The following is a 109,804-nucleotide window of genomic DNA, read 5'->3' as shown; positions in this document are numbered from 1 at the left end:
GCGCCGGATCATCCTTGTTGATGAACACGAAGACCTCGTCGGCGAAGGTGAGCTTTTCCATCCAGGCGCGATGACCGGGCAGCCCCGTCTCCGGGACGGCGAAGAGAATACGCGCGGCAAGCCCTTCCGGCAGCGCGGCGTCGGCCTCGCCGACATGGCGGAAAACCTCGCCGGCGAGCGAATGGGCGACGATCACGAGCGGCCTTCCAGCAAGCATTCCGCCGGGCGCCCGGCGCTTCGCGATCTGCCGCAGGAGCGCGACGAGCCGCCCGCTTGCCGCCTTCGCATTGAGGACCGGAAATTCCGTCACCGATATCCAGGAGGGCCAACGGAACATGATGACGTCGGCCCCCGCACCTTTGGCGAGTTCCCCCATGGTGTAGAGGCCGAAGTCGCCGTCCGGCTCCGGGCCGAAACCGTGGACATAGAGCACGAGCGGCTTTGGCTGCAGGTCGGCGGCAGGAAAGCTGGCGATCGCGGCGTCGAGCTCCGAAAGGGCGAAATGGCGACCGTCGGCGGTGACGAGCGAGAAGCTGTCGTCGGAGGCGCTGGCGGCCGTTGTCTGCGGATGCAGGATCGCCGTGACCATGGCGTCATAATTCCACCAGGCATAGCCGGCGGCCATACCGATCGCGATGAACGCCAGAGCGAGATATTTGAGGAACCCGACCATCTCCGCATTCATAGGTGATCGCCGTGGGTTTCGGCAATGCGGTGGGATGCGGCAGCGCTGTGAATTGGCTCTCGCGGTCCGGCCTCGTCACTGGACAAGGGGTGAACTCCTGTCCCATACCACATGCGACAGACGTTGAATGGCGAGCTGCGCCGGGGACGTCGGGACAGGAGAGTGACGACATGGCGATGAAGGACGTGCAGCCGGGAACGCGCAACGAGGAGGGGATCGCGGCGGTCCTCGGCATCCTCAAACAGACCTTCGGGGAGCGATTCCAGACCGGTCAGTCCTTTCGTGAGCAGCACACCCACACGACCACCTATCTGCCGGCCCAACTTCCCGACGGCGTCGTCTTCGTCGAGAGCGCCGACGACGTGAAGACGGTGGTGAAGACATGTGCCGCCCACAGGGTACCGATGATTCCCTTCGGCACCGGCTCGTCGCTGGAGGGGCATCTGAACGCCCCGAGCGGCGGGATATCCGTCGACTTCAGCCGCATGAACAGCGTGATCGAGGTGAATGCCGAGGATCTCGATTGCACCGTCGAGCCGGGTGTGACGCGCGAGGAGCTCAACACCTACCTGCGCGACACCGGGCTATTCTTTCCGATCGATCCGGGGGCGAACGCCTCGATCGGTGGCATGACGGCGACGCGCGCCTCCGGCACCAATGCCGTGCGCTACGGCACGATGAAGGACAATGTGCTGTCGCTCACCGTCGTCACGGCCGACGGAGAGGAAATCCGGACCGCCCAGCGGGCGAAGAAGTCGTCAGCGGGATACGACCTCACAAGGCTCTATGTCGGGTCGGAGGGAACGCTCGGCATCATTACTTCGGTCACGCTGAAGCTACAGGGGATACCGGCTAAGATCGGCGGCGGCGTGTGCGCCTTCCCGAGCCTGAAAGCCGCCTGTGACGCCGTCATCATGACGATCCAGATGGGCATTCCGGTCGCACGCATCGAGCTTCTCGACGAGATGCAGATGAAGGCCTGCAACGCCTATTCGAAGCTCTCCTATGCGGAGAAGCCGACGCTCTTCCTCGAATTCCATGGTACCGAGGAGACGGTGGCGCTGCAGTCGGAGCAGTTTGCCGAGATCGCCGGGGAATGCGGCGCTGAGGAATATCGCTATACTGCCGACGCGGACGAACGCGCGCAGCTCTGGAAGGCGCGACACAATGCCTACTGGGCCGGCCGCGCGCTGGCGCCGGAGCTGAACGGTCTTTCGACTGATGTCTGCGTGCCGATCTCGAGGCTTGCCGACTGCGTCGCCGAAACACAGGCGGATATCTGCGAGACGGGACTTCTGGCGCCGATCGTCGGCCATGCCGGTGACGGCAATTTCCATGTGTTGATGCTCTTTAACGACAAACAGCCGGAGGACCTCGCCCGTGCGGAGGCCTTCATGGCCCGCCTGAACGGCCGGGCGCTCGCGATGGGCGGCACCTGCACCGGCGAGCACGGGGTCGGCCAGGGCAAGATGTCCTACCTGGAACAGGAGCTCCACTCGGCGCTGCCGGTCATGCGCGCGATCAAGAAGAGCCTCGATCCGGACAATATCTTCAATCCGGGCAAGATCTTCCGTCTCTGAGGGGAAGGGTGCCGATTCCGAGATTTGGGCTGGCGATTGCCGTAGCGGAATGCAAATATCGGTTCGGGCCACTGGTATCTTTGAGTAGGGAGCAACGGGAGTCGACGGGTCGTGCTCGGACGCATATTGGTGGCATTCGGTGGTCTCTTGGTGGCGGCGCTCTTCGCGGCGCTGCTGGCGCCGTTCTTCGTCGACTGGACGAATTTCCGCTCTGATTTCGAGGATCAGGCGAGCCGTATCCTCGGCAAGAAGGTCACCGTCCACGGCGCGGTCGACGCCCGTATCCTGCCATTCCCCTCCGTCACGCTGCATGACGTGACCGTCGGGTCGGACCGCGACGGCGCGCCGCTCGTCAGCGTCGCCCGCTTCTCGATGGATGCGGAACTGGCGCCGTTCCTCTCCGGCGAGGCCCGCATCTTCGACATGCGCATCGAGGAGCCGAAGGCGCGCATCCGTCTGCTTTCCGACGGAACACTCGACTGGGCGCGCGGCAGTGCGGCGGAAATTCCGGCGCGGACAGTCGTGCTCGAGCGGGTGCACGTAAGCGACGGCGTGGTCGAGTTCATCGACGAACAGTCTGGCCGCACCCGGATCGTCTCCGGTTTCGACGCTAACATGTCCGCACGCTCGCTTGCAGGCCCCTGGACGGTGGACGGGCAGGCCTCCGTCGACGGCGAGGCCGGCCGGTTCCACCTTGCGAGCCTGCAGCCGGACCCGAAGAGCGGCGCCGTGCCGCTGAACATCCGCCTCCTGCCGGATACGCGGCCCTTTGAGATCGATCTTTCCGGTGGCCTGACGCTGAGCGGCGGCAAGCCACTCTACAAGGGGAGCTTCCAGGCGAACTGGCTGATCGCCGAGGCCGAGGCTGCCGAACAACAGGCGTCGGGTGCGAAGCCGGTCGCGCCCAAGGTGAAGGGCGAATTCGAGCTGACGAACGAGCGCGTGCGCGTCCCGTCCTACCGGCTGGAGCTGGGCGATGCCGCAAATCCCTATGCCGTTACCGGCGAGGCGACGCTGGATACGGGCGCGCGCCCGGAGTTCCTGCTGACGGCCGACGGCCAGCAGATCGACATGAGCCGTATCGGTGAGGAGGCTCCGAGCGGCAAGACGAGCCGGCGTGTCGCCATTTCGATCCGCGAGCGTATCGAACGGCTGATCGCCATTGCCGCCCGTATCCCGATCCCGTCGGTCCCCGGCAAGGCGAGCCTGGCGCTGCCGGCGATCGTCGCCGGCGACACGGTGTTGCGCGATATCCGGCTCGACGTGCGTCCGGCCGGCACCGGCTGGACGGTCGAGCGGGCTCTCGCGACACTGCCCGGCCGCACGCAGGTGGAGGCGAGCGGCACGCTGGACCTCAAGGGAGAGCCATCGTTCCGTGGCGACCTGCTGGTCGCCTCGACGCAGCCTTCGGGGCTCGCCGCGTGGATTGCCGGCGATGTCGATCCGGCGATCCGCGAGATGAAGACGGCCGGCTTCTCGGCGAAAGTGGACCTCACGCCCGAGCTGCAGCGCTTCGAGCGGCTGGAGCTTGCGATGGGAGCCGGTGTTCTCAACGGCCGTGTCGAACGCGAGGCACGCGACGGTACGGCGCCAAAGCTGTCGGTCGACCTCACCGGGAACGAAGTCGATCTCTACGCCGTGCGCGCGCTTACGACGCTGGTCGCCGGCGACGAGGCGGGAGCGAACCTCTTCGCACAGAGGATTGCCGGCCGCCTCAAGGTCGGGAGGCTCGCTGCCTCGGACATCGTCGCCACGGATGTCGACGCGGTCTTTACGGCCGATGGCGAGAGCATGATGGTCGAGCGCCTGCAGGTCGGCGATCTTTCAGGCGCGAAGATCACCGCGACGGGGAAGATCGAGGGTGCGCTTTCGGCACCGACGGGCGAGGCCGATCTGACCTTCGTCGCCGCCGATCCCGGCCCGTTCCTTGCCATGCTGAAGGCGCATGTTCCGGCTCATCCGGCGCTCGATGCGCTGGTCCGCAACGCCTCATGGTATGCCGGGACGGACCTCAAGGCGCATGTGGCGCTTTCGGGTCCGGATGCCGCCATGTCGGTCAAGATGAGCGGTGTGGCGAACGGCAGTCGTGTCGCGCTCGACTACGGCCGCGAGACTATCCCGCCCAGACCGGGCGCCATGACGATCGGGGCGAGCCTCGAGAACACGGACGCGCAGGTCCTCTTCGGGCAGGCCGGGCTGGACCCGCTGCCGATCCCGTCGTCCGAGCCGGGGCAGCTCTCCGTCTCGCTCAAAGCCGAGGCGGGCGAACCAGCCGATACCGTGTTGACGTTCTCCGGGACCGAGACCTCGCTGACGGCCAAGGGACGGCTCGATCTCGGGGCCGGAAGCTTCCTGCAAGGCAACCTGCAGGCGTCGCTGCGCAGCAGCGACATCGAGCCGTATCTGATGATCGCGGGTATCGGCCCTCCGCAGTCCGGTGCCGGTCTTCCGGTGACGCTGTCGGCCGATGCGGAGATCGGCGGCGGTACGGCGAAGATCAATGCGATCGACGGCGCCTTCGCCGGGAATGCGGTTCGCGGCAATCTCTCGCTCGACTGGAAGGAGCCGGGCCTGCGCGCCGGCGGTGCACTCGAACTCGATACCGTCGACCTCGCCTGGCTGGCGGAGGCGGTGGCCGGACCGGTTACCGATCCGGCGACGGGGGACCTCTCCTCGGCGAGCGTCGTGGCACCGATGACTATTCCCGACCTCGATCTCTCAGTCCGTTCATCGACGCTCTGGCCAGGTGTCCTCGGAAAGGTGACCGATTTCTCCGGCCATCTGACGGGTCGCACGGGCGAACTTGTACTGGAGGACGCTGCGGGCAAGTGGCTCGGCGGCGATCTCAACGGGCGCGTCAGTCTTTCGAATGCAGAGAAGACTGCCTTCCTGCAGAGCCGCCTGACGCTGGAGAACGGCGATCTCGCGACCGCTTTCGCCGGCGCCGGCGAGGGCGTGACGCCGCCGCAGATCACCGGGCGTTTCGATCTCACTGCAGTCGCAGAGGCGACCGGGGGCAACATCGCGGACCTCGTCTCGTCGATCAACGGCTCGGGCGAGATGCGCCTTTCGGACGTCGTCGTGCCGCACTTTGATCTCGGCTACCTGCCGCCGCTGCTCACCGCCGCCGACCTCATCGAGGGAGAGGTCGACGAAAGCAACGTGCGGCCGCTCGTCGAGAATCTGGTCTCGGAAAATAGCGCTTCCCTCGAGGCGCTGACCATTCCCTTCAACATCGGCGATGGTGTCGTGCGGGCGCAGAATGTCGTCGCCGGCAATGCACTCGCGAAGCTTGGTGGTGATGCGAAGGTCGACCTGCAGAGCGGCGAGACGGAAGCCGTCGTCACCGTATCGCCGGAGGTCGGAACGGACGGTCTCGCGGGCGCCGCTCCCGACATTCGCATCCGGCTCGCCGGCCGCCTGCCGTCGCCGGCGCGCTCGCTGGATGTCACGGACGTCACCAACTACCTTTCAATGCGGGCCTTCGAGAGGGAGCGTCGCCGCGTCGAGACGCTGCAATCCAACGTGCTCGAGAAGCAGCGGCTGAGGCGTGAGGTGGCGCTCTATAGGTTCCGCGCGGCGGAACGCGAGAAGGCCGCGGCGGCGGAACGGGTCCGGCTGGAGGAAGAAGCCGCGCGCCGTGCAGCCGAAGAGGAGGCTGCACGGCAGCGGGCGATCGAGGAGGGTGCCGGATCAGCACAACCACCCGCGGAAGAGGCCGCTCCTCCAGCGGAAGGGACGACGCCTTCCGGTCCGACGACCGGCGGGACGCCACCGGTGAATTTGCAGTTCGAGGATCTGCCGGGCGTGAACTGACCGGTATCAATGATCCCGACTGTGTGAGGGAGTACTGGAAGGGAGTGGCCGGCGCGGTGCGGCGGTATTCCGGGATATTCAGGACAGGGGGAATGACATGCGCACACTTCGATATCTCGTTCAGGCGTTTTCCATGTTGCCGCTTCTCCTTTCGGCCGAAGCCCGCGCGGAGGAGCGCTACGTCACCTTCTCCGAGAATCGCGGCTGGACGATCAATTACGACCGCCAGGAGAACAACTGCATCGCCGCGCCGAAGACGTCCGACGGGCTCTATTTCATCCGACCGTCGAGCCGCGAGATCGTCGTCATGATCGCCGGGCCGAAATTCGCCTGGGTGACCGACGAGAAGGACTACAAGGTTGAAATCCGCACCGACCGGCAGCGCTGGGACGGGACGATGCGCGCCGATACCGACGAGGGCTTCGGAGGCCTCTATGTCTCGGACCCGAGCGAGAGCTTCATGTCGGCGCTGCGGGGCGCATCGCGCCTCAGTCTCCGCGTCGAGAACGTCAACTACGGACCCTATTCGCTGAGTGGATCGAGCGACACTCTGAAACAGATCCTCGGCTGCGCGCAGGCCGTGGAGCGCGGCGAGTTCAAGCCCGCCGAACCCGATTACATAGGCATGAACGATCTCGTGTCGTGGAAATCGGAGGATTTCGGCAAGAGCTACACGTCGGAAGGATGGACGCTGACGCTCAAGGGACAGGACAATGTCGACGGTACGGCGACCGCCTATCTCGAAGTCTCCCGCGAGGGGAAGGGATCCGCGACCATCAAGGCCGAGAGCGTTCCCGAGGGGCGCGGTTTCGGCAAGCTCGGCATCTACAAGTTCGACTGGTCCGATCCGGCCGTCCTCTTTACCTCCTATACGGGCGGCGCCCATTGCTGCATCGAGGCGCGGGTGGCGCTCTCGACCAATGACGGCATCAAAGTCATCGAACTCGGCCAGTTCGACGGTGACGTGGTCCATCCGGTCGACCTCGACGGCGACGGCATCTACGAGTTCGAGCTCTCCGACCAGCGCTTCCTCTATGCCTTCGCGCCTTATGCGGGTTCGGTGCCGCCGGTGCAGGTGCAGGCGCTGCGCGACGGCAAGTTCATCGACGTGACCAAGGAGGCGGCGTACCGGCCGGTCGTCGAGCAGGCGCTGCTGCGAACGATGAAGCTGTGCGGAGAGGAGCAATATCCTGGCGCATGTGCCGGCGCGCTCGCCAATGCCGCTCTTCTCGGCCTCTACAGCAGCGCCTTCGAGTTCATGGTCTTCGACGAGATCAACCCGAAGCTCGAGGACAGCTATCTCAAGTGTTCGGATACCGCGGTCTGTCGCGGGCGAGGGGACTTCAAGGATTTTCAGGAAGCGGTCGCCTTCCGGCTCAAGGACTGGGGCTACGACATCGAGCCGGCGATCAGCGAACCGGCCGCGGCCTTCTTCGGCGAGCTCGCCAAGACGAAGACGGGCTACAGCGCGCCGGGCGACACGACGGAGGGCGGCTGCGCCATGGGACCGACGCGCTTCGAGGAGGCGCGGGCGAAGGGTATCGTCGCCGTCAGCGGCTACGAGTACGTCTGCCATATCGGCCGGGCCGACGTGCTGCGCGACAGTGTGGTCACCGAGGCGCTCTGTGCGGGCGAGGGGGAGTACTGGCTCGATCGCCAGATCTTCGAGAAGGACGGCTCAGATCTGTGGCAGCACTCCATGAGCCGCATGGAGGCGGGACTGAAGCCGGTCAAGGCCGCGCCCTGTCCGGCGAAGCCGTAAACGGCGGGCGGCCCGCATTTCCTACTCTATCCGGAAATGCCGGCCGCTCTTCAGCCAGTCGAGCACATAGAGCCTGAGGGCGGAGGAGAGATTGCTGTCCGGCGGACGCTTGTCGTCGATTTCGGCGACGAGGGCGGCAAGCGGCAGGGCGCGCTCTGCCGCGATGATCTTCAACTCGTCCCAGAAGGCGTCCTCGAGGGAAAAGCTCGTGCGGTGGCCGTGAAGGGTCGCCGAGCGTTTGCGAATCGCAGCCGTTGCCAAACTGATTCAAGTCCTTGAGAAAGTGAGTCCCTAACTGCCCGTAAGATGTTGAGGCGGAATCTCTATCGCGATTTGCTGTCGCCCGGTTCCGGGCGTTCGAGCTTGCCCTGATCGAGGGTCTTTTCGGCCTTTTCCCGAACCGCGCGCGTCAATTCCTTCTCCGCCCTAGTGCGTCCGAAGAGGATACGGTTCTGTTCCGCGGTCCTGTCCTTTTCGGCGCGCGCCTTTGTCTTCTTGAACTGGCGAAGGTTGACGACGTCTGCAGCCATGACTGGGGCTCCGGCAAGGCTCGGGGCGGGAACGCTCCCGCCCGGGATGCGCCTGCTAATGCTTCTTGCGGAAGGCGTCGAGGGAAACGACCGAAGCCGGCTTCTTGTCTTCCTCGCCGTCCTTGGCGGCGACCAGCTCCTGCGGCTCTTCGGCCGCGGCCAGCGGATAGGCCGTGATCTCGGCGCTTTCCTCGTCCTCGTCGGCGAGCGGCACATCGAATTCCAGCTCGAAGTTGACGGACGGGTCGTAGAAGCCGCGGATCGCGTTGAACGGGATGACGAGCTTTTCCGGCGTGTCGGAGAAGGAAAGGCCGATCTCGAACTGGGTCTCGGTGACCTTCAGGTCCCAGAACTGATGCTGGATGACGATGGTCATCTGCTCGGCATACTTCGCCTTCAGGTGCTGGGAAATCCGCACACCCGGCGCACCGGTCAGGAAGGTGATGAAGAAGTGATGATCACCCGGCAGACGGCCTGTCGCCGCCACTTCCGTCAAAACCTTTCGAATGACACCGCGCAGCGCGTCCTGAGCCAGAATGTCGTAGCGAATATGGTCCTGCCCCATGTGATCCTGTCTTTCTTCTGTAACGTCTTTTCCAAGGCTATATGCCATGGCACCGGATGCGGGGAAAGCCCCGGTTGGCGAGTCTTACGGAAGCATAATACATGAATTGTCATCAAGGGAGTAGGTGAAGGCTTCTGTTGCCAGGTGCCTTCGAACCCCGCCTTCAGGTGCTAACCAGAAGGGCTTTAGTGTGGGTTTCCCGCACCGCCATTAGGCAGCGAGAGCATAACCCTGAGCGTTGTTGTCGTTTGCAACTACTCTTGTGACCCGATAACGGCGGTATCATGCCGAGCAAAAGTTCGATCTTTACGCCCTTGTCGATCCTATTTCGCCCCCATCAAAAGCCGGTCCGGAAAGAACTCCGTCACCGACCGGTTTTTGGTGGAGGCGCCGGGTACCGCCCCCGGGTCCAATAGGTTTATTACACCGACCGTTTATTGCCATAGCCGGCCCGAGAGCCGGCACTCCCCATATAGGTCGTTCCGGGGCGAATGAAAAGGGTGGGACGCTGCCGTTTTTTCAGTCGCGGCTTGCGGAGGGGAAAGGCGGCCGGACAGGGTACGCGCGCGGAGGGCGAGGGGTGACGCCTCCGCGGGCGTCTCCTGCGGATGCAGGGGCGGCCTTTGCCACCCCTGCCGCTGCCTGCATTGCGGGAAACAGCGTGGCGCTGCGCTCCTCAGGGCTGTACGTTGACGATGAAAAACACCGTCATGTCGCCGTTGACAGTGTAGGTCACCGTGTAGGTGTGGCCCTGAAAGGCGACCCCGGCAGTGCCGCCTTTCGGATTGATGTTTTCCTTGTTGTTGTCGACCCATATCTGCACGGCGCCGGCAAAGGCTATCGGATCAAGACCAAGGTTCTGAACGGCGCTCAGGCCGGATGGTTCGTATTCCACTCTCATCTCAACACCTCTCGTTTCGCTTGCTTAAAAGCCCACGCCGAGGCTGAGAGGAGGATGATTTACATCTCTGATTGTGTCAATGAAAAATGCATCTATTGGTTATATTGGGTGACTCAGTCGTGCGTCCGCCGCATCGCGACCAGTGTGCCGTCGGCGAGCCGGCCGAAGAGGATGCCGCGGACCGGTTCGAAGGTGACGATCACGGTCCCGTCCTTGCCGAGCAGCGAAAGGCCGCGGGGGACGGGCTTCCAGGCGCGCAGAGCAGCGAGCGCTCCCTTGCAGGTGGCGGCGCGGGCAACGAGCCGGCCGTCGATCCGCTGGTCTCGCAATTCGACCGTACAGCCGCCCGTGCTGCCGGACTGGATGATCCATCGGCCGACGAACTGCCCGGGGGCGGGGCCGGCATCGCCGGCTTGAGCGGTGAACAGCAAGGCAATCGTGGCCAGAAGGATCTTGGCGACGCGGAAGGCGAACGTAGATATCAGTTCATCAGGAGTCATCGGCTTCTCGTCCTTTCCGCGGGTTCGGATCTTCGGCCGGTTCCGCGAAGTATTCGCCATCCCCTTCGCGGCCTTTCCAAGAAATGGCCCGAAAAAGGCCAGTGACGCTCCACCGTAATGCCGGCTCTTGCGCAAGTCACACGGGAGAAGGCAAGCGTTTGCCGGTGCATTAACGTAACTTGTTGACGGTTTTCTCTCCCGGTAGCATGCTCTACGTGCGATGAATCTAAAACAACGCGGCGACTATCGGCGGAGACAGGGACATGACGGACTATCTCAAAGACGTGAAGCACTATGACGCGGGTGCCGACGAGGCGGTGGTCAACAAGATCGTACGCCACCTCGGAATTGCCTTGCGCAATCGGGATTCGTCGCTTGTGGCTGCGTCCGATCCGGACGAACTCGCCCGCGTCAAGGAAAAGTGGTGCAGCAAGAAGCTCGGTGTGACCGGCCCGGCGGCAGACAAGGCGGTCGATACCGCCTGCACCATCATGGCGAAGGACAACAGCAAGTCGCGCGTGACCTTCTACTATCTGGTTGCCAAGGAGCTCGGCAAACTCGACGATCTCTGACGCGAGCTTGGATAACCTGCCGGACCGGCTTGGTTCGGAGGGCCGCGGGCGCTAATGTTGCCGTCGAACAGGAATCGGCGGCAATACCATGAAGCAATATCTCGACCTTCTGAGCCATGTCCTGGAACACGGCAGCGACCGGGGCGACCGCACCGGCACGGGTACGCGTTCCGTTTTCGGCTACCAGATGCGCTTCGACTTGTCGGAAGGTTTTCCGGTCCTGACCACCAAGAAGCTGCACCTGCGCTCGATCATTCATGAGCTTCTGTGGTTCCTGAAGGGTGACACCAACATCGCCTATCTTCATGAGCACGGCGTGTCGATCTGGGACGAATGGGCCGACGAGAACGGTGATCTCGGTCCCGTCTACGGCGCGCAGTGGCGCTCATGGCCGGCGCCGGACGGTCGCCGCATCGACCAGATCGCCAATCTGGTCGAGGGCATTCGCAAGAATCCCTATTCACGCCGTCACATCGTCAGTGCCTGGAACCCGGCGGAAGTGGACGAAATGGCGCTGCCGCCCTGCCACTGCCTGTTCCAGTTCTACGTCGCCGACGGGCGGCTCTCCTGCCAGCTCTACCAGCGCTCGGCCGACATCTTCCTCGGCGTGCCTTTCAACATCGCGTCCTATGCCCTTCTGACCATGATGGTGGCGCAGGTGACGGGTCTCGAACCCGGCGATTTCGTCCACACGCTCGGCGATGCGCATCTTTATGCCAACCATTTCGAGCAGGCGAAGCTGCAACTGACGCGCACGCCGAAGCCCTTGCCGCGGATGCGGATCGATCCTGAGGCGAAGGACATATTTTCCTTCAAGTTCGAGGACTTTACGCTCGAAGGCTACGAAGCCGATTCAACCATCAAGGCACCGATTGCGGTCTGACATCCGCAACGGGGACAAAACGTGCGGGAGAGCGGCATGAGCCCCATCAAGACCACGATCGTCGTCGCCGTCGCTGAGAATGGCGTCATCGGCCGCGAGGGTGACATGCCCTGGAGGCTCTCCACCGATTTGAAGAGATTCAAGGCGCTGACGCTCGGCAAACCCCTCGTGATGGGGCGCAAGACGTTCGAATCCATCGGTCGGCCGTTGCCCGGGCGCCCACATGTGATCGTCAGCCGGAGCGCCGGTTTCCGCCCCGAGGGTGTCGAGGTGGTGGAAACGCTCGATGCAGCGATGGCGCGCGCGCGGGCCATTGCTACGGCAACCGGTGCCGACGAAATCTGCGTCGTCGGCGGGGGCGAAATCTACCGGCAGGTGCTCCCCTTCGTCGACGAACTGCACGTGACCCACGTGGAGGCCGAGGTCGAGGGTGATACGACCTTTCCGCCGATCGATCCCGCGCTTTTCGAGAAGGTCATGGAGACCTCCGTGCCTGCGGGCGAAAAGGATACGTACCCAACACGTTACGCCATCTATCGCCGGCGGACTGCGGCATAGTCGACTATTTTACCGTTCTTCCGAAGAAGTTCACGCCGTTCCGTTGAAAGCGGCTCGCGCGATACCTATAACGGTCCGAGGATCGTCGCATCCATGCGGTGCGGGCGAGGCTGGGAGCATTTTCAACAGAAGAGGTCTTGATGCCCTGGAGCAATCAGAACGGCGGCGGCCCTTGGGGCGGCGGCGGCAATAATCAGGGTCCCTGGGGGCAGGGGCCGAACCGTCCACGCGGCGGCGGCAATACCCCACCCGATCTCGAGGAACTCATTCGGCGGGGCCAGGACCGCTTGAAGAACATCGTTCCGGGCGGGTTCAACGGCGGGGTCATTTTCGCCCTGGTCGTCGTGCTCGCTGCCTTCTGGCTGATCCAGTCCATCTATACGGTGCAGCCGGACGAGCGCGGTGTCGAACTGCGCTTCGGCCGGCCGAAGGACGAAGTCTCGATGCCAGGCCTGCATTTCCATCTCTGGCCGCTTGAAAGCGTCGAAATCGTCAAGGTGACGGAGCAGCAGCAGAACATCGGCGCCAAGGCGTCCTCGACCTCGACCGCCGGCCTGATGCTTTCCGGTGACCAGAACATCGTCAACGTGCAGTTCTCGGTCCTCTTCACCGTGACGGACCCAAAGGCGTACCTGTTCAACCTTGAAAGCCCGCCGGAAACGCTGCAGCAGGTCGCCGAAAGCGCGATGCGCGAAGTGGTGGGCCGCCGTCCGGCGCAGGACATCTTCCGGGATGCGCGCCAGCAGATCGCTGCCGACGTGAAGAACATTATCCAGGGCACGATGGACCACTACGGCGCCGGCATCGCAATCAATGCGGTCGCGATCGAGGATGCGGCACCGCCCCGCGAGGTCGCCGATGCCTTCGACGAGGTTCAGCGCGCCGAACAGGACGAGGACCGCTTCGTCGAGGAAGCCAACAAATACGCCAACCAGAAGCTCGGTCAGGCGCGCGGTCAGGCGGCGCAGATCCGCGAAGAGGCTGCCGCCTACAAGGACCGCGTCGTCAAGGAGGCCGAAGGTGAGGCCCAGCGCTTCCTGTCGATCTACGAGCAGTACACGAAGGCACCGGACGTTACCCGCAAGCGTCTTTATCTCGAAACCATGGAGCAGGTCCTGAAGAATTCGCAGAAGGTCATCATCGACGAGCAGGAGGGGGTCGTTCCCTACCTGCCGCTCAACGAGCTGGGCCGCAAGCCGCAGGGGGGCAACTGATCATGTCCAATCGTCTGCCCTATTTCCTGATCGCCTTCGCAGCCCTGCTGCTTCTGGTCTATTCGTCGGTCTTCGTCGTCAACGAGCGCCAGCAGGCGATCGTCGTCCGCTTCGGCCAGATCCAGGCCGTGCACAAGGAGCCCGGCCTCTACTTCAAGCTGCCCTTCGCCTTCATGGACGCGGACCGGGTCCAGTATGTCGAGGATCTCGCATTGCGGCTCGACCTCGACAACATCCGCGTGCAGGTCTCCGGCGGCAAGTTCTACGAGGTCGACGCCTTCGTGGTCTACAAGATCACCGACGCCCGCCGTTTCCGCGAAACCGTTTCCGGTGACCGCGAGTCTGCCGAGGCACGCCTGCGCACACGTCTCGATGCGTCGCTGCGTCGTGTCTACGGCTTGCGCGGTTTCGAGGCGGCGCTCTCCGACGAACGTTCGTCGATGATGCAGGAGGTCGCAGCCGCCCTCAAGGCCGACGCGGAATCGCTCGGACTCACCATCGAGGATGTGCGCATCCGCCGCACGGACCTGACGCAGGAAGTCTCCCAGCAGACCTTCGAACGCATGAAGGCCGAGCGCCTCGCCGAAGCCGAGCTCATCCGCGCCCGCGGTAACGAAGAAGGCCAGCGGCGCCGCGCGATCGCCGACCGCCAGGTCGTCGAGTTGCAGGCGGAGGCCCAGCGCGATTCGGAAATCCTGCGCGGTCAGGGCGACGCCGAGCGCAACCGCATCTTCGGCGAGGCCTATACCCGCGATTCCGCTTTCTTCGAGTTCTATCGCTCGATGCGGGCCTATACCGGCGCGTTCGAAACACCGGAGGGAAGCAGCATGGTGCTGTCACCGAAGTCGGAGTTCTTCCGCTTCTTCAACGGCTCGGACGGCCAGCCGTCGGCACAACCGCCACAGGCTGAACCTCAGGCCGGCAACTGACCGGATCTGACGATGTCGGATCTGATCACCGGATTTGCATTTTTCCTGATCATCGAGGGGCTGGTGTACGCACTGGCCCCTCACTTTCTGGTGGCGATGGCGAAACTCCTGCCGGAGATACCCGAGCAACACCTGCGATTTTCGGGCCTTGCCGCGGTGGCGCTCGGGGTGGCGGTCGTCTGGCTGGTGCGCGGGTGAAAGCCATTCCTCCGGTCATCAATCCGCCTTATGGTTCGGGCACTAGACCGAATAGTTCGGGCCCTGGACCAACAATGACAAACGGGGAAACTTCATGACTGCGAACGCCTCCACGAGATCGAAGCGCCTGATGACCGGCCTTCTCGGCATGGCCCTCGCCTTCGGGGCGACGATGGGGCCCGTGAGGATGGCGGAGGCGCAGCCGACCGGCCCGGAGTCGGTGGCAAACCTCGCAGAAGGCCTGATCGGAGCGGTGGTCAACATCGCCACCTCGCAGAACGTGAAAGAGGAAGAGCGCGGGCCGATGCCGCAGGTGCCCGAGGGCTCGCCCTTCCAGGAATTCTTCGACGATTTCTACAAGAACCGCGAGGGCGGCGGCAATCAGAAGGTCAATTCCCTGGGGTCGGGCTTCGTCATCGATCCGAACGGCTTCATCGTCACCAACAACCACGTGATCGAAAACGCCGACGACATCGAGGCCATCTTCTCGGACGGTTCCAAGCTCAAGGCCAAACTGGTCGGCACCGATCCCAAGACCGATCTTTCGGTGCTCAAGGTCGAACCCCCGAAGCCGCTGACGGCGGTGAAATTCGGCGATTCCCGCAAGATGCGCATCGGCGACTGGGTGATGGCGATCGGCAACCCCTTCGGGCTCGGCGGATCGGTGTCGGTCGGCATCGTTTCGGCACGGGGCCGCAACATCAATGCCGGCCCCTACGACAATTTCATCCAGACGGATGCCGCGATCAACAAGGGCAATTCCGGCGGCCCGCTGTTCAACATGGACGGCGAGGTCATCGGCATCAATACGGCGATCATCTCGCCGAGTGGCGGCTCGATCGGCATCGGTTTCGCCGTGCCCACGGAGCTTGCCGAAAACGTCATCCGGCAGTTGAAGGAGTTCGGCGAGACGCGGCGCGGCTGGCTCGGCGTCCGCATCCAGCCTGTCACCGATGCGGTCGCGGCGAGCCTCGGGCTGAAGAGCAACAAGGGCGCGCTCGTCAGCGGTATCATCAAGGGCGGTCCCGTCGAGAACGGCCAGATCCAGACCGGTGACGTCATCCTCCGTTTCGACGGCAAAGACATCAGCGAGAGCCGCGATCTCGTGCGCAGCGTGGCCGAGAGCACGGTCGGAGCCGAGGTCGAGGTCGTGCTCGTTCGCGACGGAAAGGAACAGACGGTCAAGGTGAAGCTCGGTCGCCTCGAGGACGAGCCTGCTGAGGCCGAGGGCGAGGTGACGGAAGCCCCCTCCGGTGAGGAGACGCTGCCGCCGCAGGCCGGAGAGCCGCAGCAGGGCGACCAGCCCTCCGGCGAAGCGGCCCCCGGTGCTCCGGTGAGCCCGGAGAAGCTGGGGCTTTCGCTCGGCGCGCTCGATGACGCGGCGCGCCAGAAGTTCTCGATCGCCGAGAGCGTCGAGGGTGTGCTCATCACGGACGTCAAGGCCGGCTCGGCGGCTGCCGAAAAGGGCCTCGTCGCGGGTGAGGTCATCGTCGAAGTGGCGCAGGAATTCATGGAGACGCCGGATCGCGTCGGCGAAGTGCTGCAACGCCTCAAGAGCGAGGGACGCCGCAGCGCCCACATGATGATCGCCAATCCCGCCGGCGACCTGCGCTTCGTGGCGATCCCGCTCGAATAGACCCGGTGTCACGGCGAGCGGGTTTCCGCCCGCTTGCCTGATCCTGTGGTCGAGCTCTGCGCGTCAAGCCTTTGGCGCAGAATCCGTTCGGAAGCTGGAGCGGGCGCGTTGGCACCCGCGGGACGATCAGATGTCGCTTCTGCCGATCCGGTAGAGGACGTGGCGCTTCAGGTGCGGATGGCTGTCGGGGACGCGCGGATGGTCGAAATCGCCGTCGATGTCGCGCCGCATGCCGATCCGCTCCATGACCGCCTGCGAGCGGATGTTGGCGGCGACGGCGAAGGAGACAACTTCGTCGATGCCCTTCTCCTCGAAGGCGAAGCGCAACAGTGCGCGGGCCGACTCCGTCACGTAGCCGTTGCCCCAGAAGCGTGTCGCAAGCCGCCAGCCGATCTCGACCGTGCTTTCGGGAAGGACCGGGGCGATCTTCGCCTCGGCGAGGCCGCAGAAGCCAATCGGCTCGGCAGTTTCCTTCAGCTCCAGTGCGTAGAAGCCGTAGCCCGTCTCGTCGATCATGTCCCGCAGCAGGTCCATCATCGCGTCGGCCTCCGCATGCGTCCGGCGCATCGGAAAGAATTCCATCACCTTCGGGTCGGCATTGATCTCGCGAAAGAGGTCGCGGTCAGTATCCGTCCAGTTGCGGACGATCAGCCTTGGCGTTTCGGTGATGACCATGGCGTCCCCGGACGGTCAGGGGAAAATGAAGTCGGTCTTGCGATAGCCCTGCAGATAGAGAAGGGCGGTGAGATCGCAGTGGTCGAGGCGGATCTTCGCCTGGGCCGCCACCGCGGGCTTTGCATGCAGCGCGACGCCGCTGCCGGCGAGGCCGAGCATGGCGAGGTCATTGGCACCGTCGCCGACGGCGATCACGTCGTGCGGGGTGATTCCGAGCCGCTCGCAGATTTCGGTCAGCGCATCGACCTTGGCCTGCTTGCCGAGGATCGGCTCGGCCACTTCGCCGGTCAGGTAGCCGTCCTTCTCGAGCAGGATATTGGCGCGGTTCTCGTGAAAGCCGAGGCGGTCGGCGATGCGGTTGGTGAAGACGGTAAAGCCGCCGGAGACGAGCGCGGTGTGGCCGCCGCGGGCCTTCATGGTGGCAATCAGTTCCGGTCCACCTGCGGTCAGCGTGATGCGCTTTTCGATCACCTCGTCGACGACGGAGATGGGCAGGCCTTTCAGGAGGGCCACGCGTTCGCGCAGCGCCGGTTCGAAGGCGATCTCGCCGTTCATGGCACGGGCGGTGATCTGCGCGACCTTGTCCTTCAATCCGACTTCGGCGGCGAGCTCGTCGATGCATTCCTGGCCGATCATCGTCGAATCCATGTCGGCGATCAGGAACTTCTTGCGCCGGTGGTCGGCATCCTGGATCGCGAGGTCGACCGGGGCCGTATCGAGGATCGCCCGTATGTCGACATTCGCCTCGACCGGATCGCTGCCGTCCTTCAGCACGATGTCGCAAGCGGCGCCGTCGGCGAGCCAGTAGAGGCCGGAGGCGCCGACCGCTTCCGCAGCTTTCTCGGCGAGGGCCGGGGTGACGGCGGGATTTGACGGATTGGCAAGAAGCGTGGCAACGAAGGCCATGATGAGGAACCCTGTGGACGATATCGACGCGATCCTGATAACCGGGCCGACCGCCAGCGGCAAGTCCGCGCTGGCGCTTGCGCTTGCGAAACGCCACGGCGGCGTGGTCGTCAATGCCGACAGCATGCAGGTCTACGACACGCTGCGGCTTTTGACGGCGCGGCCTTCGGAGGAGGAGATGGAGGGCGTCCCGCATCACCTCTACGGACATGTGTCGGCGGGGGCGGCCTACTCGACCGGCGACTGGCTGAGGGAGGTCAGCGAACTGCTCCGGCGTCTCAAGGCCGAGGGAACGCTTCCGGTGATCGTCGGCGGGACGGGTCTCTACTTCAAGGCGCTGACCGGCGGGCTTTCCGACATGCCGCCGGTTCCCGCTGAAATTCGGGAGGACTTGCGCCGCCGCCTGGCGGAGGAGGGGACGGCCGCCCTGCACGCCTCGCTCGAACGTGACGATCCGGCGACGGCGGCGCGGCTCAATCCGCAGGACGGGCAGAGGATTCTCCGGGCACTCGAGGTGGTGACGGCGACCGGCCGGTCGATTTCCGAGTTCCAGGGCAAAGCGGGGCCGGTGATCGTCGACCCGGCGCGAGCGCAGAAGCTCATCGTGTTGCCGGAGCGGGATGTCCTCTATGCGCGCATCGACCGGCGCTTCGCGACGATGCTCGAAAGTGGGGCGGTCGAGGAGGTCGAGGCGCTGCTGGCGCTCGACCTGCCGCCGGAAATGCCGGTGATGAAGGCGATCGGCGTGTCACAGATTGTCGCTATGCTGAAAGGCGAGATGAGCCGCGAGGAGGTCACCGAAAAGGCCTCAGCCGCGACCCGGCAATATGCCAAGCGTCAGATGACCTGGTTCCGCAACCAGATGGACGAGAGCTGGGAACGGACGCACTGAGGGGCGGCTGTCGGTTTCCGGCCGGGTCTCAGTCCTTGCGGTAGAGGCTGGAGAGAGGCTTCTTCAGGATGCTCTCGCGAAGCGACAGGCCGGGCTCGCGACGCAATGTCGGTGTCGTTGGTCGCGGATCGATCGCTCTATCGGCGGGCTGAAGGCGGGATTCGTATTCGTGGCGGGGCGCCGGCTCGTAAAGGTCGGATCTTTGCCGCTGCGGTTGCATCTCTTCGCTCGCCGTGTTCCCCATCGGCAGCATGTCGGGACGATAGGGCTCGATCGAAAGCGTGTCCTGCAGCATGGAGGGAGTGGAGGCTGCGAAGGGATCGCCACCGTGTGCGGGCAGGTCGTCAACGAACGCCGGCTGTTCGGCCGCCTCATAACTGCGCTGGAAGGCGGAGATGTCCGGTCCGGAAACGGCGCGCATACGGCTGACGACATTGCGCAGGTCGACCGTATCCGGGGTCTCGTCGGAGCCCTTGACGGTTACCCCGTTCGCCTTCGGCAGGTGGTTCTGCTCGACGCGGGTGAAGCGCATACGCATGGGCACCGCGATCGCTTCGCCGAAGGCGATCGCTTCGCCGTTGCCGATCGAGGAGATGAAGCTGGTGGTGGAGATCGACGAGTCCGGAATGGCCGAACGAATGATCTCCTGGTCGCGGTCGTTGGAGAGCCGCATCGCAAACAGCGTCGAGCACTGCGAGAGAATGGTCTGGTCGAGCTCGCCCGGACGCTGCGTGATGATGCCGAGCGAGCAGCCGTACTTGCGGCCTTCCTTGGCGATACGGGCGATCGCCTGACGCGTCGGGAAGAAGCCGAGATTGGGATCGGAAGGCACGTAGCGGTGGGCTTCCTCGCAGACGACGAGCATGTGGACGGCGCCGTTCGACCAGAGCGCCAGTTCGAAGGCCATGCGGCAGAGCACCGAGGCGACCGAGTTCACCACCTCTGAGGGGATGCCGGCGAGCTGGAAGGTCGAGATCGGCCGGTCTTCGCCGGGGATGCGGAAAATGTGTCCGATGGTCTCCAGGATCGTGTCGTTGATCGTGTTGTTGGAGAACATGAAGTGGTAGCGCGGATCGTTGATCGCCGACATGATCCGCATCTTCAAGGACCGCAGGAAGGGCTTCTCGCCCCGGCCTTCGAGCCGTCCGATGCGTTCGTCGATCAGTGCCAGAAGGTCGGCGATGCGATAGGGTACCGGCGTATCGGCGGTGATCGAGCTCTTCTCGTTGGTGCGGCGCATCAGCCCGTTATCGCTGCCGCGGAAGGCACGCTTGGCCTCCGGCATGAGGTCGCGCAGGATGTCGAGCTCGTCGGGCACCGGCGGGCGCCCGCGGAAGATGACCTCGGCAAACTCCTCGAGTTTCATCAGCCAGAAGGGAAGGTCGAGCGTTTCCGTATCGATGACGACGGCGTGCTCGGGGAAGGCGGCGGCGAATTCGTTGTGCGGATCGAGGATCAGCACGCGCAGCTTCGGGTCCGCCTTGATCGCCTGGCGCAGAAGCAGCGAGACGGCGGTCGACTTGCCGACGCCGGTCGAACCGACCACGGCGAAGTGCTTCGACAGCATCGAGGGGACATGGATCGTCGCGTCGATGCTCTCGTCCTGCGTGAGCTTGCCGATCACGCAGACATCATTTTGGCCGCTGTCGTAGATGCGCGAGAGGTCGGCGGTGCGGATGCGGTGGGCGATCGCCCCGAGATAGGGGTAGCGCGAGATGCCGGTCGAGAATTCCTCGCGGCCGTTCATGCCGACATGCACCTCGCCGAGAAGCTCGACCTCGATCAGGAAGGTGTTGTCGAGGTTTTCGCCCCACGCCTTGGTGTCTGTTTGCATGGAGTAGACGAGAGCGACGACGCGATTGCCGCCGACGGAAATAGAGATCAGGCGGCCGACCGACCAGAGTTCGCTGAGCTCGGTACCTCCGGCCTCTGCAACGGCGGCGACGGTGGCGCGCGATCCGTTGCATGCGACAACGCGCCCCAGCATGCGGTTGCCGGGTCGCAACTGGTCGCGGCGGTCCTGTTCGCCGGCCGTGCCCGACGTGTGGAGGTCATTGTTACGCAATAATAAACTCCCTGCTACAACAGCTTGTAGCAAGAGAGGTTTAATAAGCCGTGTAGGGGCTTTGCGGCTGCAAGGGTACCGTCCCTCCGAGCGCAACGGTGTTTTTTGCGGCGAATGCGCGTTGACGGGGTCTGAATTTCTGTCTATCACTTTCAACCATGACTATTTCGGCAGTTCTTATTGTGGTGGGAAAGCGCATGGGCAGGATGGTGTAACCATCCGGCGACAGCCACCCATGCGCTAGATGACAGGCTCCTCAAGGGGCCTTTTTTTATGGCCAGAACCGGGTGAAAGCCCTGACAAGAAATCCAGAAGGCAAACGGAAACAGGCATGACGGGTACAGACAATCAGATGACCGGCGCGGAGATCGTCATAAGGGCGCTGAAGGACAACGGGGTTGAGCACATCTTCGGTTATCCGGGCGGCGCCGTGCTTCCGATCTACGACGAGATCTTCCAGCAGGACGATATCCAGCACATCCTCGTCCGCCACGAGCAGGGCGCCGGCCACGCGGCCGAAGGCTATGCCCGCTCGACCGGCAAGGTCGGCGTCATGCTCGTGACCTCCGGCCCCGGCGCGACCAACGCCGTTACGCCGCTGCAGGACGCGCTGATGGACTCGATTCCGATCGTCTGCATTTCGGGACAGGTTCCGACGCCCCTCATCGGCTCCGACGCCTTCCAGGAATGCGACACCGTCGGGATCACCCGGCCGTGCACCAAGCACAACTGGCTGGTCAAGGACGTCAACGATCTCGCCCGCATCATCCATGAGGCCTTCCGTATCGCCAGAACCGGCCGTCCGGGTCCGGTCGTCGTCGATATTCCGAAGGATGTGCAGTTCGCGACCGGCACCTATACGCCGCCGGAAGCGCACAGAATTCAGAAGAGCTACCAGCCGAAGGTTCAGGGCGACGCCCGCGCGATCCAGGCGGCGGTCGAACTGATGGCGAGCGCCCGACGCCCGATCATCTACAGCGGCGGCGGCGTCATCAATTCCGGTCCGGAAGCTTCGAAACTGCTGCGCGAACTGGTCTCTCTCACCGATTTTCCGATCACCTCCACCCTGATGGGGCTCGGCGCCTATCCGGCCTCGGGCAAGAACTGGCTTGGCATGCTCGGTATGCACGGTTCCTACGAGGCCAACATGGCGATGCACGACTGCGACGTCATGGTGTGCATCGGCGCCCGTTTCGACGACCGCATCACCGGCCGTCTCAACGCCTTCTCGCCGAATTCGAAGAAGATCCACATCGACATCGATCCGTCGAACATCAACAAGAACGTCCGGGTCGACATTCCGATTGCCGGCGATGTCGGGCATGTGCTGGAAGACATGGTCCGCCTCTGGCGGGCGCTTCCGAAGAAGCCGGATGCCGGCCAGACGGCGGAATGGCGCGACAGCATCGCCCGCTGGCGGGCCCGCAACAGCTTCGCCTACACGCCGTCGAGCGACGTTATCATGCCGCAATACGCGATAGAGCGGCTCGCGGCTCTCACCCAGGATCGTGACACTTACATCACCACCGAAGTCGGCCAGCACCAGATGTGGGCGGCACAGTTCTTCGGCTTTGAGGAGCCGAATCGCTGGATGACTTCGGGCGGCCTCGGCACCATGGGTTACGGCTTCCCGGCGGCGATCGGTGTGCAGATCGCCCATCCCGAAAGCCTCATCATCGACATTGCCGGCGACGCCTCGATCCAGATGTGCATCCAGGAGATGTCGTGCGCCGTTCAGTACGAGGCGCCGGTCAAGATCTTCATCCTCAACAACCAGTACATGGGCATGGTCCGCCAGTGGCAGCAGCTCCTGCACGGCAACCGCCTGTCGCATTCCTACACCGAGGCGATGCCGGACTTCGTGAAGCTCGCCGAGGCCTATGGTGCCGTCGGCCTGCGCTGCGAAAAGCCGGGCGATCTGGATGCCGCCATCCTGGAAATGATCAACGTCAAGAAGCCGGTGATCTTCGACTGCCGAGTCGCCAACCTCGCCAACTGCTTCCCGATGATCCCGTCCGGGAAGGCGCACAACGAAATGCTGCTGCCAGACGAGGCCACCGACGAGGCGGTCGCCAACGCCATCGACGCCAAGGGCCGCCAGCTCGTTTGATTTCAAGGGGTTTACAATGAACGCACACCTTCAGCCCACGGGCTCCGCCTACTTCATCGCCCCGGAAACGGCGAGCGTCGAAAGCCATACGCTCTCGGTGCTCGTCGACAACGAGCCGGGCGTCCTTGCCCGGGTCATCGGCCTTTTCTCCGGTCGCGGCTACAACATCGAAAGCCTCACCGTCTCCGAAACCGAGCACGAGGCACACCTCTCGCGGATCACCATCGTCACCCGCGGGACGCCGAGCGTGCTCGAGCAGATCAAGACGCAGCTCGAGCGCATCGTTCCGGTCCACCGGGTGGTGGACCTGACGGTGCGTGCTCGCGAGCTTGGCCAGGAACGGCCGATCGAGCGTGAAGTGGCTCTCGTGAAGGTCACCGGTTCCGGCGAAATGCGCGCGGAGACCCTTCGCCTTGCCGACGCCTTCCAGGCGAAGGTGGTGGATGCGACCGTCGATCACTTCATCTTCGAGATCACCGGCAAGTCTTCCAAGATCGATCAGTTCGTGGCGATCATGAAGCCGCTCGGGCTGAACGAGATCTGCCGAACGGGCATTGCCGCGATGAACCGCGGTTCGCAGGGGATGTAAGGCAATTCCTGCCTACGGACTGAACGGGCGGCCTGGTGCCGCCCGTTTTGCTTTTGGCGCTTGCCAAGGAAGGCTTGGGGGGAGGTCGCCTCAAAACATCGACATCTGGGCGGGCGCGGGCTTCTCCACGTTTCCAGCATCCATGTCGGCGGGCTCTGTCGTCACAGTCTTTTCCGTCGAAGCGGATCTCGCGGTGTTTTTCGCGCGCGGTTCGGTCTGCTTCTCGTCCTCGGGTAACGCCGGCGTCGTGCTCCCGGTCACGCCGAGGTCTTGCAGGAATCCCGCAAGGCATGGTTCCAGCACCTTCGGGGCCAGCGTGTAGTGGACGAACTGGCCGCGCTTTTCCCGTGAGACGAGACCGGCGCCCTCGAGGATTGCAAGGTGTTGCGAGATTGACGGCTTGGCCATGGAGAAGCGGGACGCGATCTCGCCGGCAGTCAGGCTGGAGGCGGCGAGATGCCTCAGGATGGCCCGGCGCGGTGCCGCCGTCAGCGCCTGAAAGATCTTCTGCTCCAGCTTTTCGTTCCTACCGGTTGCTGCCGTCTTCTTGCTGCGCTTCTGCATATCCCGTCGCCCTGTTTTGCGTCGGTGCAGATATTTCCGGAATTACCTCGTCAGGCAATCCCCTCCGGCGTTGTGCGGTGAATGTATGGCAATTAGTTAACAAGCTAATTCGGCAATTCTTGTCGCAAGGCTTGCCGGTTGGCCTTGCCACGGCGGAGCGTCGTGCTTTCGGGCTTCGCTCAGATCATCGCAAGCGGCATCTTGCGCTCAGGCGGAGGGAATACCACGTCGAGGGTCGCCCAGTCGTCCTCGGTCAAGTGGAGATCGACGGCGTCGCGGTTTTCGCGCACGCGGCGGAGGTTCGCTGATTTCGGGATGGCAATCACGCCTTCGCGCCTCAGAAGAAAGGCGAGGGCGACCTGTGCGGGTGTCGCCTGATAGGCCTTGGCGATGTGGATCAGCTCTGGATGATGGGCGAGCCGGCCTTGCTCGATCGGCGAATAAGCCATGACCGCCACGCCGCGGGCCCGGCACCACGGCAGCAGATCATATTCGATGCCGCGTTGGCCGAGATTGTAGAGCACCTGGTTGGCCGCACAATTGGTGCCGTCCGGCAGGGCGAAAAGCTCTTCCATGTCGGCGACGTCGAAGTTCGACACGCCCCAGGCGCCGATCTTGCCGGCAGCCTTCAGCTCTTCGAATGCGGCGACGGTGTTGGAGAGCGGATGCTCGCCGCGCCAGTGCAGGAGATAGAGGTCGAGACGATCGGTCTTCAGGCGCTTCAGACTGTTCTCGCAGGCTGCGATGGTGCCGGAACGGCTGGCGTTCCACGGATAGACCTTGCTGACCAGAAATGTCTCGTCGCGACGGTCTTCTAGGGCTTTGCCTACGACATGCTCGGCGCCGCCCTCGCCATACATCTCGGCCGTATCGATCAGCGTCATGCCGAGATCGAGACCGAGCCGCAGGCTGTCGATCTCCTCCCCGGCCCGGGCCTTTACCTCGCCCATCTGCCAGGTGCCGAGTCCCAGCGCGGGAACGGCGACGCCGCCGGACAGGGTGACGGTCGGGATGGGATCATGCATTGCTTCTTCCTTCTGGCATTCGTCAGGTGAGCATAGCAGGCGACGTCGGACCGACAAGCCGGCGGCACAGTCCGGTTTGGCTCTTGTTCGCGTGTCACTGCAACAATTCCGCGCTGGACCGGCCGATCGCGTCGACTATGTTGACCTGACCAAAAACAAGTTTCCAGACAGGACGGTCATGACCTCGGAAATGCTGATCGCGCTGACGCTGTTTGCCTTCTCGACCTCGATCACGCCGGGGCCGAACAACATGATGCTGCTCGCCTCGGGCGTGAATTTCGGTTTCCGGCGCACGGTTCCGCATATTCTCGGGATAGAGCTCGGCTTCGGGGCGCTGATCCTTGCCGTCGGTCTCGGTGTCGGGACGATCCTGTCGGCCGAACCGCGGCTCTATCTAGCCCTCAAGGTGGTGGGTGGCGGCTATCTTCTCTGGATGGCGTGGCACATCGCCACGACGCGGCAGATGGGGGAGGCGGCCGGCGAGGCGCGTCCCTTCAGTTTCGTTCAGGCGGCTCTCTTCCAGTTCGTCAACCCCAAGGCCTGGGTCATGGCGGCCGGCGCGGTCGCGGCCTATCAGAGCCCGAATTCCTACGTCCGCGACTCCGCCCTGATCTTTCTCGCCTTCATGTCGGTCGGCATCTTCTGCACGGCCGCCTGGGTCGGGTTCGGCTCGGTGCTCAAGGGCTGGTTGTCCGATCCCGTCAGGCTCAAATGGTTCAACATCACCATGGCGGTGCTGCTGGTCGCAAGCCTGTGGCCGATGCTAGAATAACGCGATCGACGGTCTGGCAAGCATCAGCCAGATGATCGCGAGGACGGCGAAGAAGGCGGGGAAGCCGCAGGCGATGCCCACGCCGTCAGACCAGAGCTGGGCCGATCATCCCTCGAACTGCCGGTAACATTCCTCGGCGATCTCTCGGAGCCGTTCGCGCGAGATCTCGCCGCTCAGTGCATAGCCGACCGGTCCGTCGATCCAGTAGAACGTTTCGATGGTGCCTTCGGTTGCATAGCGGAAGCTCGTCGCGCGGTTGGCGTCGTTGCGCCCGGCAAGCACCGTGATGCGTTCGCCGCCGGCGTCCTCGTACATCAGCATGGCGCCGGCCTTCCCGCCGACAGGTACCAGCCGGCCGCCGACCAGGCGGTATCCGAACCGCGAAAGGTCGGGAATGCTGAACGGATAATCGAGCCGCTTGCTGAGCCAGGCGGCAAGATGCTCCTGTTCGTCGGCGCCGACCTCCACCGGATGGCGGACATCGCTCGCATAGATGAGGAAGGCGGATCGAGCCTCCTGCGGCAAGGCGGCGACCGTCTGGGGCAGAAGGGGCGTCCTTTCCAGAAGAGAGGGCATCGCCTGCCCGATGGCGATACCGGCGCCGAGAAGGACCAGGGATGCGGCCATCTGCCGGAAGGGGAGGCGGCGTAACCGTCGCGCTGCCTTCGGCTGCGGCGTCAGCAGGAGTTCCGGATCGCGCGGGTCGCTGCGGGCATGGCCGGCGAAGAGCGCACGGATGTCGTCGTTCTGGGCCTGCCAGTCGGCGACCATGGCGGCGTCTTCCGGATGTGCCTCGAGCCAGGCTTCGACCTCGCTTCGACGCGCGTCGTCGAGCTGTCCGTCGACATAGGCGTGCAGGTCTTTTTCGTCGATGGAGCCGGGTTCGGGCATTACTTTGGTCTCCGGAGCGTAACGATATTCTGTTGGGTGAGCACCAGCCGCAGCCGTTCACGCGCACGGGAGAGGCGCGACATCACGGTCCCGATTGGAACTCCGAGCAAGCCGGCGACCTCCTGATAGGCGTAGCCTTCGACGACTACCAGCATGAGAACCGAGCGATATTCCGGGGCAAGCCCGTCTAGGGCTGCATGCAGGCGATCGCGCTCGAGCGGGTCCGCCGCCGTCGCCGGCGCTTCGAGGTGGTCTGCCTCGCCGATGTCGACGGCGGGAAAGCGGCGGGCACTGCGGCCACGATTGTGGTGCAGGTTCGTCATGATCGTGTAAACCCACGCCTTCAGGCTGCCGCCACGCCACGTCCTGCGCTTGGCGAGTGCCGTCTCCACGCAGTCTTGCAGCAGGTCCTCGCCGTCGGGATCCGAATGTGTGAGGCTGCGCGAATAGCGCCGCAGGCCCGGCAGCAGCGCAAGCATGTCTTCTTCGAAAAGTCCGGAGCCGGGGCTTGTGCTGCCCGGCTTCGCCTTCTCCCTGTCAGGGCCTTGCGGCATCCCATACGCCTTTCACGCCGTCGCCGGTGGCATCGCCTTCCTTTTGGTCCTTGGCCCAGAAGTAGAGCGGCATGCCGTCCTTCGCCCACTGCATTGCGCCATCCTTGCGGGTCACCAGCGAATATGCACCTTCGGCCTTGGCACCGGAAGCGGCGAGGAAAGGCGGCCAGTTCCTGGCGCAGTCGTCATAGCAGTTCGATACGCCGTTCTGGTCGTTGCGGAAGGTGTAGAGCGTCATGCCGTTGTCGCCGGCGACGACCTCGCCCTTGTCGGTCTTGACGGTCTTGACCGGCGCCTGCGCAAGGGCCGGACCGGCGAGCGCGACGATGGCGAGAGAGAGAAGAAGACGGGATTTCATGGCGGAACCTCCGAAGTGTTGCCCGGCACGTCCCGATCGGTCGTGCCTGATGTCTAAGACACCCGAGCGGCGGGTTTTATTCCCGGCCTGACGAAAAAAAGGTCGGCAGAGCTTTCCGGCAGGGGAAGGGGTGCCGCGATCCGGCGAAGGGAGACGGCTCGGAGGGGCGGTCTTCGGGATCGCCGCCGTCGCGCTTGCCAACGGGGGGGAATCCTGCCAAGCACGGCGCATGCAGTTCGCACCCCAGCAGGACGATGCCCTGAAGGCCGTTTCGAAATGGCTGAAGGAGGGCAGGCAGCCCGTCTTTCGCCTGTTCGGCTATGCCGGCACGGGCAAGACGACGCTTGCCAAGCATTTTGCCGAGCACGTCGACGGCGACGTGCTGTTCGCAGCATTCACCGGCAAGGCGGCGCAGGTGCTGCGCTCGCGCGGTGCATCGAATGCGAAGACCATCCATTCGCTGATCTACCGGCCGCGCGGCGAGGAGGCGGTCGAGGACGAGGAGACCGGCAAGACTTCGATCTCGCCGATGTTCGCCATCAATCGTCAGAGTCCGGTCGCGAAGGCTGCGATGATCGTCATCGACGAATGCTCGATGGTCGACGAGCAGCTCGGCCGCGACCTGATGAGCTTCGGAACGCCGATCCTCGTGCTCGGCGACCCTGGCCAGCTGCCGCCTGTATCGGGCGGCGGCTTCTTCACCGATCACGAGCCGGATTTCCTGCTGACGGAAATCCACCGTCAGGCCCGGGACAATCCGATCATCGAACTTGCCATGCACATTCGCGAGGGCAAGGAGATCATGCACGGGAACTATGGGACTGCGAAGGTGATTTCCAAGAACGAGGTCTCGCAGGATCTCGTCCTCGAAGCCGATCAGGTGCTGGTCGGCACCAACCGCACGCGGCGGCGCTACAACAAGCGGCTTCGGGAGCTGAAGGGTTTTACTGCCGAGTACCCGCAGGCGGGCGACAAGCTCGTCTGCCTGCGCAACGACCAGGTCAAGGGGCTGCTCAACGGTTCTCTCTGGCAGGTGATGACGTCCTCGCGGGAGACGGTGAAGCCCGGCATCAACCTGCTGATCAGGCCCGAAGACGACGACATGGACCGGGGTGCCGCCAAGATCAAGCTTCTGAAGGCGGCGTTCGAGGACATCGAGACCGAAATTCCCTGGACGACCCGCAAGCGCTACGACGAATTCGATTACGGCTACGCGCTGACGGTGCACAAGGCACAGGGTTCGCAGTGGAACAACGTCGTTCTCTTCGACGAGAGTTTTGCCTTCCGCGATACCCGCGAGCGCTGGCTCTATACGGCCGTCACCCGTGCGGCGGAAACGCTCACCATCGTCCGGTGAGCGTTTCGGGCGCCTCTACTGTTTCAGCGTGGTCAGAGCCATCACAACGTCGCGTTCCGTTTTGCCGGAGGCGGTAGCGATCTCGGTCAGCGGCTTGCCGGGTTCGGCGGCGGCGAAACCCTTTTCCTTGAGTGTCGCGACGAAGGCTTCCTCGGTCTGGCCGTAGAGCGCCGCGATCTGGCTCGGCGTGCCGCCGACCACCAGTTCGATCATCGCCACCTGCGGACTGACGCTCGTCGCTCCGGTCATCGCCGGCCAGGCGAAGGCGATCCCGGCGGCGAGCGAGAGGCCGAGCGCGATCGCCATCGGCGGCCGCTTGAAGTAGCTCATGAAGGGACGCCAGTTTCGCCAGATGTGCAGCAAGAACGGTGCGACCAGCACCATGCTCAGCAGTTCGTGCATCTCCCGGAACGCGCTCGTGCCGAAGTGAAAGAAGAGGGCGACGCCGGAGACGAGCGATATCAGGAAGAGACCGGTGGTGAGCGGCGTGGCGTAGCGGGAGAGAAGCGCAGGCATTGTCGTTGTCCATCGTTGTTGGCGATGGAGCCGTGATAGGCGGAGTCGAACCTGTCGTCGTGTTACAAAGTTGTCAGGTACGACAATTGTCAAGTATGCGACAACCTGTCCGCGCGCCGCTCTCTGCGGGATCTACGAGGCGATGACCCCGGACAGCACGGCTTTTGCGACTGCCTGGAAGCGATTGCTGGCGTCGAATTTGCGGATGATCGCCGCCTCCGTAGCCGTGATTTCCTCGCCTGCCATGTTGAGCGTGCGGGCAATGCGCGTCGGCGTGTAGCCCTCCGCGATCAGTTCCAGGCAGCGCCGCTCCAGATCGGAAAGTTCGACGCCGTCGTGCAGGTCGGCGCCGGAAGCCTGTTCGCCCGCGCCGTCGGGAGAGAGGAGGGCGATGATCTGCTGCATCTGCCGGCGGATGGTGGAGAGCGCGGCAATGAGTTCGCGCTTGCGGGCGACGAGGGCTTGCTGAAATATCGCGCTCGCCTCCTCCTCCGAGGCGGCGGTCGCGAGTTCCTCCATCAGCTCCTGGATGACGGCGATCGGCATGCCGATCTCGCGGCACGCATTGATGAGCGCCATGCGCGCAATGTCCGCATGGGTGTAGACGCGCATCAGGCCGACGCGACCCGCCTTGATAAGGCCCTTCTCCTCGTAGAAGTGCAGCGTGCGATGGGTGATGCGGAACATGTTCGCCATGTCGGCTATGGCGACCGGCTCCGCCGGCATATTGCCCGGAAGCGGCATCTGCGGCAGGTAGCCGGGAATGCCGCGTTCAAAAACCGGAGACCGATCGCCCTGCAGCGGGCCCTCCTGCCACCGTTCAGCCATATATGTTCCCCTCGTTTTCTTGCGTCTACATCGTCTCGGCTGCGTCTTTCCTGCTGGACCCTCGATCAACCGCGTCAGGCCTGTCGGGCGCGGCGGCGCAAGGCGTCTGGACACGGGGCTTCCTGAATAAACGTGCAGATTAACGACGTCCTGCGGAGGTTGTAAACCTCTACAGGTGCCCAAGTTTGGTGATTGCAACCAGGCCGGTCGGAATGGATGGTCTCCGGTCGACTTGCGCCTATCCAGGATTGCGGATGGGTGTGGATGCTGCAACCGACCGCAGTCGATTTCCATCAAGACCTCACATGAAGCCATATGTTTTTGTCGTTGGCGTTCTTTCGAGCGATGCCGTAAATGACGATCTGCAAGACCCACGTCCTCATGGAACCGCGCCGATGCCCGCCAAGCTTTCCGTCAATCTGAATGCCATTGCGATGCTGCGAAACCGCCGGGATCTGCCCTGGCCGGATCTCGCCCATTTCGGGCGCATTGCTCTTGCAGCCGGCGCGAGCGGGCTCACCGTCCATCCGCGTCCGGACCAGCGTCACATCCGCTTCAGCGATCTGCCGGTGCTGCGGGCGCTGATCGACGACGAGTTTCCCGAGGCCGAATTCAACATCGAAGGCTATCCGACAGAGGAGTTCCTGGCGCTCTGCGAAGCGGCTGAGCCGGAGCAGGTCACGCTTGTGCCGGACGATCCGAGCCAGGCGACCTCGGACCACGGCTGGGATTTCGCCGGGCAGCAGGATTTTCTGAAGACTGTCGTGGCGCGCCTCAAGGGGAAGGGCATGCGCGTTTCGCTCTTCGCCGACGGTGATGGCGACGCGCAAGCCATGGCGCTTGCGGCGCAGACGGGCGCAGACCGGGTGGAACTCTATACCGGTCCCTATGGCGGCTGCTACGACGACCCGGAGCGTGCGGCCAACGAGATCGAACGTCTCGGACGCACTGCCGATGCGGCGATCGCCCACGGTCTCGCCGTCAACGCGGGGCACGACCTGACGGTCGCGAACCTGCCGCCGCTCGCCCGCCGCATCCCGCAACTCGCGGAGGTTTCGATCGGTCACGGGCTCACGGCCGATGCGCTGGAATACGGCATGGCGGAAACGGTGCGCCGTTTCCGCCATGCCTGCGGCCAGAAGGTCTGAGACGGGCGGCCGGATCGTCCCTCATGGTGCGCGAGGCGCGGCGGCGGTTCGACGTCAAGCGCGTCTGAAGTCCATCGGCGCTAGAGATCGAGCGTCCAGGTCTGGCCGTTCAGTTCCGGACCGAACAGCGTGTGGCGGCTCTCCGACTCGAGCTTGAATCCGGCCTTGATGTAGATGTGCCTCGCCGCGTGCAGGATGTCGTTCGTCCAAAGCGTCATGCGCCGATAGCCGCTGCGGCGCGCGAATTCGATGCATTGGTCGACCAGCAGGCGTCCGAGCCCGAGCCCGCGAGCGGCTTCGTCGATATAGAGCAGCCGCAGCTTGGCGACGTCGTCGCCGCCGTTCATCACCAGCACCGAGCCGATCCGGACGCCGCTCCGCTCAGCAATCCAGCAGCGCTCCTTCGCCGCGTCGAAGTTCGCCAGGAATTTCGAGGCGACGTCGCTGACGAGCGCCTCGAACTGGTCATTCCAGCCGAATTCGCGGGTGTAGAATTCCGCCTGCGACTGCACGATCCAGCCGAGATCGCCCGGCCGGTGCGGCCGCAGCACGGGCGGGGCGGCGTGGCGCCTGTCGGTGTCGAGCAGACGGGTGACCGTCGCCATCGCGGTGATGAGCGTCTCCCGCTCGGAGAGACCGATGCCCTCCAGCATCGTTGCGAGCTGGTCGCGGGAAAGCTCCGCGAGGAGCCGGTATTCGGCGATGCCGTCGGCAGTCAACGTCAGAAGCTGGCTGCGGCCATCGGCAGGGTCACGGGTCTGCTCTACCAGCTTCCTCGTTCGGAAGGCCTTGAGTATGCGGCTCAGATAGGCCGGATCGAGGTGCAGTTCGCCTTGAGATAGGCGCGGTCCAGAATGCCGATGCGGTCGGTGTAGAACCGGTTGAAGGCACGCACGGCGTCGATGGTCGTCAGGTCTCGGGTGTCCGGCATCGATTTCTCCTCGAATACCGGATAAAGCAGAAAATAGACAATGACAACTAAATAGTTGACTTAGGCAACTAATTTCTCGCCGGGTCGAACCTCCGACAAGGCAAACTCGACGGCAGCGGCCGCGTGAATCCGGGTGGAATCGAAGCCGGGCAGGGAGAGTTGGTTGGGGTCGATCAACAGGCAGATCTCGGTGCAGCCGAGAATGACGCAATCGGCGCCGGCCGCCTTCGCCTTGTCGATGATCGCGAGATAAGCCTCGCGGGAGGCATCGATGACCTTGCCGGCACACAGTTCGTCAAAGATGACGTCGTGCACGGTCTGCCGGTCTGCCTCTTCGGGCACGATGGGATCGAGACCCTGCTTGCGCATGCGCTCGGTGTAGAAGCCGTGCTCCATGGTGTAGTGGGTGGCGAGCAGGAGCGGGCGCCTGAAGCCTTCGGCGCGGATCGCCGCGCCCGTCTCGTCGATGATGTTGATAAGGGGAATATTGACGCGCGCGGCGACGGCGTCCGCGACGAGATGCATGGTGTTGGTGCAGATCAGAACGCAATCGGCGCCTGCCGCTTCGAGGCCGCGGGCGCAATCGCCCAAGCGGCTTTCGGCGAGATCCCAGCGGCCGGCCTTTTGATAGCCGACGATTTCGGCGAAGTTGACCGAGTGCATCAGTACTTCGGCCGAGGCGATGCCGCCGAGTCGGCTGCGGACCATCTCGTTGATATGGCGATAGTAGACTGCCGAGCTTTCGAAGCTCATGCCGCCGATAAGACCGATTGTTTTCATGGTCTGGTTCCCTTGCTGGAGTTTGCAGGGATTATCCGTCCGAGGCGGAGCAAGCGGATTGCAAACTTCCGATGCGGGCTGCTAATCTATGCATCGATTTTGCGCAAAGAACGCGGAATACGCGCGCCATGTGCACGATATAGCCTGGAGGAGAGTGAGAGATGCTGGACGAGCGTGATCGGAAGATTTTGGATGCGCTGCAGCATGACGCGGCGATACAGGTATCGCAGCTCGCCGAATTGGTCGCGCTTTCGCCCTCGGCCTGCTCGCGCCGCATCCAGCGGCTGGAAGAGGCTGGATATATTGCAAGGCGGGTGGTGATTCTTGACCGTGACAAGGTCGGCGTGCCGACCACCGTCTTCGCGCTGGTGAAGACCTCGCATCATTCCGAGGACTGGACGGAGGCGTTCCGCCGGGCGATCAGCGACATCCCGGAGGTCGTCGAAGCGCATCGGCTGACCGGCAGCTACGACTACCTGCTGAAGATCGCCGTTCCGCGGGTCGAGCAATATGACGTCGTCTACAGGCGACTGGTGCGCCGTATCGAACTCTTCGACGTCTCCGCCTTCATATCGATGGAGACGCTGAAGGCCGGCGAGGCGGTTCCGGTCAATTATGCCGAATGAGGATTATTCCGGCTTCGGCAGGCTCTTGTCCGCCCGGCACTTGGCGATCTTCAACTGCTTGAACGAGTAGATCGCGGTGATCCGGCCGGCCGAGGCGTCCTGCGGATCGGTATTGCGTTCCGTCTCGACCTTCATGCAGCCGCACGCATAGCCGTAATAGCCGTTGGTCTTGACGTAGTCCCCGGCGGAGATATCGCCCATGTTCTCCATGCCGAGCGCCTCGGTTTCAGAGCCTTGGGTCGCAATGATCCAGGTGCCGTCGCGGTCATCGAGCCAGTAGTTGCCGGGGGTCGGGTTTTGGACCCAGCCACAGCGGTTTTCGGCCGCAAGGACGATACTCGGCAGTGCGGCCAAAGCGCCGGCGATCAACAATGTAGAGATATAGGCCCGCATCGGTGTGCTCCGTGGAGGATTGAGATCCAGCAAGCCATAGCGCGGACACACTCTTCCGCCAAATCCCAAAACTGGTGAGAAGCCTTATCAATGCAATCGGGCCCCGGAGCTTGCGCTCCGGGGCCGTGGGCCAATTCAGACCGGGGAGGGATCAGTTGTTGTGGCCGTGGCTGGGTTCCAGCGACGGCGCGCTGCGGTCATTCATGGTCCGGTATTCGTCGCGGCTCTGGTTGCTGATGGAGCCGGTGTAGAAGATGCTGGTGTCGGCCGGAGCCTTTTGGTAGCTCGCCTCGGGTANGGAGCTTGCGCTCCGGGGCCGTGGGCCAATTCAGACCGGGGAGGGATCAGTTGTTGTGGCCGTGGCTGGGTTCCAGCGACGGCGCGCTGCGGTCATTCATGGTCCGGTATTCGTCGCGGCTCTGGTTGCTGATGGAGCCGGTGTAGAAGATGCTGGTGTCGGCCGGAGCCTTTTGGTAGCTCGCCTCGGGTACGCCGGAGACGGTACGGCCGTTGGTCGGCTCGAGCGCGAAGGCGGACGTGGCGAGAGAGGCGAGGACGGTTGCTGCTGCAATGATGGTCTTCATGATCTCATTCCTTTTTCACTTGTTTCAGTCATGCGGGCAGTTCTCCCGCATGAAGCAAATCAGTCGTGGCTGGGCTCCAGCGACGGGGCGCTACGGTCGTTCATGGTCCGATAGTCGTCGCGGTCCTGGTTGCTGATGGAGCCGGTGTAGAAGATGCTGGTGCCGGCCGGAGCCTTTTCGTAGCTCGCCTGGGGTTCGCCGGAGACGGTACGGCCGTTGGTCGGCTCGAGCGCGAAGGCGGAGGTGGCGAGAGAGGCGAGGACGGCTGCTGCTGCAATGATGGTTTTCATGATCTCATTCCTTTTCAGTTGTTTCCGTCATGCGGGTAATTCATTCGCATGACGCATACCTATGATTGTAGTGACGGGCGAAGATCGTCCGTTCGCGGTGATGAGGGGTCACCCGCCGACGAAGGTGCGGGCGACCAACACTGACCGTGCGGTCGGTATTCCTACGGTAGACTTCCTGCACCCGGTCGCCGTTGGTGGCGAAGAAGGGTTACTGGAAGTTCGAACCGGCCGGTGCCATCTAATGGACGGATACGTATCCGCCACCGGTGACGCTGCCAGGGATGGGCTCGATGGCGAAAGCCGCCGCACCTGCGAGGGACCTGATCAGAGCTGTTGCGACAGTGTTCACGATCAACTCCTTGGCTTCGTGCTCGAACTTGTTGGCCTTGTTCGTCGAACTCGGCGGTTCGATGAGAGACATTTGGCGCCGTTGGTCTGCGGTTACAAGATCGATTGCGCAAAATAGAACCGTTCGGTTCGACTTCGTGAAGCAGGTTATCTCTGCCCCTCTTGAAAAGAAAATGCTTTAAAAACACAGGTTTATGGATGCGATGTGTACACATTGTTTTGTGGGATGCATGATTTCTTGCAAATTGACCTCAACTTAATGTGACTGCCGACCCCGCGGTCTTTAATGGGTTTTTCCTGTCGACGCCGTCCATCACAGAACCCTTGACGCCGCAAAGGCGAGGCGGTAAATACGACCAGTACCGTACTGTACGGTACTTTTTGGGAGACCAGCCTTGCAGACCGACGACTCCGCGTCCACCGAGTTCACGCCGCGCCAGAGCGCTGTGCTGGCCGAGGCGTTGCGTCTTCTGGTCGAGGGCGGCGACAAGGCCCTGACGACGGCCGGGCTGGCGCGTGCGGCCAATTGCTCGAAAGAGAGCCTCTACAAGTGGTTCGGTGATCGCGACGGCTTACTGTCTGCGATGATTTCGTACCAGGCGAGCAAGGTCCGGACCTTCGAACGCTCCGGCGAGCGGCTGACCGCAGAAACCCTGACGCAGCATCTCGAGCTCTTCGCCCGCGATCTTCTGGGCGTTCTCGCGGGCGACGTTTCGCTGGCACTCAACCGGCTGGCGATCGGCCAGACGAGCCGCGATGGATCGAAGCTCGGCCGGATGCTGCTCGAGCGCGGCCGGCGCCAGATCGACCGGCGGGCGCGCGCGCTTCTGGAGAGCGGGCAGCGCGACGGCCTGCTGCGCTTTGTCGACGGCGAGGAGGCCTACCGGACCCTTTACGGCCTGATCGTCTCGGACATGCATGTGCGCATGCTGCTCGGCGAAAAGCCGGATGTCGAAAGTTTCGAAGCCCGGGCGGCGAAGGCGGTTTCGTCCTTCCTGACGCTCTACGGCACGGAGAAGATGCTGGCGACCTGAGGTTTTCCAAAGGGCGCCGGATAGGAACTGGTATAAACGGACAAAGCATAGGGAAGGAAAGACAATGCGCGTCTATTACGATCGTGATGCCGACTTGAACCTCATCAAGTCGAAGAAGGTTGCCATTATCGGCTACGGCAGCCAGGGCCGTGCGCATGCGCTGAATCTCAAGGATTCCGGCGCGCAGAACGTCGCCATCGCCCTCAAGGCGGGCTCCGCGACCGCCAAGAAGGCCGAAGCCGACGGCTTCAAGGTCATGACCGTCGCAGAAGCGGCCGGATGGGCCGACCTGATGATGATGGCGACCCCGGACGAACTCCAGGCCGGCATCTACAAGTCGGAAATCGCCCCGAACATCCGTGACGGTGCGGCGATCGCCTTCGCCCACGGCCTCAATGTCCATTTCGGCCTCATTGAGCCGAAGGTCTCCATCGACGTCGTGATGATCGCGCCGAAGGGCCCGGGTCACACGGTTCGCGGCGAATATCAGAAGGGCGGCGGCGTGCCGTGCCTCGTCGCCGTTCACCAGAACGCATCCGGTAACGCGCTCGAACTCGCTCTCTCCTACGCCTGCGGCGTTGGCGGCGGCCGCTCCGGCATCATCGAAACCACCTTCCAGGAAGAGTGCGAAACCGACCTCTTCGGCGAACAGGTCGTTCTCTGCGGCGGTCTCGTCGAACTCATCCGCGCCGGCTTCGAAACGCTGGTCGAAGGCGGCTACGCCCCGGAAATGGCCTATTTCGAATGCCTGCACGAAGTGAAGCTGATCGTCGACCTGATCTATGAAGGCGGCATCGCCAACATGAACTACTCGATCTCCAACACCGCCGAGTGGGGCGAATACGTCACCGGTCCGCGTATCATCACGGCTGAAACCAAGGCCGAAATGAAGCGCGTCCTGCACGACATCCAGACCGGCAAGTTCACTTCCGAGTGGATGCAGGAATGGCATTCGGGTGCAGCCCGCTTCAAGAGCATCCGCCGCATGAACGACAAGCACCAGATCGAGGAAGTCGGCGAGAAGCTGCGCGGCATGATGCCGTGGATCGGCAAGAACAAGCTCGTCGACAAGTCGAAGAACTAATCGGTTTACCGATAACGCCGATGGACGAAAGGCCGGGGAGGGCGACCTCCCCGGCCTTTCTCATCTGATGAAGGGTAGGTGTTTCCGCAGTTGCGGGGAGGCGGCCGTCAGGCGGCCTTGGCGCGGTTAGTGAAGACCACGGCCACGAACAGCAGCATCGACAGGATCGTCACCAGCGAACCGATTGCGGCCACGCCTTCCGTGATGCCGAGGACCGCGAGCGCGATTCCGGGAGCCAGCAGCAGTACGCCCAGCGTGGCGGCCGCGACATGGATCTTTGCGAGCCTCGTTTCGGCCACCGCCGGCATGGCGTGGTAATAGAGGCCATAAAGCGCCACCGAGACCCAGCCCACGAGGTTCAGGTGGGCGTGGGCGGGGGCAAGTACATGGTCATGGCTGGCCGCCATGTAGACGCCGAGCGACATCGCGACGAGTGCATAGAGGCTGGCGCTTGCCAGGCAGAAGAACGGTAGTCCACGCATTGTGATTTCCTCTCCTTTTCTTGCGGAGGCGAGGCAGTATCCCCTCTGTCTATCGACCCCCGGATTTTTACTGTACAACAGGGTTTTCGCGGCGTCTGCGCCCTGTTCGCGGCACCCCCAGTTTTCACAGAGCATTGCCGTCGGGCTGGTCACATAGCCGCCGCCAGCCTTCGGCGCTTCCTAAAACTTCCCTAAGCGGCAAGGGCGGGGTGTTTTCGCGTTCTCCGGACCGGTGCGCGCCTCTCCGATCCCGAAGGCAGGACGCCGAAACAGGGGCGCCGTCCGACACTTATTGTTGTGCTGCAATATAGGTCAGTATTATTGACTTAACGGCGCATCCATGATCTTCTCGAACTTCCAGAACATACGAGGAAACACCCATGCTCAACTGGGAAGCGATCTTCGCGACGCGCTCGTCGCGGATGCGTGCGTCGGAAATCCGCGAGCTCCTGAAGCTGCTCGACAAGCCGGACATCATCTCGTTCGCGGGCGGGATTCCGGACCCGAAGCTCTTTCCCGACGCGCAGTTCAAGGCGGCTTACGCCGACGTGTTCGCGGGCGAAGGCGCCGGCGCGGCGCTGCAATACTCGGTGAGCGAAGGCTACAAGCCGCTACGCGAATGGCTTCAGGGCGAGATGGGCCGGATCGGCATCGACTGTACGCCCGACAACATCTTCATCACCTCCGGTTCACAGCAGGCGCTCGACTACATCGGCAAGCTCTTCCTCTCGCCGAGAGACACGGCACTCGTCGGCTGGCCGACCTATCTCGGCGCGCTGCAAGCCTTCAACGCCTATGAACCGACCTTTGACCAGCTCACGCTATCCGGCAACCGGACGCCGGAGAGCTACCGGAGCGCGGCGCGGAAGGCGGGTGGGGAGGTGAAGTTCGCCTATCTCTCATCTGACTTCGCCAATCCGACCGGGGAGACGATCGACCGCGCTGGACGCGAGCGCCTTCTCGACATCGCCGAGGAACTCAACATCGCGGTCATCGAGGATGCCGCCTATCAGCATCTGCGCTACGAGGGAGAGGCGATCCCGCCGATCCTTTCGCTCGAGATCGCGCGGAAGGGTTCGATCGAGAACACGCACACGATTTACTGCGGCAGTTTTTCCAAGACGCTCACGCCGGGCCTGCGGGTCGGCTATGTGGTCGCGGCGATGCCGGTCATCCGCAAGCTCGTCCTGATGAAGCAGGCGGCGGACCTGCATTCCTCGACGATCAACCAGATCGCCATCGCCCACGTCGCCGAACGCCATTTCGACGAACAGGTCGCAAAGATCCGGGTTGCCTACAGCGCCCGCCGAAACGCGATGCTCGCGGCACTCGACCGCTACATGCCTGCAGGCACGACCTGGACGAAGCCGGAGGGCGGCATGTTCATATGGGTCACGCTGCCGGAAGGCATGGACGGAGCCGCGTTGCTCGCCCGTTCGGTGGAGACGGAGAAGGTTGCCTTCGTGCCCGGCCAGGCCTTCTTCGCCGACCGTTCGGGCGCCAACACGATCCGGCTCTCCTTCTCCTGCGCCGACGAGGCGATGATCGACGAGGGCATCAAGCGGCTCGGACGGCTGATTGGCGGGGTGATCGCGGCGGCGGCCTGATCCGTTCGCCGCGTGAATGCAAGAAAGCCCGCCGGAGACGACGGGCCTTTCTCATGCAGAATACTACCGCGATGGCGACGGCGCCGTTCAGTCGCGCGCGAGCACGATCACCATGTCCTTCCTGTCGAAAGAGATCATCTCGGTACGGTTTGGATTGACCGTGACGCCGCCGAGATTGCGCTCGTCTGGATCGTCCTCGCGCTGCCGCCGGTAGCCGATCGCGATTTCACCCCGACGCAGCGCCGAAAGCGCGATCGTGTGGAAGTTCACCGGTCTGTCGACCGCGACATAGTCCGCCAGCGGGCGGAGGTAGATTTCCGATCCTTCCTCGTCGAGCAACTCGCCGAAGATCGCTGCCATGTATTCGTTCTCGGAGGCCTGTGCGAGCATCAGGCTGACCAGCTTGTTGCTGACCACGAAATCGTCGGCGCGCGTCACCTCCGCGAGTTCGCGGTTGCGCACGTCGATCATCTCGCTGACAACGCTGACGTGCGTGCCGGCCCGCTCCGCGATCTTGCGAAGCTGCAGCAGGGTGACGAGCGTCCGAGTATCGGCCGACTGGGCTGGCATGTCGTCACTGTAGCCGAGCACGAGAACGTGGTCGTAGGACGGAACGTCGAGGGACTCGAGCGCCGTGCGGCTGCTTGTGTCGATCACCCTGTATTCGACGGTGAAGCCAGATCCAGGCACTGCGAGCGAGGAAGCTTCCCGCTCGAACTGCGGTGTGTCGGCGGCGATCGTCAGCAGCGAGCCGGGAGCGACGTAGCGGGCAAGTTCCGTGACGATCAGCGGACCGCGCCTGTTCCAACCGAGGATGAGCGTACGCTCGGGACGGGGCTCACGCACGACGACGGGCAGGATCGCATCCTTGGCACAAGCGGCTGGCCTGGACGAGGTTCTGATCGAGGCATCGTCCTCGGCGATGATGATCGCCTTCTCCCCGGGCTCGAAGACGCGGTTCGGCGACGGGTTGAGGTGTACCTTGCCTGCCTCGTCGCAGATGCCGATCAGCGTCGAACTGTCGTAGGACATCGCGGCGACGCCGAACCGCTTGCCGACGAGGTCGGGCTGGTCGAGCGTGTAGATCTCGCATCCGTCGAAGTCGAGAAGTTCCGAATAGACGGCGCTGAGGCCGCACTGGCGGCTGGAATGGACGACGATCCGCGAGATCAGGTCGTCGGCGAGCACGAGCTGCATTTCGCGTCCACCAACGATCGTCGCGACCTCTGCATTGCCTGCGTCGCGGATCTCGGCGGCGATCTTGTAGGGGGCCGTGCGGCGGTTCGGATCATTGACGAGGGCCAGTACGGTCTTGATGACCTGCGAGTCAGGGTCGTCGGTCTCCGGTGAAAGGACAATGACCGATCGTGACGTCTGCGGGCTCAGGATGTCGAGGTCGTAGAGGTCGGTCGGGTCGCCGCTGCGGCAGATGATCCGGGTGTTCTTGAGATCGCCGACCTTGGCGGCAATCTCCTCTTCCATTTCCACCTTGTCTTTGACGGCCATGACGACGATGCGGGCGCGCTTGCGGCTCTGGTTGGCGATGACGAGTTCCGAGATGATGTCGAAGATCGAGGTTGACCAGTTGAGAATGATCGTGTGGTCGTTCTCGATCACGTGGGAACGGCCCTTGCGCAGTTCGTCGAGTTTGCCTTCGAGGCCGGAGCTGATCACGCTGATGAGGGCGGAGAAGACGAAGATGCCGGCGAAGGTCACGACCAGAGAGACGCCGCGGAAGCTCCAGCCCTGGTCGCCGCCCATTGTGCCGGCATCCATGGTGCGCATCAGCGATTCCCACGCCGCCTCGATGAAGGTGACCGGTGAGCCGTCGTCGGGGCCGATTCCGGCCAATGAGAGGAACGCCGCCGCGAAGATGATGACGACGAGCGAGACAAGCGCCAGCCAGCCGATCAGAGCGACGGTTCCTGCCGCCATGCTCTTGTCGAATTCGTAGCGCAACCGCGCCCGCCAGTTGGTATTCGTCCTCATGCCCATGCCTTCACCCATTTGTCAGATGGCGATGGTGATCGCAGGAATTACCGCCGTATATCAACAGGATGGCCGCTCCCGGGAGATATTGGCCCAATAAAAGTCCGGCATCTCCCCAGATATCTTCCGATCGCTTCGCCGCAGCGGCTGGACGGATCGATCATCCGGGCAGCGATGTGCAGCGGCACGCGATTTGACAATTGGTCGCGGCCTCATCACTTTCCGCTCGGATGTTCCGTTCCGGATCGTCCGGCCTCGCTGCCGCGGATGGTACCTGCAACTATGCGCCTCGCCACATCAGGACTTTTCCAATGAACCTTGCGCCGGATCGTTCGGAACTCCCGTGGCCGCCGGAGAAGACGCTCTTCCCGGTGCGGCAGGTCACGCTGGCAGTGGAGCCGGGCGATCATCCCTTTCACGTGGCGGAGCGGGAGGCGGCGGCGCGCAACTGGCGCGAGGAGATCGCGCGCAATCCGGCGCTGTTCGACGGAAAGATGGTGTTCCAGCGGCGCCTGGATTTTAAGGACGGAGCGATCCGCGGGACCGGGCACATCATTCCCTATTCGACCTTCCTCTGGTGGCGCAGCCAGCCTGCGCCGACGAACGGCTTCCATCTCTTCGGCTTCCCGGTGATCGTGTCGTCAGACGGTGCGATCATCGCCGTCAGAATGTCCGAACACACCGCCAATCCGGGGCAGGTCTACTGCGCCGCAGGCTCCCTCGACGAGGGAGACGTTGTCGAGGGACGTTGCGACCTCCTCGGCAACATGCTGCGCGAAGTCAGGGAAGAGACGGGGCTCGAACTCTCGGCGGACGACACCGACGGCCGGCTTTTTGCCAGCCACCAGCGGCGACGGGTGACGGTCTACCAATTCTTCCGCCGACGCGAGCCCGCCCGCGAACTCGTGACCCAGATCGAGGAGCACATGCGTGGCGAAGAACGCCCGGAGATCGCCGGCGCCGTGGCGATCCGTTCGTCCGATCCGACCGCGCACGTCTATGCCGCCGCCATGCTGCCGCTCATCGACTGGTTCTTCGCCGGCGACCGCTGACGCCGTCGCTTGCACCCGCGCTGCGGCTAGGGCAGTGTGCGGGCGACGGAATGCGGCGAGGAGAGAGATTGGTGCGGCGATACTGCATCTATGACGTGTTCACCGACAGCAAGCTTGCAGGCAATCCGCTTTGTGTCGTCTTCGACGGCGAAGGATTGACCGACCTCGAAATGCAGGCGATCGCCCGCGAGACGAACCTCTCCGAGACAGTCTTCGTGATGCCGGCCGCAAATGCGACGCACACCGCTCGCATCCGCATCTTTACCCCGGCGCGGGAACTGCCCTTCGCGGGACACCCGACCGTCGGCACGGCGGTCGCACTTGCCGAGCTGGAAGGGGCGAACGGTGCGACCGAGCTCGTCTCCGTGCTCGAGGAGAACGTCGGCCCGGTGCGCTGCGCCGTCAGGCTGCGCGAAGGCGAGGCGAGCTTTGCCGAATTCGACCTGCCGCGCACCTCGACCCGGATCGATCTTGCCTTCGACCGCCAGGCCATCGCCGAGGCGCTCTCCCTCAAGCCGCAGCAGATCGGGTTCGAGAATCACGTACCGTCGCTCTGGAGCGCCGGTGTTCCCTTCATCATGATCCCGGTCCAGAATATCGGCGCGGTCGAGCGGATCGAGTTCGATCCGCAGTTCTGGGAGAGAATCGCGCCCTTCGCCGAAGGAGGCCTCGCGTCGGCCTATGTCTATTGCCGCGGCGGCATCCATCACGGGGCAAGGTTCCACGCCCGCATGTTCAGCGCCGACATGGGTATCTCCGAGGATCCTGCGACGGGCTCGGCGGTCGCCGCACTCTCCGGTGCAGTCCATCACTTCGATGCGCTTCCTGATGGCCATCACCCGCTGATGGTGGAACAGGGCGTCGAGATGGGGAGGCCCTCCTATATCCACCTCCATATCGACGTTGCCGACGGCGAGATTGCACGGGCGCGTATCGGCGGCCAGGCCGTTCGTGTGGCGTCCGGGTCCTTAGAGTTGTGAAAACAAGGCGTTAGACGGCGCGTGTGAATTTTTTCCGCCGGAGGGGCAAGTTTTTTCGCTCTGGCGCTGGACAAGTTCCACGATCCTGTTTATACGCCCCCTCACGCCGCCAGACGGCGCGACGGTCGGGTGATTAGCTCAGTTGGTAGAGCAGCTGACTCTTAATCAGCGGGTCGTAGGTTCGAGCCCTACATCACCCACCATTCCTCCTTTTCCTGCATTGAAAATCGCGGTATCGGCCGATCGCCGGCGAGCGCGGGAAATCGACACTTATGAAAAATTCTATACTTTTCCGTCAGCTATCTGTCAGCTTCTGTTCCTTACAACGGCTCCTGTGTTCAACGAGGAGTGCACAAAATGAACAAGTTTCTGGCAACCACCGCCATGCTCACACTGATGGCTTCGGCCCTCGTCTCCGGCCCGGCCCATGCCGGTAGCTGCGCGACGGTTGCTGCATGTCTCGGCCTGTCGTCTTCGTCCAGCACGGGCGGCTCCGACGACGGTGATCAGACCGCAAGCAATGACGACAATGGGACCGATGACGACGTGAACGGCACCGACGACGACAACGGTTCGGATGACGACCACAACGGTTCGGACGACGACCACGGGTCTGACGATGACGGCTCCGACGACAGTGGCGACGACCATGACGGCGGTGACCATAACGACGGCGGCGATCACGACGGGGGCGATCACGACGGTGGCGACCATGATGGTGGTGATCACGACGGTGGCGACGACTGATCGACGGTTCCGGCAGGCTCCAAAGGAGGAGCCGTCTTCAAGCAACGACGAAACGAAGGGGTGGCAGACTGCCGCCCCTTCTTGTTTTTGTTCTCTTGGCGGATGTGCAGCTGTCCATACGGCGGGCGGAGAGCTGCGGAGGACGATCGCCTTATGTTCTCGTTTCCTGCCCTCTGTTCACGTCACGTTCTCGCAATTTTCCTCGAATCCGCAGGTTCTGCCTGTGGATAACTGTGGATAACTTTGTTCCACCAGTTGCGGGTTTTTCCCGTGCTGATTCTCTGCCGGGAATGTCGCCGGGCCTTTGATTCGCCCGGATCGTGGCGCCGTTTCTTTTCTTTCGTGGCGTCAGGTACTATTGTCCGCCACGTTCCGCCACCAGCGAATGAAGGACCGGTCTTGTCGTTTTTCCGCATTCTCTTCCTCTTCCTGCTGACGGCGGGGGCAGGGGCTTTTTTCCTGTCACCCGTCGGGACACGTGTTGCCCAAGCGCAGGAGCCGCTTGTCGCACAGAACGTAACGCCGGAGCAGAAGGCGGCCGATTACATCGCGGATGTGAGGAAGCGGCTCGACGCGCTCGCCGCAGACGTCGAGCGCCGGGCGACCGACGATGCTGCGTTGACCGATATCAAGGTGCGCGTCGATTCGTTGATCCGGGACGTCCTGAAGGTGTCCGTAGACCTGCGGCCGCGCCTGAACGAGATCAAGTCGCGGCTCGACCAGCTCGGCGAACCGCCGAAGGACGGGCAGCCGCCGGAGGCTGCGGAAGTCACGCAGGAGCGTCACAAGCTCACCGCCAACCGGCTGGAGATCAACACGCTGACGGGGCAGGCCGAGGACATTTCGATCAAGGCTTCGGAACTGTCCAACAGAATCATGAAGATGCGCCGTGATCTGTTTGCCGAGCAGTTGTTCGCCCATACAGAGATATCGAGGGACGTGTTCTCGGAGGCGGCGAGCTCGTTTTCGGACGAAACCACCGATTTTCAGCGCACCCTCGGCAGCTGGGTCACGTTCATCCTGAAGTTCAAGCGCGTGCCGCTCGGCATCGCGGTCATGCTGTCGCTCTCGCTCGCTCTCGTCCTGATGTTCGTCGAGTATCGGCTGTTCGGGCGACTGATCAAGCGCGATCCGGCGATCGAGGCGCCGAGCTACATGAGCCGCCTGTCGGTCGCATTCTGGTCGACCATCCTGCCGACGCTGGCGCTCTGCGCCTTCCTCGCGGCGACCTACTTCTTTCTGGATACGTTCAAGGTGCTCCGGCAGGACGTCGCCCCGATGATCGCCGTCACCTTCGCGTTTGCGGGGCTCGTCGTCTTCGTCGGGCTCCTGACGCAAGCGGTCCTCGCGCCGAAGGCGCCGACCTGGCGGCTGATCCGGGTTTCCGACCGCGGCGCACGCCATCTGGTGACGGCCGTCCTCCTGATGGCGGTGATCAACGGGCTCGACTATGTCTTCGGCACCATCAGCGAGGCGCTCGGATCGCCGGTCGTCCTGACGGTCTTCAAGAGTTTTATCTCCTCCACGCTGGTCGGCCTCATCATCTTCGCCGTTTCCTTCATGACGCCGATCGTCGCCGAGACAGGCGACACCCGCGCGCCGGGTCGTCCATGGCCGCGATGGGTGGCGATCTCGCTGCGGCTTGTCGGTCTCGGGCTGATCTTTCTCAGCGCTGTCGGCTATGTCGGGCTCGCGCGCTTCCTCGCAACGCAGATCGTCGTCAATGGCGCGGTGGTCGTCACGATGTATATCGGCATTCTGTCGGGAAAGGCGATCTCCGAGCCCGACCGCTTCGGTGACACGCGGGTCGGCCGGTATCTCCAACGGCGCTTCCTGCTGAACCCGGTGGCACTCGACCAGACCGGCATGGCGGCTGGCCTGCTGATCTACCTCTTCGCGCTGTCGATCGGCATTCCGCTGATCCTGATGTCCTGGGGCTTCCAGCCGCGCGACATCGAGGCGTGGCTCTTCACCATGTTCACCGAGGTCAATATCGGCAGCATCCGGTTTTCGGTCTTCGGCATCCTCGGTGGCATCCTGCTTTTCGTTCTCGGCCTCGTCGGAACCCGCTGGTTCCAGAAGTGGCTGGACGGCAGCATCATGGCCCGCTCGCAGGTCGATCCCGGCGTGCGCAATTCGGTACGCACGGCGATCGGCTATCTCGGCACGGCGCTCGCGGGGCTGATCGGCGTCTCTGCCGCCGGCATCGATCTGTCGAGCCTGGCGCTGGTCGCGGGCGCGCTCTCGCTCGGTATCGGCTTCGGCCTCCAGAACATCGTGTCGAATTTCGTCTCCGGGCTCATCCTCCTGGCGGAACGGCCGTTCAAGGTCGGCGACTGGGTCGCCACCGGCACGACGGAAGGCTTCGTGCGGCGCATCTCGGTGCGCGCGACCGAAATCGAAACCTTCCAGCGCCAGTCGATCATCGTGCCGAACTCCGAGCTCATCAACGCTTCCGTCGGCAACTGGACACACCGCAACAGCCTCGGTCGCGTCGATATCCCTGTCGGTGTCAGCTATGACAGCGATCCGCGACAGGTCATGGCGATCCTCGAGGAAATCGGGCGGACCCACGACGGCGTGCTACGCAATCCAGAGCCCTTCGTCATTTTCGACGGCTTCGGGCCGTCGTCTCTCGATTTCCGTCTTTGCTTCTTCATCGGCGACGTTTTGAATTCCCGCGGCGTCAAGAACGACATCCACGTAACAATCCTGGAACGGTTCCGGGCGGAAGGGATCGGGATACCATTCCCGCAGCAGGACGTTCACCTGCACATGCGCTCCTCCGGCGACGCAAGGCGCCCGGGTGACAGGCGGGGCAGTGGTGGCCCGATGCTTGCAGCGGTCGACGAACGGCCGGGGATGGCACCCGACGGCTTGCCGACGGACGAGGCGAGTGGCAATTTGCGGCGATAGGGGTGTTCAGGCGGCGTTCAGGCCGGGCACGATAAAAGAGGGGTGTCGGGTGAAGGGTTGACCGGAAGCCGACGGTGAGCAAGGGGGCGGCGTCCGCGAGACGCTGCAAAAAGATGACGAGACTGCTTCTGAGTGTTCTCCTTTCGACGTGCATGGCATCCGGTGCCCTGGCGGCAACGGTCATCAACAGCGGATCGTCGACGGTGGTTTTGCAGGTCGTGGAGGACGGCTCGCGCGTCGAGCTTGCGGTGGACGCTGGTGCGAGCGAGAGCTTCTGCCCTTCCGGCTGCTTCGTCACTCTTCCGAGCGGCGACCGTATTGGCCTTGAGGGCGGCGAGACCGTCGAGATCAAGGACGGCATCGCCACCGTGAAGTGACGGCCGCTATCCGACGCGGCGAGCCAATCCGAACCATTGCGGGTCTAACAGACGACGGGCGGCCAAATGCCGCGCCCTCGCCGGAGCGTAAGTGTCCTCAGGTGCTATTCGACGGGGTGCGGATTAATAGTTCCGCAAACCATTCGGTCTAACGTCCGGCGTCGATAAAAAGCAGCAAAGGCATTTCATGACTTTCCTTGGTATTTCGGGCATGCAGTATACCGGAGAATCCTTTCCGGATGCGCGTATCATCGTCGCGGAGGATTCAAACGTCTTTACCTCGATGATCCGCACGAGGCTCAAGGAGCTCTTCAACATCGACGTGGAAATCTGTCGCTCCATGGAGGACTTGCAGGCAGCAAATGAGCTGTCGGATGAACCGGTGACGCTGGCGATTTCCAACATAAACCTGCCCGGAGCCGAGAATGGCGAGGCGCTGGAATACCTGATCGACCTCAATATCCCGACGATCATCTTCACCGGGACATTCCAGGAGCAGTTGCGGGAAAAGTTGCTCGCCAAGGACATCGTCGATTATATTCTGAAGGACAATATCTTCGCGGTCGAAATGCTGGCGGAATCGGTCTGCCGCTTTCTCACGAATCATCGTCACCACGTTCTTGTTGTGGATGACAGTCCGACAGCGCGGGCTTTGCTGTCGAGCCGGTTGAAACGCTACAATTTTCGCGTCAGTCTGGCGGAAAGTGGTGCGAAGGCGATCGAAATACTTAGGGCAAATCAGGATATCGGGCTGGTTATCACTGATTACAACATGCCCGATGTCGATGGCTTCGAACTGACGAGACGGATAAGGGGGGCGAGGGGGTCTCACGAACTGCGGATCATCGGGGTGTCTTCCTCGACGGACCGTCTGCTATCGGCACGTTTCCTCAAGGTCGGCGGCAATGATTTCATGTTGCGGCCGTTTATTGACGAGGAGTTCTACTGCCGGGTGAACCAGAATCTCGACACCCTGACCCAGATAAAGGCGGCACAGCAAAGACTCTGAGGTTGGCCGCACGGAAGTGAGAAGAATGGGGTCGGGTGCGCGAGCGCCCGACCGATGCCTGCATCTATCGACGTTGTGCCACTCATTCGGCTTATGGAAGTAAGAGCAATGTCTTTGCCAACCGAAATGACTGCGGATACCAGACCTTCCTCGCGAAGGAAGGGGCATGTTCTGGTCATAGAGGACTCGCGAACGCTCTCCTCGATCCTGTCGCACCGGTTCGAAAGAGAACACGGCCTCAGGGTCACCCACTGCGCAACGACCGAGGATTTCCGGCATGCCGTCGCAGGCGGGGCCCGGCAATACGACGTTGCGGTGGTGGATCTGAACCTGCCCGATTCCCCCGACGGCCAGATCCTCGATAAGGTGGTTCAACACGATATCCCGGCCGTCGTCTTCACGGCCGACTTCAATCGCCATATGCGCGAGCGGGTGGTCGCACGTGGCGTCGCCGATTACGTCATCAAGAACAACGAGCGGGCGATCGACATGGTGATTGCCGCCGTCGACCGCATCCTCGCCAACCGAAGCGTGCGCGTTCTCGTCGTCGATGACGTGCCGTCGGCCCGCAAGATGCTCGCCGATCTCCTCAAGCTGCAGCAGTTCCAGGTTTTCGAGGCATCGACCGGAACGGAAGCGATGACGATGCTCGAACAGCACCCCGGCATCGAACTCGTCGTCACCGACTACAACATGCCCGACATGGATGGCTACGAGCTGACGCGCCGCATCCGCCGGGTGCATACTTCCGACCGGGTCCGGATCATCGGTATCTCCTCTTCGGCGGACCGGCTGCTCTCGGCGAGCTTTCTCAAGGCCGGTGCCAACGATTTCGTCTATCGCCCCTTCGTCGTCGAGGAACTCCAGTGCCGGATCGGGCACAATGTCGAGACGCTGTCGCAGATCCGGCAATTGCGGCTGGCGGCGTTCAGCGACTACCTGACGGGTCTGTGCAACCGGCGTCATTTCTTCGACGAGGGACCGGCGATCGTCGCCTCGTGTCTCGACCGTGACGAGCCCTGCAGCATGGCGATGCTCGACATCGACCACTTCAAGCGGCTGAACGACACCTACGGGCACGAGATCGGCGACCGGGTGCTGAAGGCGGTCGCAACCCGCCTGCGCGAGACGCTCGAAGACACGGACCACATGCTCGCGCGGCTCGGAGGCGAGGAATTCGGGATCCTGCTGGCGGGCATGGACATCCAGCAAGCGAGCGATTTCTGCGAGATGCTGCGCCACCAGATCGCGGAGGTCAGGGTCGCGCTCGACGACGCCGACCTCGGCGTGACCGCGTCGATCGGCGTGGCGCAGGTCGAGGGGCAAGAGAACTTCAGCAACTACCTCAACGCCGCGGATCAGTTCCTCTATCTCGCCAAGCACTACGGCCGAAATCGTGTCTATTCCGAGCTCGCGATCCTTCAGGAACTGACGCTGAAGCCCGTCGGGACCTGAAACCGGCGAGAGCGAAACGGAGCGACACGACTGCAGGGGGTGGGACTGGCATCCCGCATTGAGGTCTCTATATAGAGGGTTCACGACCCGTCAGGAGCTTCTTCCCCCATGTCTCCGATCCTATCCATTCGTGATCTCAAGAAGACTTATGCCAACGGTTTCGAAGCCCTCAAGGGTGTCTCCCTCGACATCGCGGAAGGGGAGATCATAGCACTTCTCGGCCCGAACGGCGCCGGCAAGACCACGCTGATCTCGATCGCCTGCGGCATTGCCAATCCGAGCGGCGGTCAGGTGCTGGTGGCCGGCCATGACGTCGTCAGTGAGTTCCGGAAGACGCGGTCGATCATCGGCCTCGTTCCGCAGGAACTGACGACCGATCTTTTCGAGACAGTGTTCAACACGGTGAGCTTCTCGCGGGGGCTCCACGGCAGAAAGCCGGATCCCGCCTATATCGAGAGCATCCTCCGCGAGCTGTCGCTCTGGGACAAGCGCGACAACGCGCTGCGTGAACTTTCCGGCGGGATGAAGCGGCGCGTGCTGATCGCGAAGGCGCTGGCGCACCAGCCGCGCCTTCTCTTCCTCGACGAGCCGACGGCGGGTGTCGACGTCAACCTGCGCAAGGATATGTGGCAGCTCGTCTCGCGGCTGCGCGAGGGCGGCGTGACGGTGATCCTGACGACGCACTATATCGAAGAGGCCGAGGAGATCGCCGACCGCATCGGCATCATCGACCATGGCGAACTGCTGCTGGTCGAGGACAAGGATACGCTGATGCGCAAGCTAGGGCGCAAGCAACTCGCCATAGATCTCGTCGAGCCCATCGAGGCGGTGCCGCCGCATCTTGCGGCCTGGCAGCTCGAGCTTTCGCCCGACGGGACGCAACTCATCTACGACTACGACCGGCAGACCAATCACGGTGGAATTACCGGCCTGCTCTCCGCCATCGAGGCGGCGGGCGTGCGGTTCGCCGACCTCTCGACGCGGCAGTCGTCGCTCGAGGACATCTTCGTTTCGCTCATCGGAGAAAAGGCATGAATGTCGAGGCGATCAAGGCGATCTATTTCTACGAGATGGCGCGCACTCGCCGGACGTTGCTGCAAAGCGTGGTGTCGCCGGTGGTCTCCACGGCGCTCTACTTCATCGTCTTCGGTGCGGCCGTCGGTTCGCGCATGCAGGAGATCGGCGGGGTCGCCTATGGCGGCTTCATCACGCCCGGCCTCATCATGCTGACGCTGATCTCCCAGTGCGTGATGAACGGGTCGAGCGGTATTTATTTCCCGAAATTCACCGGGACCATCTACGAGGTTCTCTCCTCCCCGGTCGCGATGACGGAGATCCTGATCGGCTATGTCGGGGCGGCGACCACCAAGGGCATGATGATCGGTCTCATCATTCTCGCGACGGCTGCCTTCTTCGTCGATCTGTCGATCGCGCATCCCTTTCTCATGCTGTTCTTCATGCTGATGACCGCGGTCACCTTCAGTCTCGCCGGATTCATCATCGGCATATGGGCGAAGAACTTCGAACAGTTGAGCCTCGTGCCGATGCTGGTCATCCCGCCGCTCATCTTCCTCGGCGGGACCTTCTATTCGGTCGAGGTGCTGCCGCCGTTCTGGCAGACGGTCAGCCATTTCAACCCGGTGCTCTATCTCGTCAGCGGCTTCCGCTGGAGCTTTTTCGAGATATCGGACGTCCAGCCGCTCATCAGCATCCTGATGATCTTCGCCTTCCTCGCGCTCTGCCTCGGCTTTCTCGCGTGGGTGTTCAGGACAGGCTACAAGCTTCGCAACTGATGGCGGGAGACCGCCTCAGTCCCTGAGGCGCAGCTCATCCGACTGCATCTGCAGCGACTGCAGGGTCGACAGGAAGCTCATGCCGAGCAGGCTCTGGTCGAGCTTGCCTTCCTCGACCACGAGCCCTTCGACATCTGTGCGAAGGATCGGACCGATCGCAACCTCCCGGAGCCGCGCCGGGGCGGCCATGGCGCGACCGTTTGCCGTCAGGATCGTCCGGGTGAAGTTCAAGCGCGCCGGATCGATGCCGATCCGCAAAGCATCGTCGTAGCTCAGGGCGACCGCACTCGCGCCCGTGTCGACGATCATCGGCACCGGCACACCGTCGACATCGACGCTCGTCACGAAATGGCCGCCGAGCGATTTGTGCAGCACGACCTCCTTGCCGCCGTCGGTCGCGGTCACGACGACAGCCCGGCCGGGGACGAGCCCGGCCAGCAGCCGCTCGCCGACGGAGCGGAGCTCGCCGCGATAGAGATAGCCCGTAACCAGCGCGAGGATGATCAGCAGCCAAAGCGCCATCTGGCGCACAGTTTCGCCGAGGCTTCTCCGGCTTGCGAGGATGCCGGCCGAGAGCAGCAGTGCGAACGGCAGCAGCCGGATCAACTCGCCGAAGCTATCGTCGTCCATGCCGAAGTTGCGGGCGCCGCCGTTGGTGAACAGGAGCACGACGAGGCCGAAACCGAGAATGAGGAAGACGACGAGAAGTCGCATCAGCCGTTCTCACGCTCCCGCGCCATGCGGCTGCGGCGGGTCTCGCGGCGCGGCTTCCGCTCGACGGCTTCGAGCCTTGCGGGGAGGCTCGCCATGATCTCCCGGCGCTCGGCGTCCGAGTAGGAGGTCCACAGTGCGATCTCGTCCTTCGTGCGGCCGCAGCCGAAGCAGAAACCGGTCTTCATGTCGATCGAGCAGACGAGGATGCAGGGCGATTCCATCGGCGTTCCTTGTGGTGCCTCCTCTATATCGTCCGGTCAGGAACTCACTGCAAGGGCGATGAGCGCTGCGGCCTCGCAGACCTGCTGCGTCGCGCCGATGGTATCGCCCGTATGGCCCCGGAGCTTCTTCCTGGTCAGGGAGGTGAAGGCGGCGGCGGCAAGTGCCGCGGTCGCCAGGGTGACGATCGTCGTGAAGGGCGACGTGGCGGGCAGAATGAAGAGGACGGTGAGGAGTGCGCCGCTGACGAGCGCCGTCTGCAGGGCTTGCTTCTCCGGCATGCCTGCCGCCGCGGCGACGCCCTGCGTGCGGGCGGAGGGCAGCGCCGACCAGTGCCAGACCATCAGCGTCCGGCTGAGCGCGGCGACGCCGATGACGCACGCGGCCGCGCTGAGCGGCGAGGTTGCCGTCACGAGCTGGGAAAGCGCGGCGATCCTGAGGCCAAGAATGAGCACCAGCGCCACTGCGCCATAGGAGCCGACGCGACTGTCCTTCATGATCTCGAGCGCGTGTTCGCGGTCGCGGCCGCCACCGAAACCGTCGGCCGCGTCTCCGAGGGCATCCTCGTGGAGGGCGCCGATCGTCAGCACCTGCGTCGTGACGGCGCAGACGGCAGCGAGCAGCGGGCCGGCGCCTGCCGCAAGCATGATCGCGAGGACGGCGGCACCGGGTGCGGCAATCACCACCGCTGCCGCGGCAAAGGCGCGCACCGTTCGCGATAGCTTGCCCTCATATCCCTCAAAGACATGCGCTGGAATCGGAATACGGCTCAGGAAACCGACGGCCCGTGCCGTATCGTTCAAGAATTCGCGCAAAGCCATAGTTGCCTGGTGCTCCGTTGCGTTCGCGACAGCATTGGCCGCGATTTCGGTTGTTGCGGTGGCCGGCGCTCAGTATTAGAGGAACCCACAAAGCCGATTTGGCGGGAAAAGACAAGGAAGCCTCCTTCATGACTGTGACCGGTCTGCCGTTCGACGATTTCCGTGCGCTGCTGCGCGACCTCCCGGGGCCGGAGACCGCTGCCCTCGTTGCTGCACGTGACCGTGACCGGCAGTTGACCAAGCCTCCGGGTTCGCTCGGCCGGCTCGAGGAGATCGCCATGTGGCTCGCCGCCTGGACCGGGCGTCCTCCGGCGGTCAATCGCCCGCTGGTGGCGATCTTCGCCGGCAATCACGGCGTCACGAAACACGGCATCACGCCGTTCCCGTCGTCCGTCACCCAGCAGATGGTCGAGAATTTCGCCGCTGGCGGAGCCGCGATCAACCAGATCTGCTCGACCTTCGACCTCGGCCTCAAGATCTTCGACCTCGCGCTCGACTACCCGACCGGCGACATCACCTGCGAGGCGGCGCTTTCCGAGCGTGACTGCGCCGCGACCATGGCCTTCGGCATGGAAGCGATCGCCGGCGGCACTGACCTCCTCTGCATCGGCGAGATGGGGATCGGCAACACGACGATCGCCGCGGCGATCAACCTCGCACTCTACGGCGGCACGGCCGAGGAATGGGTCGGCCCCGGGACCGGCTCGCATGGGGAACTGCTGGAGCGCAAGATCAATGCCGTGAACACGGCCGTCGAGTTCCACCGCGCCCATCTGGACGATCCACTCGAAATCCTGCGCCGTCTCGGCGGACGCGAGATCGCCGCCATGGCCGGCGCCATCCTGGCTGCCCGCGTGCAGCGAATTCCGGTCCTGATCGACGGTTACGTCGCGACCTCGGCCGCCGCCATCCTCAAGGCTGCCAATCCCTCGGCGCTCGATCATTGCCTGATCGGCCACGTCTCCGGGGAACCGGGCCACCTGAAGGCCATCGAGAAGCTCGGCAAGACGCCGCTTCTGGCGCTCGGCATGCGTCTTGGCGAAGGTACGGGTGCAGCCCTTGCCGCCGGGATCGTCAAGGCCGCCGCTGCCTGCCATTCCGGCATGGCGACGTTCGAGAGCGCGGGCGTGAGCAACCAGACCGATGGCTGACGAGAAGCGCCGAGACGCGGCTCCCATCGACGAGACGGGCAATCCCATCCGCAAGGAAACGGGTGTTGCACATTTCTTCGCGGCCGCACGCTATTCGCTGCAGGGCTTTCTGAGGCTTTACGAGGAGCCGGCCTTCCGTCATGAGTTGCTCGCCTTCGGTGCCGGCCTTGTCCTGTTGTGGCTGGTCGGGGCCAGCTTCGGCGAGGTCGTGACCTACCTCGTCCTGATGCTACTGCTTTTTGCCGTCGAAGCCCTCAACACGGCGATCGAGGAACTCGTCGACCGCGTGTCACCGGAAATTTCGACGGTCGGGCGCAATGCCAAGGACCTCGGTTCCTTCGCGGTGTTCTGTCTTCTCGTCGCGAACGCCGGTTTCTTCGCCTATACCATCTTTTTCTGATTACCGCTGAGGCCGGCGTGCTGACGGCCAGGTTCAGGCGAACTGGCGCCTGCGCGGCTGGATGGCCTGCGTTTCGGAGACGGCCGGAATGCTCTGCAGCACGCGGCGTGCCGGCAGGATGGCGATGACTTCCGTGCCTTCCCGCAGTTTCGACTTCAATTTGAACTCGCCGCCATGCTTGGCAAGGATCGCCTGAACGATCGGCAGGCCGAGACCGGTTCCCTGTTCTGCACTCTTGATCGCGACCGACCCTTGTCCGAAGGCCGAGAGTACGATCGGGATTTCGTTTTCGGGGATGCCGGGACCGTTGTCGCGGATCGAGACGTACTGGCCGCCGCCCGCCGTCCAGCCGGCCTTCACGAGGATTTCGCCGCCTTGCGGCGTGAACTTCACTGCGTTCGACAACAGGTTCAGGACCACCTGGCGGATCGCTTTCTCGTCAGCCCAGACATCGGGCAGGTTCTCCTCGAACTGCTCCTCGATGGTGATGTTCTTCCCCTTCGCACGCAGCTGCACCATGCCGATGCAGTCTTCGGCGAGGTCGAGCAGCGAAACCGCTTCTTCATGCAGTTCGAACTTGCCCGCTTCGATGCGCGACAGGTCGAGGATCTCGTTGATCAGGTTGAGGAGATGCTGGCCCGAGCGGTGGATGTCGTCGGAATATTCCTTGTAGAGCGGATTGTTGAGCGGTCCGAGCACTTCCGTTGCCATAACCTCGGAGAAGCCGAGGATGGCGTTGAGCGGCGTGCGCAGCTCATGCGACATCGACGCGAGGAAGCGTGATTTGGCGAGGTTCGCCTCTTCGGCCCGCCGGCGTGCCTCGTCGGAAAGGGATTTTGCCACCTCGAGTTCGGCGATCAGGTCGTCCTTCTCGCTCTGGAAGGAAAGGAGCTTCAGATTGTTGTGGTAGAGGCGCAGCGTGATGAAGAAGAAGAACACCAGCGCGATCGTGAACATGCCGAGGAGGCCGGCCTCAAGCGGCGCGCGCGTCGTGGCGGTCGTGTAGGTGAGGGCCGCCACGGTCGGAAGGAAGCCGAACACGACGGCGCCCCTGAGGAGTATGTTCGCCATCGCCGTGACGGACAGGACGATGAGCAAGACCGCGCCCTTGATGAGGACGACTGTATCGCCCGAGCAGGCTTCACACCCCTGCAAGGCAAAAAATGCCCAGCAGACGCCCATGCCGGCCTGCCCGAGGAGCAGAAGGCGCCGCCATCTCGTGGTCGCAAGCGTCGCCCGGTCGCGCTTGGAGATGTGCCGGACAAGCAGGATGTTGAGGGAGTGGACGGTGAGCGTCAGCAGTGCCCAGGAATAAATCCAGGGCGCGAGGTTCACATAGGCGCCGAGGCCGCCGGCGAGAAGCACCATGAACGGGACGACCGCTGCTCCGTGAAGAGCGGAGTCGACGTGCATCCCAAGTATTTCACGATCGAAGGCCGGCGAGCCGGAGTGGCTCGATTGCAGCCGTTCGCGCATCGTGCGAACCGCTTTCGACACAGCCTTGTTACGGTGGCTGCGGGAAAGGTCGACGATGTTCTTGTCGGCCGTAGTGGAGACGCCTTTACTCATGCTTCAAAATGTCGTCTGTCGCGATGATGCGAGGCTAACGGCAAAAGATTAAGAAGATGCTCTCGAAAAGGATTTGTTTGCCATGCTCGAAAAGCCTTCGTTCGTGAAGAAGGCCGGATTGTGACGGGTTTTCGGCGCAGTCTTCGCGACGGCGTGGTCGGCATTTCCATGCTGCTGCTCGCGCTGCTGATCGTTGCGAAACTCGATCGCAAGGCGGAAGAGGATTTCTCCGGGGACCTGGTCGCCGTTGACGGGGACACGCTTTCAAACAGGCAGAGTCGGGCGAGGCTCGAAGGCATCGATGCGCCCGAGCTCTCGCAGACGTGCAAGGGTCGCGGCGGAGAGGTGTGGCGCTGTGGTGCAGAGGCAAGGCGCCGCCTTGCCGGGTTGTTGGCAGCTCCCGGCTTTCTCTGCAAGGGCGGTGCGCTCGATCGGTATGACCGTCTTCTGGTGCGCTGCCGGGCGGGAGAGGTCGACGTCAACGCGCTCATGGTCCGGGAAGGTTTCGCGGTCGCCTATGGCGGCTATGCGGCGGAGGAGGAGGCCGCCCGCCGTGACCGCATTGGCATCTGGAGCGGGGTCTTCGACCGCCCGGAGGTATGGCGGCGGGCGAACGGTCTGGACGCCGGCGAGATGGCTCCCGCCGATGCCGGCGCCCTTCTTTTTGCTTTTCTCCGGCGGCTCTTTGGTATCAATTGACCGCACACGGAGAAGACAGATGAAGCTATATGATGGCGGGCGGGCGCCCAATCCGCGCCGGGTTACGGTGTTCCTGAAAGAGAAGGGCATCGAAGTCGAAACCGTGCCGGTGGACATGAACGCCCTCGGCCACAAGGCGCCGGAACTCACCGCCAAGAACCCGCTGCAGCGCCTCCCGATCCTCGAACTCGACGACGGTACGGTGCTTTGCGAATCCGTCGCGATCTGCCGTTATCTTGAGGAACTTCAGCCGGATCCGCCGCTTTTCGGGGTCGACGCCCGGGATCGCGCGATCGTCGAAATGTGGAACCGCCGCGCCGAACTCATCTACTTGGCCGCCGTTGCCGCAGCCTTCCGGCACATCCATCCGGCGATGGTGTCGTGGGAAGTGCCGCAGGTGCCCGAATGGGGTGAGGTCAACAAGCCGAAGGCGATCGAATTCCTGCGCTTCCTGAACGACGAGCTTGCCGAACGTCCCTTTGTCGCCGGGCAGCGCTACAGCATTGCTGATATTACCGCGATGATTGCCTTCGACTTCATGAAGCCGGCACGCATCACCTGCCCGGAGGAGTTCACCCATGTATGGCGCTGGTACAGGGAGGTCGCCTCCCGTCCGAGCACCGCCCTTTGACCGGCCTGTCGATGGCCGAGGACCGACTGGAGCAGTTGCGCAGGGAAATTGCGCTTTGCCGGATTTGCCGCGACACGCCGCAGGGCGGGCCAGCACACCGCCTGCCGCACGAACCGCGCCCGGTCGCCGTTCTTTCCGAGGCGGCGCGCATCCTGATCGCCGGCCAGGCGCCCGGTCTTCGGGTGCATGAGACGGGGTTGCCCTTCAACGACGCCTCCGGCGACCGCCTGCGGCAATGGATGGGGGTGGACCGCGAGACGTTTTACGACCCGGACCGCTTTGCCATCGTGCCGATGGGTTTCTGCTTCCCCGGCTACAACAGCAAGGGCCACGACCTGCCGCCGCGTCGCGAATGCGCGCCTGCCTGGCGCAAGCGTGTGCTCGCCGCGATGCCGCAGGTCGAGCTTATCCTTGCCGTCGGGCAATACGCGCAGGCCTGGCATCTCGGCAGCCGGCGCAAGCGAACGCTCGACGAGACGGTGCGACATTGGCGAGACTACTTCCACGATGCCGAATCGCCCGCGCTGCCCGTATTGCCGCTGCCGCATCCGAGCTGGCGAAACACGGGATGGCTGAAGAAAAATCCTTGGTTCGAGCAGGAGTTGCTTTCCGTCCTGCGCGGGGAAGTGGATCGTTTGTGTTCTTCGCCTTTGTAAGCTTTCAAAACGGAGAATCTCCGCTATACCGGGAATAATTTTCCGAAGGATCATGGCATGGACCGTCTCGACCGAAAGATTTTGCGCATACTCCAGGAAGATTCTACGCTCGCCGTGGCCGATCTCGCCAAGAAGGTCGGGCTTTCCACGACGCCCTGCTGGCGCCGTATCCAGAAGATGGAGGAGGATGGCGTTATCCGCCGGCGGGTGGCGCTTCTCGATCCGGGCAAGGTCAACACCAAGGTGACCGTCTTCGTGTCGGTCCGCACCAATACCCACTCGATCGAGTGGCTGAAGCGCTTCTCCGAAGTGGTCGTCGACTTTCCGGAGGTCGTCGAATTCTACCGCATGAGCGGCGACGTCGACTATCTCCTGCGTGTGGTGGTGCCGGATATCGCCGCCTACGACGCCTTCTACAAGCGGCTGATCGCCCGCATCGAGATCCGCGACGTCTCCTCCGCCTTCGCCATGGAGCAGATCAAGTACACGACCGAGCTGCCGCTCGACTACATGATCCTGGACCATCAGAAGTCCCAGGAGGATTGACCTCTTTCGAGGCTCAGTCCTTCAGGCGTTCCAGCACCTTCTCGCTCGTAAGCTCGCGCACGGCATCCCTGCCGATCCAGCGCGCGGTCTTGTCCGCGCCGGTGGCAAGCTTCTCCGCGAGTGCGAGCGCCGGGCCGTGGCAGGTCCGATTGCGCTTGCCGATGTTGCGGAGCGCCCAGTTCACGGCCTTGCGGACGAAATTGCGTTCGTCTTCCGCGTGAGCCTCGATCTGCGCCAAGTAGCCGAGGATCAAGCCGTCCGGCTCCTGTTTCAGGTGGACCGCCGAGGCGATCATCGAAAAGGCCGTGCGGCGCACGAATTCGCGTTCGTCGGCGGCGAATTCGGGAATGAGGTCCTCGAGTCGGGCGGACACGAAGAGGTCCGCGGCCGCGTCGACGATCTCCCAGGATGCGAAATCGCCGGCGAGGCGGCGAGCCGTTGCGGCGTCGAGTGTCTTCGGGTCCAGCGTGTAGAGTGCCAGCATCCGTGCTTCACGGATACCGGTCTCCCAGAGTTCGAGCGCCCGGGCGGGATTCTTCTTCACCTGCCGGGCGATCTTCTGCATCACCGGGTTGGAGATGCCGAGCGCGTTGTCGGTCGCGATGCCGAACCGGCCCATGCCGGCGATGTTCTCGTCGTTCCTCAGCGATCTGAGGAAGGCGACGATCTCGTCGGTGGTCGCGGCCGACCCGAGGGTCATTTTTCCAGCCGCGCGAGAAGCGAGGACGTGTCCCAGCGCTTGCCGCCGAGCTTCTGGACCTCGCCGTAAAACTGGTCGACCAGCGCGGTGACGGGCAGAGCGGCGCCGTTGCGGCGGGCCTCGGAGAGCACGATGTCGAGGTCCTTGCGCATCCAGTCGACGGCGAAGCCGAAGTCGTACTTGCCCTGGTTCATGGTCTTGTAGCGGTTTTCCATCTGCCAGGAGCCGGCAGCGCCCTTGGAGATGACTTCGATAACCTTTTCAATGTCGAGGCCGGCTTTCTTACCAAAGTGAATCCCCTCGGCGAGGCCCTGGACGAGGCCGGCGATGCAGATTTGGTTGACCATCTTGGTGAGCTGGCCGGCGCCGGCTGGTCCCATCAGCCCGACCATCCGGGCATAGGCGTCGATGACCGGCCGGGCGCGGTCGAAGACCGCTTCGTCGCCGCCGCACATCACGGTCAGCACGCCGTTCTCCGCACCCGCCTGTCCGCCGGAGACGGGCGCGTCGATGAAGTCGCAGCCTTTGGCTTTCGCGGCGTCATAGAGTTCGCGGGCGACTTCGGCCGAGGCGGTCGTGTTGTCGATCAGCACGGCGCCGGCCTTCATGCCGGCAAGCGCGCCGTCCGGGCCGATGGTCACCGTGCGGAGGTCGTCGTCGTTGCCGACGCAGGTGAAGACGAAGTCGGCATCGCGCGCCGCTTCCGCCGGGGTGGCGGCCGACCGGCCACCGTGCTGGTTCACCCAGCTCTCGGCCTTGGCGGCCGTCCGGTTATAGACGGTGAGGTCATGGCCTCCCTTCGCCTTCAGATGTCCGGCCATGGGATAACCCATGACGCCCAGTCCGATGAACGCTACCTTCGCCACGACTCTTCTCCTTCTCCTGCCTTGATGGCCGAAGAATTAAAGCAAGCCCGGACGAGACGAAAGCGCGGAACGCGGTTTATTCCGGTCGGCGCGCATCAGTGTTTCGGCTCTTCGGGCCGTTTGGCGGAACAGAGCGTCATTCCGACGTTCTCGATGTCGAGAAAACGGGCACCGCCGGCCTCGAGCGCGCGCCGCAGCTGCACCTCGGTCGCACGGTGATTGCCGTGACGGGCACTTTCGTAGTCCCGAACCGTGCCCCGCGAGACCTCAGCGCGCTCGGCGAGTTCGCCTTGCGTCCAGCCGAGCAGTCCCCGTGCCGCCCTGCACATCTCGGGTGTCAGGCAATGTGTCTTGGAAGGTTGACCCATGCGTTCATTTTGACCATATTGATCAATATCGTTCTTATTTATCATTTTTCTCAGCCGAACACCAGATGGAGGGCCGCGGATGCACGGAGAGATGCCACTGATATCGACCATCGTGGGAGGTATTGTGCTGGCGTTCATACTGGGTCTTCTGGCCCAGAGGCTTCGATTGCCTCCGCTCGTCGGCTATCTCTTCGCGGGCATCCTCGTCGGTCCATACACGCTCGGTTTTGTGGCGGATCAGGACCTTGCGCCGGAGCTTGCCGAACTCGGCGTAATTTTGCTGATGTTCGGCGTGGGCCTCCATTTTTCATTGAAGGATCTGCTTTCGGTGCGGGCGATCGCCCTGCCGGGCGCCGTCGTACAGATCGGGTTCGCAACCTTCCTGGGATGGGCAATGGCCTCCTTCCTCGGCTGGCCCCTCGGCGGCAGTCTGGTTTTCGGCCTCGCGCTTTCGGTCGCCTCGACCGTCGTGCTGCTGAGGGCATTGCAGGAGCGGCGCTTGGTGGAGACCGAGCGCGGCAAGATCGCCGTCGGCTGGCTGATCGTCGAGGACCTGGCCATGGTTCTGGCACTGGTGCTCATTCCCGCCTTCGCTTCGGTCGGCGGCGACCCCGCTCACGCCGATCCGCTCGCCGTGGGTCTCAGCAACGCGCTCGGCATCGAGCTCGGGATCGGCAGCATTCTCGCGGTGACTTTGCTGAAGGTCGCGCTGTTCGTCGCTGTGATGCTGGTTTTCGGTCGCCGCATGATTCCGTGGCTTCTTCACTACATGGCGCATACCGGTTCTCGGGAGCTCTTCCGTCTCGGCGTCCTGGCCATCGCCCTCGGCGTGGCATTCGGCGCGTCGACGCTGTTCGGCGTTTCGCTGGCACTCGGCGCCTTCTTCGCCGGCATGGTCCTTTCCGAGAGCGAGCTTTCCCACAGTGCCGCGCAGGAAAGCCTGCCGTTGCGCGATGCCTTCGCCGTGCTGTTTTTCGTTTCCGTCGGCATGCTGTTCAGCCCCGGCATCATTTTCGAGCACCCGATCGCCATCCTCGCCACGGTCTTCATCATCGTGATCGGCAAGTCGCTCGCGGCGTTCCTGATCGTGCTGCTGTTCGGGAAGGGCATTTCGACGGCCCTGACGATTTCCGCGAGCCTTGCGCAGGTGGGCGAGTTTTCGTTCATCCTCGCAGAACTCGGTGTCGGGTTGAACCTGCTGCCACCGGAAGGACGCGACTTCATTCTTGCCGGTGCGATCATCTCGATCATCCTGAACCCGCTCGTGTTCTATCTCTCGGAGAGGATGCGCCCCACCTTGGAGGCCCGGTTCTCGAAGAAGGCAACGGAAAGCGCGGAATCCGCCAGGCAGACCTTGCCTGCTGAAGGAACGGCACTTGTCGACGCCAATGGCGACAAGATCCGTCCGACGACGCTTTCGCGGCATTGCGTGATCGCCGGGTGCGGCCGGGTAGGCGGCATCGTCGCCGCCAATCTGAAAGCGTCGAACACCGCATTTCTCGTCGTCGAGGATGCCGACCTGAAGGTTGCGGACCTGAAAGCCGCCGGAATCGAGGTCATCCCAGGCAATGCGAGTTCGACGGACGTGCTCGATCTCACCAATCTTACCGAGGCGAGCAGTATCGTCGTGGCGATCCCCAACGCGTTCGAGGCGGGCAACGTCGTCAGCTACGCGAAGAAGACGAACCCGCGTCTTCTGATCGTCGCGCGGGCTCATTCAGATGCGGAGGTGGAGCATCTGACGAAACTCGGCGCCGACACCGTCATCATGGGCGAACGAGAAATCGCCAACGGCATGCTGAAGCGGCTCGACCAGATCCTGCACGCCGATGCTGGCGGCGAGGGAACCGTCGCCCCGAGAGATCAGTAGGCGTACCGGATCAGGCGAGGCGTGCGATCGCCAGATGGCCGGGGCTCGGCTCGCCATCCTGCATGCGCACGTTGATGTCACCAATTTCGATGATCTCGAAGCCGGTCTGTTGTAGCCGCTCGCGGATATAGGCCTCCGAATGCAGGAAGCGCTGGTGCGGGCCGACCATGTAGGCGCGGCCATCCCCGGCGGGGAGGGTCTCGGAGGAGAAGACGAAGATGCCGCCGGACACCATGTTCTCGGCGGCGCCGAAGAAGAGCGGCTCGAGCGCGCCGAGATAGGGCAGCACGTCCGTCGCGGTGATGAGGTCGAAGGCTTCCTCGTCGTTGTCCTCGAGGAAGTCCTCGACCTCGGCGACGTAGAGCGTCTCGTAGAGGTCCTTCTCGTGGGCGAGCTCGACCATGTTTTCCGAGATGTCGATGCCGGTGATGTCGCCGACCATGTCGCGGAGCGCGCCGCCGGTGAGGCCTGTGCCGCAGCCGAGGTCAAGCATGCGCCGGAAGGGACCGAGGCCGAGCGCCTGCAGGCGCTGGCGAACCATCATCGGCACCGCGTAGCCGAGTTGCTCGACGAGGATGTCCTCGAAGGCCTCCGCATGCTGGTCGAAAAGGGTCTCGACATAGGCGTCCGGGGCCTTCGGCGGCGTCTCACCACGGCCGAGCGCGGCGATGCGGACGGCTGCGCCGCCGTGATCCTCGGGGTCGAGTTCGAGAACGTGCCGGTAGGCCTCGACGGCGGCGTCGACATTGCCGGCCTTTTCGAGCGCCAGCGCGCGGTTATAGGCCTCCGCCAGTGCTTCTTCGTCGATCTTTGCCATGTGGAAGCTCCTCGGGAGGTGTTCGTCTTCCGGCGCCGGGCGCCGCGAGGCCCGGGTCTACAGGCTCCGGGCGGATTTGGCAATGCGGGTGCCCGGAACCTCAGGGCGACTTCCCCGTTGTAGGAGCATTGCTTGATGCATCAGCGTTCCGGGGGAAACATGGCCGACGAGTCTCCGCTGCGTGGGGCAATCGTGCACGAGGCGCGCAGGCCGCCGACACTGCCCGTCACATCTGCCGAAAAGGCGAACCTGATCATTCACTACTACCGCGGCGAGATCGGCCGCATGATCAGCTGGCGCGACCGTATCGACCGGAGTTCCAACTGGGCGATCACCGTTGTCGCCGGTCTGCTTTCGGTGTCCCTGTCGACGCCGACCTCGCACCACGGCGTCGTGCTCTTCGCTATGCTGCTCATCTCGCTCTTCCTGCTGATCGAGGCGCGCCGCTATCGGTTCTTCGACGTCTATCGTGCGCGCGTCCGCCAGCTCGAGCGCTATTATTTCGCCCAGGCGCTGTGTCCGGACGACGAGCTCAATCCTGACTGGGCCGCGGCGATCGCGAAAAGCCTGCGTCAGCCGACGTTTCTCATCAGCTATCGTGAGGCGCTTTTCCGTCGCATTCGCCGCAACTACTGCTGGATGTACATGATCCTGCTGCTGGCCTGGATCCTGAAGATCTCGACGCCGAAACTGCTGCCCGACCAGCCGCGGGCAGATCTGGTCCATTCGCTGGCGCAACTCGTCCACAATGCGGCGCTCGGCGCCGTGCCCGGCTGGGTCGTGCTGACGGTCGTCGGTCTCTGGCACGCCGGTATTCTCTATGCCGCCCTCCACAGGGAACCCGACGAGGGCGAATTCGCCCACGGCGAGGTTCATGTGTGATTTCCCCTCAATGGAGGATGAACTCGCCCTTCAACGCCCGCCACTCGCTGGCACCGATCAGCCGGCGGTGGACGTAGCAGACCGAATGGAGCGGACCGTCGAGCTTTTCCTGCCAGAATTTCAGGAAACTCTTCATCTCCGGAAATTCCGGCGCGAGATCATAGTGCTGCCAGACATAGGTCTGCAGCACTGCGGGGTGATCCGGCATCCGGTAGAGGATTTGTGCAGTCGTCAGGCCGTAGCCCTTTAACATCATTTCCATGTCGTGGTTCATCGCAGCCTCGCAACGCTGTTCCCATTGCCTTCCCGCCGGAACGAATGGCGTTTGCCGCTTCTGTCGTACCCCGACGGGGTCTTTACCAGACACGATCATGGAAGCACCGCTTTGTTTAAATGAAGCTTAATATTTATCCGAACTTGGAAAAATTACGTTTTCAATCAGACGGTTGGCAGTTCTCAACGGTGAGTGCTGCCAGCGCCGCCCTGCCTGTCTTGCGGGGCGGCGCCGTGAGGTTACCGTTTGAGGTGGCGGGTCAGGCGGGCTTCGAGAGCTGCCCAGACGTGACGCATCGTCTCGACGATCGACAGGTAGAAGACCGCGGCCCAGAGATAGGCCTGATAGTCGAAGGTGCGCGAGAAGGTGTAGCGGGTCTGGCCCATGAGATCGAACACGGTGACGACGGCGACGACCGCCGAGCCCTTGATCATCAGCACGATCTCGTTGCCGTAAGGACGAAGGGCCACGATGAGGGCCTGCGGCAGGATGATCTTCCAGAAGGTGACGAAGGGCGAGAGGCCGAGAGACTTCGCGCCCTCGATCTGCCCGCTTGGAACGCTCTGGATCGCGCCGCGCAGGATTTCGGCCTGGTAGGCGGCGGTGTTCATGGTCATCGACAGCAGTGCGCAGTACCAGGCCTCACGGAAGAACCACCAGAGGCCGACCGCTTCGATCTGCGGACGGAAGCTGCCGAGACCGTAATAGATGAGATAGATCTGGGCGAGCAGCGGCGTTCCGCGGAACACGTAGACGTAGGCGTAGGAAATCGCGTTGAGCAGCCGGTTCTTCGACATCCTGGCAAAGGCAATCGGCATCGAAAGGAGAGCGCCGAAAAAGATGGAGGCGAAGACGAGTGTTGCCGTGACCCATAGGCCGGAAAGGTAGCGCGGCCCGTACTTGACGAATTTGTCGGTGTCCCAGTTGCTGACCATCATGTAGATCAGCGAAAGCGCCAGCAGCCCCCACAGGGCGAGGCCGACATAGCCGACCAGCCGGCCCATGGTCGGCGGCTTCGCCGGAAGGACAGGGGCGGGGCGCGGGGCGATGAGTTCGGTCGTATAGCTCATCGGTGTGCCTCCGCACGATGGCTCCAGCGGTCGATGAGACTGAGCCCGCCCGACGAAAGGACGGCGAGGCCGAGATAGAGGCCGCACGCCAGCACATAGAAGAAGAACGCTTCCTTGCTGACCTTCGCCGCAACGCCCGTCTGGCGCAGGATGTCGGTGAGCCCGATAACCGAAACGAGTGCCGTATCCTTCAGGAGGTTCATCCAGAGGTTCCCGAGGCCGGGAAGGGCGATGCGGATCAGCTGCGGCAATATCACGAGCCGCATCGTTCGTCCGCGGTGAAGGCCGAGCGCATCGCCGGCTTCATACTGTCCCTGCGGAATGGCGCGGAAGGCCGAGAGCAGTACTTCCGAGCAGTAGGAGGAGAACACGACCGAGAGCGCAATCATGCCGGAGACGAAGGCGTTGATCTCGACACGCTCGTCATAGCCGAAGGCGTTGAGCAGGGCCTGGATCGCCATCTGCAGGCCATAGTAGACGATGAAGAGCGTGAGGAGCTCCGGAAGGCCGCGGAAGATCGTCGTGTAGATGCCGCCGGCCAGCCGCAGGATCTTGTCCTCGGACTGCATGGCGAGCGCGATCAGGAACCCCATCAGCAGCCCGACGGGCAACGTCGCCAGAGACAGCGTCACCGTCACCTTGACGCCGAAGGCGATTTCGTCGCCCCAGCCCTCGGGGCCGCACGATGCCAGTGAGGAGCCGAAGAGAGTAAAGAGGCCTGCCGGTCCGCAGAACGGATCAAACGTATATTGCACCCAGGCCCAGAGTGCGCCGATCGCGGAAAGTAATCCGCTCATGCCTGTTCCCCTGTCGCGGTCTGCGCCGCCTTGTCCTTATTTCCGTTCGCACGAAACGTAAATGGCGGAAGAAGCTGCCTTCCGCCATTTGTGAGCGATCTCCGAGTCGGGCGATTATTCGCCGTAAACGTCGAAATCGAAGTACTTGTCGTTGACTTCCTTATACTTGCCGTTGGCGCGAATCGCCTTGATCGCAGCACTGAACTTGTCGGCCAGCGCGGTTTCGCCCTTGCGGACGGCAATGCCGGCACCGGGACCGTTGATCTCGATATCGGGCGTGAGGGCCACCATGATCTTGCAGCAGGCGCCTGCGTCCGACTTGACCCATTCCGACAGAACCACAACGTCATCGATGACGGCGTCGACGCGACCGCCTTCGAGGTCGAGCTTGTACTCGTCCGTCGTCGGGTAGAGCTTCAGCTCGGAATCGGGCATGTGCTTTTCAGCATAGTTGGCATGAGTGGTGGACGACTGTGCGCCCAGGACCTTGCCCTTCAGATCCTCGACCGTCTTGATCGGCGAGTCCTTCGCAACGGCAATCGCCGGTCCGGTGTTGTAGTATTTCTCGGAGAAATCGACCTTTTCCAACCGTTCCGGTGTGATCGACATGGAGGCGATGATGGCGTCGAACTTCTTCGCCTGCAGGGCGGGGATGATACCATCCCAATCCTGGGTGACGAATTCGCATTCGACCTTCATTTCTTCGCAAAGTGCCTTGGCGATGTCGATGTCGAAGCCGACCAGGGTGCCGTCGGCCTGCAGGTTGTTGAAGGGCGGGTAGGCGCCTTCGGTGCCGATGATCAGCTTTTCGCCTTCGGCCATGGCGCTGCCCGCGAAAAGCGACAGTGCGGCAATGGACACCGCTGCAAAGAAACGGGTGGAAATACGCATAATGATCCTCTCTGTTGGTCATCCGCGCGGTTGTTGTTCCCGCGCTCACTGGGATGGCGGCACCGAACGTGCCGGGCCTGCGGCGATATTCCTACTCTTTTTCGCGGAAAATCAACAGCAAAGACGCCGGTATCCAAAAAACGCATCAGACTGTCGAGTTCGCGGCATGACGAGCAACAGTATTGCTCTCGGCGCGTAATTCCGCCGGTGCATGAAACTTTTTCCATTCAGCTACGGTTAATTTGCCGCAAACTACGGTCGCTGATCAGGAGCGGGACGACTAGTGAGGCGGACACAACAATGCCGTCTTCTCTTGTTCGCTCCTCGGAAGTGCGTGGAGACACGCGTCACAAGGAAAACGAAATGACTTTGAGATCAAAACTGTTCGCCACGGTCGCCCTGCCGGTTCTCTCGGCGGCCGTCGTCGTGGAGCCGGTTGCCGCGCGCGCAGTGTCGCAGGCTCAGGAAGCTGTCGCCCCGTCCGCTCGCGGGGAGCAGGGAATTCTTGTCGCGCAGGTAACCTGCGGCGACGGAAGCGAGGCCGAATCGGCCGACGCGTGTCCGCAGGCGCCGGTAGAGGAACAGGCACCCGCTGAGGAACAGGCCCCGGCTGAAGAGCCGCCGCCCGTAGAGGAACAGGCCCCGGCCGAAGAGCAAGCACCCGTCGAGGAACAGCAGGCTCCCGCTGAAGAACAAGCTCCTGCTGAAGAGCAGCCGCCGGTAGAAGAACAGCAGGCCCCTGCCGAAGAGCCGCAAGTTCCGACCGAGGAGCAGGCCCCTGCCGAGGAGCAAGCACCCGTCGAGGAGCAGCAGCCTCCGGCAGAGGAACAGGCTCCTGCTGAGGAGCAGCCGCCCGTAGAGGAACAACAGGCACCTGCCGAGGAGCAGCAGGCTCCTGCGGAGGAAGAACAGACCCCTGCAGAAGAGCCGCAGGCTCCGGCAGAGGAGCAGGCCCCGGCCGAAGAGCAAGCGCCCGCGGAGCAACAGCAGGCGCCCGCGGAGGAACAGCAGCCACCCGCCGAAGAACAGGCGCCGGCCGAGGGGCAGGTACCTGCCGAGCAACAACCGGTCCCTGGCCCGGACGCCGCGCAGGGTGAAGCCCCGGCCGCTCCCGACCAGTCGTCCGCCGACCAGGTCCCGGAGCAGCAGGGTGAGCAGGCCGTGGTCCCGGCCGTCGAGCCGCCCGAAGAGGCTCCTGTTCCGGAAATCGTCGATACCCGCACCGAAGAAGAGAAGCTGCAGATCGCAGAAGATCCATCCAAGACCGCCGAGACGGTCGTCCTGCCGGTCGACAACGGCGCTGCCGTTCTCGACAGCGACAAGGACGCCGACAATTCCGGAGGAGAAGGCGTGCGTGAGCAGCGCATGCAACTGAGGTCGGAAGAGCCGGTCGCCCCGCCGCCGGAAAGCGATGCCGCGGCTCAGGCAGAGGCGGTACAGATCGAACAGGGGGCCATCGACGCTGCGATCAAGGAAGAGGGCAACAGGCTCGATGCTGCACCTGCCTTCCAGGTGCCCCAGACGGTCATCAACAACGTGACCAACGTCACCAATGTGACCAACAACACGGTGATCCAGAACAACGTGTCCAATCAGGTCACCGAAGTGAAGGTCATCGAGCAGGTCGATGACCGCATGATCATCAATGTCGGGAACCAGATCGTCGTCCGCGGCGACGAGCGTCAGCGTATCCGTTACGATGCCGAGGACAGCTATTACGAAGAGCTGTCGCGCGGCCGCGTCCGTGAGACGGTGGTGCGCGGAAACGGAACGCGGATCGTGACGATCTACAACCGCTACGGCGATATCATCCAGCGCTCGCGGGTCACGGAGGACGGCGACGAATACGTGCTGTTCTATGCACCCGAGGCCGATACCGACCGGCCGCGCGTCTATGTCGACGTCGGCTACAGCCTGCCGCCGATGCGTCTCACGGTTCCGCTCAACGACTACATCGTCACGATGTCGGACGCTCCGGACCGCGACTACTACAACTTCCTCGCCCAGCCGCCGGTCGAACGGGTGGAACGCGTCTACTCGATCGAGGAGGTGAAGTCGTCGGCACGCCTGCGCGACAAGGTTCGCCGTATCGATCTCGACACCATCACCTTCCCGTCGGGCTCGGCCGAAGTGCCGCTCGCCCAGGCCAAGACGCTCCGCAAGGTCGCCGAGGCGATGGAGAAGGTACTGGCGAAGGACCCGGGCGAGGTCTTCCTCATCGAAGGCCACACCGATGCCGTCGGTTCGGACCGTTCGAACCTCGTGCTTTCGGACCGTCGCGCGGAAACCGTCGCCAACCTGCTCACCGAGGTTTACGGCATCCCGCCGGAAAACATGACGGTCCAGGGGTATGGCGAGCGTTACCTCAAGATCCGCACGCAGGCTGCCGAGCAGCAGAACCGGCGTGTGACCATCCGCCGTGTCACGGCGCTCGTGCGCCCGGTTGCGGCAAACCGGTAAGCGTAGAGGGAAGACAAAAGGAAGGGCCGCCGGCATCCGCCGGCGGCCCTTTCGTCTGTTCAGGCGGTTGCGGGGGAAAGCGGTGGCAGGCCGGTCACGCGGGTAACGAAATCGGTGATCGCCATCGTGTCGTCGAGGTCGAACACCGGCAGATCGGTGCCGGTGACCGGATGGTCCGCCGCTATCGCGACGATGTGCGGGTCGGTGGGCGCCAGCGGTTCGCGGCTTTTCGCTTCGAGCCGTCGCGCTTCGATCTTCGGAATCGGTTCGCGCTTGTATCCCTCTATCAGCACGAGATCGCAGGGCGCGATCCGTGCCAGGATTTCCGCGAAGCTCGGTTCCGGCGCGCCACGCAATTCATGCATGATGGCATAGCGCGTTCCGGAGACGATCGTCACCTCATGGGCGCCGGCCTCGCGGTGGCGGTAGCTGTCGGCGCCGACCTTGTCGATGTCGAAGTCGTGGTGGGCGTGCTTGATCGTCGAGATCCGGTAGCCGCGCCGGGTGAACTCGGCGACGAGGCGAACGGCGAGGCCCGTCTTGCCGGAATTCTTCCAGCCCGAGATGCCGAAGATTCTTGGCGTTGCGGTCATCCGTCTTCCTCCTCCAGAAAGGCTTTCGCGAGGGCGAGATCGTCGGGCGTGTTGACGTTGAAGAAGGGATCGAGCAGCCCCCGTTTTGTCTCGATCGGCGGGAATTCGACGGACGTCGACGGATGACGCGCGATGAAGGCCTGGAGCTTGCGGTTCCCGGGATCTGCCAGCCATTCCTCGAGATCGTCGGCAAGCGCAAGCGGCCAGAGCGCGACCACCGGATGCCGGTGCCCCATCGACGAGGCGACGGCGATGGCGTCGTCCGCGGGCAGGGCGGCTTCCAGTTTCTCGACGAGATTTCGCGGAAGGAAGGGCGTATCCGCCGGTGCCGTAACAATATGCTGTGGCCGTGGCCTGAACCGCTCGGCGTAGCGCAGGCCGGCGAGCACGCCCGCGAGCGGCCCCGGATGTCCGGCGACGGTATCCGGAACGAGCGGTAGACCGAGTCCAGCGTCGGCACCCTCGGGTGCGTTGACGGCGAGCGACGAGACTTGCGGACCAAGGCTTTCCGCGACGTGGCGGATCATCGCCTTGCCACTGAGCAGCACGGCCGCCTTGCTCTCGCCCATGCGGCGGGAGAGGCCACCGGCCAGAATGACGCCCGGGGGTCTTCTCATCCGCCCGCCCTTCGCTTGTTTTCTCGATAGAAGGTATAGAGACCCGACGCGATGACGATCGCGGTTCCGGTCACCATCCAGATGTCCGGCACTTCGCCGAAGACCACGAGCCCGAGGCCGACCGCCCAAAGGAGGCTGGTATAGCGGAACGGTGCGATGAAGGAGATCTCGCCGGTGCGCATCGCCATGATGATCGCCTGATAGCCGATGAAGACGAGCACCGAGGCGAGCGCGAGAAGCCAGTACAATTCGCCGGTCATCGGCTGCCATCCGCCGAAGGGCTGGATGAGGAGCGCGCCCGCCACGGCATTTCCTGCCGCCGAAAAGAGCGTGACGCTGAGCGATGATACGCCCGCCTGAATGCGCTTCGTCACGAGATCGCGGGCAGCGGCGGAGAACACGCTGCCGACGACGTAGAGCGAGGCGAGCGTGAAGCCTTCAGGCCCCGGGCGGATGATGATCATGACGCCGATGAAGCCGACGATGATCGCCGTCCAGCGCCGCCAGCCGACCGGTTCTCCGAGGAAGAGAGCAGCCCCCAGCGTCACGGCGAGCGGCAGGGATTGCAGGATGGATGCGGCATTGCCGAGCGGAATCTGCCCGAGGGCGGAGAGATAGGCGATCGCCGCGGTTACCTCGAAGAGGACGCGCAGTGCAACCATCGGCTGGAAGAGTGTGCGGATGTGATCGAGCGCGTTCATGCGCCGGGCGATCATGTAGACGAGAATGCTCGTCATCGCCCCGCGGATGAGCATGATCTGGCCGACGTTCATGTACGGTGTCACCGCCTTGATCACGGCATCGTTGCAGGTGAAACCTGCCATCGACATCATCATCAGGATGGCGCCCGTGGTATTCGTGGATAGTTTCATTCCATGTCTTTCCGGGGAGAGAACCCGCTTCCGGGATCTGGATGTGTTCTTCGGCAACGGAGAGCGCAGACCGGCCACCGGCGAATCTCCGAAATCGTCACGCGATGGAGAGGACACGGCAATACTGTGTTGTGCAACACCAAATTCGTGTTCGCTTGCATGTTGCGATTACGGCCGTCGCGGCGGAGAAGGAATGGCAGGCGGAACGGGCAGTGTCAGCCGCCGGTCACGCTCATGTGGCGAGCGACGGCGGGGCGGGTGTGGTCGCGGTCGATGATGAAGTCGTGGCCCTTCGGCTTGCGCGAGATTGCCTCGTCGATCGCTGCGGCAAGCAAGGTATCCTCGTCCGACGCCCTCAGCGCCGCTCTCAGGTCGGCGGCGTCCTCCTGGCCGAGGCACATGTAGAGCGTGCCGGTGCAGGTAAGGCGCACCCGGTTGCAGCTCTCGCAGAAGTTATGGGTGAGCGGCGTGATGAAACCAAGCCGCCCGCCGGTTTCCTTTACCTCGACATAGCGGGCCGGGCCGCCGGTGCGATAAGGAATGTCGGCGAGGGTGAACTGGGTCTCGAGCCGTTGCCGGACGATCGACAGCGGCAAGTAACGGTCCGTGCGGTCTTCCCCGGTCTCGCCCATCGGCATGGTCTCGATCAGAGTCAGGTCCATGCCGTTACCGTGAGCGTAACGCAGCAGGTCCGCAATCTCGTCCTCGTTGAAATCCTTGAGGGCGACGGCGTTGAGCTTGACGCGAATCCCGGCCTTCAGCGCCGCCTCGATGCCCTCCATCACCTTGGCGAAATCACCCCACCGGGTGATCTCGGCAAATTTCCGCGGATCGAGTGTATCGAGCGAGACGTTGATGCGCCGGACGCCGCAGTCGGCGAGTTCGCCGGCGAAACGGGCGAGTTGCGAGCCATTGGTTGTCAACGTGAGCTCGTCGAGTGCGCCGCTTTCCAGATGCCTTCCGAGGCCCCGGATGAGAAACATGATGTTCTTGCGCACAAGGGGTTCGCCGCCGGTGAGCCTCAGCTTGCGCACGCCCTTCGCGACGAAGGCCGAACAGAGCCTGTCGAGCTCCTCCAGCGTGAGAAGGTCCTTCTTCGGCAGGAAATTCATATTTTCCGCCATGCAATAGGTGCAGCGGAAATCGCAGCGGTCGGTGACAGAGACGCGCAGGTAGGAGACCGTGCGGCCGAACGGGTCGATCATGGGCGCGCTATCGGGCGCCGGGCCTTTGGCCTTTCCGAGCGAGCCGGGATTGTAGTTCAACGCCTCTCCTCCGTTTTCAGGATAATCTGGTGACATCCTGTCGTCTCGTCAAGCAATCAACTCGAGCAGGATCGTAGCAAAATGGCTTGCGCAGGCAGGGGGCGCCGCTTAGTTCTGCTCTCCAGCCACGCGGGGAGTATCGATCATGAGTGAGTTCTGGCCGACCGAACTGAAGGTTTCCAAAGACCGCCGGCAATTGTCGGTCGCCTTCGACGACGGCGCGTCCTTCGCATTGCCGGCAGAGATGCTTCGGGTTCTGTCACCCTCGGCGGAAGTCAAGGGCCATGGGCCAGGACAGGAGGTCACGGTGCCCGGGAAACGCAATGTTTCCATTACCGCGGTTCATCCGACCGGCAATTACGCCGTGCGCATCGCGTTCGACGATGGTCATGACAGCGGTATCTTCACCTGGTCCTATCTGCGGGAACTCGGGCAGAAGGGCGGCGAACTCTTCGCCGAATACGAGCGCAAGCTTTCCGAGAAGGGGTTGAGCCGCGACGGCCGGTGACCTCTAGGGCCTAGTCGTCCTCGAGATTGTCCGCGTGAAGTCTCGCGATCAGCGCTTCCATGTGACTTGCGAGCCGCAGGCATTCATCGATCGGCGTCACGGAGAGCGTTCTTTCGATCAGCTCTGTCTGGATCGTCATGGCACGTTCGGTGACGTCGCGACCCTTCTCGGTCAGGAACAGGCGCAACACACGCTTGTCCTTCGGATCGTCGCGCCGCGAGATCAGCCCGCGCTTTTCCATCTGTGGCAGCAGCATGCTCATGTTGGAGCGGCCGACCAGCAGTTTGCGCGCCAGCTCCTGCTGCGAGATCCCTTCGTGTCGATAGAGATTGATGAGGATGTCGAGATGCGGCGTCTTGATTTCGAGCGGAGCCAGGGCTCGACCGAGGGCCGTCTGCATCATCTGGCAGGCACGACCGACGGCGATCCAGCTTCGAAAACGCGGATGGTCCCAGGGAAGGGATTGATTTTTGTTCATCGTTGTACTTTTATTGTTCAGCATTGAACATCATTGGAGAATCCCAATATGGCATCCTTCGCGCTCGAGGTCACCCGTTTCGGCTTCTCGCTCGCCGGTCTTCTGTCGCCCGGCCTCTCGGGGCGACTGGCTTTCTCGCTCTTCTGCCGCACGCCGCCCCGCCGACCGAAAGACGTCAAGGCCGTGTCCGCGCTCGCCAGCGGCGCCGAACAACTGGCAGGAGCCGAGCGGATCATGCTGCCGGTCTCCTCGGGCAACATCGCCGCTCGTCGTTTGAGTGCAGAAAATGCCGACGCGCCGCGCGTGCTTATCATACACGGCTGGGGCTCGCGCGCCGAATATCTGGCACGGCTCGCCGCCGACCTTCACCGAGCAGGAGCCGAAGTCGTGCTGCTCGATTTGCCGGGACACGGGCATTCCTCCGGGCGGCATCTGAATCTGCGCCTCGCGGCGGAGGCGATCTGCGCCGTTCAGGAGCGGCTCGGCTTCTTCGATGTCGCCATCGGCCATTCCTTCGGCGGGGCTTCGGTAGTGACTGCGATCGGCGGCGTCTTTCCCGGCGCCTGCCGCTTCGAGCCGGGCAGGGTGGTGCTCCTTGCTGCGCCGAGCAACATACACTGGGTGATCGACAGTTTCTGCGGCATGCTGAAGCTCCGCCCCTCCGTCCGGCGGGCCATGGTGAAGCGCGCCGAGGCGGTTGCGGGTTGTCCTGTCGATGCACTCGACACCGTCCCGATCGCGGCGCGGATCGGCCGCGAGATCCTCGTTCTGCACGCCGAAGAGGACAAGGAGGTGCACGCCGAACACGCCCGCCGCCTTGAAAGAGCCGGCCCTCACGTGACTGTCCGGTGGGCTAATGGCTTCGGACATCGCAGGATCGTGGCGGCGCCGGATGTCATCGCGGAGGTTGTCTCCTTCGTCTTTGACGACGGCGCAGGAATTGCCGACGAACCGGAGCGGCGACTGTCGTCATCCTGTTAGGAAATCGGCTATACACCGGGATGGCTTGGTTACACCCCGGAGGTTTCGATGAAGACGATCCGTACCGTCGAAGAGCTCATTGCGCGCTATGGCGAGCCCGGAGAGGCCTCGCTGGTGAAGGTCACGTCCTTTCTCACCCCCGCCTACCGGCGGATGATCGAGGCCTCGCCCTTCGTCGCGCTCGCAACGGTCGGAGAGGACGGGCTCGACTGCTCGCCGCGCGGCGATCCCGGCGGCGCGGTGCGCATCGAGGACGAGCGCCGTCTCGCGCTGCCGGACTGGCGCGGCAACAACCGCATTGACTCGCTCCGGAACATCGTGCGGGACCCGCGCGTGGCGCTGATGTTCCTGATCCCGGGCTCGAACAGCGTGGTGCGGGTGAACGGCACGGCCGTGGTTTCGGTGGACGAGGCGTTGATCGACAGCTTCGAGGTGGAGGGCAAGCATCCGCGCGGCGTCGTGGTCGTCACCATCGGCGAGGTCTATTTCCAGTGCGCCCGCGCCGTCATGCGCGCGGATCTCTGGAACGTCGACCGCTTCGTCGATCCGAAAAGCCTTCCGACCCCGGGCGACATGCTGCAGGCGGCGAAAGCAGATTTCGACAAGGATGCCTACGATCGGGAGTGGCCGGCGCGCGCGGCCACGACGATGTGGTAGGCGGTGTCCGTCAACGACGGTAGATGAGCCAGCTTTTGGTGAAGTCTTTCTTCATCCCGTCCTCGAACTGCCGGGTGCAGTTGCGGCCGGCATTCTTGGCACAATAGAGGGCGATGTCCGCCTTGGCGTAGAGTTCGCCCGGATCCTCGGCAGCATTTGCCATGCACAGACCGAGAGAAAGCGTGATCGGTCCGTAATTGACGCCGGTCCGGGAATTCTTGAAAGGCGTCAGCTCCAGCGCCTGGCGTATGCGTTCGCACATCTGCATGATCTCGTCGGGGGTGTTGCCGTCGACGATGATGGCGAATTCCTCGCCCCCGGTGCGGGATACAAAGACGTCCTTGCGGACATTCATGCGGATGACGGTCGCGACCGACGCCAAGATCTTGTCGCCGACCGGATGGCCGTAGCTGTCATTGATTTTCTTGAAGTGGTCGATGTCGGCCAGCACGAGGCCGGTCAGCGGCAGGTTGAAGCTGCCGTCATAGATCGCCGCAAGCTTCTCGTCGAAGGCGCGACGGTTCGCGATGCGCGTCAGGGAGTCGGTGTTGGCGATGCGTTTGTATTCGTCGAGTTCCTTGCGGACTTCGGCCATTTCCTGCGACTTCTGCTCGACGCTCTCGACGGTTTTTTCGCCGTGCGCCATGGTGTCGCCGGTTGCCTCCTGCAGCAACGTGATCGCGCTGCGCAGTATTTCGGCACTGTTCTTGCTCTTGGTGTTGATGCGGTTGCATGTCTCGCCGAGAAGCTTGTTGTAGCTCTCGAGCGAGCTCTGCTCCTGCTTCAGCAGTCCCAGCAGGCCGTCCAGTTCCGTCACGATCCGCGTGTGGACATTTTCCATGATGCGCGACTGGTGATGGCCGCCGAAATACTGTTCGCCGAGCGTGTCCAGTTCTTCCTGCGTCGCCTTGCTGCCGAGCGCGGAGAGGTCGCGCGTCAATGCAGGATTGGAGCCGATATAGGCTTCATAGAAGAGCTCGTAGTTGCGCGGGATCGGTGCCACGCCCATGGTGCGCATGGCGTAGGTAATCTGTGCGGCGATGTCCGGAACCTGCGCCTTCGCGCCCGTGTTCATCGCGAAATCCCCCTTTCCAAGTCCCCTGATTCGTCTTGTTAAGATAAACTTCAACTGTTTGGAAATGCTTAATTCCGCGAACCCCAATTATGGTCGGGTTTCTTGTTGTTTTGTATTTGAGAAGATTCTTTAAAGCGCTGATACTGCTTTTATATCGTCCTTTCTTAAACAACGACGGAGCGCCATCTGGCGCTCCGTCGTTAATTTCTTTCGGTTGTATTCTCAGTCGAGCTTGAACTCCTGGAAGAAGTCATTGCCCTTGTCGTCGGTGACGATGAAGGCCGGGAAGTTCTCGACTTCGATCTTCCATACTGCCTCCATGCCGAGTTCCGGATACTCCAGAACCTCCACCTTCTTGATGCAGTCCTTGGCGAGGCGCGCCGCCGGGCCGCCGATGGAGCCGAGATAGAAGCCGCCGTGCTTGTTGCAGGCCTCGCGCACCGCGCGCGAGCGGTTGCCCTTGGCGAGCATTACCATCGAGCCGCCGAACGACTGGAACTGGTCGACATAAGAGTCCATGCGGCCGGCCGTCGTCGGGCCGAAGGAACCGGATGCGTAGCCGACGGGGGTTTTCGCCGGGCCGGCATAGTAGACCGGATGGTTCTTCATGTAGTCCGGCATGCCTTCGCCCTTCTCCAGCCGTTCGCGGATCTTGGCGTGGGCGAGGTCGCGGGCGACGATGATCGTGCCCGTGAGGGAGAGGCGGGTCTTGATCGGGTGCTTGGTGAGTTCGCCGAGGATCGCGGTCATCGGCTGGTTCAGGTCGATCTTCACGACGTTGGACGAAAGGGCCTTCTCGTCGATCTCCGGCATGTACTTCGACGGATCGGTCTCGAGCTGCTCGATGAAGATGCCGTCCCTGGTGATCTTGCCGACGGCTTGGCGATCGGCGGAACAGGAGACGCCGAGGCCGATCGGCAGGGAGGCGCCGTGGCGCGGCAGCCGGATCACGCGAACGTCGTGACAGAAATACTTGCCGCCGAACTGCGCGCCGACGCCCATCTGCTGGGTGAGCTTGTGGATTTCCTTTTCCATTTCGAGGTCACGGAAGGCGTGACCGCTTTCCGAGCCTTCCGTCGGCAGGCTGTCGAGGTAGCGGGCCGAGGCGAGCTTGACCGTCTTCAGGTTCATCTCGGCCGAGAGGCCGCCGATGACGATCGCCAGATGATAAGGAGGGCAGGCGGCGGTGCCGAGCGTCAGGATCTTTTCCTTGAGGAAGTCGATCAAGCGGTCGTGAGTCAGGAGCGAAGGCGTGCCCTGATAGAGGTAGGTCTTGTTGGCCGAGCCGCCGCCCTTGGCCATGAACAGGAACTTGTAGGCGTCCTCGCCTTCCTCGTAGATGTCGATCTGCGCCGGCAGGTTGGTGCGCGTGTTCTTTTCCTCGAACATCTTCAGGGGCGCGAGCTGCGAATAGCGCAGGTTCTTGCGCTCGTAGGCGTCCATCACGCCCTTGGCGATCGCCACCTCATCGCCGCCTTCGGTCCAGACGCGGCGGCCCTTCTTGGCCATGACGATCGCGGTGCCGGTGTCCTGGCACATGGGCAGCACGCCACCGGCGGCGATGTTGGCGTTCTTCAGGAGGTCGTAGGCGACGAAGCGGTCATTGTCGGTGGCCTCGGGATCCGACAGGATCGAGGCCAGCTGCTTCAGGTGGCCGGGACGCAGCAGATGGTTGATCTCGGCAAAGGCGGTCTCGGCCAGCAGGCGCAGGCCCTCCGGATCGACGCTGAGGATTTCCTGGCCCTTCAAGGTGTCGACGGACACGTAGTCGGAGGAAATCTTGCGGTAGGGGGTGGTGTCTTCGCCGAGTGGAAAGAGAGCGTCAGCCATCAGTCAAAAGCCTTTCGGAGGCAGGTTGTCGGATGGCGGTGGTTTAAGGGCTGGGATTTAAGAATTCAATGCAGCGAAAGGGGAAGCGCCCCGCTTGAATGGATTGAAATCCGGGCCGCTGCAATAAAATCGATTTGAGAAAAGGTGCGGGCCTTGAAGGCCCAAGCCAAAAGGACAGTCGATCCACTCACTTCGGCCCGATCATCAGTTCCGGCCGCACCAGTTCGTCAAATTCCTCATTGGTGAGGTAGCCGCCGCCGACCGCCTCCTGGCGCAGCGTCGTGCCGTTCTTGTGGGCCGTCTTGGCAATCTTGGCGCAGGTGTCGTAGCCGAGGCGGGTGTTGAGCGCGGTGACCAGCATGAGCGAGTTTTCGACGCCCTTCTTGATGTTGTCCTCACGCGCCTCGATGCCGGTGACGCAATTGTCGGTGAAGGAGCGGGCGGCGTCGCCGAGCAGCTGCACCGACTGCAGGAAGTTATAGGCCATCATCGGATTGTAGACGTTGAGCTCGAAATGGCCCTGGCTGCCGGCGAAAGTGATCGCCGCGTGGTTGCCGAAGATGTGCGCGCAGACCTGGGTTAGCGCCTCCGACTGGGTGGGGTTCACCTTGCCCGGCATGATCGAGGAGCCCGGCTCGTTTTCCGGCAAGGCCAGTTCCCCGAGCCCCGCACGGGGGCCGGAACCGAGGAACCGGATGTCGTTGGCGATCTTGAAGCAGGCGGCAGCGGCCGCATTGATCGCTCCGTGGGCAAAGACCATGGCGTCGTGGGCGGCGAGCGCTTCGAACTTGTTGGGCGCGGTGACGAAGGGCAGGCCGGTGATCGCGGCGATCTCTTCGGCCACCTTTTCGGCAAAGCCCACCGGCGCGTTGAGCCCGGTGCCGACGGCGGTGCCGCCCTGGGCGAGTTCGCAAAGGCCGGGCAAGGTCAGCTCGATGCGCTTGATGGCGGAGGAGACCTGCGCGGCATAACCGGAGAATTCCTGGCCGAGCGTCAGCGGCGTCGCATCCTGCGTGTGGGTGCGTCCGATCTTGATGATGTGGGCGAAGGATTTCGCCTTGGCGTCAAGGGCCTGCTGCAGATGCTTGAGATCTGGAATCAGGTGGCGGACGATCTCTTCCGCGCAGGCGATGTGCATGGCCGTCGGATAGGTGTCATTAGACGACTGGCTCATGTTGACGTGGTCGTTCGGATGCACCGGCTTCTTCGAGCCCATCTCGCCGCCGAGCATTTCGATCGCCCGGTTCGAGATGACTTCGTTGGCGTTCATGTTGGATTGCGTGCCCGACCCGGTTTGCCAGACGACGAGCGGGAAATGCTCGTTCAGCTTGCCGTCGATCACCTCCTGCGCGGCCTCGACGATGACATTGCCGATCTTCGGATCGAGCACGCCGAGGGCCATGTTGGCGCGCGCCGCCGCCTGCTTGACGATGCCGAGGGCGCGCACGACCGAAAGCGGCTGCTTTTCCCAGCCGATCCTGAAATTGCCGCGCGAGCGTTCCGCCTGGGCACCCCAGTAGCGGTCGCCCGCCACTTCGACAGGGCCGAACGTATCGGTTTCCGTGCGCGTCTTCGTCATCGCTTCCACCTTCTCGCCGGAGATTGCGGCGTCCTTCCGGTGTTAATCTAGTCCGGCGCCGCCCGGGCGCAATCGCCTGACGTAAATTTGAGTGGCAGTCGTAACTGCGCCGTCCGTGATTTCCACCCAGGGGTGTGGTGGTGCTACCGCAGTGACGCGGTCCGGTCGGTTGTTTGGAAAAAATTAACGATATATTCGACTAGAATACGCGCTGTTTCCCCGGAATGCCGCGCGGGCAGTCACATAATTTTTACGGGGCCGACGGCTCTGACCCGTCCGTGCGACCTTTTCATTGGAGAGCCGTTGGGCTACTCGTCCGCGAAACGTCGATCATCGGCGAATCCGGCTTGCCGCAGCACCTGACTGGAAATTGAGAGAACGAATGACCCGATACAAGACCATTGCGCTGACGGCGGTATTTGCTGCGTTCACGGCCATGAGCACGGCGCCGCGCCCCGCGGCCGCGATCACCCTGCTCGAAATGCTGCGCGGCGGTCCGGGCGCCGACAATCGCCAGCGGGGCAACGATACCTTCTTCGGCCGTCGTCTTCCCGGCGTCTCCGACCCGATGGCCGATCCCGAGCCGCTGCCGAAGGTCAGCGGACCGCGCTACTACACCTACAAGCCGGAAGCGACGCGCCCGGTGACGATCACCGCGCCCGCCATGCCGGCCGCTCAGCCTGAGGTCGCGGCTTCCGACGCTTCGACGACCGCGAGCATCGCGCTATTGGGTCCGCAGTCGGAGCAGCGCCGGCTGCTCTCTGAAACGAAGCTGCGTGCGCCGGACGACATCGCGGCTGCCGTCGAGGCCTATTACAATGCCGGCCGTCCTCTGATCTGGGTGACGGAGAACGGCGTATCCGAGCGTGCCCACTCCGCGCTTGCCGCGTTCGCCGAAGCGGACCTCGTTGGACTGGTCCCCGAGGACTATCTGGTCGCGGCACCGGCCGAAGCGGCTGCGGACGCGGATCCGCTTGCCCGCCAGCGCGAGCTCATGGCTTTCGAACTTTCGATGTCGATCAAGGCGCTGACTTATGTCGGAGACACGGTTCGCGGCCGTATCGACCCGAACAAGCTCTCCGGTTATCACGACATCAAGCGCAAGGCCGTCAACTTCAAGCCGGTCCTCAACATGATGCGGCTCAGCCCCGATGTCGGCGCCTACCTCAAGAGCCGCATGCCGGCAAATCCGCAGTTCCAGGCGCTGCAGACGGAACTCGCCCGCCTCAAGTCGGAGCAGAGCGATCCGTCGCAGACGATCACGATTGCTCCGGGCACGCTCCTGAAGCCGGGTGTCAGCAATCCCGGACTCGTGAACGTCATCGCGGCAATCAAGATCCGGGCCTCCGAGGCGCTCAAGACGGAGCATGCTGCGGCGCTCGCCGCCTATACCGGTACGCCGGAATACACGCCCGAGCTCGTCGCGCTGGTTGAAGGCTTCCAGAAGGAGAGTGGCCTGCACCCCGACGGCGTCGTGGGCAAAGCGACCATTCGGACGCTGATGGGTGACAGCAATGCCGCCAAGATCGAGAAGCTCGTGGTGGCGATGGAAGAGCTGCGCTGGCTGCCTGCCGATCTCGGTTCCCGCTACGTCTTCATCAACCAGCCGGCCTTCACGGCCTACTACGTGAATGACGGGCGTCCGGAACTGTCGATGCGGGTCGTGGTCGGCTCCAAGGCGAACCAGACCTACTTCTTCAACGACCAGATCGAGACCGTCGAGTTCAACCCGTACTGGGGCGTGCCGAAGTCGATCATCATCAACGAGATGCTGCCGAAGCTGCGCCAGGACCCCGGCTACCTCGACCGTCTGGGCTACGAAGTGAGCTATGGCGGCCGCAAGGTCTCCTCGAGCGCCGTGGACTGGAATTCGACGCACAATGTCGACGTCCGCCAGCCGCCGGGAAGCGACAATGCGCTCGGCGAGCTGAAGATCCTGTTCCCGAATGCGCACTCGATCTACATGCACGACACGCCCTCGAAGAGCTTCTTCAAGCGTGACATGCGGGCGCTGAGCCACGGCTGCGTGCGTCTCGCCGAACCGCGCCGGATGGCCGCCGCGGTGATGGGTACGACCGTCGAGGATATCGGCGCGCAGATCGCCGCCGGCCAGAACCGCGCGGTCCAGGTGCCGCAGAAGGTCCCGGTCTATGTCTCGTATTTCACGGCATGGCCGAACAAGGACGGTGTCATCGAATATTTCGACGACGTCTACGGGCGCGACGAATACACCCGCAAGGCCTTCACGGTTACGAGCGAAGCCCGTTCGGGCAGCTGATCGCGATCTGCGGGGAGGTTATCTCCCCGCAAGCATCTCCTCGAGGAGGGCGGGCGTCAGCTCGTCGAAATGGTTGATGAGCCGGTCAGCGCCGAGCTCCTCGACCGGCTTGTCCGAATAGCCGAAGGGCACGACGATTGATGGAATGCCGGCGTTCTTCGCGGCGAGCACGTCGTTGATGCTGTCTCCGACCATGATGGCGCGCCTCGGATCGCCGCCTGCCTTTTCGATCGTGCCGGTCAGATGGCCCGCGTCCGGCTTGCGGACCGCAAACGTGTCTCCGCCGGCGATGACCGCGAAACGGTCGGCGAGGCCGAGCTTCTCGATCAGCGGGATCGCCAGTTCCTCGATCTTGTTGGTGCAGACGGCCAGGCCGTAGCCGGCCTCGGCAAGTCTCGCAAGCGCCTCGGCAAGCCCGGGAAACGGCCGGCTCTCGCCGGGCATCTCCGATTTATAGTGAAGGATGAAGCGGTCGAGCAGCGGCGCCAGCTCGTCCTGGTTTAGCGGCACGCCGCGGAGCCGGAAGGCCCGTTCGATCATCGCGCGCGCGCCGTGCCCGACGAGGTGCGTGAGGTCCTCGTAACCGACCGGGTCGAGCCCGGCTGCTGCTATGGTGTGATTGAGGCTGCTGATCAGGTCCGGTGCAGTGTCTACCAAGGTGCCGTCGAGATCGAAGACGATGATGGGGGCGGTCAATCCGGGTCTCCGCTGGTACAAGGGGTGCTCCTTATGGCCGGTTATGGCATGGACAGGCGAATTGCAACCACGATGCCGCATGCTGGGGGCTTTCGTTTGTTCCATGAGCCGTGTAAACAGCTTCACGACGAAACAGACTGGAGCTGAAGGCGTATGGACGCCCGCGAAATGAAGATCAAAGCCGCCGCTGCGGCACTGGAGCACGTCCGCGGCGGGATGCGTCTCGGCATCGGAACCGGCTCCACCGCGGAAGAGTTCGTCCGGCTTCTCGCGGAAAAGGTCTCCGCAGGCCTGCGCGTCGAAGGCGTTCCGACGTCGGAGCGCACCGCGCGGCTCTGTGTGGAACTCGGCGTGCCGCTCAAGTCGCTCGACGAGCTTCCGGAACTCGACCTGACCATCGACGGTGCCGACGAGGTGGACGGACGGCTGCGGCTCATCAAGGGCGGCGGCGGCGCGCTTCTCAGGGAAAAGATCGTCGCTGCGGCCTCGCAGCGCATGATCGTGATCGCTGACGAGAGCAAGGTCGTCGATACGCTCGGCCGCTTCCCGCTGCCCATCGAGATCAACCCTTTCGGCCAGGCCGCTACCCTCATCGCCATCGAAAAGACCGCCTCCAGGCTCGGCCTTTCCGGCGAACTCAAGATGCGCGCTTCCGGCGACGGACTTTTCAAGACGGACGGTGGACACTTCATCGTCGACGCATCTTTTGGCCGCATTCCTGATGCAGAGGCCTTGGCGAGAGAATTGAATTCCATTCCCGGCGTCGTCGAACACGGGTTGTTCATCAATCTGGCAACGCTCGCCATCATCGCTGGTCCGACCGGCGCGCGTGTGCTTGAGGCATAATACTAGACAGGAGCATTGAATTTCATGATCAAGTATTCCGGTTTCGGCCGTCTTGCGTCTGCCGCCGTCATTCTCGGGGGGCTCATGCTCGGCACCTCCGCAAAGGCGCAGGATATTTCTCCGGAGCACCTGCAGGCCGCACGGACCGCGATCACCGTCCTCGGCGTCACCGATCGCTTCGACAACATCCTCCCGGCTGTCGCTGATCGCCTCAAGACGCAGCTGATCCAGGCCTATCCGAACCTGCAGGACCAGATCTACGGGGAGGTCGACAAGCAAGCGCTTTCGCTTGCCGCCCGCCGTGGCGACCTGGAGAAGGAAGCGGCGATGGTCTACGCCAAGGCCTTCACAGCGGAAGAGCTGAAGGTGATTTCCGACTTCTACAGCAGCGATGCAGGCAAGAAGCTCCTGAAGGACGGTCCGATCGCCACCCGCGAGCTGATGAAGGCTGCCGATATCTGGACTGCCGGCGTTGCACGCGACCTCGAAAAGCAGACCAATGATGCCCTTCTGAGTGTTGTCGGTGCGCAGGCCCCGGCCGCTGCGCCGAAGCAGTAAGGCGATCACGAATTCGTTTTTGCAAAGCCCGGAAGGTCTTCCGGGCTTTTCTTTTGGCCGGTGCCGACCCTATATCGGGGGCGGCTTCACCGACCCCTTGTTATTCCCCGGGAGTTTTTTATGGCGGATTTCGATTATGACCTGTTCGTGATCGGCGGCGGTTCCGGCGGCGTGCGCAGCGCGCGGCTTGCGGCCTCGCTCGGCAAGCGCGTGGCGATTGCGGAGGAATACCGTTTCGGCGGCACCTGCGTCATCCGCGGCTGCGTGCCGAAGAAGCTGTTCGTCTACGCCTCGCAGTATCACGAGCATTTCGAGGATGCCGTGGGCTACGGCTGGTCCGTCGGAGAGAGCAGCTTCGACTGGAAGAAGCTGATCGCCGCGAAGGACAAGGAGATCGCCCGTCTCGAAGGTCTCTATCGCAAGGGGCTGGAGAATGCAGGAGCGGAAATCCTGGAGACACGCGCCGAACTGGCTGGGCCGAACAGCGTCCGGCTGATGAAGAGCGGCCGTATCGTCACGGCGGAACGGATCGTCATCGCCGTCGGCGGCGCACCCAATCCGCACGCTTCGCTGCCTGGGCATGAGCTCTGCATCTCGTCCAACGAGGCGTTCCATCTCGAGGAACTGCCCCGCTCGATCGTGATTGCCGGCGGCGGCTATATCGCGGTCGAATTCGCGAACATCTTCCACGGTCTCGGCGTCGACACCACGCTCATCTATAGGGGGGTGGAGATCCTGTCGCGGTTCGATCAGGACATGCGGCGCGGCCTGCATGAGGCGATGGAAGCCAAGGGTATCCGCATTCTCTGCCACGACGTGATCGAGAAGGTGGAGAAGACGCCCGCCGGCGGCCTCAGGGTAACGACGAAGAACAACGATGTCCTTGCCGCCGACCAGGTAATGCTGGCACTCGGCCGCGATCCGAACACCAGCGGGCTCGGCCTCGAGGCGGCCGGTGTCGTCACCAACGACCGTGGTGCGATCGTCGTCGACGAATATTCGCGGACAAACGTGCCGGGCATCTTCGCCTTCGGGGATGTCACCGACCGGGTGCAACTCACCCCCGTCGCGATCCACGAGGCGATGTGCTTCATCGAGACCGAATACAAGAACAATCCGACGCGACCGGACCACGACCTCATCGCCACGGCGGTCTTCTCGCAGCCGGAGATCGGCACCGTCGGCCTTTCCGAGGAGCAGGCCGCCAAGCGTTATGAGGAAATCGAGGTCTACCGGGCGCAGTTCCGTCCGATGAAAGCAACGCTTTCGGGCCGCAACGAAAAGATGATCATGAAGCTGATCGTCAATGCCGCCGACCGCAAGGTCATCGGGGCGCACGTGCTCGGTCACGACGCCGGCGAGATGGCGCAGCTTCTCGGCATCACGTTGAAGGCGGGTTGCACCAAGGACGATTTCGACCGGACCATGGCGGTGCATCCGACAGCGGCAGAAGAGCTCGTGACCATGTACAGCCCGAGCTACCGTGTCAGGAACGGTGAGCGCGTCTGACCGACGCGCTCACTCTCGTCAATTCCACTGGTCAGCTGGCGAGCCGCGGCGTGCCGATGACCTTCTGGAAGAGGGCTTCCATCGCTTCGGTAATGCCCTCCGTCGGGCTCACCTCGAAGTAGAGTCCCGGTGAGGCGCAAGACCGCATCCGGTCGGCGATCTCGCTCTGGAATGGTTTGATCCAGCTGTTGTACCAAGCGTTCTGCGGCAGGGGCAGGTAGGTCGTATAGAGGGCCGCGATCTTGATGCCCTTCTTCTTCAACGGCTCGCAAACCGAATAGTCGATCGGCTCCTGACAGCGTGTGCCGGTCGTCTTCTTGGTGCAGGACGCCCCCTTGGCACTGTCCGTCAAGCCGTCCGAGACGAAGAAGACCACCTTTTCCGCGTCGCTCTTGTTCTTGCCGCTGCCACCCTTCTTGATGATCTTCTCGAGATTCTTGAAGGCATTGTCGAGATCTGTCGCCTGGTCGTGATTGTAGTTCTGGTAGGGGATCGACATCAGGTCGATGGCGCTCGCCGCGGTGCGCACCGCATTCATGTCCGACGACAGTGTGGAAATCTCCGTGAGCTTCGTGTCTTTTGCAGAGGTGCCGAAGGTGTAGATGCCCATCCGGTACTGGCTCGGATAACGTGCCGCTTTTGCAGCGCTGTAAGTGAGTTGCTGGACGGCTTCGCGAACGACATCGATCCGCATGGCGACGCCGAGATCTTTGGCCAATTGGTAATAGTCGTAGCTCTTCGATTCGTCGTGGCACGCGAATGCACACTTGTCCGGGGTGTGGCGTTCCATCTTGTCGATATCCGCCATCGTCGCGCCGACGCCCATCGAAGGGGTGTTGTCGAGCAACATGTAGAAGTCCATGAAGGTGCCGGTATTGTATGTCGCGGTCGCCGTTCCGCTCACCTCGATGGTGTCGTGGTTGAGGAGCCTCAGGAAGCTCGTCGGCACCTGCGCATTGAAGGTGACGACAGCGTTCATTGTGTCGTCCTGCTTGGTTATGTCGATGGAAAGGCCCGTCAATTTCGTGACCATGCCCGACGGCAGCTGGCCGTCGAACAGCTTGCGTGCGTCCTGCTCTGCGACGACGATCGTGCCGTTCTCGGAGGAGTTGATCGCCGCCAACACGCCGACCGACTGGGTCGAAAGGGCGCCGATTGCCGCGGCGTCGGCGGCCGCGAGCAGGGCCGCCCGCTGTTCGATTGCGTAGCTGACGTCGACGGCCATGCCGATCGTGCCGAGAAGCGGAAGAGCAAGAAGCGCCGTGGTGGTGGCAAAATTTCCCGAACGATCTCTAAAGTACTGTGCAAGTGAAATATACATTTCAGTCTACCTGAGTCCCAGGATCCGCGCGTTCATCGCGCAGCAACCCGCCCGGTCAACATTCCGGCTGTATCGAAACTTGTTTATCCCTATTATTTTAGAGTTAATTGTATAATTCGGCGGCTTGCTTTCATATTTTGAGCTTAACGACTGGTTAAATTCAGCGCTTCTTTGCGGATGTTCGTTTTCGTTACTTTATGCCTGCTGCTCCGGCGGCGAAGTCGCTGCCTGTACCGGCCTCCAGCCAGTCTGCCGTCGGCTTCCACAGCCGTTCGCGATGGGCGGAGCGGAAAAATCCCAGATGGCCGATCGGCTTGTCCGGAGACACCGGCGAGATCCACGTGGTCTGCAGTGGTGCGCGGACATAGTGTTTCAGGATCGCGTGCTGTGCCCGCGCGGTTCCCCAGGGGTCGTCAGTGAGGCCGATGGCGAGGATCGGCGTCTCCACCTCGCCATAGCGGCGGACGGCATCCATGGAGGGATCGGCGAAGAAGTATTCGGGGTTGCGGCCCCAGCGTGCCCACTGGCGGAAGACGCTGCCGGGAAGGGTCTCTCCGAGGCCGATCCAGCCGGGAACGCGTCCGGTGATCGTCGCCAGCGGAACGCCGATCAGGTTCATCGCCGTGAACACTTTCAGCGGTACGTCGGTGTACCGCCAGTGACCCGACATCACCGCCACCATCAGGTAGCGCAGGAAGCGCTGGTGCCGGCCACTCAATCCCAGCGCCTGCCCGCCGAAGGATTGGCCGACGCCGACCATCGGGTGGCCGGGTGCGACTGCATCGAGCGCATCGACGGCAGCGGGCATGTCCTTCTCGGCCCAGTCCGCCATCAGTGGCGGACGCCTCCACCCGGACGGCAGCCTCGATGCCGCCACGCCGCGATAATCGTAGGTGAGGACGGCGCGGAAGCCGCGGTCCTGCACGAGATAGGTCGCGAAACGGCCGTAGAAGCCGCGCGGTACGGCTGCGGCGGAGGAGACGAGGGCGAGGGGACCTTCGCCGGTGCCGGCGAAGAGCGTTCCTTTCAACGGGAAGCCGTCAGCGGCCTCAAATGTGATGTCCTTCGCAATCACTGCGGCCTCGCTCGACATTGGCTCCTCCCGTTCGGCGCAACGCGGCCCCCGATATGCATCGATATTAACGTTTACGTCAATGTAAGTTTTCTTGTGAGGCGCCGCCGCTGCGGTGTGCCGCTCCGCGGGAGCCGGGCAGGTCGCGATCGAACAGCGCGGCCTGCGGCCTCGCCAGTGTGATGGGCGAGGCGCGGCTTCGCCCGAAGTTCGGCTTTCCAACTCGGTGATAAGAGTTTATAAGCCGCCCATTCGACGGCAGGAGGCCGTCGCAATGCGGGAACAGGTTAGGTTACGATCATGGCACAGAATTGGACCCCGAACAGCTGGAGGCAGAAGCCGATCAAGCAGGTTCCGGCCTATCCGGATCAGGCAGCACTTGCCGATGCGGAAGCGCGTCTTGCCAAGTATCCGCCGCTCGTCTTTGCCGGTGAGGCTCGCCGCCTGAAGAAGGCGCTCGCCAACGTGGCCGAAGGCAACGGATTCCTGCTGCAGGGCGGCGACTGTGCCGAAAGCTTCGCTGAACATGGCGCCGACACGATCCGTGACTTCTTCCGCGCCTTCCTGCAGATGGCCGTCGTCCTGACCTTCGGCGCCCAGTTGCCGGTGGTCAAGGTCGGCCGTATCGCGGGCCAGTTCGCCAAGCCGCGCTCTTCCGATTTCGAGAAGCAGGACGGGATCGAACTGCCGAGCTACCGCGGCGATATCATCAACGGCATCGAATTCACCAGCGAAGCCCGCATCCCCAACCCAGAACGCCAGATCATGGCGTACCGGCAGTCGGCCGCGACGCTCAATCTGCTGCGCGCCTTCGCGATGGGTGGCTATGCCAATCTCGAGAACGTGCATCAGTGGATGCTCGGCTTCGTCAAGGACAGCCCGCAGGCAGAGCGTTACCACAAGCTCGCCGACCGCATCTCCGAGACGATGGACTTCATGAAGGCCGTCGGCATCTCGTCCGAGAACAATCCGAGTCTGCGCGAGACGGACTTCTTCACGAGTCACGAAGCCCTGCTTCTCGGCTACGAAGAGGCGCTGACCCGCGTCGATTCCACCTCCGGCGACTGGTATGCGACCTCCGGCCACATGATCTGGATCGGCGACCGTACCCGGCAGGCGGACCACGCCCATGTCGAATACTGCCGCGGCATCAAGAACCCGATCGGGCTCAAGTGCGGCCCGTCGCTGCAGGCCGACGATCTCCTGAACCTGATCGACATCCTGAACCCGCAGAACGAGGCCGGCCGTCTCACGCTGATCTGCCGCTTCGGCCACGACAAGGTCGCGGAACACCTGCCGCGCCTCATCCGTGCCGTCGAGCGGGAGGGTCGCAAGGTCGTCTGGTCGTGTGACCCGATGCACGGCAACACGATCACGGTCAACAACTACAAGACCCGTCCGTTCGAGCGGGTTCTGTCGGAAGTCGAGAGCTTCTTCCAGATCCATCGCGCCGAAGGCTCGCATCCGGGCGGCATCCATATCGAGATGACCGGCAAGGACGTGACCGAATGCACCGGCGGTGCGCGTGCAGTCACGGCCGACGACCTGCAGGACCGTTATCACACCCACTGTGATCCGCGGCTCAATGCGGACCAGGCACTGGAACTCGCTTTCCTGCTCGCCGAGCGGATGAAGGGCGGGCGCGACGAGAAGCGAATGATGGCTGCGAACGCCTGATCGCTGCGGTGTGAGGTCGATGAATTCGGCTGATCGGTAAGTGAAGAAGACTGAAGTTGACGGACCGGGCCGGCTTGGTGAAGCTGGCCCGGTCTTTGTTTCCGGAGGTCCTCATGGTTGAATTCCACGACGGTCGCTGCAATTGCGGCGCTGTCCATTTCCGCGCCAAGGGTGAGTTGCAGGACCTCATCGGCTGCCATTGCTCGCAATGCCGCCGACAGACCGGCCTCCATTATGCAGCGACGAACGTCCATAAGGACCGCCTGGAGATCGAGGGCGCGGACAATGTCAGCTGGTACCGCTCCAGCGATACCGCACGCAGAGGCTTCTGCCGGACCTGCGGTTCGGCTCTCTTCTGGGAGGCGGACGGCGCCGACCATCTATCGGTGATGGCGGGCGCGTTCGACCAGCCGACCGGGCTTCGTTTCGGCTATCACATCTACTGCGCCGACAAGGCGGACTATTACGACGTTGCCGACAGTGCTCCGAGATTTTCGGCAGGGAGGACGTCCGCACCGACGGGCGACTGACCTTCACCGGCGAGGCGTCCGTCCTCTCGCCGAAGCCTTTCGACCGCGTAGTGGAAAGCCTCCTCCAGCGCTGCAAACTTGGTCGATTGCCAGTGGAAATAGTCACTGGTGAAACGGCGGGAAAGCCAGAGACTGCCGCGACGGCGCGGCAGTTCCCAGCCGAGCAGCCCGTCCGTCTCCGCCTTCTTGAACATGCGCTTCAGGTTCGTCGACGAAACGGAATAGCTCTCGCCGAGTTCCGCGAGCGCCGTCGGCCCGACGAAGGTCTTTTCGGCTGCAGGATCATATTCATCGATGCGCGAGATCAGGTCGTGCAGGACAATGCCGCCGAGATCGGACCACAGGAAATGGCCGATCGTCTCCGGCGGGTCGCGCCAGTCGGGGTGCTCGACCAGCTTGGCCGCGGCATAGGGCTGGGCGATGCGGAAGATGCGCGGGTCTGCGTTGCTGGTTGCCTCGCGGTCGCCACCGTCCAACCGGTCGAGACAGGCCATGTGCGCCGTGAACCAGCTGACCATGCCCGCATTGCTGGGCTCCGTCGCTTCGAGGACCCGGATGCGGCGGTCCGGCACGCCGGGCACGTCGCGCAGGAACTTGTAGGCAACAAGCTCCGCCAGATAGGCGGTTGCCGTGTTGCGGCTCGCCGCGCCGACTTTCATCACGACCTCGACGAAACGCGTGGCGGTGAGGCCCGAGAGCGGATCGTCGTCCGTGCGCTGCAGGTTCAGCGCATAGAGCGACTGCGTCATCAGCCACTTGCGGTGGCTTGCCTTCAACCGCGAAAGCCGCGGTGTGCGCAGATGGATGCCGATCAGATGGTCTGCGATCTGCTTTTCGATGGCAGGAAACAGCGGATGGCTAACGATTTCGGCACGGGTAAGGGCTCGCATGGGATGCTCGAAAACAAAATCAGTAGGTCATCAGAAAATATGGGCCATACCGCGCGTTACGGACGCGCGGAAGGCCCGGAGAAGGTCATCTTCTCCTCCTAAGAGATTTATAGATCCTTTGTGTGTCAACGTTTTTTCTCGGCGGCGAGAAAAATGCCGATTTGATGTGCGCCGTCAGGACGCCGGCGCGGACAGGCGTTCGACCTGTTCCGGGAAGAAGCGCTGGGCGCTGAAGCCTTCGCCGAACATCATGTCGTGCTGCAGGTAGCGGTAGTCACGGACGACCGGGTCGAGCTTCTTGCCAGCCTTCGACCAGTCGGGGACAGAGCCGCCGGCGCGCTCGACCAATTGATGGCGGTCTATGGCTTCGTAACGCGCGTGGACCGTGCCGAGGACGCCGGTGTAGAAGGGATGTTCGTAACCGGCGAGCTTGACCACATGATAGGAGAGGAAGGCGGGGCTTACGGAGCCGAGATCCTTCTGGACGCCCTTCTTCGAGGACCAGACGACCAACGGCGTTTCGTGTTCGCGCTTCATGATGTCGAGCGGAGCCGAGCGGGTGGCCACCTGGTCGGGCATATAGCCGCTTTCCGGATAGACGGTGCCGAGTGGCGGCAGGTGGTCGCCGAAGATGACGACGATCGTCTCGCGGCGGCGCTTCTTCGCCCAGTCCATCAGCATCTTCAGGCTCTGGTCGGCCTCGCGGACGCCCTGGGCGTAGGTCGCAAGCGATTGCGTGCTTGCCGGCGAGAGGGTCGGGCCGTCGATCGCGACGGTGTTCTTGGCATAGCGGTGCGGCTCGTAAGGGCCGTGGCCTTGCAGCGTCACACCGAAGAAGAAGAAGGGCTTTTCACTGCGATCGGCCGCGCGCATGAGCTCCTTGGTGAACGCTTCGTCGGAGGCGAAGATACCGCGCTTGTCCATCACCGGCATGTTTTCTTCCGACAGGAAACTCTCGAAGCCGAAGGCCTCGTAGACGTTGGCGCGGTTCCAGAACCAGCTCTGGAACGGATGGAACGACTTGGCGACGTAGCCCTTTGAGCGGAAGAAGGTGGCGAGCGACGGAACCGGACCGCGGACATACTGCTGATACGGAATGCTGCCGTAGGGCAGGAACGCGTTGGAGAAGCCCGTCAGCGCCTCGAATTCGACATTGGCCGTCATGCCGCCGAACTCGGGCGAGAAGACGTTGCCGGACGAATTCTTGCGGATTGTCGGCATCGGATCGGGCGAGAGCCGGACATTGCTGAGCCGGGTCGGATCCCAGAGCGACTCGCTCATCAGCATGATGACGTCGGGGTGCTCGCCGGTATCCGCCGCGGGGAGCGGCGCGCCCTGCGGGATGTTGTCGATCGCCTGCGCACCGTAGCCTTCCGGCGCGGTGACGTTCGCCATCGGCAGGTTGAAGGCAAAGGCGAGCAGGAAGCCGTTGTGCAGATAGTTCTCACGCTGGTCCCACATCATCGGGATAATGTTCAGGCGGTCGCGCAGCGGCGAATATTCGGCATAGTCCATCAGCGAGAGGAAGCCGCCGATGAGCGGCACGCCGACTAGCAGGCGGAAGAGCTTTGCCGGACGGGAGAGCGACGGAAAGCGGCGCCATGCGAAGAACCACAGATAGACGAGCGCGACCAGGGCTGCGACCAGAAAGCAGGCGATTGCTACCGCCAGATAGGGTCGTGCTGCCACCATGACCGGCAGCAGTTGCAGGATCTGGCGGCCGAACAGCATGTCGCTCGGATAGAGCGGGTCGGACAGGAAGAGCTGCTTCTGGGCCGATATGAAGGCGGGAATGACGGCGAGCGGTACCAGGACCAGCGCCGACTGGTAGGCGCGGCCGAGAAGCGCGTCGGTTGCAGCAAAAAGCAGGAAGAGGATGCCGACCGCTGCCGGGCCGGGACGGTCGGTGGCGATCAGGAAGCGCAGGGCTTCGTGGAGATCGCCGCGGGCAATCCACTCCGTCGTAAGCACCGTCAGTATGGCGAGGAGCAGAAGATTGCCGAGGCGAACAGCCGCCCACGCATAGCCGTCCCGTCGGTTCGCCTTCGCGGCGACGGAAGCGACGGCCCTGTCGGGCGTGATGGAAATAGCCGGATCGGAAACGATCTCAACCAAGGCACTCTCCAAATTTGGACGGCATGTCAGAAAACTGTCGTTCCTCTGTCACATAACTGTAATGAACGCCAGATGAACCGGCCGTTCATGGGAGAGTTCCCCGCTGTTTTCCGCGCTGGATTTGGTCTTGTGGCGTTGCGGCTGCGTCCGGCTCGCGTTAAACGAAAGGTATGAGCGACACTACGAACCGCCCCGACATTCTTCGCATTGCAATCGCGCAGTTCAATCCGACTGTCGGCGACGTCGCCGGCAATCTCGCCAAGGCTCGCGAGGTGCGCAGCCAGGCTGCCGCCGCCGGCGCCGACCTCGTGCTTTTCACCGAGCTCTTCCTATCCGGCTATCCGCCGGAGGATCTTGTACTGAAGCGAGCTTTCCTCAGGAACTGCCTCGCGGCAGTTGAGCAACTGGCGGCCGACACCGCCGACGGCGGGCCGGGGGTGGTCATCGGTTTCCCGCGGCAGGGCGAGAAAGGCCGGCACAATTCGGTTGCCGTCCTCGACCGGGGGCAGATCATCGCGACCCGCGACAAGATCGACCTGCCGAACTACGGCGAATTCGACGAGAAGCGCGTCTTCATTGCCGGTGAGATGCCGGGTCCTGTGAATTTTCGAGGAATCCGCATCGGTATCCCGGTTTGCGAGGATATCTGGGGCGATCTCGGCGTCTGCGAGACGCTCGCCGAAGCGGGAGCGGAAATCCTTCTTGTGCCGAACGGCTCGCCCTACTACCGCGCGAAGATCGACGTGCGCTACCAGATTGCCCTGAAGCAGGTGATCGAGTGTGGACTACCGCTCGTCTACGTCAACCAGGTGGGCGGGCAGGACGAGCTCGTCTTCGACGGCGCAAGCTTCGCCTTCAACGCCGACAAGTCGCTCGCCTTCCAGATGAACCAGTTCGAGGCCGAGCTCCTGGTCACGACCTGGAAGCGCAGTGCCGACGGCTGGCGTTGCGACGAAAGGCACATCGCCCACGTGCCGGAGGAGGCGGAGGCCGACTATCGTGCCTGCGTGCTCGGTCTGCGCGACTACGTCAACAAGAACGGTTTCAAGAGCGTGGTGATCGGCCTTTCGGGCGGCATCGATTCGGCGCTCTGTGCAGCGATCGCGGTCGACGCGCTCGGCGCCGAGAGGGTGCGGACCGTCATGCTGCCCTACCGGTACACCTCGGAAAGCTCGTTCTCGGATGCCGCGGCCTGCGCCAAGGCGCTCGGTTGCCATTACGACATTGTGCCGATCGGCGAGCCCGTCGATGCCTTCATCTCGGCGCTCTCTGAGCTCTTCGAGGGAACCGAACCGGGCGTCACGGAGGAGAACCTGCAGGCGCGCACGCGCGGCACGATCCTCATGGCGATCTCCAACAAGTTCGGCGCCATGGTCGTGACGACCGGCAACAAGTCGGAAATGTCGGTCGGCTATGCGACGCTCTACGGCGACATGAACGGCGGCTTCAATCCGGTCAAGGACCTCTACAAGATGCAGGTCTACGCGCTTTCTGGCTGGCGCAACAAGAACGTGCCGCAGGGCGCGCTCGGGCCCGCGGGCGAGGTCATTCCGGCCAACATCATCTCCAAGGCGCCGTCCGCGGAGTTGCGGCCGAACCAGACCGACCAGGATTCGCTGCCGCCCTATCCAGTGCTGGACGACATCCTCGAATGTCTCGTCGAGCAGGAGATGTCGGTCGAAGAAATCGTCGCGCGCGGCCACGACGTTGCGACCGTCCACCGGATCGAACATCTGCTCTACCTTGCCGAATACAAGCGCCGGCAGTCGGCGCCTGGCGTCAAGATCACCCGGAAGAACTTCGGCCGCGACCGGCGCTACCCGATTACCAACCGGTTCCGGGACCGCTGATCCCGCCGATCCCGACAGGAGGCGAGCATGCGCAGTTCCGTAGAGATATTCGACTGCAAAAGCCGCACCTCCAGGGTCGTCTGGCAGACGGAGGCGCTGGTCGAGGCACCGAACTGGACGCCGGACGGTGTATATCTGGTGATCAACGGCGACGGCCTGATCTACCGGCTGCCGATCGATGGAAGTGTGCTGCCGGAGCGGATCGATACGGGCTTTGCCGGCGCGTGCAACAACGACCACGGGCTTTCCCCCGATGGCACCATGCTCGCGATCTCCGACAAGACCGAACACGGCAAATCGTGCATCTATGTCCTGCCGGCGGCGGGCGGCGTGCCGCGGCAGGTGACCGCGAGGCTGCCGTCCTACTGGCACGGCTGGTCGCCCGACGGGTTGCAACTCGCCTATTGCGGAATCCGCGACGGCGAGTTCGGCATCTACACGATCTCCGCCGATGGGGGCGAGGAGAGGGAGCTGATCCGCGGCGGCGGGCACAATGACGGCCCTGATTATTCGCCGGACGGGCAGTGGATCTACTTCAACTCCGATCGCAGCGGGCTCATGCAGATCTGGAAGATCCGGCCCGACGGCACCGGGCTCACGCAGGTGACCGACGACGGCCTTGCCAACTGGTTTCCGCACCCCGCACCGAAAGGCGACGCGCTCGTCTTCCTCTCCTATGGGGCGGATGTCGAAGGCCATCCGCGCGACAAGCAGGTTTCGATCCGGCGGATGGATATCACGACGGGAAAGACGGAAACGCTCATCGAGCTCTTCGGCGGACAGGGCTCCTTGAACGTGCCGAGCTGGTCTCCCGACGGCGACGCCTTCGCTTATGTCCGCTATTTCCCCGTCGAGTGAAACCGGGTTGCACGTAGTCGGACTTGCCACCGGCGGCGAACTGTGAACAATCGGCTGCGTCAGGTGCCCGCCGGCAAGGCGGGAGAATCGGGAATCCGGTGACAATCCGGAACGTGCCCAACGCTGTGTGGCGGATGCCTGTCGCAAGGAACCGGTCTTCCGGTTCGCGTCACTGGCCTTTTGGCCGGGAAGGCGGCGACGGGCAGCGGAAGCCGAGTCAGAAGACCGGCCTGGCAAGATAGACTTGGCCCGCGCGGACGGCGGGCGGTCCTTTGCATTGTTGGGGATTTGACGATGCCGGACGAGCCGATGGACCATATGGTCCGAGCCGGCGCCTTCTCCGTTGAGGAGCGCGCCACCATTTACAAAGCCATAGAGACCCGCCGCGACGTGCGCGACCAGTTCCTGCCGGACCCTCTGCCGGACGATCTCGTCTGGCGGCTGCTGTCCGCTGCCCATCACGCGCCGTCGGTCGGCTTTATGCAGCCGTGGAACTTCATTCTCGTGCGCGATGCCGAGCGGCGCGAGGAAGTCTGGCGTGCATTCAGCCGCGCCAATGACGAGGCCGCCGGAATGTTCTCGGGCAAGAAGCGTGAGGACTATCGTGCGCTGAAGCTCGAAGGCATCCGCAAGGCACCCCTCGGCATCTGCGTAACCTGCGACCCGACGCGCGGCGGTCCGGTCGTCCTCGGCCGCACGCACAATTTCAGCATGGACCGCTACTCGACCGTCTGCGCGATCCAGAACCTCTGGCTTGCGGCGCGCGCCGAAGGCGTCGGCGTCGGCTGGGTCAGCATCTTCCACGAGGACGAGCTCAAGCGGATTCTCTCGATCCCGGAGCATGTCGAGGTGATCGGCTGGTTCTGCCTCGGCTACGTGGACGCGCTTTACGGAGAGCCGGAGCTGGCGGTGAAGGGCTGGCGGCAGCGCCTGCCGCTTGAGGATCTGGTTTTCTCCGAAACCTGGCAGGAGAGGTCCGTCGGCTGAGATCCGACGGACGCCGCAGGCATCCGTGCCCTACTGCTGAATGGGTTGCGGGCCGGAGAGCGCAGGATGCCTGAGGTCGATACCGCTCGTCTCGCTGGGGATGAAGACGGGGCCGACCTGGCGCACCTTCCTCTCCGCCGGGTCGTAAGGCCGCTCGACGGGCGCGGACGGAGCGGCTTGCTGGGGAAGCGATTTGCCGGTCGTCTTCAGGTCGATGACGGAAGAGCCGTAGTCGGGGACGTTCGCGCCGGCCGCCTGCTCCTTCATCTTGCGATAGAAGTCCGTGAGATTGCAGGTGCAGGAGGGTTGCTCGCCCTTGCGCCGGCTCTGGTAGGAGAACGCCGTCGGCGACTGCCGGTAGGGCCTGCCTGTCACGGTCGAGATCATCTCGCCGCTTTCTGGTTCGGTGACAGAACGGAAATAGAGCTCGGTCTCGATGCCGGGGCACATCTGCCGGCAGAGCTCCGCGTCGCGCCGGAAAGTGAGCGGCGTGGTATTCGAGGAGATCGGGAAGAAGGCCCCGTCGCAGCTGCGCACGCAAAGCGTCTGCAGGTCGCCGGCACCGTTCTGCCAGCCGCCCGTCGGCAATCCGTCCGTACCCACGCGCGGCGCCACCATGTCGAGATAGGGGGTGCGCGGAGGATCGGCAGGCGTGGTATCGGCCTCCACCGGCTCGTCGTCGCAGCGGTTGGCGTCCATCGTGTCGAGAATCTTCTGTCGGACCTCGTTGCGCTGCGTGCCACCGCTTCGCGCGGCATCGCGCCTGTCCGCAAGCTGTTGCTTTTCCGCGTCCAGCCGTTTGATGTCGGCGGAAAGCGCGACGCATTCCGGACGGTTCATCGCCGCGTAGTCGGTGACGCTCGGCGACCCACAGCGCAGGTCGAGGAAGCGCTGGCGGGCCTTGCGAATCTCGAAGTTTTGCCTGGCGATAGCGCTGGAGAAGCGTCGCATCGCTGCGGTATCTCCGACCACCTCCGGCTCGCTCACGAGGCTCGCGCGCAACCTGTCGCAGATCATCGACGCATGGGAGACAGCCGGAACAGGAAGGGTCGCAAGGACCATCACGGACAGCAGGGCGAGACTACGGCGGTACGGCAATTGGCGTTCCCGATCGGCGAATGACAGGCGTTGCTCGGATCGACTTGCCTATAGGCGCAATCATCATAGCTGGCGAGCGTCATTCCGCCAACCGGAAGCTCAATTTTGGCTTAACAGACAGCGCCGGCCGGAAGCTTGCCTCCGGCCGGTACCAGACCGGCGAACGCGACCGCCGTCAGGCGGCGCGGGCCTGTTCGAGCGTCATCGGTTCTGCCAGCACACGCTGGTCGATTCCGGCGACCTCCTTCATCCGGTCGAGCAGGTCCTGGGTCACTTCCCAGGCGATGGCGACCGCGTAGACGGAGCCGATCTTCTGCGGATCGGCGATCCGTTCGCCGGGGCATCCCATGCGGCGGAACATGCGTTCCAGGAACACGTCGGTCACCGTAACGATGTGCGTGAGCCCGGAGGCGATCCCGAGTTCGCCGACACCGCACATCAGCTCGGCGGCGGCAATCGTCACCTGGTTGGACGCACGGTCCTGCGAGATTTCCGGATCGATGCAGAAGCGGCTCGATTCCCAGATCGCGGCGCTGCGGATCGGCGGGTTGTCGCCGAGCAGGACCGGAAACGTGTCGTCGAGCATGTTCGGACCGAGGGTGGGAAGAAGTCGCAGGGCTCCCCGCAGGCGCCCCGTCTCGGGCGAATAGGAGAGGACGTAGATCGGGTTGGCGTCGTCGTAGTGATCGATCTCCCAGTCTCCCTCCACCTTGACATCCCATTTCAGGAGGTCGTGAAAGACACGCTTGCGCAGGCTGAACACGTCTGCCATCTCTTTCCGATGGCGATCGCGGTTGGCTCCGTTGATAATCCTAATCATGCCGGTCTCCCTTCTAAGGTCAGGGAGAAAAATTCGCTTTTTCAGCCAGAAATTGAAACTGGCGGTAGGGACAGTTTAAGTGATTGCAATTTGCGATTATTCTCGCTTGCCCATCGTACAGTCTACAGTGTCGGGGCCGCATGCAAGAGCTGCGGCGGGCGCGAGTTCTATTCTGAACGGCTATCGGGCCCGGAGATGAGGCCCTGCCAAACCGCCTCTGCGACGGCCTGCGTATTGCTCACGACATTCAGCTTTCGCCGAGCGTTCGACATGAAATAGCGGACAGTCCGCTCCGAGATGCCGAGAATGACGGCGATCTCCCAGTAGCTCTTGCCGGCCGCTGCCCAGGTCAGGGCCTCCTTTTCCCTGCCGGTCAGAATGGAGCGCATGCTCTCGCGATTCAGGCCTTCGTCGGATGTCTCCAGCACCGCTGCATGGAACTTCGCTGCGAGAGCGTGAACGTCGCGGTCGCAGTGGCGACGAAACTGCCGCCAGTCACGTGCGTCCGCGACGCTGATCGCGAACAGGGCCGCATGGCCCTCGCGGGAGGCGAGTGGATAGCAGACACCGGTGGTGGAGAGCGAATGTTCGCGGGCGACGGACAACAGGAGTTGTGCGCTCGGAATCGTTTGCGGCAGCACGGACCAGTCCAGAGGGCGCACCGACGTCAGGGCGTGCTTCAGCAGCGGCGTCAGGACATGCGGACCGAGAGCCGTGACAGCCCGGACCACATGTGGCGCGTAGGTGTGGTGGATACGATGCAGCCTGACTCCGGTCGCCGCAGGGATGGCGTCGATGTAGAGGATGTTCGAGATCCCGAACTCAGCCTGCATCCTTTTGAAAAACGGCTGCGGTCGAACGACCTCTTCGCTTTCCAGCCAGTCCAGCAGGTCAAAATAACCCTTCTGGTTAATCATTATCTGACCCTGACAAATCTATGGGGTAAGATCGTCCAGCAAAAATGGCTTGTCCAGCGCATTTTTCATGCGCCGGAAGAGGTATGATGATGCGTCTTTCATGTGACAGGAAGCATGCGTCGCGATATCCCCGCGACGCACATTGTCATGCGGATTGCGTGGCTTCCACGACGGCGAGTGCTGCCATGTTGACGACGCCGCGCGAGGTCACCGACGTCGAGAGCACGTGGGCAGGAAGGGCGGCACCCAGCAGAATCGGGCCGACATGCAGCGCGTCCATCATCGTCCGCACGAGACCGAGGGAGATGTTGGCGGCGTCGAGGTTCGGGAAGACCAGGAGATTGGCTTCGCCGGTGAGCGTGCTGTCGGGCATGGCGCGTTTGCGCAGTGCCTCCGAGAGGGCCGATCCGCCCTGCATCTCGCCGTCGACCTCGAGTTCGGGCGCCCGCTCGCGAATGAGGCGCAGAGCCTCCCGCATCTTGCGGGCGCTTTCGGAATCGCGCGAGCCGAAGTTGGAGTGGGTGAGGAGGGCTGCCTTCGGGGTGATCCCGAAGCGGCGGATCTCCTGCGCAGCCAACACCGTCGTTTCGGCGATTTCCGCAGCCGTCGGGTTGTAGGTCACGAACGTGTCGGTGAAGAAGATTGCACCGCGCTGGGAGATCAGCAGGCTGAGACCCGAGAAGGCGCAGACGCCCGACTTCTTGCCGATGATGTGGCCGACGTCGCGCAAATGTCGGTCGAAACGGCCCTCCACTCCGCAGATCAACGCATCCGCGTCACCACGGCGGACAGCGAGCGCTCCGATGACCGTGTTGTTGGTGCGCACGATCGTGCGGGCGGCTTCCGGATTGATGCCGGCGCGACCGACGAGCCCGAAGTATTCCTCGACATAGTCGCGATAGCGCGGATCGTCTTCCGGATTGACCAGCTCGAAATCCGTGCCGGGGCGAATGCGCAGCCCGAAGCGCTGGAGGCGGTTTTCGATGATCGGCGGACGGCCGATAAGGATCGGCTGGCCGATGCCTTCCTCGAGCAGCACCTGTGCGGCGCGCAGCACACGCTCGTCCTCGCCTTCGGCGAAGATGACGCGCTTGGCGGGCGCCTTCTTGGCCGCCGTGAAGATCGGTTTCATGACGAAGACGGAGCGGAAGACGAAGCGATTGAGCTGGTCGAGATAGGTGTCGAAATCGGCGATCGGCCGGCGGGCGACACCGCTCTCGGCCGCCGCTCTGGCAACCGCCGGAGCGATGCGCAGGATCAGGCGGGGATCGAAGGGCGAGGGGATGAGGTAGTTCGGGCCGAAGGTCGGCGATTCACCGGAATAGGCCTTCGCCGCCACTTCCGAGACCTCTTCGCGGGCGAGCGCGGCGATCGCGCGCACGGCCGCCATCTTCATTTCTTCGTTGATGGTCGTGGCGCCGCAATCGAGCGCGCCGCGGAAGATGTAGGGGAAGCAGAGAACGTTGTTCACCTGGTTCGGGAAGTCCGAACGGCCGGTGCAGATCATCGCGTCCGGTCGCGCTGCACGCGCAAGATCCGGCATGATTTCGGGCGTCGGGTTGGCGAGCGCCATGATCAGCGGCTTCTCCGCCATGCGGGCGAGAAGCTCCGGCTTCAGGACGCCGGCAGCCGACAAGCCGAGGAAGACGTCAGCGCCCTCGATCGATTCCGACAGCGTGCGCTTGTCGGAGGGCTGGGCGTAGACGGACTTCCAGCGGTCCATCAGGGCTTCGCGGCCGACATAGACCAGGCCTTCGATGTCGTGGACCCAGATGTTCTCGCGGCGAGCGCCGAGCGTGACGAGAAGATTGAGACAGGCGAGTGCGGCCGCACCGGCGCCCGAGGCGACGATCTTGACGTCCTCGATCTTCTTGCCGGCAAGTTCGAGCCCGTTGAGGATCGCGGCGGCCACGATGATCGCGGTACCGTGCTGGTCGTCGTGGAAGACGGGAATGTTCATCTTGTCGCGGAGCTGCTGCTCCACTTCGAAGCATTCCGGCGACTTGATGTCCTCGAGGTTGATGCCGCCGAAGGTGGGCTCCAGCGACGAGATCGTCGAGACCATGTTGTCCACGGACGGAGCGCTGATCTCGATGTCGAAGACATCGATGCCGGCGAACTTCTTGAAGAGGACGGCCTTGCCTTCCATTACCGGCTTCGAGGCGAGAGGGCCGATGTTGCCGAGTCCGAGCACGGCGGTGCCGTTCGAGACTACGGCGACGAGATTGCCGCGCGCGGTGTAGTCGAAGGCGGTATCCGGCTCGTCACGGATGGCGAGGCAGGGCGCCGCCACGCCCGGGGAGTAGGCGAGTGCCAGGTCGCGCTGGTTGCCCAGTGGCTTGGTCGCCTGGATTTCGAGTTTCCCCGGTCTCGGATAGCGATGGTAGAAGAGCGCCTGCTCGTCGAGGTCGCCGGACGCCGGTTGCGGCTTCGTCTTGTCCTGAGAATTCATCGTGCCCACTAACATATGTCTCTAAAGTCGAGACTCCTGAATACACGAAAAGTCCTCGGGGGGAAGTGTCTTCGGACGCTCTCTGGCTCCTGTCTGTCGCTTCTTAGACACCCGGCGTGAAAAGTGGCGGAAGCGAGGTGGCGTGCACGCCGTATTTGGAGGTGGTGCGCTTGTCGTCGGCCGTCTGCCGGCAGGCTTCGGACAGGCTGGAGGGCGTGGAGCAGGGTCGCTACATCGTTCCGCAGGATCAGATCACCTCGGCGGTACGACGCTTGCGGCAATGCTTCACGCCCTTCAGGAGGGACACAAAACCTGGCGGGAGGCCGGCAGCGACGCTGCCGAGCTGCTGCTGGCGGCGCGCGGGGTGGATCGGGAGGACGCAAGAGCGATTGCGACCCGGAAGATGCCGCCGCTTTCCGACTGACGAGACCCGGCGCAGAGGATCAATCCGCGCGCATGTCATCAAGCTGAAACAAGACTCTGGTCTTAGAGGCTGAGAACGCCAATACCCAGAGGATGACCCTCGTGAGTACACACGCGGATACCCGCCAATTCCGGACGCTCTTCATCTCGGACGTCCATCTCGGTTCGAAGGCCGCGAAGGCGGACTTTCTCATTGACTTCCTCCGCTATCACGAGGCCGAAACGATCGTGCTCGTGGGCGACATCGTCGATGGATGGCGGCTGAAGCGCAGTTGGTATTGGCCGCAGGACTGCAATGACGTGGTGCAGAAGCTGTTGCGGAAGGCCCGCAAGGGGACGCGCATCATCTACATCCCCGGTAACCACGACGAATTCTTGCGCGGGTTTCCCGGCAGCCACTTCGGCGGCATTGAAGTTGCTGAGCGCATCGTGCACGAGGCGGCAGACGGCAAAAAATACCTGGTGCTGCATGGCGACGAGTTCGACGTCGTGGTTCGCAACGCGCGACTTCTCGCCTATCTCGGCGACTGGGCCTACGATACGGCGATCGCGATCAACGTCCTCCTGGCGGCCGTCCGGCGCCGTCTCGGAATGCCCTACTGGTCGTTTTCCGCCTGGGCGAAGCTGCAGGTGAAGCAGGCGGTGAACTTCATCGGCGAGTTCCAGAAGGTCGTCGTCGAGGAGGCGCGCCGCAACGGCGTAGACGGCGTGATCTGCGGACATATCCACCATGCGGTCATGGAAGAGATCGACGGCATTCGTTACATCAACACCGGAGACTGGGTGGAAAGCTGCACTGCGATCGCCGAGCATCACGACGGCCGTTTCGAGCTCATCTCCTGGGATCACATGATCCAGACTCCGAAGGCCAAGGGAATCACCCAAGCGGCGAGCGCGCTTGCGATCCCGTTCCGGGTCGCAAAACCCGCCGAAGCCGACGCGGAAGCGGCTCTGATGCATCCTGCCGGGCTCTGACAGACCGGATTCTCCGACAAAGATGTGGTTTCGCGGCTACGCAGGCCGTCAAACTCCGCAACATGGATTCCAATGAGTGCACGCGCAGTTATACTGCCGGCTCATCTGGTGTAAGCCCGTTGCAGTTGCGAATCGTCGCTCGAGAACCGTCAGCCCGTGAGAGACGTCTGACTTTGAAAGATCATCCAGGAACCGCTGCGATCGAAGAGGGCAGCCTGCCGGACGGCGGGCGGCGGCTGATCCTGTCCGGCACCTGGCGCAACACTACGCTTGCCGGTGTGTTGCCGAGCGTCGGACGCCTCGGGTCCGACGGTGATGCGCCGGTGGAGGTCGACCTCTCCGGCATCGACGGGATGGATACGGCGGGTGCGTGGCTCGTCCGGCGTATCGTCACCGGCTGCGAGGCCGCCGGCAGCACGGTCAGTCTGACGGGTGGCACGCCGGCCATGCAGGAGCTCATCCGGGCGCTTCCGAAGACGGTCGAAGCCCCGCATCATGACGAGCAGAAGGAAGCGCTGTTCATCCGGATTTTCGGCCCTGTCGGCGTGATGATGGCGCACCTCTGGCAAGACACCGTCGCGATGATGTACGTCCTCGGTTCGGCGGTGCGAGGCGCACAGATGAAGCTCGGCCGCGGCGCGGGCGTATCGCCGGCATCCGTGGTCAACCAGCTCGACCACATGGGGGTTCGCGCCGTTCCGATCATCGTGCTGATGTCCTTCCTGATCGGCGCCATCATCGCCCAGCAGGGCGCCTTCCAGCTGCGCTATTTCGGTGCCGAGATCTTCGTCGTCGACCTCGTCGGCATCCTGCAGCTCCGCGAGATCGGCGTGCTGCTGACGGCGATCATGATCGCCGGTCGCTCGGGAAGCGCGATTACCGCCGAGATCGGCTCGATGAAGATGCGCGAGGAGATCGACGCGCTGAAGGTCATCGGTCTCAATCCCGTCGGTGTCCTCGTCTTTCCGCGGCTGGTTGCGCTGGTCGTGGCGCTGCCGCTGCTGACGGTCGTCGCCAATTTCGCGGCCCTTTACGGGGCGGCCTTGGTGGCGTGGGGATATTCCGGGATCACCTTCGACGTTTTCACGACCCGGCTCAATGCGGCGATCGATTATTCGACCCTCGCCTCCGGCATGATCAAGGCACCCTTCATGGCGCTGATCATCGGCATCGTCTCGGCCGTCGAAGGCATGAAGGTTGGCGGCAGTGCCGAGTCGCTCGGCCGGCACGTGACGACCTCCGTGGTCAAGTCGATCTTCGTCGTCATCCTCGTGGACGGGCTCTTCGCCATGTTCTACGCCGCAATCGACTTCTGACGGAGGGCACGATGAACGAAGCCTCCGCAGCACCGGTGACGCAGGAGAGAGAAACGGTTCTTTCGGTCCGCGGCCTAACCGTTGCCTTCGGCGACAAGGTCGTTCTCGACAACCTGGACCTCGACGTTTACCGCGGCGAAATCCTGGGTTTCGTCGGCGCCTCCGGCGCAGGCAAGTCGGTCCTGATGCGTACCGTGCTGCGGCTGCTGCCGCGGCGCGCCGGCACCATCCGCATTCTCGGCGCCGACTACGACAAGGTGAGCGAGGCGGAGCGGATGAACCTCGATACCCGTCTCGGCGTGCTCTTCCAGCACGGGGCGCTGTTTTCGGCACTCACCGTCAAGGAAAACATCCAGCTTCCGATGCGCGAATATCTCGACCTGCCGCAGTGGCTGATGGACGAGCTTGCCTATCTGAAGATCAATCTAGTCGGCCTCGACCGGGATGCCGCCGACAAATATCCTTCCGAGCTTTCCGGCGGGATGACCAAGCGCGCGGCGCTCGCGCGTGCCCTTGCGCTCGATCCCGACCTCGTCTTCCTCGACGAGCCGACTTCCGGTCTCGACCCGATCGGGGCGGCCGAGTTCGATGAATTGATCGCCCAGCTTCGCGATACGCTGGGGCTCACCGTCTATATGGTAACGCATGACCTCGACAGCCTGTTCTCGGTGTGCGACCGCATCGCGGTGCTGGGGCAGAAGCGGGTCTTGGTCGAAGGAACGTTAGACGATATGCTCGCCTGCGACGATGAATGGGTGAAAACCTATTTCAGGGGCAAGCGGGCTCGATCCATCCCACGGCCGGTACATTCCGGCGACAATCCGGTGAAGTGACAGGTCTCCATGGAAACCAGAGCCAATTACGCAATCGTCGGTTTTTTCACGGTTTTCGTCATCGCTGCCGCTTTCGGATTCGTCTATTGGATGGCCGAATACGGCAGAGGTGGCCCGGTCGCCGCGCTGACCATCAAGATACCGGGTTCGGCGAACGGTCTGAGCATCGGCTCGCCCGTGCGCTTCAACGGTATTGCCGTCGGCACGGTGCGCAGCCTCGTCATCGACAAGGACGATCCGAAGTTTTCGATTGCCAACACAGAGGTCCAGGCCGACGCTCCGGTCACGCAATCGACCAAGGCCGTTCTCGAGATACAGGGCCTCACGGGTGCGGCCTATATCGAACTTTCCGGGACCGCGGCGGGCGGTGAGAACATTCTGCAGCGGGAGCTTTCGACCGGTGAACCGGCGGTGCTGGTGGCGGAGCAGTCGAGCGTGACCAACCTGCTATCGACAGCCGACAAGATCCTCAGGCGCGCCGATGACGCGATCGGTCAGTTCCAGGGCTTCGTCAACGATGCGCGCGGGCCGCTCACCAATACGATCAAGAACGCCGAGACTTTCTCGAAGTCGCTCGCCGACAATGCCGACGGCATCGACAAGTTCCTGAAGAGCGTCAGCGCTCTCTCGGATTCGGTGGCGGGTCTTTCGGGGCGCCTCGATTCCACGCTTGCGGCTGCCGAGGACCTGTTCCGGGCGCTGAACTCGGAAAAGATCGACACGATTCTCGCCAATACGGAGAAGTTCACCGGCAGCCTGGCCGAGACGGCTGACAAGGTCGGGCCGGCGATCGACAGCTTCAAGGAAACCGCCGAAACCTTCCAGAAGTTCGGGGTCTCCGCCGAGGAGACGCTCGCCCATGTGCGTGAGCTGGTCGCAGCGGTTGATCGGCAGAAGGTTTCCAAGGTAGTGGACGACGTATCCGTCGCCTCGGCGGACGCACGTGCGGCGGTCGCCAACTTCCAGCAGTTCAGCGAGAAGATCACCGCTCGCCAGCAGGATATCGACCAGGCGATCACCGACTTCACGCAGCTCGGAAACAAGCTCAACAACGCGTCTGGCCAGCTCGACGGAATTCTCAAGAAGGTCGACGCCTTCCTCGGCTCGGGCGAGGCGGACTCGCTGAGTGTCGAGGCGCGCAAGACGCTGGTCTCCATTCGCAATGCGGCGGACAATCTGAACGCCCGGATCGGCCCGATCGCCGACAACTTCGCACGCTTCTCGAACACCGGGCTTCGCGATATCCAGGCGCTGGTCGACGATACGCGCCAGACGGTTCGCGGGCTCGACGACGCAATCAACAATTTCGACCGGAACCCGCAGAGGTTGCTTTTCGGCGGGGAAACGGTCAAGCAATACGACGGACGGACTCGGCGCTGACGGTTCGATGGCCGGAAGGGACAAGGTGGGCATGGGAGAATCGGAATTCGATTTGCGCAGACGGCGCCTCCTGTGGGGCGTGGCGCTTCTGCCTGTGATGGGTTTGGGGCTTGCGGGGTGCGGAACCGCGCCGGCGAAGAACGACACGTTCGATCTCTCGGTGGCGGCGACCGTCGAGACGAAGGCCCAGGCGAAAAAGCGCCAGATCCTGATTGCCGATCCCTCGGCGCTGAAGGCGCTGGACAGCGACCAGATCATGGTTCGGGTCTCGCCCTCCGAAATCCAGTATCTCGCCAAATCGCAGTGGAGCGACCGGCTGCCGCGAATGGTGCAGTCGAAGCTCGTCGAGGCCTTCGAGAATACCGGCCGGATCGGCGGCGTCGGCAAGCCGGGGCAGGGGCTCGCGATCGACTATCAGCTCGTCACCGACATCCGTGCCTTCGAGATCGACACGACCGGCAGCGACCGCGCCGTCGTCGAGATATCGCTTAAGCTCGTCGACGACCGCAACGGCACCGTCAGGGCACAGAGGGTGTTTTCCGCCAGCGTTCCCGCTGCGGGATCGTCGAGCCCGTCCTATGTCCGCGCGCTCGACCGTGCCTTTGCCGAGGTCACCGGCGAAATGGTCGCCTGGACGCTGACGCTGCTCTGACGCACTTTCATTCGCTAGAAACGAGGAAGCCCCGGAATGGCGGTCACCATTCCGGGGCTCTTCGTTTGTCGCGTCCTCGTGCCGTTCAGCCGAAGCGGCCGGCGGCGTGGGCGAGCATCGTGTAGACCTTGCCGGTGTCCGAGGTCAGATAGGACTGCGTCACCGTCTTGTCGCGGTCAGTGCGGGCAACATCTGCGAGCAGCTTCTCGAAATCGGCGATGTAGCGGTCGACGGCGACGCGGAATTCCGGCTCGCGGTCGTATTTGCGCTTGATCTCGTCGAAGGTCTGCTGACCCTTCAGCGTATAGAGCCGACGGGTGAAGACGTCGCGCTCGCCGCGCTGGTAGCGCCGCCACAGCTCGACCGAAGCGTCGTGGTCGATGGCGCGGGCGATGTCGACCGACAGCGAGTTCAGCGATTCCACCATGTGGCGCGGATTGCGGCCATCGGTGGCCCGCGGTGCGGGTTCGGTCGCCTTGGGCTGGGCGGCACGGCCTTGCGGACCGTTCGGCTCCTGTTCTTCGCGCGAGGCGCCACGAAGCAGGTCGCTGATCCAGCCGCCAGTCTCCTGTCGCGCCGGTGTCGTCGACACGGCGGCCTTCTGCTCAAGCCCGAAGCTGCCACGAAGGGCGGGGGTCTCGACCGGCCGGGCGGGCACCGGTTGCGGGCCGGGAACCACGGCGGGGGCGGCAGCAGGGACGGCGGCCTTCCGCGGCGGTTCGGCCGGACGGGTCTCCGCCGGCTTGCGGGCGACGGGTTCGGCGATCTCGAGTTGCTGGGTGGAGCGCCCGACAAGCTGCGAAATATCCTGCAGCGCCTTGATCTGTTCGGCGACCGCG

General features: G+C 63.2%; 109 protein-coding genes, 1 tRNA gene, 1 other RNA gene, 2 pseudogenes and 1 riboswitch (2 of these 114 cut by a window edge). Of the genes and pseudogenes, 57 read left to right on the top strand and 56 right to left on the bottom strand.

Annotation, left to right across the window (positions count from 1 at the left end; all coding sequences use genetic code 11):
* On the bottom strand, nucleotides 1-685 hold the 5' portion of the coding sequence (locus ACM6UT_RS08985; protein WP_416797001.1) for an alpha/beta hydrolase. 290 nt of this gene lie to the left of the window's left edge; only the first 685 of its 975 coding nucleotides appear in the window; it begins with the start codon at nucleotides 683-685; its stop codon lies beyond the left edge, outside the window.
* A 170-nt stretch (nucleotides 686-855) separates the two neighbouring features.
* Here ACM6UT_RS08985 and ACM6UT_RS08980 point away from each other — a divergent pair, with 170 nt between their 5' ends.
* From ACM6UT_RS08980 to ACM6UT_RS08970, 3 genes are all read left to right on the top strand, one after another.
* Complete coding sequence (locus tag ACM6UT_RS08980) at nucleotides 856-2,265, top strand: FAD-binding oxidoreductase (RefSeq protein ID WP_416797000.1); 1,410 nt, start codon at nucleotides 856-858, stop codon at nucleotides 2,263-2,265.
* A 111-nt stretch (nucleotides 2,266-2,376) separates the two neighbouring features.
* Nucleotides 2,377-6,081, top strand: coding sequence for an AsmA family protein (locus ACM6UT_RS08975; RefSeq protein ID WP_416796999.1), 3,705 nt, complete (start codon nucleotides 2,377-2,379; stop codon nucleotides 6,079-6,081).
* Between the two features lie 97 nt (nucleotides 6,082-6,178).
* A complete protein-coding gene (locus ACM6UT_RS08970) occupies nucleotides 6,179-7,843 on the top strand; it encodes a hypothetical protein (RefSeq protein ID WP_416796998.1) in 1,665 nt (554 codons plus the stop codon).
* A 21-nt stretch (nucleotides 7,844-7,864) separates the two neighbouring features.
* On the opposite strand, the gene ACM6UT_RS08965 is transcribed toward ACM6UT_RS08970, so the two are convergent.
* From ACM6UT_RS08965 to ACM6UT_RS08940, 6 genes are all read right to left on the bottom strand, one after another.
* Entirely contained in the window at nucleotides 7,865-8,104 is a 240-nt protein-coding gene (locus ACM6UT_RS08965; protein WP_416796997.1) for a ribbon-helix-helix domain-containing protein, read from the bottom strand.
* Between the two features lie 62 nt (nucleotides 8,105-8,166).
* Nucleotides 8,167-8,373, bottom strand: coding sequence for a DUF4169 family protein (locus tag ACM6UT_RS08960; protein ID WP_416796996.1), 207 nt, complete (start codon nucleotides 8,371-8,373; stop codon nucleotides 8,167-8,169).
* Between the two features lie 55 nt (nucleotides 8,374-8,428).
* A complete protein-coding gene (locus ACM6UT_RS08955; RefSeq protein WP_416796995.1) occupies nucleotides 8,429-8,938 on the bottom strand; it encodes an SspB family protein in 510 nt (169 codons plus the stop codon).
* A 123-nt stretch (nucleotides 8,939-9,061) separates the two neighbouring features.
* Nucleotides 9,062-9,440: a transfer-messenger RNA gene (ssrA, locus tag ACM6UT_RS08950) on the bottom strand.
* A 174-nt stretch (nucleotides 9,441-9,614) separates the two neighbouring features.
* Entirely contained in the window at nucleotides 9,615-9,833 is a 219-nt protein-coding gene (locus tag ACM6UT_RS08945; protein WP_416796994.1) for a hypothetical protein, read from the bottom strand.
* A gap of 119 nt (nucleotides 9,834-9,952) precedes the next feature.
* The gene (locus ACM6UT_RS08940; protein WP_416796993.1) at nucleotides 9,953-10,339 is read right to left on the bottom strand and encodes an AprI/Inh family metalloprotease inhibitor; all 387 of its coding nucleotides are present in this window, start codon (nucleotides 10,337-10,339) and stop codon (nucleotides 9,953-9,955) included.
* Nucleotides 10,340-10,602: 263 nt separating this feature from the next.
* Between ACM6UT_RS08940 and ACM6UT_RS08935 the strand changes: the two genes are divergently transcribed.
* The 7 genes from ACM6UT_RS08935 to ACM6UT_RS08905 all read left to right on the top strand — a co-directional run bounded on the left by ACM6UT_RS08935 (nucleotide 10,603) and on the right by ACM6UT_RS08905 (nucleotide 16,329).
* Nucleotides 10,603-10,911, top strand: coding sequence for a DUF2853 family protein (locus ACM6UT_RS08935; RefSeq protein ID WP_416796992.1), 309 nt, complete (start codon nucleotides 10,603-10,605; stop codon nucleotides 10,909-10,911).
* An 88-nt stretch (nucleotides 10,912-10,999) separates the two neighbouring features.
* Nucleotides 11,000-11,794, top strand: a complete 795-nt coding sequence (locus ACM6UT_RS08930) for a thymidylate synthase (RefSeq protein ID WP_416796991.1) — start codon at nucleotides 11,000-11,002, stop codon at nucleotides 11,792-11,794.
* Between the two features lie 36 nt (nucleotides 11,795-11,830).
* Entirely contained in the window at nucleotides 11,831-12,352 is a 522-nt protein-coding gene (locus ACM6UT_RS08925) for a dihydrofolate reductase (protein ID WP_416796990.1), read from the top strand.
* Nucleotides 12,353-12,492: 140 nt separating this feature from the next.
* Nucleotides 12,493-13,566, top strand: a complete 1,074-nt coding sequence (gene hflK / locus ACM6UT_RS08920; RefSeq protein ID WP_416796989.1) for an FtsH protease activity modulator HflK — start codon at nucleotides 12,493-12,495, stop codon at nucleotides 13,564-13,566.
* 2 nt (nucleotides 13,567-13,568) lie between these two features.
* The gene (gene hflC, locus ACM6UT_RS08915; RefSeq protein WP_416796988.1) at nucleotides 13,569-14,495 is read left to right on the top strand and encodes a protease modulator HflC; all 927 of its coding nucleotides are present in this window, start codon (nucleotides 13,569-13,571) and stop codon (nucleotides 14,493-14,495) included.
* Between the two features lie 12 nt (nucleotides 14,496-14,507).
* Complete coding sequence (locus ACM6UT_RS08910; RefSeq protein ID WP_416796987.1) at nucleotides 14,508-14,693, top strand: DUF2065 domain-containing protein; 186 nt, start codon at nucleotides 14,508-14,510, stop codon at nucleotides 14,691-14,693.
* Nucleotides 14,694-14,787: 94 nt separating this feature from the next.
* Entirely contained in the window at nucleotides 14,788-16,329 is a 1,542-nt protein-coding gene (locus ACM6UT_RS08905) for a Do family serine endopeptidase (RefSeq protein WP_416796986.1), read from the top strand.
* A gap of 126 nt (nucleotides 16,330-16,455) precedes the next feature.
* Here ACM6UT_RS08905 and ACM6UT_RS08900 read toward each other — a convergent pair whose 3' ends face one another.
* Together ACM6UT_RS08900 and serB are read right to left on the bottom strand one after the other, a co-directional pair.
* Nucleotides 16,456-17,004, bottom strand: coding sequence for a GNAT family N-acetyltransferase (locus ACM6UT_RS08900; RefSeq protein WP_416796985.1), 549 nt, complete (start codon nucleotides 17,002-17,004; stop codon nucleotides 16,456-16,458).
* Nucleotides 17,005-17,019: 15 nt separating this feature from the next.
* The gene (serB, locus tag ACM6UT_RS08895; protein ID WP_416796984.1) at nucleotides 17,020-17,910 is read right to left on the bottom strand and encodes a phosphoserine phosphatase SerB; all 891 of its coding nucleotides are present in this window, start codon (nucleotides 17,908-17,910) and stop codon (nucleotides 17,020-17,022) included.
* On the opposite strand from serB, the gene miaA reads away from it, so the two are divergent.
* A complete protein-coding gene (miaA, locus tag ACM6UT_RS08890; RefSeq protein WP_416796982.1) occupies nucleotides 17,909-18,802 on the top strand; it encodes a tRNA (adenosine(37)-N6)-dimethylallyltransferase MiaA in 894 nt (297 codons plus the stop codon). The genes serB and miaA overlap by 2 nt on opposite strands.
* Before the next feature lie 28 nt (nucleotides 18,803-18,830).
* Here the strand turns inward: miaA and ACM6UT_RS08885 are convergent, their stop codons facing one another.
* Entirely contained in the window at nucleotides 18,831-20,867 is a 2,037-nt protein-coding gene (locus tag ACM6UT_RS08885) for an ATP-binding protein (protein WP_416796981.1), read from the bottom strand.
* Nucleotides 20,868-21,198: 331 nt separating this feature from the next.
* Here ACM6UT_RS08885 and ACM6UT_RS08880 point away from each other — a divergent pair, with 331 nt between their 5' ends.
* Together ACM6UT_RS08880 and ilvN are read left to right on the top strand one after the other, a co-directional pair.
* On the top strand, nucleotides 21,199-22,977 hold the full coding sequence (locus ACM6UT_RS08880; protein WP_416796980.1) for an acetolactate synthase 3 large subunit: 1,779 nt from the start codon (nucleotides 21,199-21,201) through the stop codon (nucleotides 22,975-22,977).
* Nucleotides 22,978-22,993: 16 nt separating this feature from the next.
* Complete coding sequence (gene ilvN / locus ACM6UT_RS08875; protein WP_112688176.1) at nucleotides 22,994-23,566, top strand: acetolactate synthase small subunit; 573 nt, start codon at nucleotides 22,994-22,996, stop codon at nucleotides 23,564-23,566.
* Nucleotides 23,567-23,656: 90 nt separating this feature from the next.
* Here the strand turns inward: ilvN and ACM6UT_RS08870 are convergent, their stop codons facing one another.
* Both ACM6UT_RS08870 and ACM6UT_RS08865 read right to left on the bottom strand, forming a co-directional pair.
* Nucleotides 23,657-24,130, bottom strand: a complete 474-nt coding sequence (locus tag ACM6UT_RS08870; protein WP_416796979.1) for a metalloregulator ArsR/SmtB family transcription factor — start codon at nucleotides 24,128-24,130, stop codon at nucleotides 23,657-23,659.
* A 179-nt stretch (nucleotides 24,131-24,309) separates the two neighbouring features.
* Complete coding sequence (locus ACM6UT_RS08865) at nucleotides 24,310-25,155, bottom strand: aldo/keto reductase (protein WP_416796978.1); 846 nt, start codon at nucleotides 25,153-25,155, stop codon at nucleotides 24,310-24,312.
* Between the two features lie 178 nt (nucleotides 25,156-25,333).
* On the opposite strand from ACM6UT_RS08865, the gene ACM6UT_RS08860 reads away from it, so the two are divergent.
* Entirely contained in the window at nucleotides 25,334-25,927 is a 594-nt protein-coding gene (locus tag ACM6UT_RS08860; RefSeq protein ID WP_416796976.1) for a LysE family translocator, read from the top strand.
* Here ACM6UT_RS08860 and ACM6UT_RS08855 read toward each other — a convergent pair.
* The 4 genes and pseudogenes from ACM6UT_RS08855 to ACM6UT_RS08840 all read right to left on the bottom strand — a co-directional run.
* Nucleotides 25,919-26,008: pseudogene (locus tag ACM6UT_RS08855) on the bottom strand (DUF2269 family protein); the annotation flags it as partial. The gene ACM6UT_RS08860 and the pseudogene ACM6UT_RS08855 sit on opposite strands and share 9 nt — an antisense overlap.
* A 24-nt stretch (nucleotides 26,009-26,032) precedes the next feature.
* A complete protein-coding gene (locus ACM6UT_RS08850; protein WP_416796975.1) occupies nucleotides 26,033-26,818 on the bottom strand; it encodes an anti-sigma factor family protein in 786 nt (261 codons plus the stop codon).
* Nucleotides 26,818-27,372, bottom strand: coding sequence for an RNA polymerase sigma factor (locus ACM6UT_RS08845; RefSeq protein WP_416796974.1), 555 nt, complete (start codon nucleotides 27,370-27,372; stop codon nucleotides 26,818-26,820). The genes ACM6UT_RS08850 and ACM6UT_RS08845 overlap by 1 nt, the downstream gene beginning before the upstream one ends.
* On the bottom strand, nucleotides 27,356-27,730 hold the full coding sequence (locus ACM6UT_RS08840; protein WP_416796973.1) for a COG4315 family predicted lipoprotein: 375 nt from the start codon (nucleotides 27,728-27,730) through the stop codon (nucleotides 27,356-27,358). The genes ACM6UT_RS08845 and ACM6UT_RS08840 overlap by 17 nt, the downstream gene beginning before the upstream one ends.
* Nucleotides 27,731-27,959: 229 nt before the next feature.
* Here ACM6UT_RS08840 and ACM6UT_RS08835 point away from each other — a divergent pair, with 229 nt between their 5' ends.
* Entirely contained in the window at nucleotides 27,960-29,087 is a 1,128-nt protein-coding gene (locus tag ACM6UT_RS08835) for an ATP-dependent DNA helicase (protein WP_416796972.1), read from the top strand.
* A gap of 15 nt (nucleotides 29,088-29,102) precedes the next feature.
* On the opposite strand, the gene ACM6UT_RS08830 is transcribed toward ACM6UT_RS08835, so the two are convergent.
* Both ACM6UT_RS08830 and ACM6UT_RS08825 read right to left on the bottom strand, forming a co-directional pair.
* A complete protein-coding gene (locus tag ACM6UT_RS08830; RefSeq protein ID WP_416796971.1) occupies nucleotides 29,103-29,603 on the bottom strand; it encodes a DUF4405 domain-containing protein in 501 nt (166 codons plus the stop codon).
* A gap of 132 nt (nucleotides 29,604-29,735) precedes the next feature.
* Entirely contained in the window at nucleotides 29,736-30,431 is a 696-nt protein-coding gene (locus tag ACM6UT_RS08825; protein WP_416796969.1) for a MerR family transcriptional regulator, read from the bottom strand.
* A 395-nt stretch (nucleotides 30,432-30,826) separates the two neighbouring features.
* Here ACM6UT_RS08825 and ACM6UT_RS08820 point away from each other — a divergent pair, with 395 nt between their 5' ends.
* Nucleotides 30,827-31,579 (top strand): pyridoxine 5'-phosphate synthase, encoded by a 753-nt coding sequence (locus ACM6UT_RS08820; RefSeq protein WP_416796968.1) that lies wholly within the window; start codon nucleotides 30,827-30,829, stop codon nucleotides 31,577-31,579.
* An 80-nt stretch (nucleotides 31,580-31,659) separates the two neighbouring features.
* Here ACM6UT_RS08820 and ACM6UT_RS08815 read toward each other — a convergent pair.
* Both ACM6UT_RS08815 and ACM6UT_RS08810 read right to left on the bottom strand, forming a co-directional pair.
* A pseudogene (locus ACM6UT_RS08815) lies at nucleotides 31,660-32,510 on the bottom strand (bifunctional helix-turn-helix transcriptional regulator/GNAT family N-acetyltransferase).
* A 60-nt stretch (nucleotides 32,511-32,570) separates the two neighbouring features.
* The gene (locus ACM6UT_RS08810; RefSeq protein WP_416796967.1) at nucleotides 32,571-33,290 is read right to left on the bottom strand and encodes an aspartate/glutamate racemase family protein; all 720 of its coding nucleotides are present in this window, start codon (nucleotides 33,288-33,290) and stop codon (nucleotides 32,571-32,573) included.
* 161 nt (nucleotides 33,291-33,451) lie between these two features.
* Between ACM6UT_RS08810 and ACM6UT_RS08805 the strand changes: the two genes are divergently transcribed.
* A complete protein-coding gene (locus ACM6UT_RS08805; protein ID WP_416796966.1) occupies nucleotides 33,452-33,916 on the top strand; it encodes an Lrp/AsnC family transcriptional regulator in 465 nt (154 codons plus the stop codon).
* Between the two features lie 3 nt (nucleotides 33,917-33,919).
* On the opposite strand, the gene ACM6UT_RS08800 is transcribed toward ACM6UT_RS08805, so the two are convergent.
* The 4 genes from ACM6UT_RS08800 to ACM6UT_RS08785 form a co-directional block, all read right to left on the bottom strand.
* A complete protein-coding gene (locus tag ACM6UT_RS08800) occupies nucleotides 33,920-34,309 on the bottom strand; it encodes a DUF4087 domain-containing protein (RefSeq protein ID WP_416796965.1) in 390 nt (129 codons plus the stop codon).
* A gap of 344 nt (nucleotides 34,310-34,653) precedes the next feature.
* Complete coding sequence (locus tag ACM6UT_RS08795; RefSeq protein WP_416796964.1) at nucleotides 34,654-34,893, bottom strand: hypothetical protein; 240 nt, start codon at nucleotides 34,891-34,893, stop codon at nucleotides 34,654-34,656.
* 59 nt (nucleotides 34,894-34,952) lie between these two features.
* On the bottom strand, nucleotides 34,953-35,183 hold the full coding sequence (locus ACM6UT_RS08790) for a hypothetical protein (RefSeq protein WP_416796963.1): 231 nt from the start codon (nucleotides 35,181-35,183) through the stop codon (nucleotides 34,953-34,955).
* 238 nt (nucleotides 35,184-35,421) lie between these two features.
* Nucleotides 35,422-35,604, bottom strand: coding sequence for a hypothetical protein (locus ACM6UT_RS08785; protein ID WP_416796962.1), 183 nt, complete (start codon nucleotides 35,602-35,604; stop codon nucleotides 35,422-35,424).
* 322 nt (nucleotides 35,605-35,926) lie between these two features.
* Here ACM6UT_RS08785 and ACM6UT_RS08780 point away from each other — a divergent pair, with 322 nt between their 5' ends.
* Together ACM6UT_RS08780 and ilvC are read left to right on the top strand one after the other, a co-directional pair.
* Entirely contained in the window at nucleotides 35,927-36,565 is a 639-nt protein-coding gene (locus ACM6UT_RS08780) for a TetR/AcrR family transcriptional regulator C-terminal domain-containing protein (RefSeq protein ID WP_416796961.1), read from the top strand.
* Between the two features lie 64 nt (nucleotides 36,566-36,629).
* On the top strand, nucleotides 36,630-37,649 hold the full coding sequence (ilvC, locus tag ACM6UT_RS08775; RefSeq protein ID WP_416796960.1) for a ketol-acid reductoisomerase: 1,020 nt from the start codon (nucleotides 36,630-36,632) through the stop codon (nucleotides 37,647-37,649).
* A 107-nt stretch (nucleotides 37,650-37,756) separates the two neighbouring features.
* Here ilvC and ACM6UT_RS08770 read toward each other — a convergent pair whose 3' ends face one another.
* Nucleotides 37,757-38,131, bottom strand: coding sequence for a hypothetical protein (locus ACM6UT_RS08770; protein ID WP_416796959.1), 375 nt, complete (start codon nucleotides 38,129-38,131; stop codon nucleotides 37,757-37,759).
* A gap of 380 nt (nucleotides 38,132-38,511) precedes the next feature.
* On the opposite strand from ACM6UT_RS08770, the gene ACM6UT_RS08765 reads away from it, so the two are divergent.
* On the top strand, nucleotides 38,512-39,738 hold the full coding sequence (locus tag ACM6UT_RS08765) for an aminotransferase-like domain-containing protein (RefSeq protein WP_416796958.1): 1,227 nt from the start codon (nucleotides 38,512-38,514) through the stop codon (nucleotides 39,736-39,738).
* Between the two features lie 87 nt (nucleotides 39,739-39,825).
* Here ACM6UT_RS08765 and ACM6UT_RS08760 read toward each other — a convergent pair whose 3' ends face one another.
* The gene (locus ACM6UT_RS08760; RefSeq protein WP_416796957.1) at nucleotides 39,826-41,727 is read right to left on the bottom strand and encodes a CASTOR/POLLUX-related putative ion channel; all 1,902 of its coding nucleotides are present in this window, start codon (nucleotides 41,725-41,727) and stop codon (nucleotides 39,826-39,828) included.
* 311 nt (nucleotides 41,728-42,038) lie between these two features.
* Here ACM6UT_RS08760 and ACM6UT_RS08755 point away from each other — a divergent pair, with 311 nt between their 5' ends.
* The 10 genes from ACM6UT_RS08755 (at nucleotide 42,039) to ACM6UT_RS08710 (ending at nucleotide 52,056) form a co-directional block, all read left to right on the top strand.
* Entirely contained in the window at nucleotides 42,039-42,779 is a 741-nt protein-coding gene (locus ACM6UT_RS08755; RefSeq protein ID WP_416796956.1) for an NUDIX hydrolase, read from the top strand.
* Nucleotides 42,780-42,829: 50 nt separating this feature from the next.
* Nucleotides 42,830-43,759 carry a PhzF family phenazine biosynthesis protein gene (locus ACM6UT_RS08750; RefSeq protein ID WP_416796955.1) on the top strand — a complete coding sequence of 310 codons (930 nt, stop codon included), beginning with the start codon at nucleotides 42,830-42,832 and terminating at the stop codon, nucleotides 43,757-43,759.
* Between the two features lie 127 nt (nucleotides 43,760-43,886).
* Nucleotides 43,887-43,962 (top strand) — tRNA-Lys (locus ACM6UT_RS08745).
* A 154-nt stretch (nucleotides 43,963-44,116) separates the two neighbouring features.
* Nucleotides 44,117-44,506: a hypothetical protein gene (locus ACM6UT_RS08740; RefSeq protein WP_416796954.1), complete on the top strand. Its 390-nt coding sequence runs from the start codon at nucleotides 44,117-44,119 to the stop codon at nucleotides 44,504-44,506.
* Between the two features lie 399 nt (nucleotides 44,507-44,905).
* The gene (locus tag ACM6UT_RS08735) at nucleotides 44,906-47,422 is read left to right on the top strand and encodes a mechanosensitive ion channel family protein (protein WP_416796953.1); all 2,517 of its coding nucleotides are present in this window, start codon (nucleotides 44,906-44,908) and stop codon (nucleotides 47,420-47,422) included.
* 113 nt (nucleotides 47,423-47,535) lie between these two features.
* Nucleotides 47,536-47,799, top strand: a complete 264-nt coding sequence (locus tag ACM6UT_RS08730) for a hypothetical protein (RefSeq protein ID WP_416796952.1) — start codon at nucleotides 47,536-47,538, stop codon at nucleotides 47,797-47,799.
* A gap of 187 nt (nucleotides 47,800-47,986) precedes the next feature.
* A complete protein-coding gene (locus ACM6UT_RS08725; RefSeq protein WP_416796951.1) occupies nucleotides 47,987-48,808 on the top strand; it encodes a response regulator in 822 nt (273 codons plus the stop codon).
* A gap of 108 nt (nucleotides 48,809-48,916) precedes the next feature.
* Nucleotides 48,917-50,263 (top strand): diguanylate cyclase, encoded by a 1,347-nt coding sequence (locus ACM6UT_RS08720; protein WP_416796950.1) that lies wholly within the window; start codon nucleotides 48,917-48,919, stop codon nucleotides 50,261-50,263.
* Nucleotides 50,264-50,371: 108 nt separating this feature from the next.
* The gene (locus tag ACM6UT_RS08715) at nucleotides 50,372-51,298 is read left to right on the top strand and encodes an ABC transporter ATP-binding protein (protein WP_416796949.1); all 927 of its coding nucleotides are present in this window, start codon (nucleotides 50,372-50,374) and stop codon (nucleotides 51,296-51,298) included.
* Nucleotides 51,295-52,056 (top strand): ABC transporter permease, encoded by a 762-nt coding sequence (locus ACM6UT_RS08710; protein WP_416796948.1) that lies wholly within the window; start codon nucleotides 51,295-51,297, stop codon nucleotides 52,054-52,056. Before ACM6UT_RS08715 ends, ACM6UT_RS08710 begins: the two co-directional genes overlap by 4 nt.
* A 15-nt stretch (nucleotides 52,057-52,071) precedes the next feature.
* Here the strand turns inward: ACM6UT_RS08710 and ACM6UT_RS08705 are convergent, their stop codons facing one another.
* From ACM6UT_RS08705 to ACM6UT_RS08695, 3 genes are read right to left on the bottom strand one after another with little or no spacing between them, the layout of a single operon-like run.
* The gene (locus ACM6UT_RS08705) at nucleotides 52,072-52,773 is read right to left on the bottom strand and encodes a TIGR02281 family clan AA aspartic protease (protein ID WP_416797088.1); all 702 of its coding nucleotides are present in this window, start codon (nucleotides 52,771-52,773) and stop codon (nucleotides 52,072-52,074) included.
* Complete coding sequence (locus tag ACM6UT_RS08700; RefSeq protein ID WP_416796947.1) at nucleotides 52,770-52,991, bottom strand: DUF1289 domain-containing protein; 222 nt, start codon at nucleotides 52,989-52,991, stop codon at nucleotides 52,770-52,772. Before ACM6UT_RS08700 ends, ACM6UT_RS08705 begins: the two co-directional genes overlap by 4 nt.
* 36 nt (nucleotides 52,992-53,027) lie before the next feature.
* Nucleotides 53,028-53,810, bottom strand: coding sequence for an adenosylcobinamide-GDP ribazoletransferase (locus ACM6UT_RS08695; protein ID WP_416796946.1), 783 nt, complete (start codon nucleotides 53,808-53,810; stop codon nucleotides 53,028-53,030).
* A 128-nt stretch (nucleotides 53,811-53,938) separates the two neighbouring features.
* On the opposite strand from ACM6UT_RS08695, the gene cobT reads away from it, so the two are divergent.
* Both cobT and ACM6UT_RS08685 read left to right on the top strand, forming a co-directional pair.
* The gene (cobT, locus tag ACM6UT_RS08690; RefSeq protein ID WP_416796945.1) at nucleotides 53,939-54,961 is read left to right on the top strand and encodes a nicotinate-nucleotide--dimethylbenzimidazole phosphoribosyltransferase; all 1,023 of its coding nucleotides are present in this window, start codon (nucleotides 53,939-53,941) and stop codon (nucleotides 54,959-54,961) included.
* Nucleotides 54,954-55,361, top strand: coding sequence for a diacylglycerol kinase (locus ACM6UT_RS08685; protein ID WP_416796944.1), 408 nt, complete (start codon nucleotides 54,954-54,956; stop codon nucleotides 55,359-55,361). Before cobT ends, ACM6UT_RS08685 begins: the two co-directional genes overlap by 8 nt.
* Nucleotides 55,362-55,394: 33 nt before the next feature.
* Here ACM6UT_RS08685 and ACM6UT_RS08680 read toward each other — a convergent pair whose 3' ends face one another.
* Nucleotides 55,395-56,930 (bottom strand): sensor histidine kinase, encoded by a 1,536-nt coding sequence (locus tag ACM6UT_RS08680; RefSeq protein ID WP_416796943.1) that lies wholly within the window; start codon nucleotides 56,928-56,930, stop codon nucleotides 55,395-55,397.
* Nucleotides 56,931-57,050: 120 nt separating this feature from the next.
* On the opposite strand from ACM6UT_RS08680, the gene ACM6UT_RS08675 reads away from it, so the two are divergent.
* From ACM6UT_RS08675 to ACM6UT_RS08660, 4 genes are read left to right on the top strand one after another with little or no spacing between them, the layout of a single operon-like run.
* Nucleotides 57,051-57,629, top strand: a complete 579-nt coding sequence (locus ACM6UT_RS08675; protein WP_416796942.1) for a thermonuclease family protein — start codon at nucleotides 57,051-57,053, stop codon at nucleotides 57,627-57,629.
* Between the two features lie 19 nt (nucleotides 57,630-57,648).
* Complete coding sequence (locus ACM6UT_RS08670; protein ID WP_416796941.1) at nucleotides 57,649-58,260, top strand: glutathione S-transferase; 612 nt, start codon at nucleotides 57,649-57,651, stop codon at nucleotides 58,258-58,260.
* 11 nt (nucleotides 58,261-58,271) lie between these two features.
* The gene (locus ACM6UT_RS08665; RefSeq protein ID WP_416797087.1) at nucleotides 58,272-58,916 is read left to right on the top strand and encodes a uracil-DNA glycosylase family protein; all 645 of its coding nucleotides are present in this window, start codon (nucleotides 58,272-58,274) and stop codon (nucleotides 58,914-58,916) included.
* Nucleotides 58,917-58,973: 57 nt separating this feature from the next.
* Nucleotides 58,974-59,462, top strand: a complete 489-nt coding sequence (locus tag ACM6UT_RS08660) for an Lrp/AsnC family transcriptional regulator (protein WP_416796940.1) — start codon at nucleotides 58,974-58,976, stop codon at nucleotides 59,460-59,462.
* A gap of 13 nt (nucleotides 59,463-59,475) precedes the next feature.
* On the opposite strand, the gene ACM6UT_RS08655 is transcribed toward ACM6UT_RS08660, so the two are convergent.
* The 3 genes from ACM6UT_RS08655 to ACM6UT_RS08645 all read right to left on the bottom strand — a co-directional run bounded on the left by ACM6UT_RS08655 (nucleotide 59,476) and on the right by ACM6UT_RS08645 (nucleotide 61,396).
* Entirely contained in the window at nucleotides 59,476-60,162 is a 687-nt protein-coding gene (locus ACM6UT_RS08655; protein WP_416796939.1) for a DNA alkylation repair protein, read from the bottom strand.
* The gene (locus ACM6UT_RS08650) at nucleotides 60,159-61,028 is read right to left on the bottom strand and encodes an NAD(P)-dependent oxidoreductase (RefSeq protein WP_416796938.1); all 870 of its coding nucleotides are present in this window, start codon (nucleotides 61,026-61,028) and stop codon (nucleotides 60,159-60,161) included. Before ACM6UT_RS08650 ends, ACM6UT_RS08655 begins: the two co-directional genes overlap by 4 nt.
* Before the next feature lie 95 nt (nucleotides 61,029-61,123).
* Complete coding sequence (locus tag ACM6UT_RS08645; RefSeq protein ID WP_416796937.1) at nucleotides 61,124-61,396, bottom strand: helix-turn-helix transcriptional regulator; 273 nt, start codon at nucleotides 61,394-61,396, stop codon at nucleotides 61,124-61,126.
* Between the two features lie 79 nt (nucleotides 61,397-61,475).
* On the opposite strand from ACM6UT_RS08645, the gene ACM6UT_RS08640 reads away from it, so the two are divergent.
* Nucleotides 61,476-63,266: a cation:proton antiporter domain-containing protein gene (locus tag ACM6UT_RS08640; protein ID WP_416796936.1), complete on the top strand. Its 1,791-nt coding sequence runs from the start codon at nucleotides 61,476-61,478 to the stop codon at nucleotides 63,264-63,266.
* Between the two features lie 10 nt (nucleotides 63,267-63,276).
* Here the strand turns inward: ACM6UT_RS08640 and ACM6UT_RS08635 are convergent, their stop codons facing one another.
* A complete protein-coding gene (locus ACM6UT_RS08635) occupies nucleotides 63,277-64,083 on the bottom strand; it encodes a methyltransferase domain-containing protein (protein ID WP_416796935.1) in 807 nt (268 codons plus the stop codon).
* A 159-nt stretch (nucleotides 64,084-64,242) separates the two neighbouring features.
* On the opposite strand from ACM6UT_RS08635, the gene ACM6UT_RS08630 reads away from it, so the two are divergent.
* Nucleotides 64,243-64,965, top strand: a complete 723-nt coding sequence (locus tag ACM6UT_RS08630; protein WP_416797086.1) for a DUF2270 domain-containing protein — start codon at nucleotides 64,243-64,245, stop codon at nucleotides 64,963-64,965.
* Nucleotides 64,966-64,972: 7 nt separating this feature from the next.
* Here the strand turns inward: ACM6UT_RS08630 and ACM6UT_RS08625 are convergent, their stop codons facing one another.
* From ACM6UT_RS08625 to ACM6UT_RS08610, 4 genes are all read right to left on the bottom strand, one after another.
* The gene (locus ACM6UT_RS08625) at nucleotides 64,973-65,239 is read right to left on the bottom strand and encodes an usg protein (protein WP_416796934.1); all 267 of its coding nucleotides are present in this window, start codon (nucleotides 65,237-65,239) and stop codon (nucleotides 64,973-64,975) included.
* Nucleotides 65,240-65,478: 239 nt separating this feature from the next.
* Nucleotides 65,479-66,309, bottom strand: coding sequence for an ABC transporter permease (locus tag ACM6UT_RS08620; protein ID WP_416796933.1), 831 nt, complete (start codon nucleotides 66,307-66,309; stop codon nucleotides 65,479-65,481).
* Entirely contained in the window at nucleotides 66,306-67,106 is an 801-nt protein-coding gene (locus ACM6UT_RS08615; protein ID WP_416796932.1) for an ABC transporter permease, read from the bottom strand. The genes ACM6UT_RS08620 and ACM6UT_RS08615 overlap by 4 nt, the downstream gene beginning before the upstream one ends.
* 114 nt (nucleotides 67,107-67,220) lie before the next feature.
* Nucleotides 67,221-67,997: a transporter substrate-binding domain-containing protein gene (locus ACM6UT_RS08610; RefSeq protein WP_416796931.1), complete on the bottom strand. Its 777-nt coding sequence runs from the start codon at nucleotides 67,995-67,997 to the stop codon at nucleotides 67,221-67,223.
* A gap of 363 nt (nucleotides 67,998-68,360) precedes the next feature.
* On the opposite strand from ACM6UT_RS08610, the gene ACM6UT_RS08605 reads away from it, so the two are divergent.
* Nucleotides 68,361-70,457: an OmpA family protein gene (locus ACM6UT_RS08605; RefSeq protein ID WP_416796930.1), complete on the top strand. Its 2,097-nt coding sequence runs from the start codon at nucleotides 68,361-68,363 to the stop codon at nucleotides 70,455-70,457.
* A gap of 59 nt (nucleotides 70,458-70,516) precedes the next feature.
* Here the strand turns inward: ACM6UT_RS08605 and mobB are convergent, their stop codons facing one another.
* The 4 genes from mobB to moaA form a co-directional block, all read right to left on the bottom strand.
* A complete protein-coding gene (gene mobB / locus ACM6UT_RS08600; RefSeq protein ID WP_416796929.1) occupies nucleotides 70,517-71,050 on the bottom strand; it encodes a molybdopterin-guanine dinucleotide biosynthesis protein B in 534 nt (177 codons plus the stop codon).
* Nucleotides 71,047-71,667: a molybdenum cofactor guanylyltransferase MobA gene (mobA, locus tag ACM6UT_RS08595; RefSeq protein ID WP_416796928.1), complete on the bottom strand. Its 621-nt coding sequence runs from the start codon at nucleotides 71,665-71,667 to the stop codon at nucleotides 71,047-71,049. The genes mobB and mobA overlap by 4 nt, the downstream gene beginning before the upstream one ends.
* Nucleotides 71,664-72,539 carry a DMT family transporter gene (locus ACM6UT_RS08590; protein WP_416796927.1) on the bottom strand — a complete coding sequence of 292 codons (876 nt, stop codon included), beginning with the start codon at nucleotides 72,537-72,539 and terminating at the stop codon, nucleotides 71,664-71,666. The genes mobA and ACM6UT_RS08590 overlap by 4 nt, the downstream gene beginning before the upstream one ends.
* A gap of 215 nt (nucleotides 72,540-72,754) precedes the next feature.
* Complete coding sequence (gene moaA / locus ACM6UT_RS08585; RefSeq protein ID WP_416797085.1) at nucleotides 72,755-73,744, bottom strand: GTP 3',8-cyclase MoaA; 990 nt, start codon at nucleotides 73,742-73,744, stop codon at nucleotides 72,755-72,757.
* 205 nt (nucleotides 73,745-73,949) lie between these two features.
* On the opposite strand from moaA, the gene ACM6UT_RS08580 reads away from it, so the two are divergent.
* The gene (locus tag ACM6UT_RS08580) at nucleotides 73,950-74,312 is read left to right on the top strand and encodes a gamma-butyrobetaine hydroxylase family protein (protein WP_416796926.1); all 363 of its coding nucleotides are present in this window, start codon (nucleotides 73,950-73,952) and stop codon (nucleotides 74,310-74,312) included.
* A gap of 10 nt (nucleotides 74,313-74,322) precedes the next feature.
* Here the strand turns inward: ACM6UT_RS08580 and ACM6UT_RS08575 are convergent, their stop codons facing one another.
* On the bottom strand, nucleotides 74,323-74,790 hold the full coding sequence (locus tag ACM6UT_RS08575) for a MarR family winged helix-turn-helix transcriptional regulator (RefSeq protein WP_416796925.1): 468 nt from the start codon (nucleotides 74,788-74,790) through the stop codon (nucleotides 74,323-74,325).
* 48 nt (nucleotides 74,791-74,838) lie between these two features.
* Here ACM6UT_RS08575 and ACM6UT_RS08570 point away from each other — a divergent pair, with 48 nt between their 5' ends.
* Both ACM6UT_RS08570 and ACM6UT_RS08565 read left to right on the top strand, forming a co-directional pair.
* Nucleotides 74,839-75,771, top strand: a complete 933-nt coding sequence (locus ACM6UT_RS08570; RefSeq protein ID WP_416796924.1) for an alpha/beta fold hydrolase — start codon at nucleotides 74,839-74,841, stop codon at nucleotides 75,769-75,771.
* Between the two features lie 48 nt (nucleotides 75,772-75,819).
* On the top strand, nucleotides 75,820-76,428 hold the full coding sequence (locus tag ACM6UT_RS08565) for a pyridoxamine 5'-phosphate oxidase family protein (RefSeq protein WP_416796923.1): 609 nt from the start codon (nucleotides 75,820-75,822) through the stop codon (nucleotides 76,426-76,428).
* A 10-nt stretch (nucleotides 76,429-76,438) separates the two neighbouring features.
* Here the strand turns inward: ACM6UT_RS08565 and ACM6UT_RS08560 are convergent, their stop codons facing one another.
* The 3 genes from ACM6UT_RS08560 to fumC all read right to left on the bottom strand — a co-directional run bounded on the left by ACM6UT_RS08560 (nucleotide 76,439) and on the right by fumC (nucleotide 80,912).
* On the bottom strand, nucleotides 76,439-77,503 hold the full coding sequence (locus ACM6UT_RS08560; RefSeq protein ID WP_416796922.1) for a GGDEF domain-containing protein: 1,065 nt from the start codon (nucleotides 77,501-77,503) through the stop codon (nucleotides 76,439-76,441).
* A gap of 222 nt (nucleotides 77,504-77,725) precedes the next feature.
* Entirely contained in the window at nucleotides 77,726-79,333 is a 1,608-nt protein-coding gene (locus ACM6UT_RS08555) for a fumarate hydratase (protein ID WP_416796921.1), read from the bottom strand.
* Between the two features lie 187 nt (nucleotides 79,334-79,520).
* On the bottom strand, nucleotides 79,521-80,912 hold the full coding sequence (gene fumC / locus ACM6UT_RS08550; protein WP_416796920.1) for a class II fumarate hydratase: 1,392 nt from the start codon (nucleotides 80,910-80,912) through the stop codon (nucleotides 79,521-79,523).
* Nucleotides 80,913-81,294: 382 nt separating this feature from the next.
* Here fumC and ACM6UT_RS08545 point away from each other — a divergent pair, with 382 nt between their 5' ends.
* Nucleotides 81,295-83,190 (top strand): L,D-transpeptidase family protein, encoded by a 1,896-nt coding sequence (locus tag ACM6UT_RS08545; protein ID WP_416796919.1) that lies wholly within the window; start codon nucleotides 81,295-81,297, stop codon nucleotides 83,188-83,190.
* Between the two features lie 18 nt (nucleotides 83,191-83,208).
* Here the strand turns inward: ACM6UT_RS08545 and ACM6UT_RS08540 are convergent, their stop codons facing one another.
* Entirely contained in the window at nucleotides 83,209-83,886 is a 678-nt protein-coding gene (locus ACM6UT_RS08540; RefSeq protein ID WP_416796918.1) for an HAD family hydrolase, read from the bottom strand.
* A gap of 153 nt (nucleotides 83,887-84,039) precedes the next feature.
* Between ACM6UT_RS08540 and rpiA the strand changes: the two genes are divergently transcribed.
* The 3 genes from rpiA to gor all read left to right on the top strand — a co-directional run bounded on the left by rpiA (nucleotide 84,040) and on the right by gor (nucleotide 86,799).
* A complete protein-coding gene (gene rpiA / locus ACM6UT_RS08535) occupies nucleotides 84,040-84,732 on the top strand; it encodes a ribose-5-phosphate isomerase RpiA (RefSeq protein ID WP_416796917.1) in 693 nt (230 codons plus the stop codon).
* Nucleotides 84,733-84,756: 24 nt separating this feature from the next.
* A complete protein-coding gene (locus tag ACM6UT_RS08530) occupies nucleotides 84,757-85,290 on the top strand; it encodes a DUF2059 domain-containing protein (protein WP_416796916.1) in 534 nt (177 codons plus the stop codon).
* A 120-nt stretch (nucleotides 85,291-85,410) separates the two neighbouring features.
* Nucleotides 85,411-86,799 (top strand): glutathione-disulfide reductase, encoded by a 1,389-nt coding sequence (gene gor / locus ACM6UT_RS08525; protein WP_416796915.1) that lies wholly within the window; start codon nucleotides 85,411-85,413, stop codon nucleotides 86,797-86,799.
* Between the two features lie 31 nt (nucleotides 86,800-86,830).
* Here gor and ACM6UT_RS08520 read toward each other — a convergent pair whose 3' ends face one another.
* Nucleotides 86,831-88,120, bottom strand: a complete 1,290-nt coding sequence (locus ACM6UT_RS08520; protein WP_416796914.1) for a vWA domain-containing protein — start codon at nucleotides 88,118-88,120, stop codon at nucleotides 86,831-86,833.
* A 190-nt stretch (nucleotides 88,121-88,310) separates the two neighbouring features.
* Entirely contained in the window at nucleotides 88,311-89,192 is an 882-nt protein-coding gene (locus ACM6UT_RS08515; protein ID WP_416797084.1) for an alpha/beta hydrolase family protein, read from the bottom strand.
* Nucleotides 89,193-89,492: 300 nt separating this feature from the next.
* Between ACM6UT_RS08515 and ACM6UT_RS08510 the strand changes: the two genes are divergently transcribed.
* Nucleotides 89,493-90,869, top strand: a complete 1,377-nt coding sequence (locus ACM6UT_RS08510) for a class II 3-deoxy-7-phosphoheptulonate synthase (RefSeq protein ID WP_416796913.1) — start codon at nucleotides 89,493-89,495, stop codon at nucleotides 90,867-90,869.
* A 113-nt stretch (nucleotides 90,870-90,982) separates the two neighbouring features.
* Nucleotides 90,983-91,399 (top strand): GFA family protein, encoded by a 417-nt coding sequence (locus tag ACM6UT_RS08505; RefSeq protein ID WP_416796912.1) that lies wholly within the window; start codon nucleotides 90,983-90,985, stop codon nucleotides 91,397-91,399.
* On the opposite strand, the gene ACM6UT_RS08500 is transcribed toward ACM6UT_RS08505, so the two are convergent.
* On the bottom strand, nucleotides 91,333-92,289 hold the full coding sequence (locus tag ACM6UT_RS08500; protein ID WP_416796911.1) for a hypothetical protein: 957 nt from the start codon (nucleotides 92,287-92,289) through the stop codon (nucleotides 91,333-91,335). The genes ACM6UT_RS08505 and ACM6UT_RS08500 overlap by 67 nt on opposite strands.
* A gap of 174 nt (nucleotides 92,290-92,463) precedes the next feature.
* Nucleotides 92,464-94,404, bottom strand: a complete 1,941-nt coding sequence (locus tag ACM6UT_RS08495) for an LTA synthase family protein (protein ID WP_416796910.1) — start codon at nucleotides 94,402-94,404, stop codon at nucleotides 92,464-92,466.
* A gap of 170 nt (nucleotides 94,405-94,574) precedes the next feature.
* Here ACM6UT_RS08495 and ACM6UT_RS08490 point away from each other — a divergent pair, with 170 nt between their 5' ends.
* From ACM6UT_RS08490 to bluB, 3 genes are all read left to right on the top strand, one after another.
* Nucleotides 94,575-96,254, top strand: a complete 1,680-nt coding sequence (locus ACM6UT_RS08490; RefSeq protein WP_416796909.1) for an NAD+ synthase — start codon at nucleotides 94,575-94,577, stop codon at nucleotides 96,252-96,254.
* Nucleotides 96,255-96,281: 27 nt separating this feature from the next.
* Nucleotides 96,282-97,112 (top strand): TolB family protein, encoded by an 831-nt coding sequence (locus ACM6UT_RS08485; RefSeq protein WP_416796908.1) that lies wholly within the window; start codon nucleotides 96,282-96,284, stop codon nucleotides 97,110-97,112.
* Between the two features lie 44 nt (nucleotides 97,113-97,156).
* Nucleotides 97,157-97,360: riboswitch (cobalamin riboswitch) on the top strand.
* A 46-nt stretch (nucleotides 97,361-97,406) separates the two neighbouring features.
* The gene (bluB, locus tag ACM6UT_RS08480; RefSeq protein WP_416796907.1) at nucleotides 97,407-98,099 is read left to right on the top strand and encodes a 5,6-dimethylbenzimidazole synthase; all 693 of its coding nucleotides are present in this window, start codon (nucleotides 97,407-97,409) and stop codon (nucleotides 98,097-98,099) included.
* Between the two features lie 30 nt (nucleotides 98,100-98,129).
* On the opposite strand, the gene ACM6UT_RS08475 is transcribed toward bluB, so the two are convergent.
* From ACM6UT_RS08475 to ACM6UT_RS08460, 4 genes are all read right to left on the bottom strand, one after another.
* On the bottom strand, nucleotides 98,130-99,197 hold the full coding sequence (locus ACM6UT_RS08475; protein ID WP_416796906.1) for a DUF2865 domain-containing protein: 1,068 nt from the start codon (nucleotides 99,195-99,197) through the stop codon (nucleotides 98,130-98,132).
* A 175-nt stretch (nucleotides 99,198-99,372) separates the two neighbouring features.
* The gene (locus ACM6UT_RS08470) at nucleotides 99,373-100,017 is read right to left on the bottom strand and encodes an acyl-homoserine-lactone synthase (protein WP_416796905.1); all 645 of its coding nucleotides are present in this window, start codon (nucleotides 100,015-100,017) and stop codon (nucleotides 99,373-99,375) included.
* Between the two features lie 167 nt (nucleotides 100,018-100,184).
* Nucleotides 100,185-100,934, bottom strand: coding sequence for a LuxR C-terminal-related transcriptional regulator (locus tag ACM6UT_RS08465; protein ID WP_416796904.1), 750 nt, complete (start codon nucleotides 100,932-100,934; stop codon nucleotides 100,185-100,187).
* 145 nt (nucleotides 100,935-101,079) lie between these two features.
* The gene (locus tag ACM6UT_RS08460) at nucleotides 101,080-103,386 is read right to left on the bottom strand and encodes an NADP-dependent malic enzyme (RefSeq protein WP_416796903.1); all 2,307 of its coding nucleotides are present in this window, start codon (nucleotides 103,384-103,386) and stop codon (nucleotides 101,080-101,082) included.
* A gap of 142 nt (nucleotides 103,387-103,528) precedes the next feature.
* Here ACM6UT_RS08460 and ACM6UT_RS08455 point away from each other — a divergent pair, with 142 nt between their 5' ends.
* The 6 genes from ACM6UT_RS08455 (at nucleotide 103,529) to ACM6UT_RS08430 (ending at nucleotide 108,965) form a co-directional block, all read left to right on the top strand.
* Entirely contained in the window at nucleotides 103,529-103,810 is a 282-nt protein-coding gene (locus ACM6UT_RS08455; RefSeq protein ID WP_416796902.1) for a hypothetical protein, read from the top strand.
* Between the two features lie 92 nt (nucleotides 103,811-103,902).
* A complete protein-coding gene (locus ACM6UT_RS08450; protein WP_416796901.1) occupies nucleotides 103,903-104,784 on the top strand; it encodes a UDP-2,3-diacylglucosamine diphosphatase in 882 nt (293 codons plus the stop codon).
* A 173-nt stretch (nucleotides 104,785-104,957) separates the two neighbouring features.
* Nucleotides 104,958-106,100: an ABC transporter permease gene (locus ACM6UT_RS08445; protein ID WP_416796900.1), complete on the top strand. Its 1,143-nt coding sequence runs from the start codon at nucleotides 104,958-104,960 to the stop codon at nucleotides 106,098-106,100.
* An 11-nt stretch (nucleotides 106,101-106,111) separates the two neighbouring features.
* Nucleotides 106,112-106,933: an ABC transporter ATP-binding protein gene (locus ACM6UT_RS08440; protein ID WP_416796899.1), complete on the top strand. Its 822-nt coding sequence runs from the start codon at nucleotides 106,112-106,114 to the stop codon at nucleotides 106,931-106,933.
* Nucleotides 106,934-106,942: 9 nt separating this feature from the next.
* Nucleotides 106,943-108,313, top strand: coding sequence for an MlaD family protein (locus ACM6UT_RS08435; RefSeq protein ID WP_416796898.1), 1,371 nt, complete (start codon nucleotides 106,943-106,945; stop codon nucleotides 108,311-108,313).
* Between the two features lie 31 nt (nucleotides 108,314-108,344).
* Nucleotides 108,345-108,965, top strand: a complete 621-nt coding sequence (locus ACM6UT_RS08430) for an ABC-type transport auxiliary lipoprotein family protein (RefSeq protein ID WP_416796897.1) — start codon at nucleotides 108,345-108,347, stop codon at nucleotides 108,963-108,965.
* An 85-nt stretch (nucleotides 108,966-109,050) separates the two neighbouring features.
* Here the strand turns inward: ACM6UT_RS08430 and ACM6UT_RS08425 are convergent, their stop codons facing one another.
* Nucleotides 109,051-109,804 carry the final stretch of an apolipoprotein A-IV repeat region-like domain-containing protein gene (locus tag ACM6UT_RS08425; RefSeq protein ID WP_416796896.1) on the bottom strand. It continues 4,748 nt past the right edge of the window, so only the last 754 of its 5,502 coding nucleotides appear in the window; the start codon falls outside the window, past its right edge — the gene reads right to left on this strand; the stop codon is at nucleotides 109,051-109,053.

The sequence above is a fragment of the Ciceribacter azotifigens genome (assembly GCF_048159625.1).
Lineage (GTDB): Bacteria > Pseudomonadota > Alphaproteobacteria > Rhizobiales > Rhizobiaceae > Allorhizobium > Allorhizobium azotifigens.
This window is presented reverse-complemented; position numbering and strand designations above follow the sequence as displayed.

Excerpts from the sequence above, each read along its gene's own strand:
- ACM6UT_RS08565 (WP_416796923.1), top strand. The coding sequence starts at position 75,820 with ATGAAGACGATCCGTACCGTCGAAGAGCTCATTGCGCGCTATGGCGAG.
- ACM6UT_RS08720 (WP_416796950.1), top strand. The coding sequence starts at position 48,917 with ATGTCTTTGCCAACCGAAATGACTGCGGATACCAGACCTTCCTCGCGA.
- ACM6UT_RS08765 (WP_416796958.1), top strand. The coding sequence starts at position 38,512 with ATGCTCAACTGGGAAGCGATCTTCGCGACGCGCTCGTCGCGGATGCGT.
- ACM6UT_RS08835 (WP_416796972.1), top strand. The coding sequence starts at position 27,960 with ATGCAGTTCGCACCCCAGCAGGACGATGCCCTGAAGGCCGTTTCGAAA.
- ACM6UT_RS08665 (WP_416797087.1), top strand. The coding sequence starts at position 58,272 with ATGGCCGAGGACCGACTGGAGCAGTTGCGCAGGGAAATTGCGCTTTGC.
- ACM6UT_RS08925 (WP_416796990.1), top strand. The coding sequence starts at position 11,831 with ATGAGCCCCATCAAGACCACGATCGTCGTCGCCGTCGCTGAGAATGGC.
- ACM6UT_RS08825 (WP_416796969.1), bottom strand. The coding sequence starts at position 30,431 with ATGGCTGAACGGTGGCAGGAGGGCCCGCTGCAGGGCGATCGGTCTCCG.
- ACM6UT_RS08685 (WP_416796944.1), top strand. The coding sequence starts at position 54,954 with ATGGCTGACGAGAAGCGCCGAGACGCGGCTCCCATCGACGAGACGGGC.
- ACM6UT_RS08460 (WP_416796903.1), bottom strand. The coding sequence starts at position 103,386 with ATGAATTCTCAGGACAAGACGAAGCCGCAACCGGCGTCCGGCGACCTC.
- ACM6UT_RS08635 (WP_416796935.1), bottom strand. The coding sequence starts at position 64,083 with ATGGCAAAGATCGACGAAGAAGCACTGGCGGAGGCCTATAACCGCGCG.
- ACM6UT_RS08490 (WP_416796909.1), top strand. The coding sequence starts at position 94,575 with ATGAGCGACACTACGAACCGCCCCGACATTCTTCGCATTGCAATCGCG.
- ACM6UT_RS08440 (WP_416796899.1), top strand. The coding sequence starts at position 106,112 with ATGAACGAAGCCTCCGCAGCACCGGTGACGCAGGAGAGAGAAACGGTT.
- ACM6UT_RS08870 (WP_416796979.1), bottom strand. The coding sequence starts at position 24,130 with ATGCAGAAGCGCAGCAAGAAGACGGCAGCAACCGGTAGGAACGAAAAG.
- ACM6UT_RS08620 (WP_416796933.1), bottom strand. The coding sequence starts at position 66,309 with ATGAGCTATACGACCGAACTCATCGCCCCGCGCCCCGCCCCTGTCCTT.
- ACM6UT_RS08625 (WP_416796934.1), bottom strand. The coding sequence starts at position 65,239 with ATGAACCACGACATGGAAATGATGTTAAAGGGCTACGGCCTGACGACT.
- ACM6UT_RS08715 (WP_416796949.1), top strand. The coding sequence starts at position 50,372 with ATGTCTCCGATCCTATCCATTCGTGATCTCAAGAAGACTTATGCCAAC.
- ACM6UT_RS08760 (WP_416796957.1), bottom strand. The coding sequence starts at position 41,727 with ATGAGGACGAATACCAACTGGCGGGCGCGGTTGCGCTACGAATTCGAC.
- ACM6UT_RS08900 (WP_416796985.1), bottom strand. The coding sequence starts at position 17,004 with ATGGTCATCACCGAAACGCCAAGGCTGATCGTCCGCAACTGGACGGAT.
- ACM6UT_RS08610 (WP_416796931.1), bottom strand. The coding sequence starts at position 67,997 with ATGCGTATTTCCACCCGTTTCTTTGCAGCGGTGTCCATTGCCGCACTG.
- ACM6UT_RS08695 (WP_416796946.1), bottom strand. The coding sequence starts at position 53,810 with ATGGCTTTGCGCGAATTCTTGAACGATACGGCACGGGCCGTCGGTTTC.
- ACM6UT_RS08520 (WP_416796914.1), bottom strand. The coding sequence starts at position 88,120 with ATGTATATTTCACTTGCACAGTACTTTAGAGATCGTTCGGGAAATTTT.
- ACM6UT_RS08580 (WP_416796926.1), top strand. The coding sequence starts at position 73,950 with ATGAGTGAGTTCTGGCCGACCGAACTGAAGGTTTCCAAAGACCGCCGG.
- ACM6UT_RS08970 (WP_416796998.1), top strand. The coding sequence starts at position 6,179 with ATGCGCACACTTCGATATCTCGTTCAGGCGTTTTCCATGTTGCCGCTT.
- ACM6UT_RS08845 (WP_416796974.1), bottom strand. The coding sequence starts at position 27,372 with ATGCCGCAAGGCCCTGACAGGGAGAAGGCGAAGCCGGGCAGCACAAGC.
- ACM6UT_RS08850 (WP_416796975.1), bottom strand. The coding sequence starts at position 26,818 with ATGCCCGAACCCGGCTCCATCGACGAAAAAGACCTGCACGCCTATGTC.
- ACM6UT_RS08820 (WP_416796968.1), top strand. The coding sequence starts at position 30,827 with ATGCCCGCCAAGCTTTCCGTCAATCTGAATGCCATTGCGATGCTGCGA.
- ACM6UT_RS08615 (WP_416796932.1), bottom strand. The coding sequence starts at position 67,106 with ATGAGCGGATTACTTTCCGCGATCGGCGCACTCTGGGCCTGGGTGCAA.
- ACM6UT_RS08660 (WP_416796940.1), top strand. The coding sequence starts at position 58,974 with ATGGACCGTCTCGACCGAAAGATTTTGCGCATACTCCAGGAAGATTCT.
- ACM6UT_RS08790 (WP_416796963.1), bottom strand. The coding sequence starts at position 35,183 with ATGAAAACCATCATTGCAGCAGCAGCCGTCCTCGCCTCTCTCGCCACC.
- ACM6UT_RS08955 (WP_416796995.1), bottom strand. The coding sequence starts at position 8,938 with ATGGGGCAGGACCATATTCGCTACGACATTCTGGCTCAGGACGCGCTG.
- ACM6UT_RS08860 (WP_416796976.1), top strand. The coding sequence starts at position 25,334 with ATGACCTCGGAAATGCTGATCGCGCTGACGCTGTTTGCCTTCTCGACC.
- ACM6UT_RS08935 (WP_416796992.1), top strand. The coding sequence starts at position 10,603 with ATGACGGACTATCTCAAAGACGTGAAGCACTATGACGCGGGTGCCGAC.
- ACM6UT_RS08960 (WP_416796996.1), bottom strand. The coding sequence starts at position 8,373 with ATGGCTGCAGACGTCGTCAACCTTCGCCAGTTCAAGAAGACAAAGGCG.
- ACM6UT_RS08980 (WP_416797000.1), top strand. The coding sequence starts at position 856 with ATGGCGATGAAGGACGTGCAGCCGGGAACGCGCAACGAGGAGGGGATC.
- ilvC (WP_416796960.1), top strand. The coding sequence starts at position 36,630 with ATGCGCGTCTATTACGATCGTGATGCCGACTTGAACCTCATCAAGTCG.
- ACM6UT_RS08730 (WP_416796952.1), top strand. The coding sequence starts at position 47,536 with ATGACGAGACTGCTTCTGAGTGTTCTCCTTTCGACGTGCATGGCATCC.
- cobT (WP_416796945.1), top strand. The coding sequence starts at position 53,939 with ATGACTGTGACCGGTCTGCCGTTCGACGATTTCCGTGCGCTGCTGCGC.
- ACM6UT_RS08795 (WP_416796964.1), bottom strand. The coding sequence starts at position 34,893 with ATGAAGACCATCATTGCAGCAGCAACCGTCCTCGCCTCTCTCGCCACG.
- ACM6UT_RS08435 (WP_416796898.1), top strand. The coding sequence starts at position 106,943 with ATGGAAACCAGAGCCAATTACGCAATCGTCGGTTTTTTCACGGTTTTC.
- ACM6UT_RS08755 (WP_416796956.1), top strand. The coding sequence starts at position 42,039 with ATGAACCTTGCGCCGGATCGTTCGGAACTCCCGTGGCCGCCGGAGAAG.
- ACM6UT_RS08605 (WP_416796930.1), top strand. The coding sequence starts at position 68,361 with ATGACTTTGAGATCAAAACTGTTCGCCACGGTCGCCCTGCCGGTTCTC.
- ACM6UT_RS08700 (WP_416796947.1), bottom strand. The coding sequence starts at position 52,991 with ATGGAATCGCCCTGCATCCTCGTCTGCTCGATCGACATGAAGACCGGT.
- ACM6UT_RS08740 (WP_416796954.1), top strand. The coding sequence starts at position 44,117 with ATGAACAAGTTTCTGGCAACCACCGCCATGCTCACACTGATGGCTTCG.
- ACM6UT_RS08485 (WP_416796908.1), top strand. The coding sequence starts at position 96,282 with ATGCGCAGTTCCGTAGAGATATTCGACTGCAAAAGCCGCACCTCCAGG.
- moaA (WP_416797085.1), bottom strand. The coding sequence starts at position 73,744 with ATGATCGACCCGTTCGGCCGCACGGTCTCCTACCTGCGCGTCTCTGTC.
- ACM6UT_RS08560 (WP_416796922.1), bottom strand. The coding sequence starts at position 77,503 with ATGAACACGGGCGCGAAGGCGCAGGTTCCGGACATCGCCGCACAGATT.
- ACM6UT_RS08500 (WP_416796911.1), bottom strand. The coding sequence starts at position 92,289 with ATGCGAGCCCTTACCCGTGCCGAAATCGTTAGCCATCCGCTGTTTCCT.
- mobB (WP_416796929.1), bottom strand. The coding sequence starts at position 71,050 with ATGACCGCAACGCCAAGAATCTTCGGCATCTCGGGCTGGAAGAATTCC.
- ACM6UT_RS08590 (WP_416796927.1), bottom strand. The coding sequence starts at position 72,539 with ATGAAACTATCCACGAATACCACGGGCGCCATCCTGATGATGATGTCG.
- ACM6UT_RS08655 (WP_416796939.1), bottom strand. The coding sequence starts at position 60,162 with ATGACCCTCGGGTCGGCCGCGACCACCGACGAGATCGTCGCCTTCCTC.
- ACM6UT_RS08800 (WP_416796965.1), bottom strand. The coding sequence starts at position 34,309 with ATGCGGGCCTATATCTCTACATTGTTGATCGCCGGCGCTTTGGCCGCA.
- ACM6UT_RS08770 (WP_416796959.1), bottom strand. The coding sequence starts at position 38,131 with ATGCGTGGACTACCGTTCTTCTGCCTGGCAAGCGCCAGCCTCTATGCA.
- ACM6UT_RS08905 (WP_416796986.1), top strand. The coding sequence starts at position 14,788 with ATGACTGCGAACGCCTCCACGAGATCGAAGCGCCTGATGACCGGCCTT.
- ACM6UT_RS08940 (WP_416796993.1), bottom strand. The coding sequence starts at position 10,339 with ATGACTCCTGATGAACTGATATCTACGTTCGCCTTCCGCGTCGCCAAG.
- ACM6UT_RS08555 (WP_416796921.1), bottom strand. The coding sequence starts at position 79,333 with ATGGCTGACGCTCTCTTTCCACTCGGCGAAGACACCACCCCCTACCGC.
- ACM6UT_RS08530 (WP_416796916.1), top strand. The coding sequence starts at position 84,757 with ATGATCAAGTATTCCGGTTTCGGCCGTCTTGCGTCTGCCGCCGTCATT.
- ACM6UT_RS08930 (WP_416796991.1), top strand. The coding sequence starts at position 11,000 with ATGAAGCAATATCTCGACCTTCTGAGCCATGTCCTGGAACACGGCAGC.
- ACM6UT_RS08785 (WP_416796962.1), bottom strand. The coding sequence starts at position 35,604 with ATGTCTCTCATCGAACCGCCGAGTTCGACGAACAAGGCCAACAAGTTC.
- ACM6UT_RS08450 (WP_416796901.1), top strand. The coding sequence starts at position 103,903 with ATGACCCTCGTGAGTACACACGCGGATACCCGCCAATTCCGGACGCTC.
- ACM6UT_RS08910 (WP_416796987.1), top strand. The coding sequence starts at position 14,508 with ATGTCGGATCTGATCACCGGATTTGCATTTTTCCTGATCATCGAGGGG.
- ACM6UT_RS08840 (WP_416796973.1), bottom strand. The coding sequence starts at position 27,730 with ATGAAATCCCGTCTTCTTCTCTCTCTCGCCATCGTCGCGCTCGCCGGT.
- ACM6UT_RS08830 (WP_416796971.1), bottom strand. The coding sequence starts at position 29,603 with ATGCCTGCGCTTCTCTCCCGCTACGCCACGCCGCTCACCACCGGTCTC.
- ACM6UT_RS08865 (WP_416796978.1), bottom strand. The coding sequence starts at position 25,155 with ATGCATGATCCCATCCCGACCGTCACCCTGTCCGGCGGCGTCGCCGTT.
- ACM6UT_RS08575 (WP_416796925.1), bottom strand. The coding sequence starts at position 74,790 with ATGAACAAAAATCAATCCCTTCCCTGGGACCATCCGCGTTTTCGAAGC.
- ACM6UT_RS08465 (WP_416796904.1), bottom strand. The coding sequence starts at position 100,934 with ATGATTAACCAGAAGGGTTATTTTGACCTGCTGGACTGGCTGGAAAGC.
- ACM6UT_RS08640 (WP_416796936.1), top strand. The coding sequence starts at position 61,476 with ATGCACGGAGAGATGCCACTGATATCGACCATCGTGGGAGGTATTGTG.
- hflC (WP_416796988.1), top strand. The coding sequence starts at position 13,569 with ATGTCCAATCGTCTGCCCTATTTCCTGATCGCCTTCGCAGCCCTGCTG.
- gor (WP_416796915.1), top strand. The coding sequence starts at position 85,411 with ATGGCGGATTTCGATTATGACCTGTTCGTGATCGGCGGCGGTTCCGGC.
- serB (WP_416796984.1), bottom strand. The coding sequence starts at position 17,910 with ATGGCCTTCGTTGCCACGCTTCTTGCCAATCCGTCAAATCCCGCCGTC.
- fumC (WP_416796920.1), bottom strand. The coding sequence starts at position 80,912 with ATGACGAAGACGCGCACGGAAACCGATACGTTCGGCCCTGTCGAAGTG.
- miaA (WP_416796982.1), top strand. The coding sequence starts at position 17,909 with ATGATGAGGAACCCTGTGGACGATATCGACGCGATCCTGATAACCGGG.
- ACM6UT_RS08430 (WP_416796897.1), top strand. The coding sequence starts at position 108,345 with ATGGGAGAATCGGAATTCGATTTGCGCAGACGGCGCCTCCTGTGGGGC.
- ACM6UT_RS08810 (WP_416796967.1), bottom strand. The coding sequence starts at position 33,290 with ATGAAAACAATCGGTCTTATCGGCGGCATGAGCTTCGAAAGCTCGGCA.
- ACM6UT_RS08645 (WP_416796937.1), bottom strand. The coding sequence starts at position 61,396 with ATGGGTCAACCTTCCAAGACACATTGCCTGACACCCGAGATGTGCAGG.
- ilvN (WP_112688176.1), top strand. The coding sequence starts at position 22,994 with ATGAACGCACACCTTCAGCCCACGGGCTCCGCCTACTTCATCGCCCCG.
- ACM6UT_RS08470 (WP_416796905.1), bottom strand. The coding sequence starts at position 100,017 with ATGATTAGGATTATCAACGGAGCCAACCGCGATCGCCATCGGAAAGAG.
- ACM6UT_RS08750 (WP_416796955.1), top strand. The coding sequence starts at position 42,830 with ATGCGGCGAGGAGAGAGATTGGTGCGGCGATACTGCATCTATGACGTG.
- ACM6UT_RS08880 (WP_416796980.1), top strand. The coding sequence starts at position 21,199 with ATGACGGGTACAGACAATCAGATGACCGGCGCGGAGATCGTCATAAGG.
- ACM6UT_RS08630 (WP_416797086.1), top strand. The coding sequence starts at position 64,243 with ATGGCCGACGAGTCTCCGCTGCGTGGGGCAATCGTGCACGAGGCGCGC.
- ACM6UT_RS08505 (WP_416796912.1), top strand. The coding sequence starts at position 90,983 with ATGGTTGAATTCCACGACGGTCGCTGCAATTGCGGCGCTGTCCATTTC.
- ACM6UT_RS08570 (WP_416796924.1), top strand. The coding sequence starts at position 74,839 with ATGGCATCCTTCGCGCTCGAGGTCACCCGTTTCGGCTTCTCGCTCGCC.
- mobA (WP_416796928.1), bottom strand. The coding sequence starts at position 71,667 with ATGAGAAGACCCCCGGGCGTCATTCTGGCCGGTGGCCTCTCCCGCCGC.
- rpiA (WP_416796917.1), top strand. The coding sequence starts at position 84,040 with ATGGACGCCCGCGAAATGAAGATCAAAGCCGCCGCTGCGGCACTGGAG.
- hflK (WP_416796989.1), top strand. The coding sequence starts at position 12,493 with ATGCCCTGGAGCAATCAGAACGGCGGCGGCCCTTGGGGCGGCGGCGGC.
- ACM6UT_RS08510 (WP_416796913.1), top strand. The coding sequence starts at position 89,493 with ATGGCACAGAATTGGACCCCGAACAGCTGGAGGCAGAAGCCGATCAAG.
- bluB (WP_416796907.1), top strand. The coding sequence starts at position 97,407 with ATGCCGGACGAGCCGATGGACCATATGGTCCGAGCCGGCGCCTTCTCC.
- ACM6UT_RS08805 (WP_416796966.1), top strand. The coding sequence starts at position 33,452 with ATGCTGGACGAGCGTGATCGGAAGATTTTGGATGCGCTGCAGCATGAC.
- ACM6UT_RS08725 (WP_416796951.1), top strand. The coding sequence starts at position 47,987 with ATGACTTTCCTTGGTATTTCGGGCATGCAGTATACCGGAGAATCCTTT.
- ACM6UT_RS08545 (WP_416796919.1), top strand. The coding sequence starts at position 81,295 with ATGACCCGATACAAGACCATTGCGCTGACGGCGGTATTTGCTGCGTTC.
- ACM6UT_RS08680 (WP_416796943.1), bottom strand. The coding sequence starts at position 56,930 with ATGAGTAAAGGCGTCTCCACTACGGCCGACAAGAACATCGTCGACCTT.
- ACM6UT_RS08670 (WP_416796941.1), top strand. The coding sequence starts at position 57,649 with ATGAAGCTATATGATGGCGGGCGGGCGCCCAATCCGCGCCGGGTTACG.
- ACM6UT_RS08710 (WP_416796948.1), top strand. The coding sequence starts at position 51,295 with ATGAATGTCGAGGCGATCAAGGCGATCTATTTCTACGAGATGGCGCGC.